This is a genomic window from Streptomyces sp. NPDC001068, assembly GCF_042897315.1.
In the GTDB taxonomy this organism is placed as follows: Bacteria; Actinomycetota; Actinomycetes; order Streptomycetales; family Streptomycetaceae; genus Streptomyces.
The window spans coordinates 1,171,060-1,270,848 of sequence record NZ_JBIAYD010000001.1 but is presented as its reverse complement, the minus strand read 5'-3'; the positions used below and the strand labels follow the sequence as shown (position 1 = coordinate 1,270,848).

Genomic DNA, 99,789 nt, shown 5'->3' with positions numbered 1-99,789 from the left:
GGGGGGGGGGGGGGGGGGGGGGGGGGGGGGGGGGGGGGGGGGGGGGGGGGGGCGCGGGGGGGGGGGGGGGGGGGGGGCCGGCGGCCCCCCCCCCCCCCCCCGGGGGCCCCCCCCCCGGGGGGGGCCCCCCGCCACACTCATGTCTTCTGCTCGCCGAATCGCCGGCGGACGGGCGGACGGGCGGACGGGCCGCGGGTGCCGGGGCCGTCCTGCGGCTATTCGCTCAGGCCGCGCCCGAGTTCCCAGAGCTGGAGCACGGACGAGGAGTTGATGGCGTACGAGGTACCCGTGATGTCGTCCCGGGCGGCCACGTACTGCTTCCCCTGCCACAGCGGCAGTACGGGCACGTCGTCGGCGACGGTGTCCTGGATCTGGGTGAGCACTCTCGCGGCGCTCAGGCGGTCGGCCTCCCGCCTCGTCTCGGGGATCAGGGACCGCTGGATGGTCTTGTTCGAGTAGGGCGAGGCCAGGAAGTTGTCCTTGTCGAGGAAGGGCGCGATGAAGTTGTCGGCGTCGGGGAAGTCGGGGAACCAGCCCATGCCGTAGACGCCGTAGTCGCCCTTGCGTTCATTGGTGCTGAAGTTCGCCCACGGGGTGCCCTGGATGGTGATGTCGAAGAGGCCGCTCGCGTCGAGCTGCCTGCGCAGCACCTCGAACTCCTGCTTCGTGGCCGACCCGTAGTGGTCGGTGGTGTAGTGCATCGTGAGTTTCACCGGAGTGGTGACGCCCGCTCTCGCGAGGATGTCCTTCGCCTTGGCGGTGCTCGGGTCGCCGTACTTGTTGAAGAACGAGTTGGAGTGCCCGGTCAGGGTGGCCGGGACCAGCGAGTAGAGGGGCTCGGCCTGGGAGCCGTAGACCTTGGAGACCAGGTCGGCGCGGTCGACGAGCTGGGCCATCGCCTGCCGGACGGCCTTGGTCCCGGCGGTGGGCGCGTCGGTGTCGAAGCCGAGGTAGCGGATTTCCAGTCCCGACATCTCGACGAGGCTGACGTGCTCGTCGGTGCCTTCGTCGAGCTTGTCGATCTGCGCCGGCGACATGGTGCGGATCATGACGTCGATGTCGCCCTTGCCGATGGCGGTGCCCATGGCGTCCGCGTCGTCGAAGACCCGCAGCACGACCTTGTCGTTGTTCGTCTTCAGACTGCCCCGGTATCGGGGGTTCTTGGTGAAGGTGACCGCCGTGACGGTGTCGTCCTTCACGTCGGCCTGGAAGGTGTACGGGCCGGAGCCGTCGACCGCGAAGCCGTCGCGGAGCTTGTTCCCGGCGTAGTCCTTGGGGTTGACGATGCCCGCGACCGGGGTCGTCAGCTTGTACGGGAAGGTGGCGTCGGCCGCCTTGAGGTGGAAGACGATGTCGCGGTCGCCCTGGGTCTCGATGGTGTCGATGGTGTTCAGCAGGGCCGCGACACCGGTGTCCGCGTTGATGCGCAACGACCGCTCGATGGAACTCTTCACGATCGCGGCGGTGATCCTGTCACCGTCCGCGAACTGCAGCCCCTCGCGCAGGGTGCAGACGTAGCGTTCGTCCCCGCGGTCGGTGAAGCCGCAGTGCTCGGCCGCCTCGGGCACCGGCGATCCCTCGCCCTTGGGCTCGATCATCAGCGTCTGAACCGTCTGGCGCAGCAGGTTCCAGGAGTTGGTGTCGTAGGTGTAGGCCGGGTCGAGGGGAGCCGGGGCCTCCTTGGTGGCCGTGAATCTGTCGGTGGTCCCGACGACGATCGCGCCGCCGCCCCCGCCCTCGGTTCCGCCGCACGCGGTGACGACCGGCGCGAGCAGGCCGGCCACTGCTGCCAGCACCAAAGTCTTGCGGTTCATGCACTGTTCTCCAAGGCGCGTTCCGTTCCGGCCGCCCGTATGCCGGGCGGCGCGGCGAAGTGCCGAGCGGCAGCTCTTGTTCTGCGGAAGATTTGCGTGATGTCGCGAGAAGGCTTCAGGACGGTTGGAACGAGCCTTCAATGAGCGGCGCAAGCCAGCGCGAAAGCAGCGGTCGGCAATGAGTGGTTTATCGTTCAACATTCTGGTTGGACTTGATCGCCTGTCCATGCACCCGAAGCGATGACCGATAGGCCGATCGGATGCTACGGAGCCGGTCGGCCGAACCGCCATGGCCGAACACCGCACGCTGCTCGATCGGGTGGTCCGAAGGCCCCAAGAGGCAGATCCACGCGGCTGCCGGCCCGGAATCGCACCGGCTCGGACCCCGAATCGAACCGGCACGGATCACCGGCGGGATCGCGCCCACGGGACAGCCCTCGGGGACCGTCATCGCTCCGAGGTCGCGAAGAAGTCCAGGTAACGGCGGCCGAGTTCCGCGGGGGCCTCCAGCGGGATGTTGTGCCCCGCCCGCTCGATCACCACCGGCGTCACGTCCAGCGCCACCTGGGCCATCTGCTCCGCCGGCTCCGAGGCGAGGTAGGCGCGGCCGCCGACGGCCAGCACCGGGCATTCCAGCGGGACGGCGAACTGCGGCCGGTTCTGGGCCGCGTCGGTCCCGGTGGCCCGGTACAGCTCGAACACCGCGTGGCTGCCGCCCGGTTCCTCCAGGCCCCGGGTGTACTCGTCCTCGTCGGCGTCCGTGTACGCGCTCGGATCCCACATGATCCGCCGCATGAAGTAGGTCCAGAAGGCGCGCTCACGGCCGGCCAACAGCAACTCGGGGTAGTGCGGCAGGCCGAAGAACGAGCGGTGCCAGCCGGTACGGGGATCCTCGGCGTCGAGCGGCCCGAGGTCCGGGACCGGGAGACCGGGCAGTCTCGTCTCCTGGAACACGAGCTGGACGACCCGCTGCCGGTGGAAGGCCGCCACGGCGTAGGCCACCGCCGCGCCCCAGTCCTCGCCCACCACCCGGTACCGGTCGTGCCCCAGCGCCGCCATGAGCGCGACGACGTCGGCGGCCAGGGTCTGCGTGTCGTACCCGGTCACCGGCCGTCCGGAGCCGCCGAACCCCCGCAGGTCCAGCGCGACGACCGTGTGGTGGGGCGTGAGCAGCGGGATGACGTGGCGCCAGAAGAACATGGTCTTCGGCACGCCGTGGATCAGGACGACCGGGTCGCCACTGCCGCCCGTCGCGCAGTGCAGGTCCACCCCGTTGACCCGTGGCCGGGCGTGGGTGAGCGGGACCCCGGCGTGATCCGTCATCCGCAGAGCCCCGGATCCCGCCACCGCCGCCTCCTCGTATCCGCCGATCGTCGGCGTCATGGGCGCCGGCCGGAGACATTCCACACCCGAGCCCGCCCGCTCGCACTGGGGAGCGACCCCGGTCCGAGGACGCGCCCGGCACGGCTCAGGCCGCGGCCGCCCTCGCCGCGACCCGGTTGCGGAGCTGGCGCAGGGCGTAGTGGCGGCGCGATTTGACGGTGCCCGCGGGGACGCCGAGGATCCGGGCGGTCTCCTGCACGGTTCTGTCGTGCAGATAGGTGTGGACGAGGACTTCCCGGTGTTCCGGAGAGAGGTTGCGCAGCAGGGCCGCGGTGTCGACGGAGTCCGCGACCGTGTCGCCGTGGTCGTGCTGGACGACGCCCTGGTGCGCCGTGCCCGGGGACTCGTGGCGGGCGTGGGCGCTGCGGACGCGGTCGATGGCCAGGTTGCGGGCCACGGTGAGCAGCCAGCCGCGTACCGAACCTTCGTTGGCGCACAGCCGGTCGGCGTGGTGCCAGGCGCGTATCAGGGTCTCCTGGACGATGTCCTCCGCCAGGTGGCGGTCGCCCAGGATGCGTTCGGTGTAGGCGAGGAGCGGCTTGGCGTGGTCGGCCGCCAGCACCCGCAGATGGTGCCCGCGGTGCGCGGACACGGGCTCGGCCGAAGCCACTGCGCAGGTCATGTCGATCCCGGTGAGAAGGTTCTGCCCGTCGACGCCGCTCGCACCGGCGGCTCCGGCCGGGTGGCGGCCGGGCAGGGGCGGGATCGCAGAAGGACGGGGCGAGGCGGTGCGCCGGCCGGACCGTGTTCGAGGTCCGGTGCCGACGGGCACGACGCGTTTCGTGCCTGCTTCGGCGAAGTTCCTGTCGGAAGCAGCGTGTCCGGCGATCGTGGCAGAGGCGCGGACCGGAATCCTGACGGGATTCTGACGGCGGGCCCGCCGGGGCGACGGCGGCCCGTCAGCGGCCGGGCCGCGCCCAGCGCGGTGCTTCCGCAGCCGTCGGCGTGGCGCGGTGCTTCCGCAGCAGTCGGCCTCGCGCGGTGTTTCCGCGGCCGTCCGCCACGCGGTCCGGAACCAGGTTCGCGAGCACTCGGCACACGCCCGGGCGATACACGGTCCCCGCCCGCCGCCCGGTTCAGCCCAGTTCCCGCAGCCTGTCGCGGACACCGTCGGCGTCCGGGTGGCCGATGGCCTCCAGGATGCCCAGCGCCTGCCCCAGCGTGCGGGCCGCGCCACCGGTGCGGCCCGCGGCCAGGTGCGTGTCGGCGATGTGGACGAGGGTGTCCGCCTCCAGGTAGGAGTCCCGGACCTTCCGGTACAGCGCCAGCGCGTTCCGGAAGGCGTCGAGCGCCCGGTCGAGGTGACCCAGCCGCTGCGAGGCGACGCCGAGGCTGTCCCACGCCGCGGCCTCGCCGTTGGGGTCGCCGGTCTCCCGGTGGATCGCGAGGGACCGGCCGCACTCCTCGACGGCCCTGTCGTACTCGCCCAGCAGCAGACGGGTCCAGCCCACCTCGTTGTGGACGGCGGCCTCACCGTTCAGGTGTCCGGCCGAGCGGTACAGCTCCAGCGCCGACCGGTAGTGCTCCAGCGCGTCGGCGTGCTGTCCGTGCCGGTTGGCGACGAACGCCCGGTAGCGCAGGACGCGGGCCCGGCCCCGGGTGTCGCCGAGTTCCTCGAACAGCCCCAGCGCGCGCCGCAGGTGTTCGTCCGCGCCCTCCCACTGGCCGAGCCGGCTCAGGGCGAACCCCAGGGCCCGGTGGCCGTGCGCCTGGCCCAGCAGGTCGCCGCCGCGCCGCGCCGCCGCGACGGCGGCGGTCTGGATCGTCCGCTGCTGCTGCCAGCGTCCGTTGCGGTCCAGGTACAGCTCCAGTACGGCGGCCAGCTGCCAGCCTGAGGCGCCGTCCCCGTGGCGCCCGCCCTGCTCCACGGCGGCCAGCAGCACCGAGCGTTCCCGGTCGAACCAGTCGGCCGCGGTCCGCTGGTCGGGGAACCGTTCCGGCAGGGTGTGCGGCGCCGCTCGGCGCAGGTCGATAGTCTCCCGGTGCGGGGCCAGGACGGCCGAGGCGTTGTGGGCACTGTGCAGGTAGTGGCCGAGGACGCGGGTGACCGCCGCGTCGGCGTCCCGGGGGTCGTCGAACTCCTCGACCAGTTCCGTGGCGTAGGCGCGCAGCAGGCTGTGGGAGGAGAACCGCCCGGGTTCGTTCTCGAAGAGCAGATGGGCCCTGACCAGTTCGGTGAGGTGGGGCCGTACCTGGCGTACCCGGACGCCGCTCAGAGCGGCCGCGGCGGCGGCCGAGCAGTCGGGGCCCGGGTGCAGGGCCAGCAGCCGGAACAGCCTGGCCGCCTCGGACGACAGGGCCTGGTAGGACCAGGAGAAGACGCAGCGGGCGTCGGCCAGCGGCGGCTCCCCCGTGAACGCGTCGAGGCTGCCGTGGCTCGCCCGCAGTTCCCCGGCGATGGCGGCCAGCCGGTAGCCGGGGTTGAGCGCCGCGCGGGCACTCACGATGGCCAGTGCCAGTGGCAGCCGCTCGCAGAGGCCGATGATCTCGGCGGCCGCCTCCTCCTCACGGCCGACCCGGTCCGCGCCCAGCCTGCGGACGAGGAGCGCGCGGGCCTCGGTCTCGTCCAGGGGGCCGAGGGTGACCGGATGAGCGCCTTCCACGGCCATGAGCCCCTGGAGCTGGTGCCGGCTGGTGACGACGGCCAGGCAGCCGTCCGGGGCGGGCAGCAGCGGACGTACCTGCTCGGAGTCGAGGGCGTTGTCCAGGACCACGAGGACGCGCCGGCCGGCCAGGAGCGTCCGGTAGGCCGCGGCCTGCGCCGGCAGCTCCGAGGGGATACGGCCCACGGGTACGCCGAAGGCGTCGAGCAGGGCACGCAGGGCCTCGGCCCCGCTCATCGCCGCCCCGCTCAGATGGAAGCCGCGCAGGTCGACGTAGAGCTGTCCGTCCGGGAAGCGGGCGGCGAGCCGGTTGGCCCAGTGCACGGCGAGCGTGGTCTTGCCGACGCCGGCCATGCCGCTGAGGACGACGGTGCGGGCAGCCTCGCCCGGACCGGGCACCAGGGCCTCCAACTGCTCCAGCTCGGCGCCGCGACCGGTGAAGGCGCAGAGCGCGCGGGGGAGTTGGGCGGGGCGCACCGGGTCCGGGACGCCGACGGGGGCCGGGGCGGATTCGGCCGTGCCGGTGGCCGAACCGGCCGTTGTGCCGGTGGCTGTGCTGGTTGGTGTGCCGGTCGTTGCGTCGGTGGCCGTGCTGGTTGGTGTGCCGGTCGTCGTGTCGGTGAGCGTGGTGCTTGGGGTGCCGGTCGTTGTGCCGGTGGCCGAACCGGTCGTTGTGCCGGTCGTCGTGTCGGTGGCCGTGTGGGTCGGGGGCGTCCGCGGCTGCCGCGTGTGGCCGAGTGCGCCGCGCTGTGCCGCGCGCAGTTCGGGGCCGGGTTCGATGCCGAGCTCCTCGGCCATGCGCGCCCGGACGACCCGGTACGTCTCCAGCGCCTCGGCCTGCCGGCCCGCCGCGGACAGGACCTCGACGAGGCGAGCCTGCAGTGCCTCGTCGAAGGGGTGGTGGGAGGCGGCCCGCCGCAGGGTGCACAGCACCCGCTCGGTCAGCGCGCCGCCCGCCGCGGGCACGTACGCGGCCGCCTCCTTCACCGCGGCGACATGCTCGTCGTCGACGGCGGTGAAGACCGGCAGGGCCCGCACCTCGACCGGGATGCCGGAGGCGGCGGGGCCATGCCACAGGTCCAGCGCCTGGACCAGCAACTCGACGGCCTTCACCCGGTCGTCCCGCCGGGCCGAGCGGTGCGCGTCCTCGCGGAGCGACCGGAACCGCAGCAGGTCCAGTTCGCCGTCGGCGACGGGCAGGCCGTAGCCGCCGGAGGTGCGGACCAGGCGGCTCGAAGCGGTTCCGGTGTGCAGGTCGGGTTCGAGCAGCCGGCGCAGCGCGGCGACGTGGCGGTGGATCACGTTCACCGCCGTCGCCGGCGGATCCTCGTGCCACAGGGCGTCCACGATCGCGGGCAGGGGGACCGGCTGGCCGGCGTGCGCCAGCAGGAGGGCCAGCAGGGCGCGTTGTTTGGGAGCACCCAGCTTCACGTCGGCGGTGTCCCGCCACACCCGCACGGGTCCGAGGATCTGAAAACGCATGACCAGCCGATTCTGTTTGCCGTCGGCCGCGCGGCACCGGGGTCCACCGGCGCCACGAGGGTGTCGTGCTCACGCCGCTTTCAGGACCTCCCGGCGGGCGGATTCCGAGAACGTCGAGACGGAATGATGCGTCAGCCGGCGATCCCTCCGGACCGCGAACCGGGCTCCTCTGCCCGGAAGGCCAGAACGACGTCCCCATCGACCGTCGAGCCGTCTCCGAGCCGCCGCCTGCCCCGTCGTGCCACGCCGGTGCGCCATCGGGCGGCCTCCGCCGTCGTACGTTGACGGTGACCGAGCGCCCGGCCGATGATCACGACGAGGTGCCGCGGGGCCTCGCCGTGCCCTCGTCCGGCGCGTGGCCCGCCCGGTACGGGGACGACCTCCGCTCCGGCGGGCGGCGGCCGCAGGCACCCCGACCCGACAGCACCGTGAGGGAGGCCACCGATGCCCACGCCCGGATTCCCGCCGCACACACTCGACGCCGAAGGGCTGCCGGTCTGGATCCGCGATCTGGCCTCCTCGATCGGGAACCACAGCCTGCACGTGGTACGCGGCCTGGAACCCGGCCGGGCCCTGGAGACGCTCGGTGTCCTGGCGGGGTCGGTCCGCCCCGGCGAACTGCCCGCCGGCAGACCGGACGAACTCACGTCACTGCCCGCCGCGGCCCTCGGCGCCGACGCGGGCGAAGGCGCCACCCTGCTGGCGGGACGCGTCGGAGAATGGACCTTCGTCTACGACGACTCCGGATACACCTTCGACGGTACGGCGGAGGCGCTGTCCGGCGGCGGGCGGACGGCCGTGACCACCGTGCACACCATCAACGGGCACGCCGATCTCACGTACGCCGTGGACGGCGAGGAGGTCGAGACGATCGTCCCCGAGGACTTCGATCCGGCGGAGGACCTCCCGCACCTGCCCGCCGACTTGCGCACGGCGTTCGAGGCCGCCGGGGTGGCCGAGTGGGACGATCTCGAGCCCGGCCGTCCGGACACGCTGGTCGGAATGCGCGCCGCCTGCGCGCTGGCCGGCCTGGCCCTGACCCTGGACGACGTCCGCCGCCTCCCGCTGCTACTGGCACGGCGCGCCGAGGGGGACTGACACCCCCCGCCGGACGCGGGCGTCGCCACCCGGCCACCCGGCACCCGTACCGATGCCCGGGCCCTGGGCGGGCCACCACGCGCGCGTACGCACCGCCCCGGACGGTCGCCCCGACCCCGCTCCCGCGCCCCGCGCTCTCAGTCGTTCTGCAGGCCGGGCACTCGCATCGCGAGGATCGCCATGTCGTCCGACGGGGCGTCGGACGCGAAGCGTTCCACCGCGCGCATGATGCGGGCGGCGACCGCGCCCGCCGTCAGGCCCGTGCAGGTCGTGAGGACGTCCGCGAGTCCGTCGTCGCCGAGCATGCGCGTGCCCTCCCGGCGTTCGGTCACGCCGTCGGTGACGCACAGGAGGACGTCACCCGGATCGAGGGTGATCGTCTGCTCGTACAGCTCCAGGTCCTCGATGACGCCGAGGAGCGGCTGCGGTTCCGCGGCCGCCTCCACCGTGCCGTCCTGGCGCAGCCGCAACGGCAGCGGATGGCCGGCGCACACCACCTTCATCTCCGCGCTGCCGTCGGCCAGCGGGCGCATCTCGCCGTACAGGAGGGTCAGGAAGCGGCTGCGGGAACCCTCGTCCAGGATGGCCGAGTTGAGCCGCTCCAGCACCGCGGGCCCGCTGAGGCCCTCGCGGGCCAGCAGGCGCAGCGCGTGCCGTGCCAGACCCGTCACCGCGGCCGCGTTGGGGCCGGTGCCGCACACGTCCCCGATGGCGAAGCCGTACGTGCCGTCGGAGATGGGGAAGACGTCGTAGAAGTCACCGCCGACCTCGTTGCCCTCGCCGGCCGCGCGGTAGATGACCTCGACCTCGACGCCCTCGATGTGCGGGGTGTCCGGGGGCAGCAGGCTGCGCTGGAGGGCCTGGCTGATGGCCGTGCGCTCCGAGTACAGGCGGGCGTTGTCCAGGGCCAGCGCGGCCCGGCGGGACAGGTCCTCGGCCAGCTCCAGGATCTCCTGGCGGAAGTGCTCGTCGGTCGGCTTGCCCAGGGTGAGCATGCCGATGACCCGGTTGCGGGCCACCAGGGGGAGCACGACGGTCTCGCCGCCCACGGCCGAGGCGGTGGCGAGCGTCGGACCGATGGCGGAGGAGACCTGGCGGGCGGGACCGCCGGTCAGACCCAGACTGCGCATGGAGCTGCGCAGGGCGGCCTGGTGGGCGTGCTCGCCGGGGGCCGGCCAGACGCGGGCGCCCGGAGTGGGCACCGGGTCCGGCGGCGGCACCTTGGAGAGCAACGACTTGATGCCGTCGATGAGTTCCTCGTCCTCGTGCAGGACGTACGACAGGAACGGTTCGGAGGCCTGGTCGGCGATCGTGTAGACGGCGCACCAGGTGGCGAGGGTCGGGACCGTCATCTGCGCCATCAGGGCGAGGGTCTGGTCGCGGTCCAGGGTGCCGGCGAGCAGGTCCGAGGCCTCCACCAGGAAGCTGAGCGAGCCGCGGCGCAGCCGCTCCAGCTCGCCGAGGCGGGCCGATTCGACGGCCAGGGCGATGCGGTCGGCGGCGAACTGGAGGCGCAGCGCCTCCTCGTTGGAGTATCTGCCCGGTGCCTCGGCGGCGACGCCCAGGGAGCCCGTCAGGCGGCCCTCCACCTTCAGCGGGACCGTGACCACCGAGCGCATGCCGGTGCCGCCCAGGAGGGGGACCGCGCCCGGAACGGCCGTCAGGTCGTCGTGGACGGCCGGCATCCGGGCCGAGCCGTAACGGCCGGGGCCGGCTTCGACGGGCACGCGCGCGAAGCGCTGCCTCGCGGACGGCAGTCCGGTGGAGGCGCGGACCTCCAACTCGGTCTCGTCGTCGGTCGCCAGGAGCAGGAAGGCGGAGTCTCCGTCGAGCATGTCGCGGGCGCGTTCGACCGTGCGCTGCAGGAGGCCGTCGAGGTCGTCGGGGGCCGGCGAGCCGATGAACACCTCGAAGGGGTCGGTGCTCTGGCCGTCGGAGGCGCCGCCGGCGTCGGAGGCGGGCAGGCGCAGCGGGGTCTGCAGCACGGCGCGTTCGTGGTCGCGCACCAGCAGGCAGACGGTGGAGGGCTCGCCGCCGGTGTCGCGGACGCGGAGGTGCGAGGCGTAGACGGAGGTGACGCGGCCGTCGGCGCCGCGGATGCCGTAGCTGCCCTCCCACCGGGAGAGCTGCAGGGCCTCGGCGACGCCGGTGCCGGTGCCGGGGGTGTGCGGCCAGGCGGCGAGGTCGGTCAGCGGCTTGCCGGTGACCTCGGCGGAGCTGTGGCCGAAGATCTCCTCGGCGTCCTCGTTCCAGGCCGTGATCGAACCCTTGCGGTCGATCTGGACGACCGCGACCCGGACCCGGCCGTCGGCCAGGGGCAGCAGGTCGGCGGGGAGCGAGGGACCGGCCGCGCGGGTGCCCACCGGGCGCTCGGGGAGGTCGAGCTGGAACCAGACATTCTTGAACGTGGGCGTGTACTCGACACCCCAGCGGGCGGCGAGGGCCGCGCAGAGCTGGAGGCCGCGGCCGCCCTCGCGGTCGGGGCTGCCCATGTTGACGGCGGAACCCTGGAGCGGGACCTCGCGTTCCGGATAGCGGTCGGCGACCTCGATGCGCACCCCGTCGTCCGTGCGCAGGCACAGGACGTCGGCGTGGGTGCCCGCGTGCACCACCGCGTTGGTCACCAGTTCGCTGGTGAGGACCACGGCGTCGTCGACGACGTCCGCGAACCCCCACCCCTGGAGCGTGTCGCGGACGAAGGCGCGGGCGGTGGCGACCGACCGCCCGACGGGCTCGAAGCTGGCGGCCGCGCGCGCGGTGATCACAGAACTCCTCGGCCGGTTGTCGGCATGCGGGCTTCCCTGGCCGGACGGCTCGTGCCGCTGCTGAGGCATCAGCTCGCCCGTGGGCCGTGGCTCCGGGTTGTGTCCCCCGGGGATCACTCCGGTGGTCATGGTCTGCGGCCGCCCCTCCGAATGCCCGCTCGTTCTCGTGCCACCGCCCAGGCCGAACGAAACCGGCGCGGCTGGACAGCCGCATGCAAGGTTACTTACCTTCGCCGTCCGAGCGGATGCCGGTCGCCAGTGTTCACGCCCCAGGGTGTGCGGACGATGTGCGAAGCTGCCGAACTGTTATGGCCTGGTTCGGCCGGGGTGAAACACTGGGCAAGCTTCCGATGAAGGTCCGGGCAGGCCGAGTGGGTTGCGCTCCGGGTGGGAAGCAGCCCTTGGTGTGGCCGGATCCGGTCCGGCCCGCCTGCACGGTGGTAACGGGTACGCCGAAGGAAGCGGTAGGCCGGACAAGGCGGCATCCGAGCACAGTGGTACGGGCACAGTGGTGACGGTCGACCCCTGCGGGAGGGACACAGTGGAGTCTGGCGCAGCGACGCGGGGCACTAAGGCGCGCGCGAAAGGCGGACAGTCCCTGAGCGGGCGGCGGGGCGGCGGGACCACGGAGGTGGACTCGGCCGCCCTGGACCGGCTGCTGGTGGCTCTGGTGGCGATGCGGGACGGGAACTTCCGCAAGCGGCTCACGGTGTCCGGCGACGGCGTGATGTCGGAGATCGCGGCGGTCTTCAACGAGGTCGCGGACCGCAATCTCCACCTCACGGGTGAGCTGTCGCGGGTGCGCCGGGTGGTCGGACGTGAGGGAAAACTCACGGAACGGCTGGAGACGGGCGCCTGCGAAGGCTCCTGGGCGACGGCGGTGGACAACTCCAACGCGCTGGTCGAGGACCTCGTGCGGCCGGTCTCCGAGGTGGGCCGGGTCCTGACGGCGGTGGCCGAGGGCGACCTGTCGCCGCGGATGGACCTGCGGTCCCCGTCGGTGGACGGGGCCGGGCACCCGCTGCGCGGCGAGTTCCTGAAGGTCGGCCGCACCGTCAACAACCTGGTCGACCAGTTGTCGACGTTCACCGACGAGGTCACCCGCGTGGCCAGCGAGGTGGGCACCGAGGGCAAGCTGGGCGGACAGGCCCGGGTGCGCGGTATGTCCGGTTCGTGGCGAGATCTCACGGACTCGGTCAACACGATGGCGAACCGGCTGACCGCCCAGGTGCGGGACATCGCGCTGGTGACGACCGCGGTCGCCAAGGGCGACCTGTCGCGCAAGGTCACCGTCCAGGTCGCAGGCGAGATGCTGGAGCTGAAGGAGACCGTCAACACGATGGTCGACCAGCTGTCCGCCTTCTCCTCCGAGGTGACCCGGGTCGCCCGTGAGGTGGGCACGGACGGCATCCTGGGCGGCCAGGCGCACGTGCCGGGGGTCGCCGGCACCTGGAAGGAGCTCACGGACTCCGTCAACACCATGGCCGGCAACCTGACGGCCCAGGTGCGCGGGATCTCCGAGGTGACCACCGCGGTCGCCAGCGGTGACCTGTCACGGAAGGTGACCGTCCCGGCCCGCGGCGAGGTCGCGCAGCTCGCCGAGACGATCAACCAGATGACCGAGACGCTGCGGATCTTCGCGGACGAGGTCACGCGCGTGGCCAACGAGGTCGGTGCCGAGGGCCAGCTCGGCGGGCAGGCGAACGTGCCGGGCGCGGCGGGCACCTGGAAGGACCTGACCGACTCGGTCAACACGGTCTTCCGGAACCTGACCACCCAGGTGCGGGACATCGCGGCGGTGACGACGGCGGTGGCCAACGGCGACCTCTCGCAGAAGGTCACCGTGGACGTGGCCGGCGAGATGCTGGAGCTGAAGAACACCGTCAACACGATGGTCGACCAGTTGTCCTCGTTCGGCGCCGAGGTCACCCGGGTGGCCCGGGAGATCGGTGTCGAGGGTGAACTGGGCGGCCAGGCGCAGGTGGCCGGGGCCGCGGGCACCTGGAAGGACCTGACCGACTCCGTCAACACCGCGTTCCGCAACCTCACCGGTCAGGTGCGCAACATCGCCCAGGTGACGACGGCGGTGGCCAACGGCGACCTCTCGCAGAAGGTCACGGTCGACGTCTCCGGCGAGATGCTCCAGCTGAAGAACACCGTGAACACGATGGTGGACCAGCTCTCCAGCTTCGCCGACCAGGTGACGCGGATGGCCAGGGACGTGGGCACGGAGGGCCGCCTCGGCGGTCAGGCCCGCGTGGACGGCGTCTCGGGCACCTGGAAGGAGCTGACGGACTCCGTCAACTTCATGGCGGGCAACCTCACCTCGCAGGTGCGTCAGATCGCCCAGGTGACGACCGCGGTGGCGCGGGGCGACCTGTCCCAGAAGATCGACGTGGACGCGCGTGGCGAGATCCTCGAACTGAAGAGCACCATCAACACGATGGTCGACCAGCTCTCCGCCTTCGCCGACCAGGTCACCAAGGTGGCCCGCGAGGTGGGTACCGAGGGCCGGCTCGGCGGCCAGGCGCAGGTGCCCGGTGTGGCCGGCGTGTGGCGGGACCTGACGGACTCGGTGAACGGCATGGCCGGCAACCTCACCGCCCAGGTCCGCAACATCGCCCAGGTGGCGACGGCGGTGGCGCGCGGTGACCTCTCCCAGAAGATCACCGTGGACGCGCGCGGTGAGATCCAGGAGCTCAAGAACACCCTGAACACGATGGTCGACCAGCTGTCGTCGTTCGCCCAGGAGGTCACGCGCGTGGCGCGCGAGGTGGGCACCGAGGGCATCCTGGGCGGCCAGGCCGAGGTCCAGGGGGTGGCGGGCACCTGGAAGGACCTCACCCAGTCCGTGAACTTCATGGCCAACAACCTGACCATCCAGGTGCGCAACATCGCCGAGGTCACCACGGCGGTCGCCAAGGGCGACCTGTCGAAGAAGATCACCGTCGACGCGAAGGGCGAGATCCTCGAACTCGTCACGACCGTCAACACGATGGTCGACCAGCTGTCCAGCTTCGCCGAGCAGGTGACCCGGGTGGCCCGTGAGGTGGGCACCGAGGGCATCCTGGGCGGCCAGGCGCACGTTCCGGGTGTCACGGGCATCTGGAAGGACCTCAGCAACAACGTGAACCTGATGGCCAACAACCTGACCATGCAGGTGCGGAACATCTCCCAGGTGTCCGCGGCGGTCGCCAACGGCGACCTCACCCGGCAGGTCACCATCGAGGCGAGCGGCGAGGTGGCCCAGCTCGCCGACACCATCAACACGATGGTCAAGACGCTGAGTTCGTTCGCCGACCAGGTCACCAAGGTGGCCCGGGAGGTGGGCACGGACGGCATCCTCGGCGGCCAGGCGCACGTACCGGGTGTGGCGGGTACGTGGAAGGACCTCACCGAGTCGGTGAACGGCATGGCGTCCAACCTGACCGGCCAGGTCCGCAACATCGCGATGGTCACCACGGCCATCGCCAAGGGCGACCTGACCAAGAAGATCGACATCGACGCGCGCGGCGAGATCCTCGAACTCAAGACGACGATCAACACGATGGTCGACCAGCTGTCCAGCTTCGCCGAGGAGGTCACCCGCGTCGCCCGCGAGGTGGGCACCGAAGGGGCGCTGGGCGGTCAGGCACGCGTGCGTGACGTCGACGGCACCTGGCGCGACCTCACCGAGTCGGTGAACGAGATGGCCGGGAACCTGACCCGGCAGGTGCGTGCCATCGCGCGCGTGGCGACCGCGGTGACCCGCGGCGACCTGAACCTGAAGATCGACGTGGACGCGTCCGGCGAGATCCAGGAACTCCAGGACTACATCAACAAGATGATCGCCAACCTGCGCGACACCACGGTCGCCAACCAGGAGCAGGACTGGCTCAAGGGCAACCTGGCGCGGATCTCGGCGCTGATGCAGGGCCGCCGCGACCTGGCGGACGTGGCCTCGCTGATCATGAGCGAGCTGACGCCGGTGGTCACCGCGCAGCACGGCGCGTTCTTCATGGCGATGCCCCTGGTCGACGGCAAGGACCTGGGCGCCGAGACCGAGGACGCCTACGAGCTGCGCATGCAGGGGTCGTACGGCTACTCGATGGGCTCCATGCCGACGTCGTTCCGGCCCGGCGAGGCGCTGATCGGCACGGCCGCCCAGGAGAAGCGCACGATCCTGGTGGAGAAGGCGCCCACCGGCTACCTGAAGATCTCCTCCGGGCTGGGCGAGGCCCCGCCGGCGCAGGTGATCGTGCTGCCGGTGCTCTTCGAGGGCAACGTCCTCGGCGTGATCGAGCTGGCGTCCTTCACGCCGTTCACCCAGATCCAGAAGGACTTCCTCAACCAGATCGCCGAGATGATCGCGACCAGCGTCAACACCATCTCCGTGAACACCAAGACCGAGGTGCTGCTGAAGCAGTCGCAGGAGCTGACCGAGCAGCTGCGGGAGCGGTCCGCGGAGCTGGAGAACCGGCAGAAGGCCCTCCAGGCGTCCAACGCCGAACTGGAGGAGAAGGCCGAGCTGCTGGCCCAGCAGAACCGTGACATCGAGGTGAAGAACACCGAGATCGAGGAGGCCAGGCAGGTCCTGGAGGAGCGCGCCGAACAACTGGCCGTCTCCATGCGGTACAAGAGCGAGTTCCTCGCCAACATGTCGCACGAGCTGCGCACCCCGCTCAACTCGCTGCTGATCCTGGCCAAGCTGCTCGCCGACAACGCCGAGGGCAACCTCTCCCCGAAGCAGGTGGAGTTCGCCGAGACCATCCACGGCGCCGGCTCCGACCTGCTCCAGCTCATCAACGACATCCTCGACCTGTCGAAGGTCGAGGCGGGCAAGATGGACGTCTCCCCGACGCGTATCGCGCTCGTACAGCTGGTGGACTACGTGGAGGCCACCTTCCGGCCGCTGACCGCCGAGAAGGGCCTGGACCTGTCGGTACGGGTCTCGCCGGAGCTCCCCGCCACCCTGCACACCGACGAACAGCGCCTCCTGCAGGTGCTGCGCAACCTGCTCTCCAACGCGGTGAAGTTCACCGACTCCGGTTCGGTGGAGCTGGTGATCCGGCCGGCGAGCGGGGACGTCCCGGCGGGCATCAGGGAGCAGCTCCTGGAGGCCGGTTCGCTCAGCGATCCGGACGCGCCGCTGATCGCGTTCTCCGTGACCGACACCGGGATCGGCATCGCGGCCAGCAAGATGCGGGTGATCTTCGAGGCGTTCAAGCAGGCCGACGGCACGACCAGCCGCAAGTACGGCGGCACGGGCCTCGGGCTGTCGATCTCGCGGGAGATCGCGCAGCTGCTCGGCGGCGAGATCCACGCGCAGAGCGAACCGGGCCGCGGCTCGACGTTCACCCTGTACCTGCCGCTCCACCCGAGCGAACTCCCGCCGCAGGGCTACCAGCAGTCCGTGCCCGCGCTGGAGGCCGGGGACCTGGTCGCCTCCCGGGACCAGGGCTCGGAGCTGTCCGGCGCGGAGATCGAGACGCCGGCCGAGGTGAAGTCGTACCAGGAGACCCAGAACGGTGCCGCGGCGCTCTTCCGGCGCCGCCGCCGGGCCACGCCGCAGATCACCGAGTCCTGGCCCGTCCTGGCCGAGCAGGAGGCCACGGCTGCGGCGCCCCGCCGGGGCGTGCGGTTCGGCGGGGAGAAGGTGCTGATCGTCGACGACGACATCCGCAACGTCTTCGCGCTCACCAGCGTCCTGGAGCAGCACGGCCTGTCGGTGCTGTACGCCGAGAACGGCCGCGAGGGCATCGAGGTCCTGGAGCAGCACGACGACGTCGCGGTCGTCCTGATGGACATCATGATGCCGGAGATGGACGGCTACGCGACGACCACGGCGATCCGTCGGATGCCGCAGTTCGCCGGGCTGCCGATCATCGCGCTGACCGCCAAGGCGATGAAGGGCGACCGCGAGAAGGCGCTCGAGTCCGGTGCCTCCGACTACGTCACCAAGCCGGTCGACCCGGACCACCTGCTGGCGGTGATGGACAAGTGGATGCGCGAGGAGTGACCGCGACGAGCGCACGCGATGTGAACGTTTCGGGAACCTTCCGTGTGCACCGGGAGTTGCCGACCAGGGCTTGTCGAACCCGTGTAGAAGTGCTGGATCGGGGGAACCTTCTGGACTCCGGCCGCGTTTCCGCTACGTGCACAGTGACATCGCGGTGACAGGGTGTGGCGACAGGCGGGGTGCGGCTACCATGACCGGCACAAGGACGGGCGGCGAAAGAGAGTCGTCCCCTGGGGCGGCGCCCGGTGCACATCCGGGGCGAGGAGGGCGGGCCATGGTGCAGAAGGCCAAGATCCTCCTGGTCGATGACCGGCCGGAGAATCTGCTGGCGCTGGAGGCCATCCTCTCTGCGCTCGATCAGACACTGGTGCGGGCATCGTCCGGGGAGGAAGCGCTCAAGGCACTGCTCACGGACGACTTCGCAGTCATTCTGCTGGACGTCCAGATGCCGGGCATGGACGGTTTCGAGACCGCGGCGCACATCAAGCGGCGGGAGCGGACCCGGGACATCCCGATCATCTTCCTCACCGCCATCAACCACGGCCCGCACCACACCTTCCGGGGGTACGCGGCCGGCGCGGTGGACTACATCTCCAAGCCCTTCGACCCGTGGGTGCTGCGCGCCAAGGTCTCGGTCTTCGTCGAGCTGTACATGAAGAACTGCCAGCTCCGTGAGCAGGCGGCGCTGCTCCGGCTTCAGTTGGAGGGCGGCGGCAAGGGCGCGGTCGCCGGCAAGGAGTCCGCGGGACTGCTCGCCGAGCTGTCGGCGCGACTCGCGGCCGTCGAGGAGCAGGCCGAGGCGCTGTCCAAGCAGCTCGACGACGAGTCCGCGGACGCGGCGGCGGTGGCCACGGCGGCCCACCTGGAGCGCAAACTCACCGGCCTGCGCCGGGCGCTGGACGCCCTCGAACCGGGCACCGGCGGCGGTAATCCACCGCTCCCCTCGCCGAACTGACCGCGGCCGCGGACAGCGTTGTCCATGAGAGTGCGTCAGTTCCGCGTCCCCGCGGGGGCGACACGAACGGGTGAAGCAGTGGGCACACGTGTCCGCTGTCGCATCCCCCGGTAACCTCACACCCATGGCCTCACGTCCCTCGGCAGCCAAGAAGCAGCCCCCGAAGAAGGCCGCTCCCTCGAGGGCTCCGGCGAAGAACGCCGCCGCGAAGAAGGCCCCGGCCAAGAAGGCGCCCGCCAAGAGGGTCGCGGCGAAGAAGACGGCACCCCCGCCCAGGCCGGCGCCCAGCCCCACCGGCGGCCTCTACCGCCTGGTGCGGGCCCTCTGGCTCGGTGTCGCGCACGCCGTCGGCGCGGTCTTCCGCGGCATAGGACAGGGAGCCAGGAACCTGGACCCGGCGCACCGCAAGGACGGCGTCGCCCTGCTGCTGCTGGGCGTCGCGCTGATCGTCGCCGCGGGGACCTGGGCCGACCTGCGCGGCCCCGTCGGCGACCTGGTGGAGATCCTGGTCACCGGCGCCTTCGGCCGCCTCGACCTGCTGGTGCCGATACTGCTCGCGGTGATCGCCCTGCGGTTCATGCGCCACCCCGAGCAGGAGGACGCCAACGGCCGGATCGTGATCGGCCTGTCCGCGCTGGTCGTCGGGGTGCTCGGTCAGGTCCACATCGCCTGTGGCTCGCCGGCCCGCAGCGAGGGCATGCAGGGCATAAGGGACGCGGGCGGCCTCATCGGCTGGGCGGCGGCGACCCCGCTGACGTACACCATGACCGAGGTCCTCGCCGTGCCCCTGCTGGCGCTGCTCACGATCTTCGGGCTGCTCGTCGTCACCGCCACCCCGGTGAACGCGATCCCGCAACGGCTGCGGTCCCTCGGTATCCGCCTCGGGCTGCTGAACGACCCCGAACCCGACGGGTTCGGTGAGTTCGGCGAGGGCACCGACGACGACGAACGCTACGACGAGCAGTGGCGCGAGGCCCTGCCCGCGGGCTCCCGCAGGCGCTCCGGCGCCCCCCGGGAGTACGCCCCGGACGTCGCCGAGCAGGAGGCCCTGGCCAAGCGCCGGGGACGCCCGCGGCGCTCCGCGGTTCCGCAGCCGGAGATGGGCCGCCGGATGGACGCCGTGGACGTCGCGGCGGCGGCCGCCGCCGCCCTCGACGGCGCGGTCATGCACGGTATGCCGCCGTCGCCGCTGGTGGCCGACCTCACCCAGGGCGTCGGCGTCGGCGACCGCGAGGACACCATGCCCACGCCGGTGCCGACCCCGAGCCCCGGCGCGCACCCCGTCCCGGCCCCCGTCCCGGCCGCGACCCCGAGTCCGGTCCCGGCCGCGCGCCCGAAGCAGGAGAAGCTCAAGGCCGACCAGGTCGTCGCCGACCTGACCAAGCCGGCCCCCGAGGAGCCCCGCGACCTGCCGCCGCGCGCCGAGCAGCTGCAGCTCTCCGGTGACATCACCTACTCGCTGCCCTCGCTGGACCTGCTCACCCGGGGCGGCCCGGGCAAGTCGCGCAGCGAGGCCAACGACAAGGTCGTCGCCTCGCTCTCCAACGTCTTCTCCGAGTTCAAGGTCGACGCGCGCGTCACCGGGTTCACCCGCGGCCCGACGGTCACCCGGTACGAGGTCGAGCTCGGCCCCGCCGTGAAGGTCGAGCGGATCACCGCCCTCACCAAGAACATCGCGTACGCCGTGGCCAGCCCGGACGTGCGGATCATCAGCCCGATCCCCGGCAAGTCCGCGGTCGGCATCGAGATCCCCAACACCGACCGGGAGATGGTCAACCTCGGTGACGTGCTGCGGCTCGCCGAGTCCGCGGAGGACGACGACCCGATGCTGGTCGCCTTCGGCAAGGACGTCGAGGGCGGCTACGTCATGCACTCGCTGGCGAAGATGCCGCACATGCTGGTGGCCGGCGCCACCGGCTCCGGCAAGTCGTCCTGCATCAACTGCCTGATCACCTCCGTCATGATGCGGGCGACGCCGGAGGACGTCCGGATGGTCCTGGTCGACCCCAAGCGGGTCGAGCTGACCGCCTACGAGGGCATCCCGCACCTGATCACCCCGATCATCACCAACCCGAAGCGGGCCGCCGAGGCACTCCAGTGGGTCGTACGCGAGATGGACCTGCGCTACGACGACCTGGCCGCCTTCGGCTACCGCCACATCGACGACTTCAACGAGGCGGTGCGCAGCGGCAAGCTCAAGACGCCCGAGGGCAGCGAGCGCCAGCTCCAGGCGTACCCGTACCTGCTGGTGATCGTCGACGAGCTCGCCGACCTGATGATGGTCGCCCCGCGTGACGTCGAGGACTCGATCGTCCGGATCACCCAGCTCGCGCGGGCGGCCGGCATCCACCTGGTGCTCGCCACCCAGCGGCCGTCCGTCGACGTCGTCACCGGTCTGATCAAGGCGAACGTGCCCTCGCGGCTCGCCTTCGCCACCTCCTCGCTGGCCGACAGCCGCGTCATCCTCGACCAGCCCGGCGCCGAGAAGCTGATCGGCAAGGGCGACGGCCTCTTCCTGCCGATGGGGGCGAACAAGCCGACCCGCATGCAGGGCGCGTTCGTGACCGAGGCCGAGGTCGCGGCGATCGTCCAGCACTGCAAGGACCAGATGGCGCCGGTCTTCAGGGACGACGTCACCGTGGGCTCCAAGCAGAAGAAGGAGATCGACGAGGACATCGGCGACGACCTCGACCTGCTGTGCCAGGCCGCCGAGCTGGTCGTCTCCACGCAGTTCGGCTCCACCTCCATGCTCCAGCGCAAGCTGCGGGTGGGCTTCGCCAAGGCGGGACGGCTCATGGACCTCATGGAGTCGCGCGGGGTGGTCGGGCCGAGCGAGGGGTCCAAGGCGCGTGACGTTCTGGTGAAACCCGATGAGCTGGACGGAGTGCTTGCTGTGATCCGCGGGGAGTCTGAGGGGTAGGTCTGTCTCAGGGCTTCGGCGCCCGCGGGACGGGTGGAGGTACGTCGTGATCCACTCGTTAGAGACCGTCGGGCAACCGTTTCCCTTTGACGAACGTCAAGTTGAGCGAGAGGAAAGGTGGGTACCCCACCCTGGGGCGCACATCTGACCCGTCATCGGGATGCCCGGCCATTCCGATGGCGTACAAAGTCCCACCGCCCGGTTGCCCCACCCTTTCGTACCCCCCATAGACTGAACTTCCAGCACAGGTGGCTACACGCTCGAAAGGCGCCCCCGTGTCCATCGGCAGCAACTCCCCTGAAGACGAGCGTCCGTTTCCAGACGTGTCCGAGGAAAACCGCCCCTCCGTAGGCCGAGCCCTCAAGCAGGCCCGCATCGCCGCCGGGCTGACCGTCGACGAGATCAGCGGGAGCACCCGGGTCCGTATCGTCATCGTGCACGCGATCGAGGCCGACGACTTCGCCCCCTGTGGCGGCGACGTCTACGCCCGCGGGCACATCAGGACCCTGGCCAAGGCCGTCGGTCTCGACCCCGAACCGCTGCTGGCGCAGTTCGCGGCCGAACACGGTGGTGGGCGGCCCGCGCCGACGCCCGCCGCCCCGCTGTTCGAGGCGGAACGTATCCGCCCCGAGCGCCGTGGACCCAACTGGACCGCGGCGATGGTCGCCGCGATCGTCGTCGTGATCGGTTTCGTCGGCTTCACCGCCTTCAAGGGCGGCGACGGCGACGACGCCAAGCAGTCGGTGGCCGAGGGGGCCACCCCCACGACCGGCAAGTCCGCCGAGCCGACCCCGAAGCAGAGCAAGCCCGGCAAGGCTCCCGAGCCCTCCGACAGCGCGATCGCGGCCGCCCCCCAGGACAAGGTCACCGTCCAGGTCAGCGCGGCGAACGGACGCAGCTGGATCTCGGCGAAGGACCACAACGGCCGGATGCTGTTCGACGGGCTGCTGAAGAAGGGCGAGTCCAAGACCTTCCAGGACAGCACCAAGATCAACCTGATCCTCGGCGACGCGGGAGCCATCCAGCTCTACGTCAACGGAAAGAAGATCGAGGACCAGTTCCAGCCCGGAGCCGTGGAGCGCCTGACCTACACCAAGGGCGACCCGGAAGTCGGATAGGCGTTCGGTTTCAGCACGTGACCAAGGGGTTGGCCATGATCGGCCAGCCCCTTCGACGTGGGCTGTCGGTGAGACGAAGTAGTCTTGAGCCCATGCCTGAACGCCGTACCGTCGCACTAGTCACTCTCGGCTGCGCCCGTAACGAGGTGGACTCGGAGGAGCTCGCAGGCCGTTTGGAGGCGGACGGCTGGCAGCTCGTCGAGGACGCCGAGGAAGCGGACGTCGCCGTCGTCAACACCTGTGGATTCGTCGAGGCCGCCAAGAAGGACTCCGTCGACGCCCTGCTGGAGGCGAACGACCTCAAGGGCCACGGCAGAACCCAGGCCGTCGTGGCGGTGGGCTGCATGGCCGAGCGGTACGGCAAGGAACTCGCCGAGGCGCTGCCCGAGGCGGACGGCGTGCTCGGCTTCGACGACTACGCCGACATCTCCGACCGGCTGCAGACCATCCTCAACGGCGGCATCCACGCCTCGCACACTCCCCGCGACCGGCGCAAGCTGCTGCCCATCAGCCCGGCCGAGCGGCAGGACTCGGCGGCCGCCGTGGCACTGCCCGGGCACGGCCCCTCCGACCTGCCCGAGGGCCTCGCGCCCGCCTCCGGCCCGCGCGCGCCCCTGCGCCGCCGGCTGGACGGCTCCCCGGTCGCCTCGGTCAAGCTCGCCTCCGGCTGCGACCGGCGCTGCTCCTTCTGCGCCATCCCCTCCTTCCGGGGCTCCTTCATCTCGCGCCGGCCCAGCGACGTGCTGAACGAGACCCGGTGGCTGGCCGAACAGGGGGTGAAGGAGGTCATGCTGGTCTCCGAGAACAACACCTCCTACGGCAAGGACCTGGGCGACATCCGCCTGCTGGAGTCCCTGCTGCCGGAGCTGGCCGGGGTCGACGGCATCGAGCGGGTACGCGTCAGCTACCTCCAGCCGGCCGAGATGCGCCCCGGCCTGATCGACGTCCTCACCTCCACCCCGAACGTCGTGCCGTACTTCGACCTGTCCTTCCAGCACTCCGCTCCCGGCGTGCTGCGGGCCATGCGCCGCTTCGGCGACACCGACCGGTTCCTGGAGCTGCTCGACACCATCAGGTCCAAGGCACCCCAGGCCGGTGTCCGCTCCAACTTCATCGTCGGCTTCCCCGGCGAGTCCGAGTCCGACCTCGCCGAACTGGAGCGCTTCCTGAACGGCGCGCGGCTCGACGCGATCGGCGTCTTCGGGTACTCCGACGAGGAGGGCACCGAGGCCGCCGGCTACGAGAACAAGCTGGACGAGGACCTCGTCGCCGAGCGGCTGGCGCGGGTCTCCCGGCTCGCCGAGGAACTCGTCTCGCAGCGGGCCGAGGAGCGTGTCGGCGAGACCGTGCACGTCCTCGTGGAGTCCGTCGACGACGAGGACGGTGTCCGCGGCCGGGCGGCCCACCAGGCGCCGGAGACGGACGGGCAGGTGCTGCTCACGAACGGCGCGGGACTGCGTGTCGGCCGTATCGTCGAGGCGAAGGTGGTCGGTACGGAGGGTGTGGACCTGGTGGCCGAGCCGCTGCAGGGCTCGCCCGCGTGGAGTGAGGAGGCCGGCAGATGACCGGAGTGCCGGCGTCCGCCGCGGGCGGCTCCTCCGGCGCGCAGGGCGCCCGGGGCTCCGCCGCCACCTCCGGTGCCGCTCCGGATCTGTCCGGTCCGCACAAGCCCGGTGCCGCGGGCGCCGGCCCGCAGAGCGCCGACGCCGTGAGTCCCGGTGTTGAGAGCGCCGGTGCGCCGGGCTCCGGTGCCGGGGACTCCGGTTCCGCGTGGCGGGACGGCGAGCGGCCCGTGCGCGGCGGGAAGATCGCCGCCGCCGCCGTCAACCAGGCCAGCCTCTGGAACGTCGCCAACCTGCTGACCATGCTCCGGCTGGTCCTGGTCCCCGGCTTCGTCGCCCTCATGCTGGCCGGTGGCGGCTACGACCCGGCCTGGCGCTCGCTCGCGTGGGCGGCGTTCGCCATCGCCATGATCACCGACCTGTTCGACGGCCACCTGGCGCGCACCTACGACCTGGTCACCGACTTCGGGAAGATCGCCGACCCCATCGCCGACAAGGCGATCATGGGGGCGGCGCTGATCTGTCTCTCCTCGCTGGGCGATCTGCCCTGGTGGGTGACGATCGTGATCCTCGGCCGGGAACTCGGGATCACCCTGCTGCGTTTCGTGGTCATCCGCTACGGCGTGATCCCGGCCAGCCGCGGCGGCAAGCTCAAGACCCTCACCCAGGGCATCGCCGTGGGGATGTACGTACTGGCGCTGACGGGGTGGCTGGCGACGCTGCGGTTCTGGGTGATGGCCGCCGCCGTCGTCCTGACGGTTCTGACGGGCCTCGACTACGTACGACAGGCCATTGTGCTGCGGCGGCAGGGAATCGCCGAGCGCGCGGCGGCCCTGGAGGAGACAGACGCGTGAGTTCCACCGCCGCCGAACTGGTGCGACTACTGACGGTGAGAGGGCAGACCCTGGCCGTCGCCGAGTCGCTGACCGGCGGCCTGGTGGCGGCGGAGATCACCGGAGTCCCCGGGGCGTCCAAGGTGTTCCGCGGATCGGTCACCGCCTACGCCACCGAGCTCAAGCACGAGGTGCTGGGCGTGGACGCCACCCTGCTGGCCCAGCACGGTGCGGTGGATCCGCAGGTCGCGGCCCAGATGGCCGCCGGGGTGCGAAAGGCGTTGGGCGCCGACTGGGGTGTCGCGACCACCGGCGTCGCCGGTCCCGAACCCCAGGACGGCCGGCCGGTCGGCACCGTCTTCGTCGCCGTCGACGGTCCGTTCGCAGCAGAGGCCGGTTCCGCCGCCGGCGGAAAAGTGGAGGCCCTGCGGTTGAACGGCGACCGTGCGGAAATTCGTAGAGAGAGTGTACGGAGCGTGCTCGCGCTGCTTCTGACGGAGCTTGTGAGCGAACAGACCGGGAATGAGCGGACACAGGATACGGAACAGAACGGGGGGTTTTGATGTTTGCAGCCCTGAGTGAACACGACATCGCTCCCCGCACGGCCGCGGCGCAAGGCGGTACGGTGGGGCGTGAAGGATGCGGCTACGCGGTCCGAGGAGGGAGCCACCGATGATTCTGCTCCGTCGCCTGCTGGGTGACGTGCTGCGTCGGCAGCGCCAGCGCCAGGGCCGTACTCTGCGCGAAGTCTCCTCGTCCGCCCGAGTCTCACTCGGCTATCTCTCCGAGGTGGAGCGGGGGCAGAAGGAGGCTTCCTCCGAGCTGCTCTCCGCCATCTGCGACGCGCTGGACGTACGGATGTCCGAGCTCATGCGGGAAGTGAGCGACGAACTCGCCCTCGCCGAGCTGGCCCAGTCCGCTCAGGCCACCGAGTCCGTTCCCACGCCGGTTCGCCCGATGCTGGGTACCGTCTCGGTGACCGGTGTGCCACCGGAACGGGTGACCATCAAGGCGCCCGCCGAGGCAGTGGACGTGGTCGCCGCGTGACGCCTGCGCGGGCTTGACCGACGCGGCGCCGACCCGGCGCCGAAGAAGCGTACGAGGCCCCGGCCGAGGCTCTTCCGGGAAGACCCGGGGGAGGCCCGGCCGGGGCTTTCGTGTGCCGGTTCGCGCTCCGGACCGTGCGCCGAGCCGTGCGCCCGTCCCGTGCGGTCGACGGGGTGCGTCCATTTGCCGGTGTCCGGTGGTGCGGTCATGGTGGAGGGACCGACAGGGGGCGAAACGACCGGAGAGACGCATGTACGTCGTGAAGAGCCCGCTGTCCGACGCGGAGCTGAAGACCGTGGCCGAGGCGCTCCAGGGAGCCCTGGTCGATCTCGTGGACCTCGCGCTCATCGCCAAGCAGATCCACTGGAACGTGGTCGGACCCCGCTTCCGGACCGTCCATCTCCAGCTCGACGAGGTCGTCGCCACGGCCCGGACGCACTCCGACACGGTCGCGGAGCGGGCCTCGGCGCTCGGCGTCTCACCGGACGGGCGGGCCGCCACGGTGGCCGCCGACAGCGGCATCTCCCCGGCCCCGGCGGGCTGGGTCAAGGACTCCGACGCGGTGAGTGCCCTGGTGGACGCGCTGGGCGCGGTGATCACCCGGATGCGGGAGCGGGTGACGGCCACCGCGGAACCCGATCCGGTCTCCCAGGACATCTTCATCGGGATCACGGCCGATCTGGAGAAACACCACTGGATGTTCCAGGCGGAGAACGCGTAGCAGTGGCCCGGCACCGGCCCGTGGCCGTTGCATCGGTGAGCCCTCGGTGCGCCTTTCCGGTGGACCGGGCGGCGTTCTAGCGTCCGGCTGGAGGTGGTGGCGGCCATGGTGGGACGGATAGTGCGCTGGGGGGTTGCCCTGGGATTCGCGGCGGTGTGGTGGTGGGCCGTGCTGCGCATCACCTTCGCCGACGGTGCCGGGGCTCTGGAGGGGACCGTGGCCGCGGGCGGCTGGGGACTGAGCCTGCTGCCGGTGAACTGTGTGCCGAGGACACGGGCGGCGGGGGCCATGGGTCCGGCGCGATGGCGGACCGCCTGGCGGACGGCCGGAGCTACCAGGGCATCGCGACCCCTCCGTTCGGGCGCAGGATCTGACCCGTCGTGAACGACGAGGCGTCGGAGGCCAGATACAGCACCGTGTGGGCGACGTCCGCCGGCTCGCCGACCCGGCCCAGGGGCGACATGCGGGCCATCCACGCCTCCGTCTGCCGCTGCTCCTCGCCGTCGTCGCGCGCGGTCATGGGGGTGCGGACCCAGCCCGGCGCGACCGCGTTGACGCGGATGCCCTGCCGGCCGACCTCGTTCGCGAGGGTCTTCGTCAGCTGGACCACGGCCGCCTTGGCGGCGCCGTAGCAGAGCAGGCCGGGGCCTCCGGTGTCGATCGCGCCGGACGCCATGGTGATGATGCTGCCCCTGGTCCGCCGGGCGAGCATCAGGCCGGCCGCCTCCTGGCAGGAGTGCAGGACGCCCTTGAAGTTGACGTCCAGCACCCGGTCCAGATCCTCGTCCGTGGTCTCCAGCACCGTGCTGCGGTGCATGATCCCGGCGATCGCCGCCATCACGTCCAGCCGCTCGCAGGACCGGACCGCCTGTCCCAGCCGGGCCCGGTCGGTGACGTCGACGGTGTGGGTGTGGGCGGTGCCGCCGCCGTCCTTGATGAGCGCGGCCGTCTCGTGCAGGCCGTCCGCGTCACGGTCGGCGCAGTGTACCGTCGCGCCCGCCTCGGCCAGCAGTACGGCGGAGGCCCTGCCGATACCGCCGGCGGCCCCGGTGACGAACGCGGTGCGTCCGGTGAGGTCGTACGCCTTGAGGGACATGAAGGGACGGTACGAGCGAATCTGACGACCCGTCAATAATTCGGGCGGGGGCGGCTTCCCGGGGCACGGCGGCGGCCGGGGGCGGGAGCGGGGCCCGTCTGGCAGGCGGGGCACCAGTAGGTGGGGCGCTCGCGGGAGCCGTCGCCCTGGTCGGCCAGCCGGATCGCGGTGCCGCAGCGCAGACAGGGGCGGGGCGCCCGGCCGTAGACGAACAGGTCCTGGTCGCGCAGCCCCGTGGTACGACGGACCGGGCGCTCGCGGTTGGCCTCCAGGACCCGCTGGGCGAGCCCGGGGAGTTTCGCGGCACGGTCGGCGGGGAGCGCGCCGACGGGGAGCCAGGGAGTCGCGCCGATCAGGAAGCACAGCTCGCTCTTGTAGACGTTGCCGATACCGGCCAGGTTGCGCTGGTCGAGCAGGGCCTCGCCGAGTTGGCGGGCGGGGTCGGCCAGCAGGTTGGCGAGGGCACGCTCGGGGTTCCAGTCGGGGCCCAGCAGGTCGGGACCGAGATGGCCGACCGCCTGCTCCTCCTCGTCGGTGCGCAGGAACTCCAGGACCTGCAGGCGGTAGCCGACGGCCGAGCGGTCGGCTGTGCCGATGACGGCCCTGATCTGGTGGACGGGACCGCCCTTCCACCGCTCCTCGCTCCGGTAGATCTTCCAGGCACCCTCCATCCGCAGATGCGTGTGCAGGGTCAGGCCGCCCTCGAACCGGGTGAGCAGATGCTTGCCGCGCGGCACGGTGCCGAGCACGGTACGGCCGGTCAGGTCGACGGTGGCGTACCTGGGCACCCGGAAGTCGCTGCGGGTCAGCACCCGGCCCGCGAGCGCGTCGTGCAGGCGCCGCGCGGCCTGCCAGACCGTGTCACCTTCGGGCATGGGTCAAGGGTGACACGGGAGCGTGGCGCGCGGTCCGGGGGCGGTGACGGCGCGCGCGGCGCACCGGGGGCGCGGTGGTCATGGTCCCGCTGGTCCTGGTCCTGGTCCCGGTCCCGGTCCAGGCGGTCATGTCATGTTCCCGCTGGTCCTGGTCCCGGCGGTTCAGGCCCGCAGCCGCAGGCCGCGCGGGGTCGCGATGAAGCCCGCGCCTTCCAGCAGGGCGCCCAGCGGCGAGGTCAGGGCCGTGGCGCCGTTGACGCGCTCCACCGTCACCGTGCCGAGGGTGCCGGCACGGGCGGCGGCCGCGAGGGCCTCGGCGGCGCTGCGCAGCCGGGGGTCGTCGGCGGCGTCCGTGTCCGGGGCGGTGGGCCAGGCCAGCAGGGTCTTGCCGCCGCGTTCCATGTAGAGGGCCAGTTCGCCGTCGACCAGGACGACCAGGGAGCCCGCCTTGCGGCCCGGCTTGTGCCCGGCGCCGGTAGGGGGCTCGGGCCAGGGGAGGGCGGCGCCGTAGGCGTTGGCCGGATCGGCGGCGGCGAGGACCACCGCCCTGGGATCGGGGGCGGCGTGGGTGCGGGCATGGCGGTTGCCGTAGGCGTAGGGGTTCGCGGAGCCGCCGCCCCGGGGGCCGCCGTAGCCGGGAGCGGCGAAGGGGTCGGCCGGGGCGGGATCCCTGGGCGATACGTAGTCGCCGGGGGCGGTGCGGGGCTCGGGGGGCCAGGTGAAGTCGGCGTCGAGGTCGGAGAGCTCGGGGAAGTCGGCGCTGTCGAAGGGGCCCAGCGGGGTCTCGGCCCCGCCGAGGGCGCCGCGCCCGCCGTCCGGTCCGGCGGGGTACGAACCGGCGCCGGTGCCCTCGCCGTGGTCGCCGTTGCCGTGGTCGCCCGTGCCGCCGAAGCCGGTGCCGACGCTCGTGCCGGTGCCGGTGCCGGTGCCGGTGCCGGTGCCGGTGCCCGTGCTGGTGCCAAGCAGACTCTCGCCCCGCTCACGGGCGTTGGACACCGCACGCAGCCGGTCCACCGCGCCGTCCATCGCGAACTGGGCCGCGCCGAGCCCCTCGACGACGTAACCGCGGCGGGCCTGCCCGCTCTCCTCGAACGCCGACAGGATGCGGTACACCGCCGAGAAGCCGCCCTCCACACCCTCCGCCGCGACCGCTCCCCGGGTGACCACGCCGTGCCGGTCGAGCAGCGTGCGGGCCAGGGCATGGGCGCGCACGGTGGTGTCCGGCTCGGGCTGCGGGAGCAGCGACCAGCGGCCGGCGACCGTCGGCGGGCCGGTGCGGGAGGCGGTGCGGGCGGCCGCCGTCAGGGAGCCGTAGCGGCCGCGCGGGACGGTGCGCCTGGCCCGGTGCGCGGTGGCCCCTGCGGTACGGCCCGAGCCCAGCAGGGCCCGCATCGGAGCCAGCGTGTCGTTGGTGAGCCGGCCGGACCAGGCCAGGTCCCAGACCGCGTCGGCCAGTTGGGGGTCGGTGGCGTCGGGGTGGGTGGTGGCGCGGACCTGGTCGGCGATCTGACGGAAGAACAGACCGTAGCCGCCCGAGAGGGCGTCCAGGACGGACTGGTGGAGAGCCGTCAGCTCCAGGGGATGCGGCGCCGGCAGGAGCAGCGGGGCCGCGTCCGCCAGGTACAGCGAGACCCATCCGTCCTTGCCCGGCAGGGCGCCCGCGCCGGCCCACACGATCTCCCCGGCCGCGGTCAGCTCGTCCAGCATCGCGGGCGTGTACCCGGCCACCCGGGACGGCAGGACCAGCTTCTCCAGGGCCGACGCCGGGACCGACGCGCCCTGCACCTGCTCGACGGCGCGCACCAGCCCGTCGATGCCGCGCAGCCCGTGCCCCTTGCCGATGTGCTGCCACTGCGGCAGGAACTGGGCGAGCGCGGCCGGGGCCACCGGCTCCAGCTCGTGCCTGAGCGCGGCGAGGGAACGGCGACGCAGTCTGCGCAGCACGGCCGCGTCGCACCATTCCTGTCCGATGCCCGCCGGATGGAACTCGCCCTGCACCACCCGCCCGCCCGCGGCCAGCCGCTGCAGCGCGCCCTCGGTCACCGCCACGCCGAGGCCGAACCGGGCCGCCGCCGTGGCCGACGTGAACGGGCCGTGCGTGCGGGCGAACCGGGCGAGGAGGTCGCCGAGCGGATCCTTCACCGGCTCGGTGAACGCCTCGGGCACACCGACCGGCAGGGCGGTGCCGAGGGCGTCCCGCAGCCGGCCCGCGTCCTCGATCGCCGCCCAGTGATCGGCACCGGAGATCCGGACCCTGATCGCCCGGCGGGCCGCCGCCAGCTCCTCGGCCCACCGCGGCTGCGCGCCCCGCTCGGCCAGCTCGGCGTCCGTGAGCGGCCCGAGCAGCCGCAGCACGTCGGCGACGCCCTCCGGGTCCTTGATCCGGCGTTCCTCGGTGAGCCACTGAAGTTCGCGCTCCAGCTCGGTCAGCACCTCCGCGTCGAGCAGTTCGCGCAGTTCCGCCTGGCCGAGCAGTTCGGCCAGCAGCCGGGAGTCCAGGGAGAGCGCGGCCGCGCGCCGCTCGGCGAGCGGGGAATCCCCCTCGTACAGGAACTGCGCGACGTACCCGAACAGGAGCGAGCGGGCGAACGGTGACGGCTCGGGGGTGGTGACCTCGACCAGCCGGACCTTGCGGGACTCCAGGTCACCCATCAGCTCGACGAGCCCGGGGACGTCGAAGACGTCCTGCAGACACTCGCGGACCGCCTCCAGGACGATCGGGAAGGACCCGAACTCGCTGGCGACCTGCAGCAGTTGGGCGGCACGCTGGCGCTGCTGCCACAGTGGAGTGCGCTTGCCGGGGCTGCGGCGCGGCAGCAGCAGCGCGCGGGCCGCGCACTCACGGAAACGGGAGGCGAACAGGGCCGACCCGCCCACCTGGTCGGTGACGATCTGGTCGACCTCGCCCTTGTCGAAGGCGACGTCCGCCGCGCCGACGGGCGCCTGGTCCGCGTCGTACTCCGTACCGGCCCGGGCGGGAGGCTGGTCGAGCAGGTCCAGGCCCATCAGGTCGGCGTCCGGCAGCCGCAGCACGATGCCGTCGTCGGCGTGCATGACCTGGGCGTCCATGCCGTACCGCTCGGACAGGCGGGCGCCCAGGGCCAGCGCCCACGGGGCGTGCACCTGGGCGCCGAAGGGGGAGTGGACGACGACCCGCCAGTCGCCCAGTTCGTCGCGGAAGCGCTCCACGACGATCGTCCGGTCGTCGGGCACGTGACCGCAGGCCTCGCGCTGTTCGTCCAGGTACGACAGCACGTTGTCCACCGCCCAGGCGTCCAGGCCCGCCGCGAGCAGGCGCAGCCGGGCGTCGTCCTTGGGCAGCGAGCCGACCTCGCGCAGGAACGCGCCCACCGCGCGGCCCAGTTCGAGGGGGCGGCCCAGCTGGTCGCCCTTCCAGAAGGGCAGCCGGCCCGGCACCCCGGGCGCGGGGGAGACCAGGACGCGGTCCCGGGTGATGTCCTCGATGCGCCAGGAGCTGGTGCCCAGGGTGAAGACGTCGCCCACCCGGGACTCGTACACCATCTCCTCGTCCAGCTCGCCGACCCGGCCGCCGCCCTTCTTCGGGTCGGCGCCTGCCAGGAAGACCCCGAAGAGGCCGCGGTCGGGGATCGTGCCGCCGGAGGTGACGGCGAGCCGCTGGGCACCGGGACGGCCGGTGACGGTGCCCGCGACCCGGTCCCACACCACGCGCGGGCGCAGCTCCGCGAAGGCGTCGGACGGATAGCGGCCGGCGAGCATGTCGAGGACCGCGGTGAACGCCGACTCCGGGAGTGAGGCGAACGGAGCGGCCCGGCGCACCATGGCGAGCAGGTCGTCGACCTGCCAGGTGTCCAGCGAGGTCATCGCGACCAGTTGCTGCGCCAGCACGTCGAGGGGGTTGGCCGGCACTCTCAGGGACTCGATGGAGCCGGTGCGCATCCGCTCGGTCACCACGGCCGCCTGCACCAGGTCGCCCCGGTACTTGGGGAAGACCACTCCGGTGGAGACCGCGCCCACCTGGTGTCCGGCGCGGCCCACCCGCTGCAGGCCGGAGGCGACCGAGGGCGGCGACTCGACCTGGACGACCAGGTCCACCGCGCCCATGTCGATGCCCAGCTCCAGGCTGGAGGTGGCCACCACGGCGGGCAGCCGGCCTGCCTTCAGGTCCTCCTCGACCAGGGCGCGCTGCTCCTTCGAGACCGAGCCGTGGTGCGCGCGGGCGATGACGGGCGGGGCGCCCTGGGCGGCGCCGGAGCCGCCCATCAGCTCGGCCGGGGAGTGGTGCTCGTCCAGCGGCTCGCCGGTCACGCGCTCGTAGGCGATCTCGTTGAGCCGGTTGCACAGCCGCTCCGCCAGCCGGCGCGAGTTGGCGAAGACGATGGTCGAACGGTGGGCCTGGACCAGGTCGGCGATCCGCTCCTCCACGTGTGGCCAGATCGACGGCCGGTCCCCGCCGTCCTTGGCGTCGGTGGCCGGGGAGCCGCCCAGCTCGCCCATGTCCTCCACGGGGACGACGACCGAGAGGTCGAACTCCTTGCCGGACTCCGGCTGGACGATCTCGGCCTTGCGGCGCGGCGACAGATAGCGGGCCACCTCGTCCACCGGGCGGACCGTCGCCGACAGTCCGATGCGGCGGGCCGGCTTCGGCAGCAGCTCGTCCAGCCGCTCCAGGGAGAGCGCGAGATGCGCGCCGCGCTTGGTGCCGGCGACCGCGTGCACCTCGTCCAGGATCATCGTCTCGATGCCGGTCAGCGCGTCGCGCGTGGCCGACGTCAGCATCAGGAACAGGGACTCCGGGGTGGTGATCAGGATGTCCGGCGGGCGGGTGGACAGGGCGCGGCGCTCGGCGGCCGGGGTGTCGCCGGAGCGGATGCCGACCTTGATCTCCGGCTCGGGCAGGCCGAGGCGCACGGACTCCTGGCGGATGCCCGTCAGCGGACTGCGCAGGTTCCGCTCGACGTCGACCGCGAGGGCCTTGAGCGGGGAGACGTACAGCACCCGGCAGCGCTTCCTCGGGTCGGCCGGAGGCGGGGCCGAGGCCAGCTGGTCCAGGGCGGCGAGGAAGGCGGCCAGCGTCTTGCCGGAGCCGGTCGGGGCGACCACCAGCACGTCCGAGCCCGCCCCGATGGCCTGCCACGCGCCGGCCTGGGCCGCGGTGGGCGCGGAAAACGCCCCCGTGAACCAGCCGCGGGTCGCGGGGGAGAAGCCGTCGAGGGCTCGATGTGCGGATTTCGCCATGGGTCCATCCTGCACCCGGCCACTGACAAGGAGGTCTGACCTGCGCGAACGGGCGTGGTGGCCGGTGCCGTGACGCGGAGCCCGCCGGGAAGTGACGCGGAGCCCGCCGGGCAGCGGAACGCCGCGGCGGTCGGGGCGCGGGCGGTCCGACGGGCCGCCGCGGTCGACAATGGGGTCATGACGGGATCGGACGAGCGGGCACGGCACTGGCGGTACGAGGCGCTGCCCGATGTCGACCTCCTGCGTGCCCGGTACGTCCGCAAGACGTTCGTCCGGCACACCCACGAGCACTTCGTGATCGCCGGGATCGTGGACGGCGTCGAGGTCTTCCGGCACCGGGGCTCGGACGTGACCGTCGGAGCCGGGGCGCTCGCGCTCGTGAACCCCGACACCACGCACACCGGCCGGGCCGGGGTCCCCGAGGGCTGGCGGTACGGGGCGGTCTACCCGTCCCCGGAACTGGTGACGGCCATCGCCGCGGAGACGACCACGATCAGGGGCACACCCGGATTCGTCAGCCCGATGCTGGACGACCCGCACTGCGTCGCCCTGGTGCACCGGGTGCTGCGCGCCGCCGACGAGGGCAACGCGCTCGCCGCCGACACCCTGCTGCGGATCGTGGTGACCCGGCTGCTGCGCTCGAACGGCGGTCCGCTGCCGCAGCGCGGGGTCCGCACCGCGGGCACCCTGCTCGCCGCACGCGCGCGTACCGTGCTGGAGGAACGGATGACCGAGCCGCCGACCCTGGAGCGGCTCGCCACCGACCTCGGCACCAGCCCCTTCGCCCTGCTCCGGGCCTTCCGGGACGCCTACGGCATGCCACCGCACACCTGGCTGACCGACGCCCGGGTGCGCCGCGCCCGGCTGCTGCTCGACGCGGGCACGGCACCCGCCGAGGCGGCCGTCGCCGTCGGCTTCACCGACCAGCCGCACCTCAACCGGCACTTCGCCCGGATCGTCGGTGTCCCGCCGGGCGCCTACCAGCGCGAGCGCGGATCCGGCGGGCGCCAGGGGCGGCGCAAGAACGTACAAGACGCCCGGGACGGCGGCACGTAGCGTCCTGGACGTGGCAGAGCAGACAGCACTCGCGGACATACGTGACGAAGAACAGACGAAACCGGACTCCGCCGTCGTCCGGGACGCCCTCGGGGTCGGCGTCGCCGTGGGCCTCTCCGGCTTCGCCTTCGGGGTGACCTCGGCGGGCAGCGGCCTCGGCCTGCTCCAGACCTGCGCGCTCAGCCTCCTGGTGTTCACCGGCGCCTCCCAGTTCGCGCTCGTCGGCGCGCTCGCGGCCGGCGGCAACCCGCTCACCGCGGCCGCCGGCGCCTTCTTCCTGGGGATACGCAACGCGTTCTACGGGCTGCGGCTGTCCCAGGTGCTGGCCCTTCCGCGCGCGTTGCGGCCGCTGGCCGCCCAGTGGGTGATCGACGAGACCACCGCGGTGACGCTCGCGCAGCCGACGCGGCGCGCCGCGCGGATCGGGTTCACCGTCACCGGACTCAGCCTGTACGTGCTGTGGAACCTCACCACCCTGCTCGGCGCGCTCGGCGCCAAGGCGGTCGGCGACACCGACGCCTGGGGTCTGGACGCGGCCGGACCCGCCGTCTTCCTCGCACTGCTCGCCCCCATGCTGAAGACCACGACCGACCGCGCGGTCGCCGCCCTCGCGGTGCTGCTGGGGCTCGGCCTGCTGCCCGTGCTGCCCGCCGGGGTGCCGGTCCTCGCGGCCGCGCTGGCGGCACCGGCCGCCCTGTACGTCTCCGGCCGCCGCTCCGCCCGCACCCGTGACGACGACACCTCCGAGGAGACCCGTTGAACACCTGGATCGCGATCGCCGCGACCGTCCTCGGCTGCTACGCCGTCAAGCTCGCCGGCCTGCTGGTGCCCGCGGACGTCCTGGAGCGGCCGGTTGTGCGGCGGCTCGCCGCCCTGCTGCCGGTGGCCCTGCTCGCCGCCCTCACGGCTCAGCAGACGTTCGCCGACGGACACACGCTCGTGCTGGACGCCCGGGCCGCGGGGCTCGGGGCGGCCGCCGTCGCGCTGGTGCTGCGCGCGCCCTTCCTGGCCGTCGTCGGCGCGGCCGTGCTGGTGACGGCGGCGGTGCGGGCCCTCGCGGGCTGAGCACGCGTGCGGCGGGTCACCCCACGAAACGGCCGTAGGCCCTGAGCGTGCGCAGCGCCTCGATCGTCACCCTGGGGCGGGACTCCAGGGCGGCGGCGGGCGCCCACCGCAGCCAGCGGATCGGCCAGCCGCCGTCCTCCTCCTGCCCGGCGGCGAGGTGGTCCAGCGAGCGGGCCATCTCCTCGTCGGTGAACCACGCGCGGGCGAGCGAGTCCGGGGTCCTCGCGAAGTCGTGCGGGAAGTGGTGCTCGTCCGGGGCGTAGCCGGGTGCCACCGGGTACGCGTCGAGGTGCTCCGGTTCCAGCGCGGCCAGCCGGTGCTCGCGCACCAGTCGGCCCAGCCGGTCGGCGGCCGCCTCCGCGCGGGCGCGGTCGGGCACCGCGTCCAGGAAGGCGACGGCTGCCTCGACCTCGTACGGGTGCGACTTCTCCAGGGAGTCCACGGCCTCCCAGCAGAAGTCGGTGGCCCGGAACAGCCACGCGTGCCACACCTCGTTGCGGTGCAGCAGCCCCACCACCGGGCCGGTGGCGAGCAGCTCGCTGGGCGGGTCGTCGGTGACCGGGACGAACGGGGCGGCCGGATAACCGCGCTGGGCCGGATGGATCGCAGGCAGCGCCCCGTCCGCGGTGGAGACGGAGGTCAGGTAGCGGCACACCCGCTCCGCCCGCTGCCCGCCGCAGCGTCCGAGGGCGTCGAGGACGGCCAGCGCGTGCGCGGTGTGCAGCGGCTGGCTCACCGGACCGCGCAGGTCGGGTTCCAGCGCGTACCCGTACCCGCCGTCATCGTTGCGGTAGGCGTCCAGCGCCGTCTCCACGGGATCGGGGCCGCCGTTCAGGAAGTGGTACGCGAAGAGGCGCTGCTCCAGCACGCGCGCGGTGAGCCACATGAACCGCTCGGCGCGCAGGAGCGAGGAGTGCGCCGGGGGCGTAGGGGGGAGTGGGGAAGCTCCGGTTTCGGCCATGCGTCAGACCGTAGGGCGGAAAGCGGTCTCGGCAGGCCGTCCCGGGCAGGGCCCACTCTCAGGGGCGGGATACTGGTGTCATGCGGTTGACGGTCTTCTGGCAGCGGATGGCGGAACACTTCGGTTCCGGGTACGCCGACACCTTCGCGCGCGATCACGTGATGACGGAGCTCGGCGAGCGCACGGTGCACGAGGCGCTGGACGCCGGCTGGGAGGCCAAGGAAGTGTGGCGGGTGGTCTGCGCGGTCATGAACGTTCCAGGGGAGAGGCGCTGAAGGTGCACGGAGACCGGATACCGGCCACGCGTTGTCAGTGCCGTCGGCGAGACTTGCACCGTGGCACCCACTGACGACGGGCGGATCGCCCAGCACACGCCCCCGGCCGACACGGCCGACACGACGCCCCCCGCCGTGCCCCCGGCCGGCGGCGCCGCGCCGCTGGGCGCCCGCATGCCGCGCTGGCTGCCGCGCGCCATGGTGCTGGCGCTCGCCCTCATCGCCGCCTTCCAGCTGGGCAGCTGGGCCTTCCACCAGCTCACCGGGCTGCTGATCAACATCCTCATCGCGTTCTTCCTGGCGCTCGCCATAGAGCCCGCGGTGAGCTGGATGGCCTCCCGGAACATGCGCCGCGGGCTCGCGACCTTCCTGGTCTTCCTCGGCCTGGCCATCGCCACCGCGGGCTTCGTCACGCTGCTCGGCTCGATGCTGGCCGGCCAGATCATCAAGATCGTCGAGGATTTCCCGGACTACCTGGACTCGGTCATCAACTGGGTCAACCACACCTTCCACACCGACGTGAAGCGGGTCGACGTCCAGGAAGGACTGCTGCACTCCGACTGGCTGCGCAAGTACGCGCAGAACAGCGCGGCCGGGGTGCTGGACGTCTCCGGGCAGGTACTCGGCGGCCTCTTCCAGCTGCTGACGATCACCCTGTTCGCCTTCTACTTCGCCGCCGACGGCCCCCGCCTGCGGCGCACCCTGTGCTCGGTCCTGCCGCCCGCCCGCCAGGCCGAGGTGCTGCGCGCGTGGGAGATCGCCGTCGACAAGACCGGCGGCTATCTGTACTCGCGTGGTGTGATGGCCCTGATCTCGGGCATCGCCCACTACATCCTGCTGGAGGCGCTGGGGGTGCCCTACGCGCCCGTGCTCGGTGTCTGGGTGGGCCTGGTCTCGCAGTTCATCCCCACCATCGGCACCTATCTCGCGGGCGCGCTGCCGATGCTGATCGCGTTCACCGTCAACCCCCTGTACGCGGTGTGGGTGCTGGTGTTCGTCGTGGTCTACCAGCAGTTCGAGAACTACATGCTCCAGCCCAAGCTGACCTCCAAGTCCGTCGACATCCACCCGGCGGTCGCCTTCGGCTCGGTCATCGCGGGCACCGCGCTCCTCGGCGCCGTCGGCGCCCTGATCGCGATCCCCGCGGTCGCCACCCTCCAGGCGTTCCTCGGCGCCTACGTGAAGCGGTACGACGTCACGGACGACCCGCGGGTGAACGGCCGCCCCAGACGCGGCCAGACCGGTCCCGGGCTGCTCACGCGCGCGTGGCGCACGATCGGGCAGCGGCCGGCCGAGGACCCGGGCGAGGGCCCGGCCTGACGGCCACCACGCTCACGGCTGCTCAGTACCGCCACGGTGTCACGGCCGCTCAGTAGGTGAGCACCGCCCACACCCCGGCGGCGGCGACGGCGGCCGCACAGCAGCCAACCGCCGCGGCCACGATCCGCCACCGGGTCCGCTCGCTCCAGGACGTGCGGGACAGCAGCCACGCCAGCGCGGGAAGTACCAGCACCGCGTGCAGGCTGACCGCGTGCAGCGGCTTGAGCGGGGCCGTGGAGTCGTACGCCGCCTGCTGGTGCCCGGTGCGGACGAGCACCACCCCGCGCGCGATCATCGCGGCTCCCGAGGCCAGCGCCACGAGCAGGACCGCGAACCCGGAGCGGACGGCGAGCGCCATGCCCACGGGACCGTCCGGCCGCCGCCGGAACGAGACCACGGCGAAGACGGTGAGCAGCACCACCAGCACTCCGCCGCCCACCGCGAGCATCATCGACACCGCCGTGTCGAACGGGGTCTCCATGTCGAGGTGCGAGGGCACCCGGCGCCACGCCTGCAGGGTGATCCCGCCGACCTCCACCACGCAGTCGGCGGCGAACACCGCGAGCAGCGCGGTCCGCAGCCGCTCCCCGATCCTCAGGTACGAGGTGACCTGGACGACCGCGATCAGCGTCAGCCCGAAGGAGAGCCCGAACGTGACCGGCTTGCGCCAGGAGACCGGGCCGTACCAGGGACCGCCGTCCACCGCGAACACCACCAGGTGCACCAGGCCGCAGAGGACGAGCAGCACCCCGGTCGCCTGACAGAGACGCTCGACGGGGCGGCCCCCGCGCGGCCGGCTCGCCGGTGGATTGAGCGGCGGAGCTGACGGGGAGGGCGGACTTTCCAGGGGTGAGGGCATGCGACCACCCTCCCGGAGGCCGTCCGCGCGGTCGTCGTCCGCCCGGAGACACCCGCGGTACACCGTGCGGAGTAGGCCGGTCAGGAGACGGTGGCGGCCGGCGGGGTCCACCGGCGGGCGCGGGGCACCGTGCCGGGGACCCCGTAGTCCTTCCTCAGATGTTCGGGGACGGCGTAGTGCATGACGCGGCCACGGGTGAGCGAGGACAGTTCGAGGACGGTGGTGAGATGGCCGAGGCGGTCCAGGGCCCACGCGCCCAGCGGGGAGCGGTCCTCGATGGTCTCCAGGACGCCGAGCAGGTGCGGAACGGCCTTGACGACGGTGTCCCACGGGGTCCGCGGCACCCGCAGCCAGTCGGCGCAGGTGTCGCCGACCAGGTGGCGGACCAGGGCGGAGACGATCGGGTCGAGCAGGGTGCCGGGGACGACCTCCTCGTAGAGCTCGATGAGCTGCCGGGTCAGGTGGGCGCCCTCCTCGGAGGGACCCATGTGCCGGACCATGTACAGGTCGAGGAAGACGCGGGCCTCGTCGAGGGTCTCGGGGACGGCTTCCTGGTCGACACCGAGCATGGCGCCGACCACCCGCCACGCGTAGTAGTACGCCTCCGCGCCTTCCGTGGACAGATGGACGCCCAGGCGGTGCAGGCTGTCGAGGACCAGCAGCGAGAAGAACATCTGCCCGCCGATCATGTCCTCCTGGCAGATCGGTGTCCCCAGGGCCTCGGTGTCCCAGTGGTTCTCGCGCTCGAGGTGGTACCGGATGGAGGCGTGCAGCAGGCGCACCTTCTGGGCGGCGGGAACGAAGCGGCCGCCGGCCTCGAAGGCGTCGGGCTGCATCAGGTAGACCGTGAACTGTCCGGTCTCCGCCATGCGCTTGGAGGGGTAGGCGAGACCATGGGTGGCCGTCAGCAGTCCGGCCACGTGCGGGACGACGTAGCAGGCCGGCATGGAGGCGAAGGAGAGCGCGGTCGCGATGTGCACGTTGTTGTCGATGAAGAACATCCGTGCCTTCTCCATCTCGCCCCAGTCCACCCACGAGGGCGGCACCCGGGTGGCCTCCAGATACTCCCGCGCGACGTCGGGCAGCCCGTCCGGCAGGGGCGCGCCGGCGGTGGAGACGTAGCGCATCAGGGTGTTGAACGTGCCCACCTCCCCGCGCTCGAAGAGGGCGGCGACCGTGGCGTCGGCGAGTTCGTCACCGACGTGTCGCAGGACGTCCGACGATGCCTCGGTGTGGATCACGGCGGGGCTCCTTGTCTGCGGGGGGGCGGGGATGGGGGGCTCTTCACGGGCCTGTCTGCAGGGGGCTCCACGGGCCTCGTCGTCCTCGCCGGGCCGTGGTGTGCGGGGGGTCAGGACAGGCGGACCGCCGCGGAGTGGGCCAGCGCGGTCAGGGCGCCGGTGGCGGGCGCCGGCACGTCCAGGCGGTGGAGGGCGTCGAGCGCCTCCGCGACCCGCGCGCCGATCATGTGCTCGATCCGGTCCGGCGCCCCGAGCCGGCGCATCACCTCACGGACCGCGTCCAGGCCCGCCACGCCCAGGTCGTGCCTGCCGAGCAGCGCGCCGAGCCGCTCCCGGTCCTCGGCACGGGCGAGCCGCCAGGTCTCCGCCAGCAGCGCGGTGGGCCGGCGGCCGCGCACGTCGTCGGTGTTGGCCTTGCCGGTGTGCTCCGGTTCCCCGAACAGGCCGAGCAGGTCGTCGCGGAGCTGGAAGGCCTCGCCCAGCGGCAGCCCGTACGCGGAGTACCCCGCCCGCAGCCCCTCGCCGGCACCCGCCAGCGCGCCGCCGATCAGCAGGGGCTGCTCGACGGTGTACTTGGCGGTCTTGTACCGGATCACCTTCAGCGAGGCCGTGGTGTCCGGACCGGTGCCGGTGCGCAGGATCTCCAGGCACTCGCCCGCGATCAGCTCCCGGGCGAGCAGCGACCACAGGGGACGGCCCCGGGCGAGATAGGCGGCCGGCAGGCCGCAGGTCGCGAACAGCTGCCCGGCCAGCGACATCAGCAGATCGCCCACGAGCATCGCCAGCGACCGCGCGGTGCCGTCGGCACCCGGAGCCGCGGTGCCGACGCCGGCCGTGCGAGCGGGTACGGCGGAACGCAGGGCGACATGGGCCGTGGGGCGCCCGTGCCGCAGCGGACTGTCGTCGATGAGGTCGTCGTGCACGACGGCGGCCGCATGCACCAGCTCCATGGAGGCCGCCGCCCGCACCAGCGCGTCGCTGTCCGGCTGTCCCACCGCGCGCCAGCCCCAGTAGCAGAACGCGGCCCGCAGCCGTTTGCCGTCCGCGACCGCGGCCTCCAGCTGTTCGGCCACCGGGTCCAGGAGCGGATCGATCGCCGCGAACAGATCGGCCTCCTGGGCGACGAACCGGCGCAGCACCTCGTCGACACGGGTCCTGAAGGCGGTCGGATCCCACCGCTCAGCCATCGTCGGCGGTCCGCCGGGCGACGGCGTGGCGGGCGAGGATCTCCAGATGGGCCGGGGGCACGGTCGCGTACCGGTCCAGGACCAGGCGTCCGCGCGCGGCGAGATCGTGCTCGGCCTCCGCCGCCAGTGCGCCCGCGTCCGAGCGGCGCAGCAGTCCCCGTACCGTGCCGACGGCGGTGCCGAGCGTGCTCACCGCCAGGTCGGCCAGTCCCGCCGCGAGCAGTACGGCCTGTTCGTCCAGGCCACGTCGTCCCGTCTCACGTGTCATGCGCTCTCCCACCCACGGCACACAGGGGCGCCGACCACCGGCCGCCTCCTCGAGGATCGCGGCGCTCGGGAGACGGGCACGGAGGAACTCACGATCGGGTGAGCGGCTCGCGGGGGCGCGGATCGCCGTATTCCGGTTCAGCTCCCGACTGCCGCCCCCCGGCGTGCCGCACGCTCCCCGTCCACGTCTCCCACGCCCCCGGGCACGTCTCCCACGCCCCCGGCCACGCTTCCCGCGCCGCCGACCATGTCTCCCGCGCCTCCGGTCGCGCCTCCCGCGCCCCGTCCGTGTCCCGGTGGGGATGTACGTGAGTGCCGCGTGGTGCGCTTGACACGAAAATCGAACATCCATTCTGATGGAGGCTCCGGCGGGACTCCCGACGGGAACTCCACTGGCAGTTCGATGCGGTGTGGGCTGATATGTCCCCGAGTTGTCCACAGGCCAGACCGGCGTCGGGGCGCATTGTCAGTGGCAGGCGTTAGCGTCTTTGACGTGAAGCGATCGACTCAAGCAAACCGGGTGGAACCCATGGCAGGTACCGACCGCGAGAAGGCTCTGGAAGCCGCTCTCGCACAGATTGAACGGCAGTTCGGCAAGGGCGCGGTCATGCGCATGGGTGACCGGACGAAGGAGCCCATCGAGGTCATCTCGACCGGGTCGACCGCGCTCGACGTCGCCCTCGGCGTCGGCGGTCTGCCGCGCGGCCGGGTCGTGGAGATCTACGGGCCGGAGTCCTCCGGCAAGACGACCCTGACCCTGCACGCCGTGGCCAACGCGCAGAAGGCGGGCGGTCAGGTCGCGTTCGTGGACGCGGAGCACGCCCTCGACCCCGAGTACGCGCAGAAGCTCGGCGTCGACATCGACAACCTGATCCTCTCCCAGCCCGACAACGGCGAGCAGGCCCTGGAGATCGTGGACATGCTGGTCCGCTCCGGCGCCCTCGACCTCATCGTCATCGACTCCGTCGCCGCGCTCGTCCCGCGTGCGGAGATCGAGGGCGAGATGGGCGACAGCCACGTCGGCCTGCAGGCCCGCCTGATGAGCCAGGCGCTGCGGAAGATCACCAGCGCGCTCAACCAGTCCAAGACCACCGCGATCTTCATCAACCAGCTCCGCGAGAAGATCGGCGTGATGTTCGGCTCCCCGGAGACCACGACCGGTGGCCGCGCGCTGAAGTTCTACGCCTCGGTGCGGCTCGACATCCGCCGCATCGAGACCCTGAAGGACGGCACGGACGCGGTCGGCAACCGCACTCGCGTCAAGGTCGTCAAGAACAAGGTGGCCCCGCCCTTCAAGCAGGCCGAGTTCGACATCCTCTACGGCCAGGGCATCAGCCGCGAGGGCGGCCTGATCGACATGGGCGTGGAGAACGGCTTCGTCCGCAAGGCCGGCGCCTGGTACACGTACGAGGGCGACCAGCTCGGCCAGGGCAAGGAGAACGCCCGCAACTTCCTCAAGGACAACCCCGACCTCGCCAACGAGATCGAGAAGAAGATCAAGGAGAAGCTGGGCGTCGGTGTCCGCCCGGAGCAGCCCGCCGCCGAGCCGGGCGCGGACGCGGCGGTCGCCACCGCGGCCACGGACGACGCGGCCAAGACGGTGCCCGCGCCGGCCGCCGCCAAGGTCACCAAGCCCAAGGCCGCCACCGCCAAGAGCTGACGCCGTGACACGACGAACCGACTGGGCCGATCACGAGTACACGTCCCCCGGTGCCCCACGGGGGAGGGGCACCGGGGACGGTTCCGCGACCCACCAGGCCTACGGCGCGGGCGGCGAGGGACACGGGGGCGACAGCGGGGGACACCCGGTGGCACGCCGGCGCCGGGACGGGGGCTCGACACGGGGGAACGACGGCTCGTACGGGCGTGACGGCTCGTACGAGGACGACGGCCCGCCCGGCCGTGGCGCCCGGCGGCCCGGGTCACGCCGCCGACGTGGCTCCGGTGAGCCGTCGGGTGAGGACGGGGGTTCCTCCTCCTTGTCGAGGGCCGAGCAGGGGGAGTCTCCGGCGGACCCGGCCGAGCGGGCGCGGGCGATCTGTCTGCGCCTGCTCACCGGGACCCCCCGCACGCGGAAACAGCTGGCGGACGCCCTGCGCAAGCGGGAGATCCCCGACGAGGTCGCCGAGGAGGTGCTGTCGCGGTTCGAGGAGGTCGGACTGATCAACGACAGCGCGTTCGCGGACGCCTGGGTGGAGTCCCGGCACCACGGCCGTGGGCTGGCCCGGCGCGCGCTCGCACAGGAACTGCGGATCAAGGGCGTGGACTCGACGCTCATCGACGAGGCCGTCGGCCGGCTCGACTCCGACCAGGAGGAGGAGACGGCCCGCGAACTCGTCGCCCGGAAGCTCCGCTCCACCCGGGGGCTTGACCGGGACAGACGCCTCCGCCGCCTCGCCGGCATGCTCGCCCGCAAGGGGTACCCCGAGGGCATGGCCCTCAGGGTCGTCAGGCGAGCTCTGGAGGAAGAGGGCGAGGACACGGACTTCCTGGAGAGCGGGGACCAGAGCGGGGACTTCTGACGGTCGGCGGGACCCGCGGCTAGGCCGCGGGTGTGACCGGCAGTCCCGCCGCCTTCCAGGCCTGGAAGCCGCCGACCAGGTCCGTCGCCCGATGCAGGCCCAACTGGTGCAGCGAGGCCGCGGCCAGACTGGAGGCGTACCCCTCGTTGCAGATCACGACGACCCGGAGGTCGTGGCCGGTGGCCTCGGGAGCCTTGTGACTGCCCTGGGGGTCCAGCCGCCACTCCAGTTCGTTGCGTTCCACGACCAGGGCGCCCGGGATCACTCCGTCCCGCTCGCGCAGCGCCGCGTACCGGATGTCGACCAGCAGGGCCTCTCCGGTCCGCGCCGCCTCGTACGCCTCGTGCGCCGCCACGCGCCGGTAGCCGGCCCGCACCTGCTCCAGCAACGCGTCGATGCCCACGGGGTGTTGTCCGGTGCCGCTCACTGCCAGTCCTCCGGGATCTCGACCTGCTCGAGGCGCAGCACCTGTCCGGTGCGGCTGTAGCGGCGGATCCGCGGCAGCGGCGGGTAGTAGGCGTGGACGGAGATCGCATGGCGCTCGGTGGACTCGTTGAGCACCTCGTGGACGTGGTCGCGTCCGAAGGAGCGGCCCTTTCCGGCGGGCAGCCGGCGCTCCCGGTCGACGTCCTCGGAGAGTTCCAGGGTCTTCCAGCCGTCGGTGGGCAGCCGGGTGGCGAGCGAGTTCTCCCGCAGCTCACCGGCGGCGGCGAGGAACGCGCCCACCGACTCGGCGTGGTCGTGCCAGCCGGTGCCGGAGCCGGGCGGCCAGCCGATCAGCCAGGCCTCGCTGCCGCCGGGGCCGTCGAGCCGTACCCAGGTGCGGCCCTCCGGGTCGAGCGGGAGCGAGGAGATCAGCTCGGTGTCGGCGGCCGTACGCCGGACGAAGTCGAGGAGGTCCGCCTGGGTGGGCGCGGCGCCGGGCGCGGAAGCGGGCGAGGAAGGGGTGGAGAGAGAGGCAGACACGTGCACCGTTCCTGATGAGGATTCGCCGAAGAGGGCGCCGACGGCGCCCGGAGAAGGGGGAGAGGAAGCGAATTCAGCAGGACGGAAGACACACGCAGCCCGCATAGCGGACCAGGTCGACATGGACCTTCCGCCACAGGCGCACAGTGGTGTCGTTCACGTTGCGGAGTACACCACGCCGGTCCGGGCGGGTCAACTCACCGTCAGAATGTGGACCGCGCGCTCACCGCGCGGCCGATCCGGCCCGTGCCTCCGCCTCCGTCTCCGTCTCCGACCCGGTCTTCTCGGGGTCCTTGCCGCCCAGCGTCGTCTCGGCCGCCGCGTACAGATCGGCCGGGCGGACCCCGTTGAAGGCGGTGACCAGATGGCCGTCGGGGCGCACGAGCAGCACGGAGTGCGCCGGTGCGCCCGGGTAGGCCTCGGCGACCAGCAGTTCGGCGGGGTGCGGCAGCGCGGTCACGGCCGCGGCGAGCCGGGGCATCACCCCGGCGGAGACCCAGTGCTTGCGGTCCCACACCCCCGTGCCGGGCGCGATGAGGACGACCAGCAGCGCGCCGCGGCCGAGCCGTGAGCGCAGCTGTACGAAGGTGCCGTCCTCCGCGGTGACCCGGACATCGGTGACCGGTGCCCCGGGCGGGGTGTCGACCGGGATCTCGTGCTCCAGGTGCCGGGGCGCGAGCGGCGAGTCGGCGTACGTCCCCGGCGCACCGAGCGGGCCGTGTCCCAGGTGACCGTCGGTGTGGAGCGCGTCGTGGCCCCGGGCCGTGCCGGGCACCATCTGGCGCAGCCCGCCACCGCCGCGGAGCACCGGCAGCGCCTGGTCGGCGGCGCGCAGCCGGGCGGCGACCACCGCCCGCCGTTCGGTCTGGTAGCTGTCCAGCAGTGCCTCGTGCGGGCCGTGGTGCCAGGCCGGGGCCAGTTTCCAGGCGAGGTTGTCCACGTCCCGCAGGCCCTCCTCCAGCCCGTGCGTGCCCAACGCGCCGAGCAGATGCGCCGCGTCCCCGGCGACGAACACCCGGCCCACCCGCCACCGGCGGGCGAGACGGTGGTGGACGGTGTGCACTCCGGTGTCGAGCAGGTCGTACGGCGGGGTGGTGCCGTCCGTCCAGCCCGCCAGGGTCTCGCGGATCCGGTTCACCAGCAGCTCGGGGGTGACGAGGTCCTTGCCGGGCGGGAGCAGCCAGTCCAGGCGCCACGCGCCGTCCGGAAGGGGGCGGGCGGTCACCTCCGCGGCCGCGGGCCCGGACATCCGCCACGGCGGGTTCCGATGGAGCAACGCGTGACCGGGCCAGGGAAGTTCCGTGCGCAGCGCGGCGACCGCGTGCCGCTCCACCGCCGTACGGCCCGGGAAGCGGATGTCCAGGAGCTTGCGGACGGTCGAGCGGGGGCCGTCGCAGCCGACCAGGTAACTGCCGCGCCACCAGGTGCCCTTGGGGCCGCGGGTGTGCGCGGTGACGCCGGAGCGTTCCTGTTCCACGGTGTCCAGCCTGCTGTCCGTGGCGACCCTGACCAGCGGCTGGTCGGCGATCGCGGAGCGCAGCGCGTGGGTGAGCACGTGCTGGGCGATGTGCAGGGGGGACGGTTCGCCGGCGTCGTCGAAGGCGACCTCCCGCATCACCTGCTTGCGGCGCATCGACCGCCAGCCGGTCCAGCGGGTGCCCAGCTCGTCCAGCGGGACGCCGGACAGCCGGGTCAGCAGGGCGGCGGTGTCCTCGCGCAGCACCACCGTGCGCGACGGCCTCGGCTCGTCCTTGCCCGGACCCTCGTCCAGGACGACGGACGGCACGTCCTGGCGGGCCAGTGCCAGGGCCAGCGTGAGCCCGACGGGCCCCGCTCCCACGATGATCACCGGGTCCACGGCGCGGCGCCCCCTGCCCGTACGCGAGTCCCGACGGAGACGGATGAACAGGTTGTTGGAGCAGGGTGCACGATCACAGAACGTATGCAACAGACTGGGCGCCACCCGGTCAAGCGGCGCACCCGGGGACACGTCAGCATGGCGGGCGCGCGGGCCGTGCGGGGGACCGGAAAACGGCCGAGGCAGCGATCATACGACCGCTGCCTCGGTGGGCGTGCCCCGGGTTGACCGTGTGTCAGGCGTTGGCTCCGCCCGCGCCCGTGGCGTAGGTGCCGCGGATCTCCGCGGCGTTCAGCTCGACGACGTCCTCGGCCCCCAGGACCGCGCCCGTGCCGCGCTTGCTGCGCCGCAGCCGGCGCTCCAGCCAGGAGGCGAACGTGGTGAGGGCCAGGTTCAGCAGGATGAAGATGATCGCCACGACGATGAAGCTGGGAATCACGTTCGCGTAGTTGGCGGCGAGCGTGCCGCGCGCGTTGAGCAGGTCGGTGAACTGGAGCATCACCCCGCCCAGCGCGGTGTCCTTCACGATCACCACGAGCTGGCTGACGATGGCGGGCAGCATCACGGTGACCGCCTGCGGCAACAGGATGCCGGTCATGGTCTGCCCCTTGCGCAGCCCGATCGCGTAGGCCGCCTCCGTCTGCCCCTTCGGCAGGGCCAGTACCCCGGCCCGCACGACCTCGGCGAGCACCGAGGCGTTGTAGAGCACCAGACCGGTGACGACCGCGTACAGCGGCCGGTCCTCGCTGGCGACGCCGGTGGAGCGGACGTAGAACTCCATCGCGAACAGCATGAGCAGCAGGACCGGGATCGCGCGGAAGAACTCCACGACGGCGCCGGCCGGGACGCGTATCCACGCGTGGTCGGACATCCGGGCTATGCCGAAGAACGCGCCCAGCGGCAGGGCGATGACCATGGCGAGGGCCGCGGCCTTGAGGGTGTTGCCGAGGCCCGGGAGCAGATACGTGGTCCACGCCTCGGAGGTGGTGAACGGCTGCCACAGGGCCCACTTGAGCTGGCCCTTGTCGTCCATCCGCTGCCAGACCCGCCACAGCAGGAGGGCGAGCAGCAGGACGAAGACGACGGAGAGCAGGACGTTGCGCCGTTTGGCGCGGGGCCCGGGGGCGTCGTACAGGACCGAGCTCATCGCTTCACCGCCAGGCGCTTGGCGAGCCAGCCGAGGAACAGGCCGGTCGGGAGGGTCAGGACCACGAAACCGAAGGCGAAGACCGCGCCGATGGCGACCGTCTGCGCCTCGTTCTCGATCATCGTCTTCATCAGGGCGGCGGCCTCCGCGACGCTGATCGCGGCGGCCACGGTGGTGTTCTTGGTCAGCGCGATCAGGACGTTGGCCAGCGGGCCGATCACCGCGCGGAAGGCCTGCGGCAGCACGATCAGCCGCAGCGTCTGGGAGAAGTTCAGGCCGATCGCGCGGGCCGCCTCGGCCTGTCCGACCGGCACCGTGTTGATGCCGGAGCGGATCGCCTCGCAGACGAAGGCCGCGGTGTAGGCGACGAGCCCGAGCACGGCCAGCCGGAAGCCCTGGACCTTGAAGTCGTGGGCGCCCAGGGTGACGCCGAAGATGTCGGCGAGACCGAGCGACGTGAAGATGATGATGACGGTCAGGGGGATGTTCCGGACGATGTTGACGTAGGCCGTGCCGAACCCGCGCATCAGAGGGACCGGGCTGACCCGCATCGCGGCCAGCAGGGTGCCCCAGACCAGGGAGCCCACGGCGGAGAAGACGGTCAGTTTCACCGTCGTCCAGAACGCCCCTAGGACGTCGTAGCCTTGAAGAAAGTCGAACACGATCTCCCGCGCTTCCGGGTGTGTGGCGTAGGTGGAGGGCATGGCGCGCCGCCGCCTGGGGAAGCGGTGGCGGCGGCGCGCCCGAGGAACCGTGCGACCTGCCGGATCCCCGCGTCGGCGGAGCTCCGCGGGGCGCGCGGAACCGCGCCTTACTTGACGATCGTGCCGATCTTCGGGGCGGGCTCGTTCTTGTACTCGGCCGGGCCGAAGTTGGCGTCGACAGCCTTCTGCCAGGAGCCGTCGGAGACCATCTTCTCCAGTGCCTTGTTGATCTTGTCGAGGGTGGCGGAGTCACCCTTCTTGACGCCGACGCCGTAGTTCTCGTTGCTCAGCTTGAGGCCCGCGAGCTTGAACTGGCCCTTGTACTTGTCCTGGGCGGCGAAGCCCGCGAGGATCGAGTCGTCCGTGGTCACGGCGTCGACGGAGCCGCTCTGCAGGCCGGCGATGCACTCCGAGTAGGTGCTGACCTCCTTGAGGTTGGCCTTCGGGGCGATCGTCTTCTGGATGTTCTGCGCCGAGGTCGAACCGGTCACCGAGCAGAGGTTCTTGCCGTTGAGGTCGTCGCCCTTGGCGATCGTCGAGTCCTTCTTGACCAGCAGGTCCTGGTGGGCCAGCAGGTACGGGCCGGCGAAGTCCACCTTCTGCTTGCGCTCGTCGGTGATCGAGTAGGTGGCCGCGATGAACTTCACGTCACCGCGCGCGAGGGCGTTCTCGCGGTCGGCGCTCTTGGTCTGCACGAACTCGATCTGGTCCGGCTTGTAACCGAGCTGTCCGGCGACGTAGGTGGCCACGTCCACGTCGAAGCCCGAGAAGGAGCCGTCCGGCTCCTGGAGGCCGAGACCGGGCTGGTCGTACTTGATGCCGACCTTGATCTTGCCGCCGCCGGAACCCTTGCTGTCGTCGTCCTTGTCGCTGCCGCCGCACGCCGTGGCGGACAGGGCGAGCGCGAGCACGGCGGCCGAGACGGCGGTGACCTTGCGGAGCTGCATGATGAACATCCCTCGTTCGGTGAAGACGACTGTGAAAAGGAAGCGGGCCCTGCCGGGACTCAGTGGTGCAGGATCTTCGACAGGAAGTCCTTGGCCCGGTCGCTGCGCGGGTTGCTGAAGAACTGGTCGGGCGTGGCCTCTTCGACGATCCGGCCGTCCGCCATGAAGACCACCCGGTTCGCGGCCGAGCGCGCGAAGCCCATCTCGTGGGTGACGACGATCATCGTCATGCCGTCCCGGGCCAGCTGCTGCATGACCTCCAGGACCTCGTTGATCATCTCGGGGTCGAGGGCCGAGGTCGGCTCGTCGAAGAGCATGACCTTCGGGTCCATGGCCAGCGCCCGCGCGATCGCCACGCGCTGCTGCTGGCCGCCGGAGAGCTGGGCGGGGTACTTGTCGGCCTGGGTGCCCACGCCCACCCGGTCGAGCAGGGCGCGGGCCTTCTCCTCGGCCTGCTTCTTGTCCGCCTTGCGGACCTTCACCTGACCGAGCATCACGTTCTCGAGCACCGTCTTGTGCGCGAAGAGATTGAAGGACTGGAAGACCATGCCGACGTCGGCGCGCAGCCGGGCCAGCTCCCTGCCCTCCTGGGGCAGCGGCTTGCCGTCGATCGTGATCGAGCCGGAGTCGATGGTCTCCAGACGGTTGACGGTGCGGCACAGGGTCGACTTGCCGGACCCGGAGGGCCCGATCACCACGACGACCTCGCCGCGGGCGATCGTGAGGTCGATGTCCTGGAGCACGTGCAACGCGCCGAAGTGCTTGTTGACGCTCTTCAGGACGACCAGTTCGCCGGTCGCGGCCACGTCCTCCGTGGCCACCGATACTTCGGTCATCGCTATCGGGCTCCGTCCTCCTCGGTTTCGGAGGAATGTAATGAGCCCGCATGATCATCGTCATCACATCTGAGGGAGATCTGAGCATCACGATCCGATAGCATTCGGACACGTGTCGTAGCGCCTGTGACTGTGCGCGTATCGGCCGGATAACGGAACCCGCGCGCCGCCGGAACCCACTTGACGCCGTTGTCGTCCATCAGCGTGACTGCCATCGTGCACGCGCGCGCACGCGATGTGTACAAGGCGCGGGTTTTCCGCAGGCGAACCGAGAACGAACCAGGACGAAACGACCGTTGAACCGGAGGGGGCCGGGATGAGACTGCTGCTCGTGGAGGACGACAACCACGTCGCCGCCGCGCTCTCCGCGGTCCTCGCCAGACACGGGTTCTCCGTCACCCACGCCCGCAGCGGCGAGGAGGCCCTCCAGGCGCTCGTACCGGAGGGCGCCTGTTACGACGTCGTCCTGCTCGACCTCGGCCTGCCCGACCAGGACGGCTACGAGGTCTGCGGCAAGATCCGCAAGCGCACCAGCACGCCGGTGATCATGGTCACCGCCCGCGCGGACGTCCGCTCCCGCATCCACGGCCTCAACCTGGGCGCCGACGACTACGTGGTGAAGCCGTACGACACCGGGGAACTGCTCGCCAGGATCCACGCGGTCAGCCGGCGCACCCACCACGAGGACGACGCGGCCGGCGGCGAGGACGCGCTGCGGCTCGGCTCCGTCCACATCGAACTGCCCACCCGCCAGGTCAGCGTCGACGGCAAGACCGTCCAGCTCACCCGCAAGGAGTTCGACCTGCTGGCCCTGCTCGCCCAGCGGCCCGGCGTGGTCTTCCGCCGGGAGCAGATCATCAGCGAGGTCTGGCGCACCAGCTGGGAGGGGACCGGACGCACCCTGGAGGTGCACGTCGCCTCGCTGCGCGCGAAGCTGCGCATGCCCGCGCTCATCGAGACGGTCCGCGGCGTGGGGTACCGGCTCGTCGCCCCGGCCGCCTAGCGGGCCCGGGTGCGCACCCGCCTGCTGCCGCTGCTCATCGTCCTGATGGCGGCCGTCCTGCTCGCGCTCGGCTTCCCCCTCGCCGTCAGCGTGGCCGCCGCACAGCAGCAGAAGGTCGTCGTGGACCGCATCGACGACACCGCGCGGTTCGCGGCCCTCGCCCAGTTCGTCGACGGCACGCCCACCTCCTCGCGTCCCGTCCGCACGGACGACCGGCAGGAGACCCTGCACCGCGAACTCATCAGCTACTACGACGTGTACGGCATCCGCGCCGGTGTCTTCTACCGCAACGCGTCCTCCATGGCCAACGCGCCCGACGACTGGGTGCTGCCGAAGACGGGCGAGGTACGCGCCGCCTACGACGAGGCACTGCTCAGCCGGCGCAGCCACGATCCGCAGCAGGTGTGGCCCTGGCAGCGCAGCCGGCTGGTCGTGGCCTCGCCGGTGATCCGCGACGGTGACGTCGTGGCCGTGGTGGTGACCGACTCGCCCACCGGTCCGATGCGGTCACGGACCCTGCGCGGCTGGCTGTTCATCGGCGCCGGCGAGAGCGCCGCGATGCTGCTCGCCGTCGGAGCGGCACTGCGGCTGACCGGGTGGGTGCTGCGACCGGTGCGGGTGCTCGACGCCACCACCCACGAGATCGCCAGCGGCCGGCTCAAGTCGCGGGTCGCGGCGGCCGGCGGTCCGCCGGAACTCCGAAGGCTGGCCCTGGCGTTCAACGAGATGGCGGACAACGTCGAGGACGTGCTGGAACAGCAACGGGCGTTCGTCGCCGACGCCTCCCACCAGCTGCGCAACCCGCTGGCCGCGCTGCTGCTCCGCATCGAGCTGCTCGCCCTCGAACTCCCCGAGGGAAACGAGGAGATCGCCTCGGTCCGCACCGAGGGCAAGCGGCTCGCGCACGTGCTGGACGACCTGCTCGACCTGGCGCTGGCCGAACACGCCGAGGCGGATCTGATGCTGACGGACATCGGGCGGCTCGCGGCGGAGCGGGTGGCGGCGTGGGCGCCGTCAGCGGCGGCGAAGGGGGTCCGGCTCAGCGGGCGGTGCCCGGCGACCACCGGATGGGCCGACCCGGTCACGCTGTCCAGCGCGCTGGACGCGGTGATCGACAACGCGGTGAAGTTCACGCCGGAGGGAGGCTCCGTGGAGGTGGGCGTCGGGGCCGACGGCGAGGTGTCGACGGTCGTCGTCACCGACACCGGACCCGGACTGACCGACGACGAGATCGCCCGCGTCGGGGACCGGTTCTGGCGGAGCGGCCGCCATCAGAACGTGAAGGGTTCGGGGCTGGGCCTGTCGATCACCCGGGCGCTGCTCGCGGCGGGTGGCGGTTCGCTGTCGTACGAGCACCACGAGCCGCGGGGACTGCGGGTGACCGTTTCGGTGCCGCGCAGCAGGTGAGGTCGGTGTGACCGGGGTGCGCCTGGTGCGCGCCCTCAGGGTTTCACCGAGCGGTAGTACCGTCGCGCGCCCTCCTGCAGCGGCAGCGGATCCGTGTAGATCGCGGTGCGCAGGTCCACCAGCTGGGCCGAGTGGACGTGCGCGCCGATGTCGTCCCGGCTCTTGATGACCGTGCGGGTCACCCACTCGGTGAGGCGTGGGTCCATGTCCTCACGGGTCATGAGGAGATTGGAGACCGCGATCGTGGCCACCGTCGTTCCCCGCTGCACCGACGGGTACGCCGACTCGGGCATGTTGGTCGCACGGTAGTAGTGCGCCGCCTCGCTCTCGGAGTGCAGCTTGCCGACGAGGGCGCTGTCTATCGGCACGAACCTGAACCCGAACTTCCCCGCGAGGTCCAGCAGACCCTTGGTCGGCAGTCCGCCCGACCAGAAGAACGCGTCGATCCTTCCCCGCCGCAGCCGGTCGGGGCCGGTGTCGATGCCGTCGGCGATCGGCGTGATGTCCTTGGCGGGGTCGATCCCGGCGGCCCTGAGCACCCGGCCGGCGATCAGCCGCACACCCGAGTCGGGAAGCCCTATCGCCACCCGCTTGTGCCGCAGCTGCGTGACGCTCGTGATCCCGGAGTCGCGTGCCACGACCAGCTGTACGTAGTCGTCGTAGAGCCGTGCCACCCCGCGCATCCGATCGGCGTTCCGGCCGCCGTGCAGCTTGTACGTCTCCACCGCGTCCGCCGCCGCGATGGTGAAGTCCGCCCGGCCGGTCGCCACGCGCTGGACGTTCTCGTACGACCCCGCGCTCTGGACCAGGTTCACCTTCAGCCCCGGCATGTCATGGCTCAGCTCGGTCCGCAGCCGCTCGCCGTACTCCTGGTAGACCCCGCGCAGCGTCCCCGTGCTGAAGGTGATCGTCCCGGTCGGCGGAGCCTCCCCCAGCGGCAGCAGCCACCACATCAGCAGGCCGAGCGCGACGACGGTCGCGGCCGCGCCCTGGACAACGCGGCGCCTGCCGACCCGGGGGAACACCTTTGGCATGCGCGCGATCCTGCCAGCCGTCGCCCGTTCCTGACCAGGGCCGGGGGACGGCGGCGGCGCGGGAGTGTCGGTGGCGGTCGCTAAAGTCGTCCCCATGACCAGCTCCACCGGCGCCTCGCCCGCCCGCCTCGTCCGGGAGTTCCACCACGCCTTCGGCCTGGACGCCCGCACCACGCCGACGGAGGTGTCCCCCGAGCTGGCGGCGCACCGCGGAGAGCTGCTCGCCGAGGAGGCCGCCGAGGTCGCCGAGGTGGCCGTGACCGGGCCCCTCGACCGGCTCGCGCACGAACTCGCGGACCTGGTGTACGTCGCGTACGGCACCGCGCTGGTGCACGGCATCGACCTCGACGCGGTGATCGCCGAGATCCACCGGTCCAACATGACCAAGCTGGGGCCCGGCGGACAGGTCGCCCGCCGGGAGGACGGCAAGGTGCTGAAGGGCGAGCACTACCGCGCGCCGGACGTCTCCGCCGAGCTGCGCCGCCAGGGCTGGAGAGCGGGCGGCGAGGCCTGAGCCGGGCTCAGAGCCTGCCGCCCGCCAGCTTCCACTCGCGGTGCAGGGTGCCCAGCGGGATGCTCCGCCGCACCACCGGCGTACCGAAGACCGACAGCTGGAGGCGCAGGGCGCCGGAAAGGTCGACACCGCCGTACAGGTTCCAGACGCCCTGCGCGTCCGCACCCGGGGTGGCGGAGGACGCGGTGACCGTGCCGGAGGCCTCGCCGCGCAGATAGGGGGCCAGGTCGGCGGTGACGCCCACGGCACCGTAGAGGCCGACCGAGGCCTCGGCGCCCAGCGCGGTCCTGACGCTGCCGGCGGTGGTCACGGAGGTGCGCACCGGCGTGCTCGTCATGTCGGAGCCGCTCACCGGCGTCCAGCCCTGGGCCGTGCCGAAGGTGGCGCCCGCCTTGAAGTCGCCCTCGAGGTTCTGCTCGACGTCGACGGTGATCCGGCCGTCGCCGGTGACCTGGAGGTAGCAGGTCAGGTCGAGGTTGACCACGACGGGGACCGGGCCGACCTGGAGGACGGGGTCGGCGTGCAGCTTGGCGAAGGGGATGCGCAGCGGGGTGGCCGTGGCCGCGGCGGCCCGGCCCTTGACCGCCCAGCCCGAGTTCCAGTCGCCGGACACACCCAGGTAGGCGGAGCCGGGCGCGCTGCCGGTGCCCGCGCCGCCGTAGGCGAAGTCCACCCGCGGGGCGACCTGGACGAAGCCGGACACCGACGCCGTGGCCGAGGCCGGCGTGCCCGCGGGGGCCGGGATGTCGGCGCTGACGTCCAGCCGGAGGCTGCCGAGCGGCACGGTGGCCCCCTTGGGGCCGACGCGCGCATCGCCCGACCCGGCCCAGGACACCTTGACGTCGGGGAGCAGCTTTTCCACGTCGAAGGCGTCCGGCGCGACCGGCACGGTGCCCTTGGCCGTGTCGTCGCCGAGCAGGGCGTCGAGGGTGGCGGGCTCGGTCTGCACCTCGGTGCCCTCGGCGGTCTCGCCGATCACCTTGGTGACCTTGGCGAGCAGTCCGTCCGGGGCACCGGGCGCCGGGGCGCTGGCGATCACGTCGCCGACGGTGGTCCGCCCGGTGCCGGCGGATGCCGATGGCGCCGACGGGGTGCCGGCGGAGGGGGTCGGAGTCGCCGAACTCCCCTTGTCCGTTCTGGATATGACGGCCCGGCGGGTCTTCCCGTCGTACGAGCTGACGGTGAGCGTGGTGCGGTGCGCCGGGCGCCCCGAACCCGCCGGCCCGGCGGCCGCGGTGGCGGTCGCGGCGGGCGCGGCGGCGACGGCGAGCGAGTGGCCGTCCGGCCGGGCGGCGGCGGTGGTGTCGTCGGAGAGCCGCGTGGTCGTCGGGGTGCCGTCCGCTGCCGCGCTCCGGTGCTGGGGCGCGGAGCAGCCCGCGGCGAGCAGGAGGGTGGTCAGGGCGAAGGCGGGCATCAGGGCATGCCCGAGCCTCGTGCGTCTGCGCAAGGTCAGTCCTGGGGGTGGGGGGTGACGAAGAGACACCGACAATGGCTACCGACGGGTAGAACCGACCGGTAACTCGGTGTGGCCCTGAGCATGCCACGCCCGCGGACACCTGGCCTCCACAATCACGCCACAGCCCAACGTGACCTGAACCACGACGACTTCAGGCCGCCGTGGCCGCTTCCGCGGGGTCAGTCCCGCTGCTGCGCGGCCGCCCGGCGCTGCCGCTTGCCGAGGGGGGCCTGGGAGAGGTCCTCCGCCTTGGACCGAAGGTTCTTGTAGCCGTAACCGCGCTCGGCGAGCCACGCCCTGGCCGCCTCCTCGGCGCGCTCTGCCGCCACCAGGATGTCCTCCTCCTCCTCCCCGGCGTCCAGGAAACGGAAGGTGAAGGCGGTCCGTGCGGCGATGTCGTAGCTGAGATGGCCCTCGGGCGTGAAGGCGGCGCGCAGCACGTCGTGATCGGCGGCCCGGGACAGGAGTTCGGCGCGCTGCCCGGCGCTGAGGCCGTCGAAGACACCGCGGACGGTGACGCGGAAGGTGCGGGTGGTCATGCCGCGACCCTAGGCAGGGCGGGGTCCGCCGCTCCAGCGGATTACCGCACCGCGGCCGCCCGTCCGCCGGCCTGGCCGAGCCGGAGGTTCCAGCGGCCCGGGCCGCCGGTGACCTCGGTCGCCGCCAGCGGCGGGACGTCCACGCGCCAGAACGCCGACTCGGGCGCCCCGAGCGCGTGCAGCACCACCGCGCGGACCACCTCCGGCTCCACCACCGCGATCGTGCGGCCGCCCGTACGCCCCGTCGTCTCCAGCCACTCGGTGACCCGCGCGCAGAACTCCCGCACCGACTCGCCCCCGTGCGGGGCGGACCCCGGGTCGGACAGCCACCGGACGAGCGCCTCCGGTTCGGCGGCGGTGACCTCCTCCAGCGTCCGGCCGCGCCAGCGGCCCGCGTCCAGGCCCGCCGGGCCGGACTCCGCCGAGGCGTCCAGGCCCAGCGCGGCCGCCGTCTCACGGCAGCGCACGCTGGGGGAGCTCACCGCCCGGCCCGCGGGCAGCGACAGCGTCACCGCCTCCGGGTTCTCGATGGAGTCACCGTCGTCGAAACGGGCCCGTCGCAACGAGGGCGTGATCGCGGGGGCGATGAGGATGACTCGGCAGGTCACGGGGCGTTCCTCCTGGGGAGTCGATCAAGGGCGGACGGCAGACGCGCACGACAGTACGCCGCCCGTCCCGGGGCCCCGCAGGGTCCGCGCCACCGGTCGCGCCGCCGGTCGGCCGGCCCTCGCGGACCCCTCCGCCCGGATCCCGGCGCGGACGGACGCGCCGTGGAAGGCGGCCGCGCCCTGCGGTTCGAACGGGTTGTCAGTGGCGGCTGACAGACTGGGCGTCGTGGACACTCAGCGCAGGGAACGGGCCGCACGTTTCGTCGAGTTGCACCGGGAAGGCTGCTTCCTGCTGCCCAACGCCTGGGACGCGGGAAGCGCCCGCGTCCTGGAGTCGGCCGGCTTCCCCGCCGTGGCCACCACCAGCGCGGGGGTGGCCTTCTCCCTGGGCCGCCCGGACCACGACTACGCCGACACCGCGTCGGCGGACGACGACCGGGTGGACCGTACGACCATGATCGACCGGATCGGTGAGATCGCCGCCGAGGTGCGGATCCCGGTCAGCGCCGACCTGGAGGACGGGTTCGGCGAGGCACCCGAGACCGTCGCCGAGACGATCTCGATGGCCCTCGCGGCCGGAGCCGCAGGCGGCAACGTCGAGGACTTCACCGGCGACCGCTCCCGCCCGCTCCACGACCCCGGGCTCTCGGCGGACCGCGTCCGCGCCGCCCGGGAAACCGTCGACACCGCCGGTGAGCCGTTCGTCCTGGTCGGCCGCACCGACGTGCTGCTGACCGGGGGACCGCTCGACGAGGCCGTCCGGCGGGCCAACGCGTACCTGGCGGCCGGCGCGGACTGCGCGTTCGTGCCGGGCGCGGCCGACGCGGAGACGATCGGCACCCTGGTCCGCGAGATCGACGGCCCGCTGAACGTGGTGATGGGCCTGACCGGCAACGCCCTGTCCCTGGCCGCCCTGCGCGACCTCGGGGTACGCCGGGTCACGGTGGGCGGCAGCATCGCCCGGGCGATGTACGCGCAGCTCCTCGACGCGGCGCGGGAACTGGCGGACCGGGGCACGTTCTCCTACGCCGAACACCAGATCGCACAGACGGATCTCAACGAACTGTTCCGCCGCCGCCCCGGGGAACGCTGAGCCGGGCGGACAGCTCGCGTCCGCCGCGATCCCCTCCGTGCCTCACCGGCAGGTGCTCACCTCGGGGACCGCGGGCAGGAAGCGTCGCCACTCGGCGGGGGTGAGCGGATCGCCCTGGGTGCTGCACAGGTGACGGGCGATGGCGTCCACGTCGGTGTCCCAGAGGCGGACGGTGTGGTCCTCGCCCCCGGCCGCGAGGGTTCCTCCGTCAGGGCTGAAGGCGACGGCGTAGACGTGTCCGGTGGCGGCGGTGAGGACGGCGTTCAGATCGGGCGTCCGCCGGTTCGACACGTCATAGAGCCACACGGTCGAGTCCGTGCTGCCCGCGGCGAGGGTACGGCTGTCAGGGGTGAAGGCGACCGAATAGACATAACTGGTGAATCCGGTCAGATCAGGGCCCACGCGTACAGGCCGGTGCACATCATGGACATCCCACAGACGTACGGTGCGGTCCGCACTGCCTGCGGCCAGGGTCCGACCGTCGGGACTGAAGGCCACCGACCACACGTAGCCGGTGGGGCCGCGCAGGGTGACCACCGGATCAGTGGTGTCACCGGACACCGCCCACACGCGCACCCGACGGTCGATGCTGCCCGCCGCGATGTACCCCCCGTCCGGGGTGAAGGCCACCGAAAGCACCGCGTCGGTCGCTCCGGTGAGCGTGACCAGTGCCCGTACCCGATCCGGTCGGCTGGTGTCCCACAGGCGGACCTTGGCGTCGTCGGCCCCGGTGGCCAGGACCTGACCGGTGCGGTTGAAGGCCAGCGACTCGACCGTGCCGCCGTGCGCCACCCGGAACGGCCTGCCGCGAGGGGTCAGTGCCCCGGCGGGCGAATAGGAGAACAGACGTACGAGACCGTCGCTGTAGCCGACCGCGAGGACGCGACCCCGGGGGGAGAACGTCACCGACTGCACGAAGGTGTCGGCGCCCGGATTCCACGGTCGGCCCACGGGCCGGTGCCGGGCGAGATCCCACAGTTGCAGCTCCAGCGTGCCCACGGCGAGCAACCGGCTGTCGGGGCTGTACGCGAGGGCGTTGACACCCTGCGCGGACGTCAGCACCGGTGAGGGCAGGGACCACAGCCGCAGGACACCGTCCGAACAGCCGGTCACCAACGTCCGCCGGTCGAGCCACGCCACCGATGTCACCGCTCCCGGATGGGGCAGAGTGGCCGAGACGTACCGGGCCGCGCGGTCCCAGAGCCGGACGGCGTCGTCGCTGCCCCCGATGGCGAGCACTCCGCCACCCGGGTCGAACGCCACGGAGTTCACCCAGCTGTCCGCCTTGTCGGCGGGCGAGGGGGCGGAGCGCGGGTGGGAGGGGTCCGAGATATCCCAGAGACGGGTGGTCCGGTCCTGGCTGCACACCGCGAGGGTCCGGCCGTCAGGACCGAAGGCCACCCCGAGTGCCGGTCCTTCGAACGCCCCCAGCGTGGCGAGCGGAACGGTGCGCCCGGGGCCGTGCGTGCGCCACAGCCGGGCGTGCCCATCGTGTCCGGCGGCCGCGATCAGCGAGCCGTCCGGGCTGAACGCGACCGACTGCTGGAAGTCCTCGCCGCCGCGGAAGACCACGGGCTCGCCCGCGGTTCCCGTCGCCGACCCGTTCGCCCACAGGCGCACGGTACGGTCCGCGCCCGCGGCGGCCAGGCCACGCCCGTCGGCCGCGAACGCCAGGGAGTAGACCGTGGTGTCCGGGGTGCCCGGGAGATCGGGCAGCGCGCGCGGACGGCGCGGATCCGAGACATTCCAGCGATGCAGCAGCCCCTCGCCGCCGCCTGCCACGAGAGTGCGGCCGTCGGGGCTCAACGCGACCGCGAACACCGCCAGTTCGGCGGAGACGCGCAGGCTGCTCAGGGCCAGGGGCCGCGTACGGTTCGCCGTACTCCACAAGCGGACGGTCCCGTCCGACGAGCCGGCGGCCAGCAGGGTCCTCGCGCCGTCGGAGGCCACCGACTGGACGAGCCCCGTGAAGCCGGTCAGCCGTGTCGCGGAGGGAGCCGCCGAGGAGTCCATCAAGCCGGCACGGGCTTCCTGAGTGCGTGCGGTGCGGTACGCCGCCAGCGCCAGCTGTGCGCTGACCGCCGGATCGTGTCGGCCGATCCGGGCCGCTTCCGCGACCAGTTGGCGCGATTCCGCCTCGGCCCGGGCCTGGTCGGCCCGGCCGCGCTGGTGCTGCGCGTAGAGGTACAGGCCGGAGGCGACGAGCAGCAGGGCCAGCGCCGCGGCGAGCGCCTGGTACAGCCGCCGCGTGCGGCTGCGTGCCGCCCTGCGTTCCTGGTCCTGGTGGCGTAACGAGGCGTCCAGAAAGGTACGTTCGTCGGTGTTCACCGCGTCCGAGTGGGCGGCGTCGGCCGCCCATTCGCCGGTCAGGGCGAGGGTGGTGCCGCGCAGCAGCAGACCGGGGTCGTACTCCGCCTCCTTCCAGTGGAGCGTGGCCTCGGTCAGTCGCCGGTGGACCCGCAGGCCGGCCCGGTCCGCGACGATCCACTCCCGTAATCGGGGCCATGCGACGAGCAGCGACTCGTGGGATATCTCGACCGTGTCGTTGTCGGCGGTGATCAGCCGCTGTTCGACGTAGGCGGCCAGGACAGCGGTCGGCTCGGCGGCGTGTGGCCCGTCAGGGTCCAGCAGCTCCGCGCGCTGCACACGACGCCGCGTGGCCAGGGCGTCGTCGGATACGTGCACCAGCCTGAGGAAGATGAGCCGGGCGATGTCCCGCTGTATTTCCGAGAGTTCCGCGAACACCGTCTCCGCGGTGCGGGCGACGGCGTCCTGGATGCCGCCGCTGCCGTGGTAGGCCGCGACCGTCAGACGGCCGTGTGGGGCGTTCTGCCAGGTGGCGAGCAGGGCGTGCGACAGCAGAGGCAGGGCTCCGGGGCCGTGCGCCGCCCGGCCGGGCTGGGCGTCGTCCGGCGACGAACGGGGAGTGAGATCGCGCAGCAGCAGTTCCACCAGGCCGCTCTCGACGTCAAGGCCCGCTTTGCGGGCCGGACCGACGATCGCTTCGCGCATCTCGTCCTGCGTCAGGGGCCCCACGACCAGTTGCTCGTTCTGCAGAGCCGCGGCGAGCAGCGGGAACTGGAGGGCCTGCGCGTAGAAGTCGGCACGCAACCCGATGACGACGAGACCGGGGCGCGTGCGCCCCAGCGACTCCACGAAGCGGGCACGTTCCGATTGCTGTGGGCACGCGGTGAACAGCGCCTCGAACTGGTCCACCACGATCAGCGGGGCAGGAGCGTCAACTCCCTTGAGGGCTTCGGCCAGTTCGTCGGCGGGGTGACGGCCCGGCGTCATCAGGACGACCGTGCGGACGGCCTCCGCCGTCCCGGCGGTGTCCCGCAGCGCGCCGCCCCGCACGGCCGGCACCAGTCCGGCGCGCAGCAGGGAGGACTTCCCGGATCCAGAGGGCCCCACCACGGCCAGCAGACCGCTGCCGGAACCGGTCAGCCCGCTCAGTCGCTCGATCAGTGTGGCCGTCAGCCCGTCCCGGCCGAAGAACCACTCCGCGTGCTCCTCCTCGAAGGCCCGTAGCCCACGATAAGGGGCGGGCGCCCCCGCCACCGGCCGCCCCGGAGCCATTCGCAGCCGCACCAGTGCCTCGTGCCACTGAGCCAAGAGGACGGCATCGTCGACACCGCAGGCGAGAAGGATCTCGTTGAGGAGTTTCGCCGCCCGCACAGGCGGCAGATGGCGCCCCGAGAAGTAGTCGCCGGCGGTGCTCGGCGCGATCCTGACCGCGCGGGCCACCTCACGGACGGTGAGTCCCGCCCGTAATCGCAGCTCCGTCAGCCGGCGGCCGAAGTCGGACGCCGAGTCGATCGATGTGGGATCGGACTCCTCGTCGCCCCGGCGTTCGCCGTGCCCCTTCGCCATCGGTCCCCCTTCGGGCCGCGTCCGGGCCCACGGCACGGTCCGCTCCCTGTCCGACTTTGTCCGACCACTGTCGGGGCTCGTCCGGGGTTTGGGCAACAGGCTGTCCCGCCACCGGCATCCCGGTTTTGCTCATGCCGGGGGGCGCCGCACCGCCCGGCGGACGGAGGGGAGCCTTCGCCGGCCGGTGCGGCGGCCTCCTCGGAACCGGTCACCGGTACGGAAGAAGGGAGGGAACCATGTACGACGCACATCGCACGGAGGCCGTTGATCCGGAGGAACCCGACGACATCTACTGAGCCGTCGAGCCGTCGAGCCGTCGAGCCGTCGAGCCGTCGAGCCGTCGAGCCGTCGAGCCGTCGAGCCGTCGAGCCGTGATCCGTCCCTTTACCCAGGCGACAGCGAGGACACGTCGGAATCCTCCCGGAGGGTGGGCGCCCACTCCGCCAGCAGTCCCGGCAGCAACTGTCCAGAGAGGCCCGGCCCCCGGCGACGGGCCGTCAGATCGAGCCACCTCAGCACCGTCCAGGCCAGCCTGGGCTGCAGATCGGCCACGACGTCCGGCCACCCCCAGCCGTCCACCGGCAGCGGGTCCGCCGGCTCGGGCACCCGGATCAGCAGGGTCCGGTCCGCGGGGCGCGCACTCAGCGTGCTCTCGATCCCGTCGTATGTGCGCCGTTCCCGTTCCAGCCACGCCTGCGCGGCCGGGTCGCCGGGGGAGTCCGCGCCGGTCCGGCGCACCGCCCACCAGCGCAGCATCGCCTCAGCAGGACGGACGGACACGACACAGGCCGGTAACCGGCGTAGTTCATCGAGCGCCAGTTCGGCGTCGCGGCCGGGTTCTGCGAAGACGTAGGGGCGCGTCAGCACGACCGCGGGCCATGGGGCACCGCTCGCGGCCCGCGTGCGCAGGTGTCTCATGACGGACAGCCACGCCTCCACCCGGCCAGGCACCGGGCTTCGCAGAACCGGCAGGAACAGACCGTCGGCGACGATCTCCTCGCCGGACCGCGGCAGTACGTACTCCAGTCCCAGCGCCTCCGCGAGCAGGGCGGCGGCACCTCCCGCCAGCGGACGGTGACCGATGACCACGACGGGTGGGACGCCGTCGTCCGCCCACCGGGCGGCCACCGCCGGGACCGGCTCCCGGCGCATGCCGGCGAGACGGTCCTGTACCAGCAGATGCCTGGGCCGGTAGCCGTCCGCCGCGTCCAGCCACAGACGGGCTCCGGGCTGCCCCTGCCAGCTGTACTCGCCCCGGTACTGCAGGGCCTGGTGGGCCAGCGCCGCCAGTTCGAGCCGCACCGACCAGTAGTCCGGGTGCTCGGTCATCTCCGCGCGCCGTGCCATCACCGCCAGCGTGCCGCGCAGCAGCCCGCCGTCGGCGAGGGCGACGGCCCGGTCCAGAGGCAGGGGCCGCACGCCCGAGCGCAGCCTGAACTCGGCGACGTCCATCACGGCGCACCGGTAACGGGCGCCCGACTCGACCGCCGACAGCTCCATCGTGAACCTGCGGGCACCCTCCTCACTCGTCAGCACCGCCGCCGCGGCGGCCGCCGGAGCGCGATCGAACCAGGGCTCGCTGACCTCCCGGGCGAGCCGACCCGCAGCCGTGATGCCCGTCCGCAACTGCCGCACGAGGTGCGGCACGCTGGCGTCGGCCGCCTCCTCGGGAGGCAGCCAGCCGAGATGCGCGAACACCTGGGTCACGGGTACGTCGGCCAGCCGGGCCAGGAGGTGCACGAAGTCCGGCTTCGGCTCCCTGGTGCCGTTGAGCATGGATCTGACCATGGAGTCGGACAGCGGGTAGTCCGGGTGCGCCGACCGGAAGGCGTTCACCACGGCCATGGTGCCCAGGACTCCGCGCTGATGCAGGGCCGCCAGACACAGGTCGATCCCGGCGGGCGTACCCGATCCGCTGCGCCACACCGTCATGTGCTCTCCCCGGCTTCCGGCCCTCGACGGGAGACTAACCGCGCCTCGGCGGGCCTCTCCTGGAAACCACGGATACAGCGGAGCCGGATGCGGACACAAACGCGCCTTGTCCCTCCACACCGGCAGCCGCTTCAGTCGAGAGGCCGGATTCCGGCACCTCTGGCACGAAAGAGGACACACGAAAGAGGACAAGCTGGTGAACACCCTGCGCCGACGTCTCGGTCTCGTCATGGACGACATCAGGCATGGCCGGCACATCGAGGCCTACGCGTTCTTCCTTCTGGGCCTCGCCCTCGTCGGACTGGGACTGTTCGACGTGGTCGACAGCCGGCGTCTGCTGCAGTTCACCGTGGCAGCCCTGGCATTCCTGGTCTTCCGCACGGCGGCGCCGGCCGAACCCGCGCCGGTCTCGGCCGACGACGTGCTGCACCGGCGTGAGGATCTCGGACCGCTGCGCACGCTCCTGGAACGAGCCCGGGACCTGAGGGTCTACGGGCCCACCGCGATCAACGTCCTGGCCGGCGCGGACGATCTGAGGCGGCTGATCCTCCAGCGCGGGGGCACCGTCAGGATCGCCGTCCTCGATCCCGCCCCGCGGGCCGTCGCGGACGCCGCCGTGCAACTCGACGACAACCTCGACCTCGACCTTGCCCTGCGCGGCTCTCTGCACGCTCTGCGACGCATGGAGGGCCTGACCGGGTTCGAGTGCCGCCGACTGCCGGTCAATCCCGGCTTCAGCCTCCTCATCGTCAACGGCGACAGCCCGGACGGCACGATCGTGGTGGAGTTCCACGGCTTCCGCGACAGCACGATCGACGACCGCATGCACCTGCGGCTCGACCGCCGCACATCCCCGCACTGGTACGACTACTGGCTCGGTCGCTTCGACGCCGTCTGGGCGGCCTCCCTGCCCGGCACCACGGGGACCACCGCCGGTGACGCCGACCCGGAGGCGGGGCCCCGGTGAGTGCCCGCGACGCCGGTGACGAGGCGCTGGAACTGCTCCACGGACTGCGGCCGGAGCAGGTGCTGCTGTGGTCCGGAGCGGGAATCTCCGTCGAGGGTCCCACCAGCCTGCCCAGTGGACCGGAACTGACCCGACGAGTCTTCGACACGTTCTTCGAAGCGGGCGCGCTCGCGAAGGTCCTGACGTACCACCAGGTCGTCGGCCTGCACACGAACCGGCTGTGCGGCAACGACACCAGTCTGCCCGCTCCACGACTGCCCCGGCTGGAAACAGCACTCGACGCCGCCGCGCGAGCCCGTCCGCAGGCCTCGCCGGACACCTTCGACATCCTGGACGACGTCAGGAGCGCGGAGCCGAACCGGCTGCACGCGTTCGCCGCCGACCACGTCGCACTGGGCGGCCACCACGTCACCGCCAACTTCGACACCTGCATCGAGAGCGCCCACGAAGCCCGGCACGGCAGGCCGGTACCGGTGGGCGCCGTCCACCACTTCCACGGCTCCTTCGCCGATTCGCCCGACGGAAAGGAACTCGGGGCGACCTTGAGCCGTATCCGCGGCGGTTTCCCCGAGGAGGAGGCCGGGCGGCTGTACGGGCTCCTTCGGGCCCACTCCGCGGTGATAGTCATCGGCTACAGCGGCAGTGACTACTTCGACGTCGACCGGCTCGTGGCCGCGCTTCCGCCCGACGCGCTTCGCGGCCTTCGGCTGCTGTGGATCATGCATGCCGGACACCCCACGCACGCACCGGAGGAGGACACCGTCCCGCTCCAGTCCCTGCTGCGCGCCGCGGGAGCCGAGGTCAGGGTGGTGTGCGGCCGGACCGATCTGCTGCTGACCCGGATCGCGCGGAGCTGGGGGATGCCCGCGCTGCCCGAGACACGGGCCCGGGTTCCGGCACAGCCGAACCTTCCGGTCACCGACGGGGAACGACACCGGGCCACCTTCCTGCTGTATGTCTCGCTCCGGCTCCACCGTGAGGTCCGCAGGCTGCTGAGCGACGGTGGCACCGGTACGAACGATCCCGTCGAACTGCGCGCCATCCGTTCGCAGTTGATGTGGGAGGCAGGCGCCTGGAACTCCCTGCGACGGATGTGGTGGCGCGCTCCCACCGACGGTCCCGACCGGCATCTGCGGGTCGAACGTATCGGCGCCTGTCTGTGGGCGCAGGGCCGCCTGCTGCCGGCCTGGCTGTGGCTGCGATGGCGGCGTCCGGCGGTCGCCGGCGACCCCGAGGCGGAATTGGCCCTCGAAGAGACCACGTACCGAGTGATCGAGCACATGCACCGGACTCCTGACCTGCGGCCTCTGGGGCGCTGGCTGCTGGCCCGGACTCGGGCCGCCGACGCCGGGTACGGCACCGGCTCCGGCGGCCGTGAACAGGACGGGCGTCCGGACGACGGGGGCAGGGCGAAGCGGTACGAGGCCGCCTTCCGTGCTCTGCAGGACGTCCGCGACAGCCTCGACACCCTTCGCCGTGGCGCTCCACGGGCCGACGGCGGACACGCCGAGGAGTCCTCCGTCTGGTTCCAGGAGTCGGGTGACCTCCAGGGGATGCTCAGCTACCGGCACCGCGCCCTGCGCGACGGGTACCGGCCCGACAGCCCCTACGCCGATGACATGGCACTGCGGGACAGCTACGAACGACTTCTGACCGCCAACCTGTATCTCGGCTCCGCGGCCGGCGCCTGGCGCATCGTCCTTCTGCCCGGCGCCCACCGCGTGTTCAGGGTGCACGAGTACCTGTTCTCGCTGATGACGCTGCAGTACGGCTGGTGGTACCGGTTCCGGCTGTTCGCCTGGTACCTGCCCCGGCGTCTCGGCCATCTGGTGACCAGCCGTCATTCCACCGCCCGGACCGGCCGGTCCGCACCGAACCACGCCTCGCGACGGGGGACACGATGAGTCTGACGCCACAGCAGATACGGCACTTCAGGGACAGCGGATACCTTCGCCTGCCGGGCCTCGTCCCGGAAGCGCTGTCGTCCAGGCTGCGCGACCTGGTCCGGGACGCCGACGCCCGGTCCGGACCCGTCACGCAGACACCCGGAGCGCAGCCCAAGCTGTACCGGCTCTACCAGCGCGACCCGCACCTGGTGCACCGGCTCATCACACTGCCGCAGGTCGTCGAGCCGCTGTGCGCACTGCTCGGTCCGCACGTCGTCTACGTGCTCAACCGCCACAACCAGGCCGCGGTCAACCACCCGGGCAGCGCCGAACCGCGCCTGCACCGGGACATCCTGCAGTGGTCGCGCGGGCTCGTCACCGCCGTCGTCTACCTGGAGGAGTCGACCGTCCTCAACGGATGCACGCATCTGGTGCCCGGTTCCCAGTACCTGCCGTTCGTGGGGGTGCCCCAACCCGACGGAGGAGGCACCTGGATGGACGAGCACCCGGAGTTCGCGGACCTCATGGACCAGGCGCTGCCGATCCCCATGCCCGCCGGTGGAGTGCTGTTGTTCGACTCGCTCGTGTTCCACACGGTCAGCGCCAACACCGGTACCACCAGTCGGATGAGTCTGGTGCTCGGGTTCCGCAGCACCGACGAACTTGACCACGACCCGGACCACAGCCGACAGGTACTCGTCAGCGGCGGTCACCACTACCGGGGGAACGACCGTACTTCAGGACCCCGCTCCACGGCCGTACCCACCCCGATGTCCACGGCCCGGCGGGGCGTGGTCCTCAACGGCGCCGACGATCCGGGCGCGCGACGGTGAGCCCGGCCGGTGCGGAGGAGCGGGCCGGTGAAGGTCCGCCGACCGCGGTCGTCACCGGAGCCGCCCGGGGCCTCGGACTGCACCTGGCCGGACACCTCACCGGCCGAGGCTTCGATGTGCTGTGCGTCGTGCGCAGCTCCGCCGACGCGGCACGGATCGGCGCGGTCACGATGCGCCCCGTGGTGGGTGACGTGCGGGACCCGGCCCTGGGGCGGCGTCTGGCGGCACTGGTGGGAGACGGGGCCGTCGACCTCCTGGTCCACAACGCCGGAGTCGGCCACCCTCCGCACACACTGCGGGAACTGCCGCCGGACGACGTACTGGAGTCGGTGTCCACCCACTGCCTCGGCCCGCTGCGGCTCACCCAGGCGCTGCTGCCGGCGCTGTGCCGCTCGTCACGGGCCACCGTCCTGCACGTCTCCTCCCGCTGGGGCTCGTTCGCCGCCGCGGCCGAGGACGGCCCGGGTGCCAGGCACTACGCCTACCGGATCGGAAAGGCCGCGCAGAACATGATGAGCCTCTGCCTCCGGCAGGAACTGGCCGGTCATGGCATCCGGGTCGCGGCGGTGCACCCGGGTGCGCTGCGCACCGCCATGGGTGCCGCCGACGCGACGGAGGATCCGGCGACCGCGGCCCTCGAACTGGTGCGCCTGGTGCTCGCGGAACACCGGGAGGACCTTCCCCCTTTCATGTCGAGAGCAGGTGATCCACATCCTTGGTGACAGGATCGGTGACAGGAGCCGGCCACGGACCGTGGGACCCGGGACGGGCGTGCCGGCCCTCCTGCCGATGGAGCGGCTGGCGGAATCCCCGGTCACCGCGTGGGAACTGGGCAGGCGGCTCACCGTGCCCGGCCAGGTGCGCCGGGAATCCCCGGACCTGGTCGGCTTCCACTGCGCTTTCGGCCTGCCGACAGGGACGGTCGCCGCGGTGCATCGCGAGCACGGGCTGGGACTGCTCACCGCCGGAGGACGCTGGGAGTGGCGTGAGCCCGACGCGATCTTCGCCTCGGCCGACCGGAACGGTCTGGTGCTGACGACACCGCGCGACGTGCTCCTGCTCCGGCCGGACGGTACCCGCGTGGCTCTTCCGGTGCCCGACGAGGTACGCCGCGGAGCCTGGCCGCCGGCCTGTGCGGGTGTTCTCGGCACGGGCGACCTCGTGCTGGCGCTGCCGCGCCGTGCGGAGGTGCTCGTCCTGACCCCCGGGGGCCGTGTCCGTCGTCGGCTGGACGCGGCGGACGGACTGGAGGAGCCGGTGGGGGTGTGCGTCGACCCCGACGGCGCCGGCTTCCTGGTGACGGACGCCCGCGCCCACGTCGTACTCCACGTGCCGGTCGGTACGCGCCGGTCCCGCCGTCCGACCGTCGTCCACGGCAGGACCGGTCGCGCCGGGAAGAAGTCCGGACTGCTCAACGCCCCCCGGTGGGCCTCGTTCGCCCAGTCGGGCAGCGTGCTGATCGCGGACACCAAGAACAACCGGATACTGGACGTCGTCGGCGGTGCCGTGTCCCGTGTGTGGGGCAGGACCGACGCGTACGCGACGTCCACGCTCAGACTGTGGCACCCCGGCACCGCACAGGAAGGTCCGGACGGGACCGTGCTCGTGGCCGAGGGGCGTGGTGGTCGCCTGCTGCGGCTGGGAGCGGACGACAAGCTCACCGTGCTCGCGGGACGGTGCGATGTGGAGTCCACGGAACTGATTCAGCCTCGTGGCGCCCACTTCTCCCCCCGAGGCACCGTGATCGTGGCCGACTGCCACAACGACCGCGTGATCGAGGCGGCGCCGACGGGAGCGGTGAGCCGCGTCCTGCCCGGCTCCTCCGCGCGGGTGACACTGGACTGGCCCCGGTTCGCGACGTCCGTACCCGACGGGGTGCTGGTGGCGGACGGACGGCAGCGGCGTCTGCTGTGCCTGAACCGGACGGGAAGTCCCCGGTGGCGGTTGACGGCATGGCGCCGCCACGGGGATTCCGTGCCGGTGCCGTTCGCGGACCCGCATCATGTCGTGGTGACGTCCGAGTCACCGCTGGAGCTGCTGGTCACCGACAGCGAGGCCGGAACCGTCAGCCGGATCGACGGGCGCGGGGTGGCACGCTGGTGGCACACCGGACTGTCCGACCCGCATATGGCGGTCCCTCTCCCCGACGGCGGGGTCCTGGTCTCGGACACGGGCGCGGACCGGCTGGTCCGGATCTCTCCCGGTGGCAGACGCCGTACCTGGCTCGACGCGGAGCGGGTCATGGACCGGACGGGCACCGCGCTACGGCAGCCCCGCGCGATGGCTCGACTGAGAAGCGGAGCCGTGCTGGTGGTCGACACCGGCGGCCACCGATTGCTGTTCGTGAGTGCGCGCGGCTGCGTTCGTTCCCTGTCCCCGGTCCTCGACGACCTGGTGGGGAGCCTGTTCTTTCCGCGTCACGTGGACGTCGACCGGGACGAACGGACTTTGCTGCTGACGGACTTCGACAACTCGCGTCTCGTCTTCGCCGACCTTCCCTCGCTTCTGGAGTTGCTCGATGCCTGAGCCCTGGACCGTGGACGTACCCGCCTGGGCGACCGACTCGCCGACACCCGCACACGATGGATTCGCCGACCGAGGCGTGCGGTACGCCGACAAGTTCTGGACGCGGGACGGCTGGGTGTACAAAGCCGTCGGAGATCTCCATCCCGGCAACGGGGTGCTGGCCGTACCCGATTGGGCGCCCTCGCATGATGCGCCTCGGCGTGACTACGAGCAGCGCGACGGTCTCGTGAAGGTCCGTGATCACCGCTGGCCGGACGGCGCACCCGTGCGGCGCCGCCTCCCCTTCGTTGACGTGCCGTTCTACGGAAGGCGATTCGAACTGCTCGCGCCGGGCGACATATCCGCGACCGTCGTCCCCGAGCAGGCGGCCCGGGGGCTGATCGCGGACCCCGGGCCAGGACGTCGGGCGCTCGTCGCCGAGTTGCTCGTCTCACTGGCCGACGCCTCGGGAGTGAGCCCGGACCTGATCGGGCTCAACGGGTCCTACGCCCTTGGTCTGTCGAACGATCGCTCCGACGTCGACCTCGACGTCTACGGAGCCGAGGCGGTCGCCGCGACGACGCGGGCGGTTCGCGGGCTGCCCGCGGACGGGGGAAGGCGCTGGGAGTCCCGCTGGCCCCCGGACGAACAGACCAACCTCTACTACGTATGGCGTGCCGCGTATCCGGGCGTACCTTCGCACGTGATGCATGCAGCCTTCGAAACCAGCGGCAGGAACCGGTTCAACCTGCGATATCGGGGGCTGCGCGTCTCCATCTCGTACCATTCGCGCAGTCGGACAGAACGCTTTCCGGTGGCACCCGCGCTACGGCGGCCACTGGGCGCCGCGACCGTGGTGCGCGCCGTCTTCACCGAGGACGATCCGCCCGGCCACCTCGATCTGCCTGCGATCTTCCAGGTGAAGGATGTCGAGGGCGTCGCCGGCCACCGGCTCAGGACCGCCACGGTGGTGAGCTACTCGAAGGCGTTCTGCTTCTGCCTGGACGGAGACCAGTTGGAGTTCACGGCATGTCCCGTGTTCGACGACGGTGGGCTCTTCCTGGTCGTCCCGTCCTACGGTCCGCACTGGCCGGTGCGGCCCGTGCCCCTCCCGCGATGAGCCCGGCTTCAGCTCGCCGCCTGCGGAACGACCTGATAGCGAGCCCCGCACACCGCGGTGGAGGTCCGGCCGCCGGGGCCGGTCGCGGGGGAGCCGGCGACGAAGACGCGGTACATCGCGCGCACTTCACCGAGGTGCTCGTGGTCTTCCGGAGCGATGTGCACGGTGGCGCGGTTGTCCCAGACGGCCACGTCGCCCGCCTCCCAGCGGTGCCGGACGGTGAACTCGGGCCGGGTCATGTGGGTGAAGACCAGATCGAGGATGCGCCGGCTCTCCGGCGGAGACAGCTCGTTGATGTGACTGGTGAACGCGGGGTTCACGAAGAGGGCACGCCTCTCCTCGCCGGGGAGCACCCGCACGACCGGATGATGTGTGACGAGACCGGCAGCCGTGGCCGTCCGCAGCGCGTGGTCGGTGACACCGAACGGCACGTATCCCACGAGGTAGCGGTGCTCGGCCGTCAGCCCGTCCAGGAACCGCCGCAGTGGTTCGGACAACTGCTCGTAGGCGGTGACGGTGTCGGCCCACGTCGTGTCGCCGCCTCGGGAGGGCACCTTCTCGGCCCGCAGGATGCCGTAGGACGGCGGGTCGACGGCGGCGGTGATGTCGGCGTGCCAGCCGGAGAGGTAATCGGGACTCCGCCAGCGGGCGCGGTGCTCCTCCTCGCCACTCACAGACTGTTGCCGTCCGGTCACCAGGCGGTGCACGAACGGGTGCTGAGCGACCGGCTCCTGCCATGGATGGGCCGGAGCGAGCGGGCCGAGCTGGCCGGCGAACGCGGTCTGCTCCGTGTGACTGAGGAACTGGCGCCTGAAGAAGAGCACCCGGTGTTGATCCAGTGCCGTTCGGAGAGCGTCAAGAGTCGTCGGCGCCAGCGGACTCCCCAGACGCACTCCGGAGACATGTGCGCCGAAATATCCGGCCGCGGGTGTGACAACCAGATTCCGTGCGGAACTTCCCGCGTCGGATCGATCGGAATTACCAGTCATGAATCAATCCCGTCCCACTGTGCCGATCACTCGTCAGGTCTCACTGAAGGGAAGATTTCTCATGCTTTCCGAGGATGCTCCGAGGATAGTCCTGGCGGGGCTCGGGCCATATGCCAGGACGTTCTACTACCCCGTTCTCGAAAGATACCATTCCATCGGACGTCTCACCATAGACGCGGTCATCGAGAAAGAGTCCCAGCGTCACGTTGTGGAGCATTTCCTGAAAGGGCGTTCAATCCAGCCGCAGCGGGTCGTTCTGGTACCTGATGACCTGGATCACGACGAATTGTCCGTCTTTCTGGAGATGGAGGATCCGCTAAGCGGGGAATCTGCCTGGGGATGCATTGTCGCGACCGAGCCACGTGCTCACCGAGCCTATGCCGAGTGGGCGGTGCGGCGCGGTATGCACGTACTCCTCGAAAAGCCGGTGACGGCCCGTGACCTGAGGGAGAAAGGACCGGTCGAAGCACTGCGCCTGGTGTCGGACCATCGCTGCCTCGCCGAACTTGCGGACCGGTACGGCGTGACGGTCGTCGTCCAGGCGCAACGTCGGGTTCATCCGGCCTATCGCATGGTGAAGGAAGTCGTCGGAGAGATCGTGGCGGAATTCGGGGTTCCCGTCACCTACCTGGATATCCATCATGCCGACGGCACCTGGAACATGCCGTGGGAGTTCGTCTCGCGCGACGGTCACCCCTATAAATTCGGATACGGCAAGCTGTTGCACTCCGGCTATCATTTCGTCGACCTCTTCTGCTGGCTGAGCGAAGTGAATCAGCAGGCCGCCGTGCCGCCGGACCGGGTGGGGCTCGACGTCTTCCCCGTCGCCGCGAACCGGTTGGGTGCCCAACTGGCCGAGGCTTCCTACGAGCGACTGTTCGGCGGCAAGCGCTGGCGGCACTTCGGCGGGCTGCCCCGTCCGGCCTCGCTGCCCCGGCAGTCCTGGGGCGAGACTGATGTCGTACTGCTGGCACGGCTCATGCGCGGATCAGAAGTGGTGACGACGGCGGTGCTGTCCCTTTTGCAGTCGTCGTTGTCCGGCAGGTCGTGGCTCGAACTTCCCGCCGACACCTACAAGGGGAACGGGCGCATCAGGCACGAGCGTGTAACGGTGAACGTGGGACCGCTCCTCGCGGTCCAGGCGCACTCCTACCAGGACGGACGGGCCGACGGGACGAGTCCCTTCGAGGTCGTGATCTACCGGAACCGGAGGCTCGTCGGTGGAGAGGCCGTCACCCGGTTCACGATGCGCTCGGAGGCAGGGGAAGTGGCCGAGGCGTCGGACAGTCTCAACAACAGGGCCCGCGAGCAGATCCTGGAGGACTTCCTGGCCGCGGACGGCCGGCGCAGCGGGATCGCCCTGCACGGCACGACCGTGCGGGTCGTCGCGGCGGCGGTGGCCGGCGTCGCGCGGTCGGCGCAAGGGGAATCCGGTCGCTCCGCCGTACTGCTGGATGCCGCGGCGCGTGAGTGGTACCGCGCGGAATGACGTGATCCGCCATGTCGGCTGGATCCGGTGCTCCGGAGGCCGGATCCCCGGTTCAGCGCGGCCAGGGCGAGGGATGCAGTTGGACGGCGGAGCGGAACCGGTCGGCGGTCCCTTCGTAGGCGGCCGTCAGCTCGACGAGGAGCTGAGGTGTCAGATCCTGCCCCGTCATCCGGGCGAACAAGGAGGCGAACTCCTGCTCCGTGGTCGCCCGGCTGATCTCGAAGCGGCGGGTGCTCGGGGACCGCCGAATCGCCAGGCACTCCGCTTCCTGCATGCGGTAGATCAGTGACTGCTGCGGGAAGCGCATGGTCGAGGGGAACGTGGTGCCCTGGTCCATGTCGGTGAAGAGCGTGACCCACGCGCTGTTCTGGAATATCTCGAACCGATCCAGCGACGGGGTTGGAACGAGGAGGACCTCGATCGAACCACATCTGTTCCGCACCAGAAAGAGGCCGACCAGGCCGGCCCATATCGAGCGAAGGGTGCTCTCCCGGATCTCCTGAAGAGTGCGCTGAGCCTCGCCGGCCTGAGCGGCCCGATATTCCAGACGTGCGTCCAGTGAATACGGGACGGTCGGATCCGGCAGGATGAGATGAGCCTGAAGGTTCGAATTGCGCAGCATGGAGAACCTGGTCGCGCAGAACTTCGTGTGGATCCCGCGGTACCAGTAGGTGCTTGAGGTGTACAGATCCTCCGTCATGAGCGCATTGAATCCGATACCCGGATGGTTGCTGGGCGGGAACTCGTGCGTCGGGATGTACGAGCTGTGCATACCGTTCAGTGCGGCTCGGACCTCTTCTGTGATCGACTGACGCAGGATCTCCTTCGAGATGGGGTCGGTCACTACGGACTGCGCCACGCCGAAGACCGCGGAGACAAGAAGTCCCAGTCCGACGGCATTGGCTCCCTCGCGCCATCCATTGGATAACTGGGAACCGATCCAGATGGTGATGAGGGAAACCAGGAGCGAGCAGACGAGCAGGAGAACCTGCATGCCTCGGGAAAGTTGGCCGAGCCAGGGATTCAGCATCCGTGTTCGATCCGGCGTCCGCAGTGACATGCGGTTCAGGGTAGTCGATTGGGCGTATGTTGAGAATACGCATGGGGAGGCGGCTTCGTCCCGGTGGGCGAAGGATTTCCCGCCGCGGTTTTCGATCCGTCCGCGCGGACATCAGAATGATCTGTTCCTTTTCAGCGCCGCACCGCCCCGGCCGATCGCGGGCACACAGACAGGGCGACCGGGTGATCGGCGGCGCATGCCGGCACCACCCGGGCCGGTCGGTGCGGTACATCGATCCAGGACGGGCACTTGTCCGGGACCGCCTACCCTTGAGCCATGACCATCAGCAGTGACCGGAGCGCGGCAGTGGACGTTCGTTCATCTAAAACCTATGAAATCCGCACCTACGGGTGCCAGATGAACGTCCACGACTCCGAGCGATTGTCCGGGCTGCTGGAGGACGCCGGGTACGTGCGCGCGCCCGAGGGGGCGGACGGCGACGCCGACGTCGTCGTCTTCAACACCTGCGCCGTCCGGGAGAACGCCGACAACCGCCTCTACGGCAACCTCGGCCGCCTCGCCCCGATGAAGACGAAGCGCCCCGGGATGCAGATCGCGGTCGGCGGTTGCCTCGCGCAGAAGGACCGCGACACCATCGTGAAGCGGGCCCCCTGGGTCGACGTCGTCTTCGGCACGCACAACATCGGCAAGCTGCCGGTCCTCCTGGAGCGCGCCCGGGTGCAGGAGGAGGCGCAGGTCGAGATCGCGGAGTCGCTGGAGGCGTTCCCCTCCACGCTGCCGACCCGGCGGGAGAGCGCGTACGCGGCCTGGGTGTCGATCTCCGTCGGCTGCAACAACACCTGCACCTTCTGCATCGTCCCGGCCCTGCGCGGCAAGGAGAAGGACCGGCGCACCGGGGACATCCTCGCCGAGATCGAGGCCCTGGTCGGCGAGGGCGTCTCCGAGATCACCCTGCTCGGCCAGAACGTCAACGCGTACGGCTCCGACATCGGCGACCGCGAGGCCTTCAGCAAGCTGCTGCGCGCCTGCGGCAAGATCGACGGACTGGAGCGGGTCCGTTTCACCTCCCCGCACCCCCGCGACTTCACCGACGACGTCATCGCCGCGATGGCCGAGACGCCCAACGTGATGCCGCAGCTGCACATGCCGCTGCAGTCCGGTTCGGACACCGTGCTCAAGGCGATGCGGCGTTCCTACCGGCAGGACCGTTACCTCGGGATCATCGAGAAGGTCCGGGCCGCCATCCCGCACGCCGCGATCACGACCGACATCATCGTGGGCTTCCCCGGCGAGACCGAGGAGGACTTCGAGCAGACCATGCACGTGGTCCGCGAGGCCCGCTTCACCCAGGCCTTCACCTTCCAGTACTCCAAGCGGCCCGGCACCCCGGCCGCCACCATGGAGGACCAGATCCCCAAGGAGGTCGTCCAGGCGCGCTACGAGCGTCTCGTGGCCCTCCAGGAGGAGATCTCCTGGGACGAGAACAAGAAGCAGGTCGGCCGCACCCTGGAGCTGATGGTCGCCGAGGGCGAGGGCCGCAAGGACGGCGCCACCCACCGTCTCTCCGGCCGCGCCCCCGACAACCGGCTGGTCCACTTCACCAAGCCGGACCAGGAGGTCCGGCCCGGGGACGTGGTCACGGTCGAGATCACCTACGCCGCCCCGCACCACCTCCTCGCCGAGGGCGCGGTCCTGGACGTCCGCCGCACCCGCGCGGGCGACGCCTGGGAGAAGCGCAACGCCGCCGAGGCGGCCAAGCCGGCGGGCGTGCTGCTCGGGCTGCCGAAGATCGGCGTACCGGCGCCGCTGCCGGTGGCCTCGGGAAGCGGCTGCGGCTGCGACTGACGGGGCGCGCGGCCGAGGGGTCGGGCTTGTCGCGGGGGCATCGCGGCGGTGGGTTCGTCGCGGGGCACCGAGGGGTCGGGTTCGTCGGGGGTGTCCCCAGCGACGGGCGGACGGGGCCGGCGCGGGCCGGCTCTGATCGCGGGCCGGTCGTGGGCTGACCTCGGCGGGCTGCGCCGCTACCCTGCCGATCATGCTTGTCGCCGCAGCCGTCTGCCCCTGCCCGCCGCTCCTCGTGCCCGAGGTCGCCGCGGGTGCCGCCCCCGAGCTGGACACCGTTCGGGCCGCCTGCGCCGACGCGCTGGGTGTGCTCGCCGCCGCGCGGCCCGACCTGCTCGTGGTGATCGGGCCCGCGGAGCAGCCGGGGCGGGGCGCCTTCCCGCAGGGGAGCACCGGGTCGTTCCGGGGTTTCGGCGTCGACGTCGACGTACGACTCGGCGACGGCGACGGCGAGGCCGGTGGGCGGGAGCTGCCCGCCTCGCTCGCCGTCGGCGCCTGGCTGCTGGATCGCGCCGGCTGGGCCTCCGCACCGGTCGAGGGACTGGGCGTGGGCGAGCCCCTGGAGGCCGAGCGGTGCGTCCGGGCCGGCCGGCAGATCGCCGAGCGGGCCGCGCGGGTGGCGATGCTGGTCATGGGCGACGGCACCGCCTGCCGCACCCTCAAGGCGCCCGGCTACCTCGACGAGCGGGCGGCGCCCTTCGACGCGGAGGCCGCCCGCGCGCTCGGCAGCGCCGACCTCGCGGCGATCAAGGCCCTCGATCCCGACCTGGCCCACCGTCTCAAGGCCTCGGGCCGGGCCCCCTGGCAGGTGCTGGCCGGCGCGGCCGAGGACGCGGGCCTGGCCGGGGAACTGCTGCACGACGACGCTCCCTACGGCGTCTGCTACCTCGTGGCGACCTGGTCCTGAGCACACCTGGTCCTGAGCGCTTCGTGAAACGGCGGACGGCCGGGAGTCGGGTGACTCTCGGCCGTCCGCCGATCCGCGTGGTCCGCCGGGTTCAGGAAGCCGGCGGCCGGTCCTCCGGCCTGGTCGGGGCCCCGGGGTCGGTCGCGTCCGGGTGCACGAACCGGTCCACGGCGTCCTTGGCCTTGCCCGTTCCCGTCTGGATCCTGTCGCTGTACTTGCCCTTGGTCTTCTCGTCGACGACCCGCGCGGCCCTGTCGATGCCGTGCTGGAGCTTGTCGATCTTGTCCTCGTGCTGTTGCGCGAGATCAGAGACCCGGTCCTTGGCCGGGGCGAGCTTGGCCTTCAAATTGTCCATCAGACCCATGGCTACCTTCCCTATGGCTTCCCTCGCCGGCCGCTATGTGCGAGCACCCTGGCCGACCTCGTTGTCGGCGGCCTCCTTGGCGGACTGCTGTTGGGGGATCTCGGTGCTGTCCGGTCCGGTCGCCGCGACGGTCCCGGGATCCGTCCGTGCCGCCACGCCTCCGGCGCCGTCCGCACCGTCCGCTGCGTCCTCGCCGGACTGCTTCACCGACTCCTCCACCGACTCCTTCGCCGAGTCCTTCGTCACCGAGGCCCCGGCCGCCTCCCGCACCGGGTTCTCCGTGAGCCCTTCCGGCTCGGCGGCGGCCGGCGCCTCGGTGTCCGGCTCCTCCGTGACCTTCGGCTTCTTTCCGAGGAGTCGTGCAAAAACGCCCATATCCACTCCATACGTTACTCGTGTGAGCGAAATCCCGCGTGACCCGGTGCGCCCGTTCGCGCCACCGCGGTCACCGCCTCTCGCCGGCGGCGGGAACCTCGCAACGGGCAACGAAGGCGGACACGGACTGTCACGTAACTCGTTCGAGAGCCGCCGTGGAGGTTTGCGAGACTGGTGCGGTGAGCAGCGCACCCCTCGCCCCCCGTGTCATCGCCGTCGTCGGCCCCACCGCGGCCGGCAAGTCCGACCTCGGCGTCTTCCTGGCCCAACGGCTGGGCGGTGAGGTCGTCAACGCCGACTCCATGCAGCTGTACCGCGGGATGGACATCGGCACCGCCAAGCTGACGCCCGAGGAGCGCGCCGACGTCCCGCACCACCTGCTCGACATCTGGGACGTGACCGTGACGGCGTCCGTCGCCGAGTACCAGCGGCTCGCCCGGACCCGTATCGACGCGCTGCTCGCCGAGGGCCGCTGGCCGATCCTCGTCGGCGGCTCCGGGCTCTACATCCGGGGCGCCGTCGACAACCTGGAGTTCCCCGGTACCGACCCCGAGGTCAGGGCGCGCCTGGAGGAGGAACTCGCGCTGCGCGGCTCCGGCGCCCTGCACGCCCGGCTCAGTGCCGCCGACCCCGAGGCCGGCCGCGCCATCCTGCCCAGCAACGGGCGCCGTATCGTCAGGGCGCTGGAGGTGATCGAGATCACCGGCCGGCCCTTCACGGCCAACCTGCCGGGCCACGACTCGGTCTACGACACCGTCCAGATCGGCGTGGACGTCGCCCGCCCCGAACTCGACGAGCGCATCGCGCTGCGCGTCGACCGGATGTGGGAGGACGGGCTCGTGGACGAGGTGCGCGCCCTGGAGGCGCACGGGCTGCGTGAGGGCCGCACGTCGTCACGGGCGCTCGGGTACCAGCAGGTCCTCGCGGCGCTCGCCGGGGAGTGCACGGAAACGGAGGCGCGGACCGAGACCGTCCGTGCCACCAAACGCTTCGCGCGCCGTCAGGATTCGTGGTTCAGGCGCGACCCCCGGGTGCACTGGTTGAGTGGGGCCGCGGCGGACCGCGCGGAACTTCCGCGACTGGCCCTGGCGTTGCTCGAACGACCGGTCACAGCCTGATCACGTCATGGCATCGGGATGCGCCACCGGTCATCGGGGCCTCCGGCGCCGTGCCATCATCGAGCTTCGATCGCAAGTGGAGTCCTAGTTGGGAGGGCGCGTGGCGATGGAGGCCGGCCCTCGCGACACCGCACGAGACACCGAGCACGTCGTCGTGGAACCGGGTGATCCGGACGAGGGCGATGACCGGCTGACACCGGACGGTCCGGACGACACGGTGGGCGGCGGGGTGACCGCCGACGGCCCCGAGCCGGAGGAGATGTTCACCGGCGGCCCCGAGGTCGAGGTGGAGCTGCGCCCGCAGCGTCGGCTGCGGCTGTGGCAGCTGGCCCCGATCGTGGGTCTGGCCGCCGTGGGCTCCCTGATGTTCGCCTTCCCGCTGGCCTTCGACTTCGGCGACAGCGGAGCGGTGATCGCGATGCTGGGTCTGCTGATCTGCTCCTGCGCCGCCGGCTGGGGGATGATGGCCGCCCGCCGGGTGGGCTACACCCTGCCGGGCTTCCCCGCGCGGGGCTCGGGCCGCAGCCCCGACTGGCGCGTGGTGATCGGGTACGTGCTCCTGGTGGCGATCGTGGTCGTCCTGGCCGTATGGCGAGTGGCGCGACTGCGCTAGGCAACGCCGTGGCCGGGGAGCGTTCCGCAGGGACGAGTTCTGCCGGGACGCAGTCCGCGAGGACGCGTTCCGCAGGGACGTGGCCGGTCGCGCGACCGGCCCCACCGGCCCGCAGCCGGACCGGCGTGCGCCACTCCCGTACCCTCGAAGGATGAGCATCCCCTTCCTCAAGGGCCACGGCACCGAGAACGACTTCGTGATCGTCCCGGACCCGGACAACGCCCTGGACCTCACTCCGGCCGCCGTGGCCGCCCTGTGCGACCGCCGGTCGGGCATCGGCGCGGACGGCGTGCTGCACGTCGTCCGGTCCGCCGCGCACCCCGAGGCCAAGGGGATGGCCGCCGACGCGGAGTGGTTCATGGACTACCGCAACGGCGACGGCTCGATCGCCGAGATGTGCGGCAACGGCGTGCGCGTCTTCGCCCGCTACCTCCAGCACGCCGGTCAGGCCGCGGAGGGCGACCTCGCCGTCGCCACCCGCGGCGGGGTGAAGACGGTCCACATCGCCAAGGACGGCGATGTCACCGTCGGCATGGGCCGTGCCCGCCTCCCCGAGAGCGACGTCACGGTGCGCGTCGGCGACCGTACCTGGCCCGCCCGGAACGTGAACATGGGCAACCCGCACGCCGTCGCCTTCGTCGGGGACCTCGCCGACGCCGGCGACCTCTGCAGCCCGCCCCCCTTCAGCCCGGCCTCCGCCTACCCGGACGGGGTCAACGTCGAGTTCGTCGTCGACCGCGGCCCGCGGCACGTCGCGATGCGCGTGCACGAGCGGGGTTCCGGCGAGACCCGTTCCTGCGGCACCGGCGCCTGCGCGGTCGCCGTGGCCACCGCCCGGCGTGACGGCGCCGACCCGGCCGTCACCGGAACCCCGGCGACGTACACCGTGGACGTGCCCGGCGGACGCCTCGTCATCACCGAGCGACCCGACGGAGAGGTCGAGATGACCGGCCCCGCCGTGATCGTGGCCGAGGGTGAGATCGACGCCGATTGGCTGGAAAGCGCCGTCCGCTGAATCGGTGGGCGACAGCGAACCGTGGTCCGGGGTGTCGTGCAACCCCCGGATCCATGGCCTACGTTGGGCCCGGCGGCGAGAAACGTCGGCCACCCCCCGAACAGGTGGCGCAAAATCGTAAACCACCAAGTCGTCGCTCGAATGGGTGATCCGTTTCACGCTCGGCGAGAGGCGGTCGGTCGGGCGTGTTGGGCTCGGTAGCATCAAGCACCGGCACGGACGGGGGAACGTCACCAATCCCTGAGCCGTGTATGCCCTGGGGCCCCGTCTGCCGGTTCACGAGCCGGAGGTGCCCATGAGTGCGGAGGCCACGAACCCTGCGACGCCCGGACCTGTAGTGCCCACAGCGGCCCGCAGGAAGGCCCGCGCCAGGATCGACCTGCGTCGGCTCGGCCGGGCCGCGCTGCTCGGCAACGCGGCCCGCGGCAAACTCCCCGACGCCATCGGCCATGTCGCGGAGGCGCACCGGGCCCACCACCCCGACGCCGACCTCGAACCCCTGCGCCGCGCCTGGGTGCTGGCCGAGTCCTCGCACCGCGGCCAGATGCGCAAGAGCGGCGAGCCCTACATCACCCACCCCCTCGCGGTCACCCTGATCCTCGCCGAACTCGGGGCCGAGACCACGACCCTGACGGCCTCCCTGCTCCACGACACCGTCGAGGACACCGACGTGACCCTCGACCAGGTGCGGGAACAGTTCGGCGAGGAGGTCCGTTACCTGGTCGACGGGGTGACGAAACTCGAGAAGGTCGACTACGGGGCGGCCGCCGAACCCGAGACGTTCCGGAAGATGCTCGTCGCCACCGGCAGCGACGTGCGGGTGATGTCGATCAAGCTCGCCGACCGTCTGCACAACATGCGCACCCTCGGCGTGATGCGTCCCGAGAAGCAGGAGCGCATCGCCAAGGTCACGCGTGACGTCCTCATCCCGCTCGCCGAACGGCTCGGCGTGCAGGCCCTGAAGACCGAGCTGGAGGATCTCGTCTTCGCCATCCTGCACCCCGAGGAGTGCGCGCACACCAGAGAGCTGATCGCGCAGAACGCGGCCCGCGCGGACGACCCCCTCGCCGACATCGCAGACGAGGTGCGCGGAGTGCTGCGCGAGGCCGACATCCCGGCCGAAGTCCTCATCCGGCCACGGCACTTCGTCTCCGTCCACCGCGTCAGCCGCAAACGCGGCGAACTGCGCGGCGCGGACTTCGGCCGCCTGCTGGTGCTGGTCAACGAGGACGCCGACTGCTACGCCGTCCTCGGTGAACTGCACACCTGCATGACCCCGGTCGTCTCGGAGTTCAAGGACTTCATCGCCGTACCCAAGTTCAACCTGTACCAGTCGCTGCACACGGCGGTGGCCCGCGCCGACGGACAGGTCGCCGAGGTCCTCATCCGCACCCACCAGATGCACAAGGTCGCGGAGGCCGGCGTCGTCGCCCTCGGCAATCCCTACGCCCCGGCCGCCGACGCCCTCGCCCCCGACGCGCCCGTCACCGACGCCTCCGACGCGCCCGCCGACGGCGAGCGCGCCGACCCGACCCGCCCCGGCTGGCTCTCCCGCCTGCTCGACTGGCAGAAGGCCGCGCCCGACACGGACACCTTCTGGTCCACCCTCCGCGAGGACCTGGCCCAGGACCGGGAGATCACCGTCTTCCGTCCCGACGGCGGCACCCTCGGCCTCCCCGAGGGCGCCACCTGCGTGGACGCCGCCTACGCCCAGTACGGCGAGGACGCGCACGCCTGTATCGGCGCCCGGGTCAACGGCCGCCTCGCCACCCTCAGCACCGTGCTGAAGGACGGCGACACCGTCCAGCTGCTGATGGGCCAGGACCCGGCCTCCGAACCCTCCCGGGAATGGCTGGAGCACGCCCACACGCCCGCCGCGCGCATCGCGATCCAGCGCTGGCTGGCCACCCATCCGGACAGCGCCGAAGAGCCCCACACCCCAGTGGCGGTACCCACCCGCCCGGTCCCCGAGCCCCAGACCGCCACGCCCCGGACCGCCAACGCCATGGTCGCCGACCGGCCCGACGCGACCGTGCGACTGGCCGGCTGCTGCACCCCCGTACCGCCCGACGAGGTCACCGGCTTCGCCGTGCGCGGCGGAGTGGTCACCGTGCACCGTGTGGCGTGCGCGGCGGTGGCCCACATGAAGGGCACCGGGCGCCCCGAGACCGCCGTGAGCTGGGGTGACAGCACCGCCTGCCGGGTCACCCTGGTCGCCGAATCGTTCGGCCGCCCCCATCTGCTCGCGGACCTCACCGAGGCGATGGCCCAGGAGGGCGCCGAGATCGTCTCGGCGACCGTGGAACCCCCGAGCCAGCAGCGGGTCCGCCACACCTACACCGTCGAGCTCCCCGACGCGGCCCACCTGCCCGCCCTGATGCGCGCGATGCGCAACGTGGCCGGCGTGTACGACGTGGACCGAGCGCAACACCAGTAAGTACCCGTTCGAGTGGATTGGGCGCGCCGCTTCCCCGCGAGCCGGGAGCGCGCTGGTAGCGGTGGTCCATGTCGCTCACCCTCCGCGCCCGTCGGCCCCGGCGCCGGCACGCCGCGCTGCTCGCCTCCGCCGTCTCCGTCGCCCTGCTCGGCGCGAGTGCCCCGCCGGTTCCGCTGGGCATCGGAGACCGTCTCTTCCCCTACCTCGGCAACCCGGGGTACGACGTGGCGTCGTACGACCTCTCCCTCACCTATCCCGGCAGCAACGACAAGCCTCTCCAGGCCGTCACCGACATCGCCGCCTCGACCACCCGGGACCTGGACCGGATCAACCTGGACTTCGCGCACGGCAAGGTCGAGTCCGTCACGGTGGACGGCCGCCCCGCCGCCTTCGAGAGCGCCGGCGAGGACCTGGTCGTCACCCCGGACCGGCCGCTGCGGCAGGGCAGCTGGACCCGGATCACGGTGAAGCACACCAGCGACCCGGTGGCGGCCAAGGGCCAGGACGGCGGCTGGGTGCAGACCACCGACGGGCTCGCCATGGCCAACCAGGCCGACGCCGCCCACCTGGTCTTCCCGTGCAACGACCACCCGTCCGACAAGGCGATGTTCACCTTCCACGTCACCGCCCCGAACGGCTACACCGTCGTCGCCAACGGCCTCCCCACCGAGTCCGTCCGGGTCGGCGGCCAGACCACCTGGACCTACCGCACCCAGCACCCCATGGCCACCGAGCTGGCCCAGGTCTCCATCGGCCGCTCCGCCGTCCTGCGCCGCAAGGGCCCGCACGGCCTGCCCGTCCGGGACGTCGTCCCGAGCGCCGACGCCAAGACCCTCGAACCCTGGCTGGCCAAGACCCCGGACCAGATCGCCTGGCTGGAGGGGAAGGTCGGCATCTACCCCTTCGAGACCTACGGCGTGCTCATGGCGCAGGCGTCCACGGGCTTCGAGCTGGAGACCCAGACCCTCTCGCTCTTCGAGAAGGGCCTGTTCACCGAGCCCGCCTACCCCAAGTGGTACATCGAGTCGATCATGGTGCACGAGCTGTCCCACCAGTGGTTCGGCGACAGCGTCAGCCCGCGGACCTGGTCGGACGTCTGGCTGAACGAGGGCCATGCCACCTGGTACGAGGCCCTCTACGCGGAGGAGAAGGGCAAGCAGCCCATGATCAACCGCATGAAGGCCGCCTACGGCGCCTCCGACCGCTGGCGCGCCGCCGGCGGACCGCCCGCCCGCCCCAAGGTGCCCGACCCGGGGCAGAAGATCGGCATTTTCCGCCCCAGCATCTACGACGGTGCCGCCCTCGCCCTCTACGCCCTGCGCCAGGAGATCGGCAGGCCCGCCTTCGAACGCCTGGAGCGGATCTGGGTGCGGCAGCACAGGGACGACACCGCCACCACCGCCGACTTCGTCCGGCTGGCGTCGTCGATCGCGAACCGCGACCTCACCGGCTTCTTCGACGCCTGGCTGTACGGCGAGAAGACCCCGCCGATGCCCGGCCATCCGGACTGGAAGCAGGTCGCCGCCCCGGCCAAGCAGTCCAGGAAGTGACGGCGGCGCGGCCCCCGGAATAACACGGTGCCGGGACGGTGCGTACCGTGCGACCATCATCAGGTCGGCGCGGTACGGGTCGCGGGGAATCTCCCGGGGTACCCGTACGTTGAGAAAGCGAACGCCGATATCGGCATCCCCATCGACGTAAGGACCCAATGACCTCCTCTTCTTCCCCTTCCCAGGACACCAGGCGCCTCGCGCAGGACTACCCCGAAGGTCTTCGGGCCGATGCCCTGATGGAAGAGGACGTCGCCTGGAGCCACGAGATCGACGGAGAGCGGGACGGCGACCAGTTCGACCGCTCCGAGCGTGCGGCCCTGCGCCGTGTCGCCGGCCTCTCCACCGAGCTCGAGGACGTCACCGAGGTCGAGTACCGCCAGCTCCGCCTGGAGCGGGTGGTACTGGTCGGGGTGTGGACCACGGGCACCGTGCAGGACGCGGACAACTCCCTCGCGGAGCTGGCCGCCCTCGCCGAGACGGCGGGCGCGCTGGTGCTCGACGGCGTCATCCAGCGCCGTGACAAGCCCGACGCGGCCACCTACATCGGCTCCGGCAAGGCCCTGGAACTGCGCGACATCGTCGTCGAGAGCGGCGCGGACACCGTCATCTGCGACGGTGAGCTGAGCCCCGGCCAGCTGATCCAGCTGGAGGACGTCGTCAAGGTCAAGGTCATCGACCGGACCGCCCTGATCCTGGACATCTTCGCCCAGCACGCCAAGTCCCGAGAGGGCAAGGCGCAGGTCGCGCTCGCGCAGATGCAGTACATGCTGCCGCGCCTGCGCGGCTGGGGTCAGTCGCTGTCCCGGCAGATGGGCGGCGGCTCGGGCGGCGGCCTCGCCACCCGTGGCCCCGGTGAGACCAAGATCGAGACGGACCGGCGGCGGATCCGCGAGAAGATGGCGAAGATGCGCCGGGAGATCGCGGAGATGAAGACCGGCCGCGACATCAAGCGCCAGGAGCGCAAGCGCCACAAGGTGCCGTCCGTCGCCATCGCCGGCTACACCAACGCCGGAAAGTCCTCCCTGCTCAACCGCCTTACCGGCGCCGGTGTCCTGGTCGAGAACGCCCTGTTCGCGACCCTGGACCCGACCGTCCGCCGCGCGGAGACCCCGAGCGGCCGCCTCTACACGCTGGCCGACACCGTCGGATTCGTGCGCCATCTGCCCCACCACCTGGTCGAGGCGTTCCGCTCCACCATGGAGGAGGTCGGCGACGCCGACCTGATCCTGCACGTGGTCGACGGCTCGCACCCGGTACCGGAGGAGCAGCTGGCCGCCGTGCGCGAGGTGATCAGGGACGTCGGCGCCACCGACGTACCCGAGGTCGTCGTGATCAACAAGGCGGACGCGGCCGACCCGCTCGTCCTGCAGCGCCTGCTGCGCAACGAGAAGCGCTCCATCGCGGTCTCCGCCCGCACCGGCCAGGGCATCCAGGAGCTGCTCGCCCTGATCGACGACGAGCTGCCCCGCCCGTCGGTCGAGATCGAGGCGCTCGTCCCCTACACCCACGGCAAGCTCGTCGCCCGCGCGCACAACGAGGGCGAGGTCCTCTCCGAGGAGCACACCGCCGAGGGCACCCTGCTCAAGGTCCGGGTGCACGAGGAACTGGCGGCGGAACTGACGCCGTACGTGGCGGCTCCGGCCGTGTGACAGCCCGTAGCCGAATGGGCCGCCCCCTTCGCGGGGGCGGCCCATTCGGCTACCTGGGGGTGCGGGGACCGCGCCGCCGACCACGACGGCGAGCGTCCCGCCGACGCACCGCGTCCACCACGGCGCGACGACGGGACCCGTCCCTCACCGACCAGCGAACTCCTTGCTGACCCCCTCGTACACACCCTTCGCCACATCACCGAACCGCGGCCCCGCGAGCCACCCCGAACTCACCGGCCCGATGGACGTGTTGGACACCAGCGCGGCCTTGCCGTCGGAGCCCGTCTCCACCCAGCCGCCACCCGAGGCACCACCGGTCATCGTGCAACCGATCCGGTACATCGTCGGCGCCGACGCGTCGACCGACAGCCGCCCCGGCTTGTCCGCGCACTGGTACAGCAGCGACCCGTCGTAGGGCTTCGCCGCCGGATACCCGGTGGCCGTGATGCCCGACACCTTCGGCACGGCCGGCGCGTCGAACTTCACCGGGAGCGCCGAACCGACCGTCTCCTCCAGGGACTTGCCGTCACCGCCCTGCTCCGGCGTCACATGGATCACGGCGTAGTCGTACGACGCGCCGTCGCCGCCGGTCTCCCCGCCCTGGTCGATCCACTGCTGCGAGGTCTGGGCCCCGTCACCCCACCAGACGCCGTACGGCGCGATCTGGGACCGCGTCGCCTGCGCCAGCGCGGTGCCGGTCAGCCCCTGGTCGTTGTACGACGGTACGAACGCGATGTTGCGGTACCAGCCGCCGTTCTTGCCGGCGTGCACGCAATGGCCCGCCGTCCACACGAGGTTGGACTTGCCCGGGTGCGCCGGATCCTCGACGACCGTCGCCGAGCAGACCATCGTGCCTTCGGGGGAGTCGAAGAACACCTTCCCGGCGGTGGCCACGTTGGCGTGGTACGCCGGGCGTACGGCCTTCGCCTCGACCGGCTCCGGCGTCGGGTCCGTCACCCCCTGGTCACCCGAGAGGTCGTTGTCGTCGACGCCCTTGTTCTTGTCCGGGTCGTCGGCGTCCCGCATCCGGTTCGGGTTCCACAGCCCCCTGATGATCGGGTTGACGAAGTCGTTGGCCTCGCGCAGCCAGTCGTCCCTGTCCCAGTTCTTCCAGGCGCCGTGCTTCCACTTGTCGATGTCGATCCCGTGCTCTTTGAGCCTGTTCTTGATGTCGTCCGGGATCTTGATCTTGCCGTCGCCGGTGTCGGCCGTGGCGGACGCGGACGCCGGGCCGCCCGCGTTGTCGTCGCCGGAGCTGTCGCAGGCGGTGGCGGTCAGCGCCAGCGCCGAAGCGAGGGCGACGGCCGCCAGCGCCCGGGGCGCGCCCCTTCGAAGGGTGAACGACGGCCGGATGGATCGCATGCTGGTGACTCCCCCTGTTGGTAAGGAACTTGACCGTCACACTATGTGCTCGCTGTGCGGACCCGCCCATGGAAGAGCAACGGTTTCGCTACGGGCGGTCCGGGACGGACCCCACCGGCGTCGGTCATCCCGATCACTCCGATCATCCCGATCACACCGACCTCGTCGCCCTCGTCGCCCTTGTCGAACCGTGCTGTCCCGGACGGCTGAGTACGGGTCGTCTCCCGACGGTCCGAGCGGGGTGGCCTGAGGGAAACCAGTTGCCGGGTGAGCCGGTCGGCTGATGGGCCGGTGCCGGTGCGCGTGCCCGCTGTTCACCCGTGTCCATGGCGCCGCCAAGGTAATGATCTCGCGGTAACCCGTAACCGGATGGCCGATCCTGGGTTGGTAGCGGTGGGGGTCCCGCTGCCTGTGCCCGGTGCCCGTCGATCAACTCGCCTGTGGACACCGGGGAGGACAGCGAGCCGTGGCCGTTACGGAGTCGGTGACCGGGGAGACGTTCGAGGGAGCGCGTGAGGCGCACGAGGGGATCCTGAGACGTCAGTCCGCGCGCGAGTCGCGGGCGCGGACCTACGCGCGCGCCCTTCCCATCGTGCCTCTGCGGGCTCGCGGCCTGACCATCGAGGGCGCTGACGGCCGCCGCTACCTGGACTGCCTCTCCGGTGCGGGCACCCTCGCGCTCGGCCACAACCATCCGGTCGTGCTCGAAGCCATCCGCGGAGTCCTGGACTCCGGCGCCCCGCTCTCCGTCCTCGACCTGGCCACCCCCGTCAAGGACGCCTTCATCACCGAGCTGTTCCGCACCCTGCCTCCCGGACTCGCGGACCGTGCCCGCGTCCAGTTCTGCGGGCCCGCCGGGACGGACGCCGTCGAGGCCGCCTTCAAGCTGGTCCGGGCGGCGACCGGCCGCTCCGGCATCGTGTCCTTCACCGGCGCCTACCACGGCATGACCAGCGGCGCGCTGGCCGCCTCCGGTGGGGCCCGTGACGTACAGGTCGCACGGCTGCCCTACCCCCAGGACTACCGGTGCCCCTTCGGCGTCGGCGGCCCGGGAGGCGCCGAACTCGCGGCCCGCTGGACCGAGTCCGTCCTCGACGACCCGAAGTCCGGCGTTCCGCTGCCCGCCGGGATGATCCTCGAACCCGTCCAGGGCGAGGGCGGGGTGATCCCGGCACCCGACGACTGGCTCCGGCGGATGCGCCGGATCACCGCCGACCGGTCCGTCCCCCTCATCGCCGACGAGATCCAGACCGGGGTCGGCAGGACCGGCGCCTTCTGGGCCGTCGAGCACAGTGGCGTCACCCCCGACGTGATGGTCCTGTCCAAGGCCATCGGCGGCAGCCTCCCCCTTGCCGTCGTCGTCTACCGCGACGATCTCGACGTCTGGGATCCCGGCGCCCACGCCGGCACCTTCCGTGGCAACCAGCTCGCCATGGCCGCAGGCGCGGCCACCCTCGCCCACGTCCGGGAGAACGGCCTCGCCGAACGTGCGGGCCTGCTCGGCTCCCGCATGCTCTCCCAGCTGCGCGGCCTCCAGGAGGAGTTCGCGTGCGTGGGCGATGTCCGAGGACGAGGCCTGATGATCGGGCTGGAACTGGTGGACCCGGAGGGCGAGCGCGACACCGGGTCCGCGCAGGGCGGATACGCGGCGGCCGTCGGAGAGAACTCGGGGCGCGCCGCGGCCGGCCAGGACGGTGCGGGGACGCGCCGGAACGCCGTTCGGGGCGGTGTACGGCCGACCGGTGACACGGCCGGGGACGGACCGGAGGGGATCCGGGGTGCCGCGTGGGACGGAGCTGACGGAGCGGGCGCGGGCGACGGTACGGCGGACGGGCGCCTTCGGGGCGGCGGCACGGAGCGTGGCCGGGACGGGAGTGCGGTGAGCGGGTACGGCGGACCGGCTCGGCCCCGGCCGCTCCCGGCCGCTCCCGAACTGGCCTCCGCCGTGCAGCGCGCGTGTCTGGACCGCGGACTGATCGTCGAGCTCGGCGGCCGCCACGGCGGCGTCGTACGACTCCTTCCGCCGCTGACCATCACCGACGAACAGGCCACCGCCGTCCTGGACCGCCTCGCCGACGCCGTCACGGCGGTTGCCCGTGACCCGGCAGCTCACGGCGTCCGTCGGCCCGGCCGATCCGAGGGCCGCCACGAGCCGGCCGGCTAGCGCGCGCGTCCACACCGGGCCGACCGGCCACCGCGCCCACGGCGACCGAGCCGGACGGACGACCCGGCCGGTACCGGACCGGCGAACCGTCCGGAAGGCGCCCGCGCTTCGGGCCGGAACCGGCGCCGGCACCGGTCCTGGGACCGGTCCCGGGACCGGCGGGCGGGCCGTCCTCCGCCGCCGGACCGCCGGGATCACCCCGGGCGTCTCGCGTCGCCGAGGCGAATCGGTCGCTCCGGACGCCCGGACCGGATGACTCACCGCGACCGGGCCGTGCCCGAATCCCCACACCGTCCCCACCTCCCTCGAAAGGAAAACCGGCACTCGACTCACCTCCCCGACAGCCGAGTTCTCCGCATATGACGGCCGATGGTCGTCGGCCGTCGTATGCGAAGAGCCGACGGCCGGCCCCGCACCGCTCAAGCCACCCGAGGAACCCCCTTGAACGCCACCCCCGCCCCCGACGACCACGGAGACCAAGGCCCACAGGGACGCCCCGTTCCCCTTGCCGAGTCGGTTCCCCAGCAACGCGGACGCACCCTCCCGCCCGAGCGGCCCCGTGACGACACCGCGGACCTTCTGGAACACCCCGACCCGGACGTGGCCGCCCAGGCCGCCGCGGTGGACAACCTGCTGCGCTGCTGGGTCCGCGAGACGAACCTCCCCGTGCCCGACTCCGGCATCCTCCGTATTCCGTTCACCGCCACCGGTGCGACCCTCCTTGTGCCGGTCCGGTACTGGTCCGCGACCGGCTGGCACCGCTTCGGCCACCCCCGTCTGGCCGGCGTTCCCGACACCGCCCCGCCCGTCGACGCGGTCACCCTCGCGGTCCTGTTGGGCCGGGAGACGACCGGAACGGCCTGGGACACGCAGAGTCACCCCGAGGCGGCCCCGGGCGGCGCCGAGACGGTCCCACGTCAGGCCGACACCGTCCCTCACCAGGTCGAGCCGTTCCCCCATCTGGCCGACGCCGGTGCCCATCAGCACGAGCCGTTCCCTCACCAGGCCGATGCGGGTGCCCATCAGTCCGAGCCGTTCCCTCATCAGGCCGACGCGGGACTCCACCAGTCCGAGTCGTTCCCTCATCAGTCCGAGCCGTTCCCCCATCAGTCCGAGCTGTTTCCCCACCAGGCGGAGACCATCCCGCATCAGGCCGAGACCGTTCCGCGTCAGGCCGAGGCCCTCCCGCGTCAGGCCGAGACCGTCCCCCGCCAGGCCGACGGCAATCCCGGTCCGGTCGAAGGGATCGGTGCCCAGCCCGCCAACGGCCGCTTTCTGCGCTCCGACGCCGACACCTTCCGTCTCGACGGCGACCACCGTCTGCCCGATGGCACACCTCGCCCCGCCGAAGGCGCCGCCCGTACGCAGGCCACGCCGGACGTCGGTGACCTCGTGGCCCGGGTCGCCGACTCCGTCCGTCGCACGGCCGCCTTCATCACGGACCGCCGCACTCACCCCACCGACGGCCCCGACCGCTTTCTCGCCGCCGAGCAGGCCCTCCTGCTGGGCCATCCGCTGCACCCGACCCCGAAGAGCCGCGAGGGCCTGACCGACTCCGAAGCCCGGCTCTACTCACCGGAGTTGCGCGGCTCCTTCCCCCTGCACTGGATCGCGGTCGCCCCCTCGCTGCTCGCCACCGACTCGGCCTGGACCGAGCGCGGCCGAGCGGTCCCCGCGCCGGACCTCATGGAGAGCCTGGCCGGTACGGCCCTCCCCCTGCCGGACGGCTACGCGGCCGCCCTGCCCCTGCACCCCTGGCAGGCCCGTGAGATCCGGCACCGTGAGTTGACCGCCGCCCTCCTCGATGCCGGGCTCCTGCGCGACCTGGGCCCCCTCGGCGCCCCCTGGCATCCCACCTCCTCCGTACGAACCGTGTACCGCACCGGCGCCCCCGCCATGCTGAAGCTGTCCCTGGGGCTGCGCATCACCAACTCCCGCCGGGAGAACCTCCGCAAGGAGCTCCACCGCGGTGTGGAGGCGCACCGGCTGCTGCGCGCCGGACTGGCCAAGCGGTGGCAGGCCGTCCACCCCGGCTTCGACATCGTGCGCGACCCCGCCTGGCTGGGCGTGGACGGCCGGGACGGCCGACCCGTACCGGGCCTGGACGTGGTGATCCGGCACAACCCGTTCACCCCCTCCACCGACGTGTCCTGTCTCGCCGGACTGACCGCACCCCTGCCCCTGGACGTCCAGGCGGCGAGCGGCGGTGCGCGGCCCTGCCGGTCCCGGCTCGCCCGGTTGGTCGCCCGGCTCGCCGAGCGCACCGGCCGCCCCGTCGGCGCGGTCGGCGCCGAGTGGTTCCTGCGCTACCTGGAGCAGGTCGTCCGCCCGCTGCTCTGGCTCGACGGTGAGGCAGGCATCGCCCTGGAGGCACACCAGCAGAACACCCTGCTCCTGCTGGACGCCGAGGGCTGGCCCGCCGGCGGGCGCTACCGGGACAACCAGGGCTACTACTTCCGTGAGTCCCGGCGGACCGAGCTGGAGGCGCGGCTGCCAGGCATCGGCGAGTACAGCGACACCTTCGTCTCCGACGAGGTCGTCGACGAACGCTTCGCCTACTACCTCGGCATCAACAACGTGCTCGGTCTGATCGGCGCGTTCGGCTCCCAGCGGCTCGCCGACGAACGCCTGCTGCTCGCGGCGTTCCGCCGGTTCCTCGCCGACGTGGCCACCGGACCCGCCGCACTGCGCACCCCCCTCCCCGGCCGCCTGCTCGACTCACCCGTCCTGCGGTGCAAGGCCAACCTGCTGACCCGGCTGCACGGCCTGGACGAACTCGTCGGCCCGGTCGACACCCAGTCCGTCTACGTGACCATCACCAACCCCCTCCACAGCTGACCGCCGTTCTCCGACCACGGACCTCCGCCGAGTGGCACTGGTCCCTCCTCACCCCTCATCCACTCATCCACCGACCTCCATCCACATCACCGACCGAGGAACATGACCCACCTCGTCTCCTGAGAGGAGCGCACCATGCCTCCCACCGACGCGAGCGCCGACGCAGGCCCCGTACCGGTCCACCCCGTCCACCCCGGCCGCTCAGGCCCCGCCGAGGATGGCGGGGACTGTGAGGACACCCTGGACCTCCGCCTGCCCGCCGACTTCCTCGCCCTCTTCGCCGGTCAGGCGCCCGGCGAAGATCGCGATGCGCCCGCCCGCACCGGCGCGACCGGGACGCCCGGTCCCGACGACGGCGGAGTCGCCCCCCTCGGCGACGCGCCATCCGTACCGCCCGGCCAGGATCTCCGGCCCGCTCCCCAGGACCCACTCGGCCCACTCGACACGCTCGACCTGCTCGACCGGCCGGGAACCTGGGGTCCCACCGAGACCCCCGTCGGCACCTTCCAGCTCGTGCCGGTCCGGGTCGAACGCGATCTGCCGGTCATCACCCGCTGGATGAACGACCCCGCCGTCACCGCGTTCTGGCAGCTGGGCGGGCCACAGACGCGGACGGAGGACCACCTGCGTGCTCAGCTCGCGACGGACGGACGGAGTGTGTCCTGCCTGGGCAGCCTCGACGGCACCCCGATGAGCTACTGGGAGATCTACCGGGCCGACCTGGACCCCCTGGCCCGTCACTACCCGGCGCGCCCGCACGACACCGGGGTTCACGTCCTCATCGGAGACGCCGCCGACCGAGGACGGGGACTTGGGTCCGCGCTGCTCAGAGCCGTTGCCGATCTCGTACTCGATCACCGCCCGGCCTGCGCGCGCGTCGTCGCGGAGCCCGATCTTCGCAACACCCCCTCCGTGGCCGCCTTCCTCGGCGCCGGCTTCCGCTACGCCGCCGAGCTCGACCTGCCTGCCAAACGGGCCGCTCTCATGATGCGAGACCGGTCCCTACGTCATCTGATGTAGCGCTGAGTGATGGCGCGTACACATGTAGTACGAAGCGGCCGCCGGTCGAGTTCCCGCTGCCGGGAAGAATTACGGGGAAGCCTCTTCCCGGCCGTTGGGGAGGAAACGGAGGAAACGGCACGGGCGAACGCCCCGGCCTGCCCTCCCTCCTTTGGCCGGCTTCCGGTCCTTCTCCGTACAGCCCGTCCGGGAGCACCCCGTCCGGGAGCACCCCGCCCGATCCCGCCCCGCGTCCCCGTCGTGATCGCCCGGTTGTCAGTGCCGGGCCGTAGGGTGGTCGCGCTATGACGAAGCCCTCACTCCCTGAACTCCTGCACGCCGCTGTCACAGCCGTCGGCGGTACGGAGCGCCCTGGCCAGGTGACCATGGCCGAATCGGTCGCCGCGGCGATCGACGACGGATCCCATCTGCTGGTCCAGGCCGGCACCGGCACCGGAAAGTCACTCGGCTATCTCGTGCCCGCGCTGGCCCACGGGGAGCGGGTCGTCGTGGCGACGGCGACCCTCGCCCTGCAGAGACAGCTCGTGGAGCGCGACCTGCCGCGCACCGTCGACGCCCTGCACCCGCTGCTGCGCCGCCGGCCGGAGTTCGCGATGCTCAAGGGCAGGTCGAACTACCTGTGCCTGCACCGGCTGCACGAGGGCGTGCCCCAGGACGAGGAGGAGGGCCTCTTCGACCAGTTCGAGGCGGCGGCGCCGACCAGCAAGCTGGGCCAGGACCTGCTGCGGCTGCGGGACTGGGCGGACGAGACCGAGACCGGTGACCGTGACGGCCTCACGCCCGGCGTCTCCGACAAGGCCTGGGCCCAGGTCTCCGTCTCCTCCCGCGAGTGCCTGGGCGCGTCCAAGTGCGCCTACGGCGCCGAGTGCTTCGCGGAGATGGCCCGTGAGCGGGCCAAACTCGCGGACGTCGTCGTCACGAACCACGCGCTGCTGGCGATCGACGCCATCGAGGGCGCCCCGGTGCTCCCGCAGCACGAGGTGCTGATCGTGGACGAGGCGCACGAACTGGTCTCGCGGGTCACCGGCGTCGCCACCGGCGAGCTCACCCCGGGGCAGGTCAACCGCGCGGTGCGGCGCGCCGCCAAGCTGGTCGACGAGAAGGCGGCCGACCAGCTCCAGACCGCCGCGGAGGGCTTCGAACGGCTGATGGAGCTGGCGCTGCCGGGCCGCCTGGAGGAGATCCCGGAGGATCTCGGTTATGCCCTGGCGGCCCTCAGGGACGCCGCCCGCACGGTGATCTCCGCGATCGGCGCCACCCGCGACAAGTCGGTCCAGGACGAGGACGCGGTCCGCAAGCAGGCACTGGCCTCGGTGGAGGGCGTGCACGACGTGGCGGAGCGCATCGTGAACGGCTCCGAGTGGGACGTCGTCTGGTACGAACGCCACGACCGCTTCGGCGCCTCCGTGCGGGTCGCCCCGATGTCCGTGTCTGGCCTGCTCAGGGAGAAGCTGTTCGCGGACCGCTCGGTCACCCTGACCTCGGCCACCCTCAAACTCGGAGGTGACTTCAACGGCGTGGGCGCCTCGCTGGGCCTTGCCCCGGAGGACACCGAGGGCGAGGACCTCCCGCAGTGGAAGGGTGTCGACGTCGGATCCCCCTTCGACTATCCGAAGCAGGGCATCCTCTATGTCGCCAAGCACCTCTCGCGCCCGGCCCGGGACGGCGACCGCGCCGACATGCTCGACGAACTGACCGAGCTGATCCAGGCGGCCGGCGGCCGAACCCTCGGGCTCTTCTCCTCGATGCGGGCAGCCCAGCAGGCCGCCGAGGAACTGCGGGTCAGGATCCCCGAGTTCCCCGTACTGCTGCAGGGTGAGGAGACCCTCGGGGAACTGATCAAGAACTTCGCGGCGGACCCACGGACCTGTCTCTTCGGCACCCTGTCGCTGTGGCAGGGCGTCGACGTCCCCGGCCCCAGCTGCCAGCTGGTCGTCATGGACAAGATCCCGTTCCCGCGTCCGGACGACCCGCTGATGAGCGCCCGGCAGAAGGCCGTGGAGGACGCGGGCGGCAACGGCTTCATGGCGGTCGCGGCCACCCACGCCGCGCTCCTGATGGCGCAGGGCGCCGGCCGGCTGGTCCGGGCGTCCGGGGACCGAGGGGTCGTAGCCGTACTCGATCAACGGCTGGCCACCGCCAGGTACGGCGGCTATCTGAAGTCGTCGCTGCCGGACTTCTGGTTCACCACGGACCGCAACCAGGTCCGGAAGTCGCTGGCCGCCATCGACGCGGCGGCCCGGCAGGGGGAGACGGAGTGACAGCGGGTCGGCCCGACCCGAACGCCGGTCGGGCCGATCCGCTGTCGCAGGGCGCGGTCGCCGGGGCTCAGGACAGAGCAAGACCCCGGAACCGGCGCAGGGGTTCCGGGGCCCGATCAGAGGGCGGGCGGACGGTCGCCCGCCGCGGGCGTCAGACGCGCCGCAGGACCGCGACGACCTTGCCCAGGATGGTCGCGTCGTCACCGGGGATCGGCTCGTAGGCCGAGTTGTGGGGGAGGAGCCAGACGTGGCCGTCCTCGCGCTTGAAGCGCTTCACGGTGGCCTCGCCGTCGAGCATGGCGGCGACGATGTCGCCGTTCTCGGCGACCGGCTGGCGGCGGACGGTGACCCAGTCGCCGTCGCAGATCGCGGCTTCGATCATGGAGTCACCGACGACCTTGAGCACGAACAGCTCACCGTCGCCGACCAGCTGCCGGGGGAGAGGGAAGACGTCCTCGACCGACTCCTCGGCCAGGATCGGGCCGCCGGCGGCGATCCGGCCGACCAGCGGGACGTACGACGCGGCCGGCTTGCCGGCGGTGTCCGTGGGCTGCACGGTCACGGCCTGGTCGGAGCCGCGCACCTCGTACGCGCGTGGGCGGTGCGGGTCGCGGCGCAGGAAGCCCTTGCGCTCCAGTGCCATCAGCTGGTGCGCCACCGAGGACGTGCTGGAGAGGCCGACGGCCTGGCCGATCTCGCGCATCGACGGCGGGTAGCCCCGTCGCTGCACCGAGTCCCTGATCACCTCGATCACCCGGCGCTGCCGGTCGGTGAGCCCCGAGCTGTCGGCCCGGATGCCTGGAGGTCGGCCCGGTAGGGAGCGCTTGTGCCCCTCGGGATTCACGGCTTCGTTCATGGCGTGCACCGGGTCGATTCGGCCCTGGGAGCGGTCCTGGGCGGTGATGGTGGCACTGTCTGCGGTCGTGGTCACGTCGGCCCCTCTCGATGGTCTCCCTGCTGGACAACGGTAGTAGCTTTCGAAAGGTTGCGCCAAACACACGTTCGAGTGAAAAAACGCGGTTCACCGTACGCGATCACATGTCTGGGTGTATGGCCCACGCGATGGCCGACAGATGCGAGGTCCCGCCGTTGTACTCTTCGCCGCCGGGGCGAAGGCCTCGAGGGTGTGCCCAGTCTGCCATCCGGACCGCCGCCGGCCGGGGTGACCTCCCCGATCTGCGCCGGAGTCGCACGTGACCTCCGTGCGGCGCCCACGGTATCTCCGTATCCCCCGTCGCGGTACGTGTGCGACACGCGCGACCTGGCGATGTATCAGCCAATCACCACATCTAGTGGTTGGATTGCTACGGCAGCCCACAAGTTGTGGTCCCCCGGGTCTCCGGCGCCTCTGAGATCGCCTATGCTTGGGGCTGCTTCGCGGGGCCCGAGTGGTCTGGCGAGGCCATCGAGTCTGCTGTGAGGAGGGTTGGAGATCATGTACTGCCCCTTCTGCAGGCATCCCGACAGCCGTGTGGTCGACAGTCGTACGACCGACGACGGCACGTCGATCCGCAGGCGCCGCCAGTGTCCCGACTGCTCCCGTCGTTTCACGACCGTGGAGACGTGCTCACTCATGGTGGTGAAGCGGTCCGGAGTGACCGAGCCGTTCAGCCGTACCAAGGTCATCAACGGCGTGCGCAAGGCCTGCCAGGGGCGGCCCGTCACCGAGGACGCGCTCGCCCAGCTCGGCCAGCGGGTCGAGGAGGCGGTGCGGGCCACCGGAAGCGCCGAGCTGACCACCCACGACGTGGGGATGGCCATACTCGGCCCCTTGCAGGAACTCGACCTCGTCGCCTACCTGCGATTCGCCTCCGTCTACCGGGCCTTCGACTCGCTGGACGACTTCGAGGCCGCGATCGCGGAGCTCAGGCAGGCGGCGCGGGGCCCCGTCGCGGACGAAGAAGACGCGGGAGCGGGGAGCCGGGAAGACGATGGCGGGCCGGGCGGTGCCACCAGGGCGCCCGAGCCCGTCCACTCCGTCGGCTGACGGGCGGACCGGAACCGGGTTGGAGGACCCGGATCCGGTTGTCGGGCGACGATCCAGGACTTGTCGCGGGTGGCAGCTGAGGGTGCCCGCGGCGTGACTACAGAACAGCGTGTCACGGGAACAACGTGGCATTTCAGGGCGTTTTCGCCCGTAGAGGGAGGCGGCATGACAGAGACGGCGAGCGGTCCGGCACGGAGTTCCCGCGCGAAGGGGACGAAGGCCACCAAGGGACTGCGTATCGAGCGCATCCACACCACCCCCGGCGTACACCCGTACGACGAGGTGAGCTGGGAGCGCCGTGACGTCGTCATGACCAACTGGCGCGACGGCTCGGTCAATTTCGAGCAGCGTGGCGTCGAGTTCCCCGACTTCTGGTCGGTGAACGCGGTCAACATCGTCACCAGCAAGTACTTCCGGGGCGCCGTCGGCACCCCGCAGCGCGAGACCGGCCTCAAGCAGCTGATCGACCGCATCGTCAAGACGTACCGGAAGGCCGGTGAGGACTACAAGTACTTCGCCTCGCCCGCCGACGCCGAGATCTTCGAGCACGAGCTGGCCTACGCCCTCCTGCACCAGATCTTCAGCTTCAACAGCCCCGTCTGGTTCAACGTGGGCACGCCGCAGCCCCAGCAGGTCTCCGCCTGCTTCATCCTGTCCGTCGACGACTCCATGGAGTCGATCCTCGACTGGTACAAGGAAGAGGGCATGATCTTCAAGGGCGGCTCCGGCGCCGGCCTGAACCTCTCCCGGATCCGCTCCTCCAAGGAGCTGCTCTCCTCCGGCGGCAACGCCTCCGGCCCGGTCTCCTTCATGCGCGGCGCGGACGCCTCCGCCGGCACCATCAAGTCGGGCGGCGCCACCCGCCGCGCCGCCAAGATGGTGATCCTGGACGTCGACCACCCCGACATCGAGGACTTCATCAAGACCAAGGTGACGGAGGAGGAGAAGATCCGCGCCCTGCGCGACGCGGGCTTCGACATGGACCTGGGTGGCGACGACATCACGTCCGTCCAGTACCAGAACGCCAACAACTCCGTCCGCGTGAACGACGAGTTCATGAAGGCGGTCGAGCAGGGCGGACAGTTCGGGCTGCGCGCCCGGATGACCGGCGAGGTCATCGAGGAGGTCCAGGCCAAGAGCCTGTTCCGCAAGATGGCCGAGGCCGCCTGGGCCTGCGCCGACCCCGGCATCCAGTACGACGACACGATCAACCACTGGCACACCTGCCCGGAGTCCGGCCGGATCAACGGCTCGAACCCCTGCAGCGAGTACATGCACCTGGACAACACGTCCTGCAACCTCGCCTCGTTGAACCTC

General features: G+C 71.8%; 75 protein-coding genes (1 of these 75 only partly in view). 42 read left to right on the top strand and 33 right to left on the bottom strand.

Annotated features, from left to right (window positions below; translation table 11 throughout):
- Positions 1–215: 215 nt before the first annotated feature.
- The 4 genes from ACFY3I_RS05370 to ACFY3I_RS05355 all read right to left on the bottom strand — a co-directional run bounded on the left by ACFY3I_RS05370 (position 216) and on the right by ACFY3I_RS05355 (position 7,282).
- Positions 216–1,814 (bottom strand): ABC transporter substrate-binding protein, encoded by a 1,599-nt coding sequence (locus ACFY3I_RS05370; RefSeq protein WP_390859395.1) that lies wholly within the window; start codon positions 1,812–1,814, stop codon positions 216–218.
- Positions 1,815–2,261: 447 nt separating this feature from the next.
- Positions 2,262–3,197, bottom strand: coding sequence for an alpha/beta fold hydrolase (locus tag ACFY3I_RS05365; RefSeq protein ID WP_390859394.1), 936 nt, complete (start codon positions 3,195–3,197; stop codon positions 2,262–2,264).
- Between the two features lie 85 nt (positions 3,198–3,282).
- Complete coding sequence (locus ACFY3I_RS05360) at positions 3,283–3,819, bottom strand: sigma-70 family RNA polymerase sigma factor (protein ID WP_390859393.1); 537 nt, start codon at positions 3,817–3,819, stop codon at positions 3,283–3,285.
- Between the two features lie 454 nt (positions 3,820–4,273).
- Positions 4,274–7,282 (bottom strand): tetratricopeptide repeat protein, encoded by a 3,009-nt coding sequence (locus ACFY3I_RS05355; RefSeq protein ID WP_390859392.1) that lies wholly within the window; start codon positions 7,280–7,282, stop codon positions 4,274–4,276.
- A gap of 444 nt (positions 7,283–7,726) precedes the next feature.
- Between ACFY3I_RS05355 and ACFY3I_RS05350 the strand changes: the two genes are divergently transcribed.
- A complete protein-coding gene (locus ACFY3I_RS05350; RefSeq protein WP_390859391.1) occupies positions 7,727–8,380 on the top strand; it encodes a DUF6461 domain-containing protein in 654 nt (217 codons plus the stop codon).
- A gap of 137 nt (positions 8,381–8,517) precedes the next feature.
- Here the strand turns inward: ACFY3I_RS05350 and ACFY3I_RS05345 are convergent, their stop codons facing one another.
- On the bottom strand, positions 8,518–11,274 hold the full coding sequence (locus ACFY3I_RS05345; protein WP_390859390.1) for a SpoIIE family protein phosphatase: 2,757 nt from the start codon (positions 11,272–11,274) through the stop codon (positions 8,518–8,520).
- A 412-nt stretch (positions 11,275–11,686) separates the two neighbouring features.
- Between ACFY3I_RS05345 and ACFY3I_RS05340 the strand changes: the two genes are divergently transcribed.
- The 9 genes from ACFY3I_RS05340 to ACFY3I_RS05300 all read left to right on the top strand — a co-directional run bounded on the left by ACFY3I_RS05340 (position 11,687) and on the right by ACFY3I_RS05300 (position 26,299).
- Positions 11,687–17,143 carry a HAMP domain-containing protein gene (locus ACFY3I_RS05340; protein ID WP_390859389.1) on the top strand — a complete coding sequence of 1,819 codons (5,457 nt, stop codon included), beginning with the start codon at positions 11,687–11,689 and terminating at the stop codon, positions 17,141–17,143.
- A 274-nt stretch (positions 17,144–17,417) separates the two neighbouring features.
- Positions 17,418–18,098 (top strand): response regulator, encoded by a 681-nt coding sequence (locus ACFY3I_RS05335; protein ID WP_365296378.1) that lies wholly within the window; start codon positions 17,418–17,420, stop codon positions 18,096–18,098.
- A 124-nt stretch (positions 18,099–18,222) separates the two neighbouring features.
- Positions 18,223–21,018, top strand: coding sequence for a DNA translocase FtsK (locus tag ACFY3I_RS05330; RefSeq protein ID WP_390859388.1), 2,796 nt, complete (start codon positions 18,223–18,225; stop codon positions 21,016–21,018).
- 275 nt (positions 21,019–21,293) lie between these two features.
- Positions 21,294–22,136 (top strand): helix-turn-helix domain-containing protein, encoded by an 843-nt coding sequence (locus ACFY3I_RS05325; RefSeq protein ID WP_365296382.1) that lies wholly within the window; start codon positions 21,294–21,296, stop codon positions 22,134–22,136.
- 92 nt (positions 22,137–22,228) lie between these two features.
- On the top strand, positions 22,229–23,701 hold the full coding sequence (gene rimO, locus ACFY3I_RS05320; RefSeq protein WP_390859387.1) for a 30S ribosomal protein S12 methylthiotransferase RimO: 1,473 nt from the start codon (positions 22,229–22,231) through the stop codon (positions 23,699–23,701).
- Complete coding sequence (gene pgsA / locus ACFY3I_RS05315; protein WP_390859386.1) at positions 23,698–24,552, top strand: CDP-diacylglycerol--glycerol-3-phosphate 3-phosphatidyltransferase; 855 nt, start codon at positions 23,698–23,700, stop codon at positions 24,550–24,552. Before rimO ends, pgsA begins: the two co-directional genes overlap by 4 nt.
- Positions 24,549–25,094: a CinA family protein gene (locus ACFY3I_RS05310; RefSeq protein ID WP_390859385.1), complete on the top strand. Its 546-nt coding sequence runs from the start codon at positions 24,549–24,551 to the stop codon at positions 25,092–25,094. Before pgsA ends, ACFY3I_RS05310 begins: the two co-directional genes overlap by 4 nt.
- 109 nt (positions 25,095–25,203) lie before the next feature.
- A complete protein-coding gene (locus ACFY3I_RS05305; RefSeq protein ID WP_132894382.1) occupies positions 25,204–25,578 on the top strand; it encodes a helix-turn-helix transcriptional regulator in 375 nt (124 codons plus the stop codon).
- 250 nt (positions 25,579–25,828) lie between these two features.
- The gene (locus tag ACFY3I_RS05300; RefSeq protein ID WP_390859384.1) at positions 25,829–26,299 is read left to right on the top strand and encodes a Dps family protein; all 471 of its coding nucleotides are present in this window, start codon (positions 25,829–25,831) and stop codon (positions 26,297–26,299) included.
- A 331-nt stretch (positions 26,300–26,630) separates the two neighbouring features.
- On the opposite strand, the gene ACFY3I_RS05295 is transcribed toward ACFY3I_RS05300, so the two are convergent.
- The 3 genes from ACFY3I_RS05295 to ACFY3I_RS05285 all read right to left on the bottom strand — a co-directional run bounded on the left by ACFY3I_RS05295 (position 26,631) and on the right by ACFY3I_RS05285 (position 33,487).
- Complete coding sequence (locus tag ACFY3I_RS05295; RefSeq protein ID WP_390859383.1) at positions 26,631–27,395, bottom strand: SDR family NAD(P)-dependent oxidoreductase; 765 nt, start codon at positions 27,393–27,395, stop codon at positions 26,631–26,633.
- A gap of 32 nt (positions 27,396–27,427) precedes the next feature.
- Complete coding sequence (locus ACFY3I_RS05290) at positions 27,428–28,270, bottom strand: Fpg/Nei family DNA glycosylase (RefSeq protein WP_390859382.1); 843 nt, start codon at positions 28,268–28,270, stop codon at positions 27,428–27,430.
- A 162-nt stretch (positions 28,271–28,432) separates the two neighbouring features.
- Positions 28,433–33,487, bottom strand: a complete 5,055-nt coding sequence (locus ACFY3I_RS05285; RefSeq protein WP_390859381.1) for an ATP-dependent helicase — start codon at positions 33,485–33,487, stop codon at positions 28,433–28,435.
- Positions 33,488–33,664: 177 nt separating this feature from the next.
- On the opposite strand from ACFY3I_RS05285, the gene ACFY3I_RS05280 reads away from it, so the two are divergent.
- Genes ACFY3I_RS05280 through ACFY3I_RS05270 form a run of 3 tightly spaced genes read left to right on the top strand, consistent with a single transcriptional unit; the run spans position 33,665 to position 35,608 of the window.
- Complete coding sequence (locus ACFY3I_RS05280) at positions 33,665–34,543, top strand: AraC family transcriptional regulator (RefSeq protein ID WP_365296396.1); 879 nt, start codon at positions 33,665–33,667, stop codon at positions 34,541–34,543.
- Positions 34,544–34,553: 10 nt separating this feature from the next.
- Entirely contained in the window at positions 34,554–35,303 is a 750-nt protein-coding gene (locus tag ACFY3I_RS05275; protein WP_365296398.1) for an AzlC family ABC transporter permease, read from the top strand.
- The gene (locus ACFY3I_RS05270; protein ID WP_390859380.1) at positions 35,300–35,608 is read left to right on the top strand and encodes an AzlD domain-containing protein; all 309 of its coding nucleotides are present in this window, start codon (positions 35,300–35,302) and stop codon (positions 35,606–35,608) included. Before ACFY3I_RS05275 ends, ACFY3I_RS05270 begins: the two co-directional genes overlap by 4 nt.
- 16 nt (positions 35,609–35,624) lie before the next feature.
- Here the strand turns inward: ACFY3I_RS05270 and ACFY3I_RS05265 are convergent, their stop codons facing one another.
- A complete protein-coding gene (locus ACFY3I_RS05265; protein ID WP_390859379.1) occupies positions 35,625–36,569 on the bottom strand; it encodes a hypothetical protein in 945 nt (314 codons plus the stop codon).
- Between the two features lie 80 nt (positions 36,570–36,649).
- Between ACFY3I_RS05265 and ACFY3I_RS05260 the strand changes: the two genes are divergently transcribed.
- Positions 36,650–36,844, top strand: coding sequence for a DUF3046 domain-containing protein (locus ACFY3I_RS05260; protein ID WP_365296404.1), 195 nt, complete (start codon positions 36,650–36,652; stop codon positions 36,842–36,844).
- A 60-nt stretch (positions 36,845–36,904) separates the two neighbouring features.
- Positions 36,905–38,164, top strand: coding sequence for an AI-2E family transporter (locus ACFY3I_RS05255; RefSeq protein ID WP_390859378.1), 1,260 nt, complete (start codon positions 36,905–36,907; stop codon positions 38,162–38,164).
- 49 nt (positions 38,165–38,213) lie between these two features.
- Here the strand turns inward: ACFY3I_RS05255 and ACFY3I_RS05250 are convergent, their stop codons facing one another.
- The 4 genes from ACFY3I_RS05250 to ACFY3I_RS05235 form a co-directional block, all read right to left on the bottom strand.
- Entirely contained in the window at positions 38,214–39,023 is an 810-nt protein-coding gene (locus ACFY3I_RS05250) for a hypothetical protein (protein WP_390859377.1), read from the bottom strand.
- 80 nt (positions 39,024–39,103) lie between these two features.
- The gene (locus ACFY3I_RS05245) at positions 39,104–40,264 is read right to left on the bottom strand and encodes an oxygenase MpaB family protein (RefSeq protein WP_390859376.1); all 1,161 of its coding nucleotides are present in this window, start codon (positions 40,262–40,264) and stop codon (positions 39,104–39,106) included.
- A gap of 110 nt (positions 40,265–40,374) precedes the next feature.
- Positions 40,375–41,451 carry a polyprenyl synthetase family protein gene (locus ACFY3I_RS05240; RefSeq protein WP_390859375.1) on the bottom strand — a complete coding sequence of 359 codons (1,077 nt, stop codon included), beginning with the start codon at positions 41,449–41,451 and terminating at the stop codon, positions 40,375–40,377.
- Complete coding sequence (locus tag ACFY3I_RS05235) at positions 41,444–41,719, bottom strand: polyprenyl synthetase (protein WP_365288582.1); 276 nt, start codon at positions 41,717–41,719, stop codon at positions 41,444–41,446. The genes ACFY3I_RS05240 and ACFY3I_RS05235 overlap by 8 nt, the downstream gene beginning before the upstream one ends.
- A 528-nt stretch (positions 41,720–42,247) precedes the next feature.
- On the opposite strand from ACFY3I_RS05235, the gene recA reads away from it, so the two are divergent.
- Both recA and recX read left to right on the top strand, forming a co-directional pair.
- Positions 42,248–43,378, top strand: coding sequence for a recombinase RecA (recA, locus tag ACFY3I_RS05230; protein ID WP_365288584.1), 1,131 nt, complete (start codon positions 42,248–42,250; stop codon positions 43,376–43,378).
- Between the two features lie 4 nt (positions 43,379–43,382).
- The gene (gene recX, locus ACFY3I_RS05225) at positions 43,383–44,240 is read left to right on the top strand and encodes a recombination regulator RecX (protein ID WP_390859374.1); all 858 of its coding nucleotides are present in this window, start codon (positions 43,383–43,385) and stop codon (positions 44,238–44,240) included.
- 19 nt (positions 44,241–44,259) lie between these two features.
- Here recX and ACFY3I_RS05220 read toward each other — a convergent pair whose 3' ends face one another.
- From ACFY3I_RS05220 to ACFY3I_RS05185, 8 genes are all read right to left on the bottom strand, one after another.
- Positions 44,260–44,667: a rhodanese-like domain-containing protein gene (locus tag ACFY3I_RS05220; protein ID WP_390859373.1), complete on the bottom strand. Its 408-nt coding sequence runs from the start codon at positions 44,665–44,667 to the stop codon at positions 44,260–44,262.
- Complete coding sequence (locus tag ACFY3I_RS05215) at positions 44,664–45,206, bottom strand: cysteine dioxygenase (protein WP_390859372.1); 543 nt, start codon at positions 45,204–45,206, stop codon at positions 44,664–44,666. The genes ACFY3I_RS05220 and ACFY3I_RS05215 overlap by 4 nt, the downstream gene beginning before the upstream one ends.
- A 73-nt stretch (positions 45,207–45,279) precedes the next feature.
- Positions 45,280–45,351, bottom strand: coding sequence for a putative leader peptide (locus ACFY3I_RS05210; RefSeq protein ID WP_311737274.1), 72 nt, complete (start codon positions 45,349–45,351; stop codon positions 45,280–45,282).
- A 78-nt stretch (positions 45,352–45,429) separates the two neighbouring features.
- Positions 45,430–47,064, bottom strand: coding sequence for an FAD-dependent monooxygenase (locus tag ACFY3I_RS05205; RefSeq protein WP_390859371.1), 1,635 nt, complete (start codon positions 47,062–47,064; stop codon positions 45,430–45,432).
- A gap of 235 nt (positions 47,065–47,299) precedes the next feature.
- On the bottom strand, positions 47,300–48,211 hold the full coding sequence (locus ACFY3I_RS05200) for an amino acid ABC transporter permease (RefSeq protein ID WP_390859370.1): 912 nt from the start codon (positions 48,209–48,211) through the stop codon (positions 47,300–47,302).
- Complete coding sequence (locus ACFY3I_RS05195; protein ID WP_351326667.1) at positions 48,208–48,873, bottom strand: amino acid ABC transporter permease; 666 nt, start codon at positions 48,871–48,873, stop codon at positions 48,208–48,210. The genes ACFY3I_RS05200 and ACFY3I_RS05195 overlap by 4 nt, the downstream gene beginning before the upstream one ends.
- Positions 48,874–49,022: 149 nt before the next feature.
- The gene (locus ACFY3I_RS05190) at positions 49,023–49,862 is read right to left on the bottom strand and encodes a glutamate ABC transporter substrate-binding protein (protein ID WP_390859369.1); all 840 of its coding nucleotides are present in this window, start codon (positions 49,860–49,862) and stop codon (positions 49,023–49,025) included.
- 59 nt (positions 49,863–49,921) lie between these two features.
- A complete protein-coding gene (locus tag ACFY3I_RS05185; protein ID WP_365288600.1) occupies positions 49,922–50,698 on the bottom strand; it encodes an amino acid ABC transporter ATP-binding protein in 777 nt (258 codons plus the stop codon).
- A gap of 316 nt (positions 50,699–51,014) precedes the next feature.
- Here ACFY3I_RS05185 and ACFY3I_RS05180 point away from each other — a divergent pair, with 316 nt between their 5' ends.
- Positions 51,015–51,701, top strand: coding sequence for a response regulator transcription factor (locus ACFY3I_RS05180; protein ID WP_365288603.1), 687 nt, complete (start codon positions 51,015–51,017; stop codon positions 51,699–51,701).
- Between the two features lie 9 nt (positions 51,702–51,710).
- Positions 51,711–53,108, top strand: coding sequence for an ATP-binding protein (locus ACFY3I_RS05175; RefSeq protein ID WP_390859368.1), 1,398 nt, complete (start codon positions 51,711–51,713; stop codon positions 53,106–53,108).
- A 35-nt stretch (positions 53,109–53,143) separates the two neighbouring features.
- Here ACFY3I_RS05175 and ACFY3I_RS05170 read toward each other — a convergent pair whose 3' ends face one another.
- Positions 53,144–54,142 (bottom strand): TAXI family TRAP transporter solute-binding subunit, encoded by a 999-nt coding sequence (locus ACFY3I_RS05170; RefSeq protein WP_390859367.1) that lies wholly within the window; start codon positions 54,140–54,142, stop codon positions 53,144–53,146.
- A gap of 94 nt (positions 54,143–54,236) precedes the next feature.
- Between ACFY3I_RS05170 and ACFY3I_RS05165 the strand changes: the two genes are divergently transcribed.
- Positions 54,237–54,656 (top strand): MazG nucleotide pyrophosphohydrolase domain-containing protein, encoded by a 420-nt coding sequence (locus ACFY3I_RS05165; RefSeq protein ID WP_390859366.1) that lies wholly within the window; start codon positions 54,237–54,239, stop codon positions 54,654–54,656.
- A 7-nt stretch (positions 54,657–54,663) separates the two neighbouring features.
- On the opposite strand, the gene ACFY3I_RS05160 is transcribed toward ACFY3I_RS05165, so the two are convergent.
- The 3 genes from ACFY3I_RS05160 to ACFY3I_RS05150 form a co-directional block, all read right to left on the bottom strand.
- Positions 54,664–56,070, bottom strand: a complete 1,407-nt coding sequence (locus tag ACFY3I_RS05160) for a hypothetical protein (protein ID WP_390859433.1) — start codon at positions 56,068–56,070, stop codon at positions 54,664–54,666.
- Positions 56,071–56,291: 221 nt separating this feature from the next.
- On the bottom strand, positions 56,292–56,651 hold the full coding sequence (locus ACFY3I_RS05155) for a DUF6204 family protein (RefSeq protein WP_390859365.1): 360 nt from the start codon (positions 56,649–56,651) through the stop codon (positions 56,292–56,294).
- Between the two features lie 41 nt (positions 56,652–56,692).
- Positions 56,693–57,259, bottom strand: coding sequence for a histidine phosphatase family protein (locus tag ACFY3I_RS05150; protein ID WP_390859364.1), 567 nt, complete (start codon positions 57,257–57,259; stop codon positions 56,693–56,695).
- A 226-nt stretch (positions 57,260–57,485) separates the two neighbouring features.
- Here ACFY3I_RS05150 and ACFY3I_RS05145 point away from each other — a divergent pair, with 226 nt between their 5' ends.
- Positions 57,486–58,352 carry an isocitrate lyase/phosphoenolpyruvate mutase family protein gene (locus tag ACFY3I_RS05145; RefSeq protein WP_390859363.1) on the top strand — a complete coding sequence of 289 codons (867 nt, stop codon included), beginning with the start codon at positions 57,486–57,488 and terminating at the stop codon, positions 58,350–58,352.
- 42 nt (positions 58,353–58,394) lie between these two features.
- On the opposite strand, the gene ACFY3I_RS05140 is transcribed toward ACFY3I_RS05145, so the two are convergent.
- Both ACFY3I_RS05140 and ACFY3I_RS05135 read right to left on the bottom strand, forming a co-directional pair.
- Complete coding sequence (locus ACFY3I_RS05140; RefSeq protein WP_390859362.1) at positions 58,395–62,225, bottom strand: helix-turn-helix domain-containing protein; 3,831 nt, start codon at positions 62,223–62,225, stop codon at positions 58,395–58,397.
- 384 nt (positions 62,226–62,609) lie between these two features.
- A complete protein-coding gene (locus ACFY3I_RS05135; protein WP_390859361.1) occupies positions 62,610–64,157 on the bottom strand; it encodes a hypothetical protein in 1,548 nt (515 codons plus the stop codon).
- Between the two features lie 196 nt (positions 64,158–64,353).
- Here ACFY3I_RS05135 and ACFY3I_RS05130 point away from each other — a divergent pair, with 196 nt between their 5' ends.
- From ACFY3I_RS05130 to ACFY3I_RS05105, 6 genes are read left to right on the top strand one after another with little or no spacing between them, the layout of a single operon-like run.
- A complete protein-coding gene (locus ACFY3I_RS05130; protein WP_390859360.1) occupies positions 64,354–65,124 on the top strand; it encodes a hypothetical protein in 771 nt (256 codons plus the stop codon).
- Entirely contained in the window at positions 65,121–67,028 is a 1,908-nt protein-coding gene (locus ACFY3I_RS05125; protein WP_390859359.1) for a hypothetical protein, read from the top strand. The genes ACFY3I_RS05130 and ACFY3I_RS05125 overlap by 4 nt, the downstream gene beginning before the upstream one ends.
- Positions 67,025–67,843, top strand: coding sequence for a phytanoyl-CoA dioxygenase family protein (locus tag ACFY3I_RS05120; RefSeq protein WP_390859358.1), 819 nt, complete (start codon positions 67,025–67,027; stop codon positions 67,841–67,843). The genes ACFY3I_RS05125 and ACFY3I_RS05120 overlap by 4 nt, the downstream gene beginning before the upstream one ends.
- The gene (locus tag ACFY3I_RS05115; protein ID WP_390859357.1) at positions 67,840–68,565 is read left to right on the top strand and encodes an SDR family NAD(P)-dependent oxidoreductase; all 726 of its coding nucleotides are present in this window, start codon (positions 67,840–67,842) and stop codon (positions 68,563–68,565) included. The genes ACFY3I_RS05120 and ACFY3I_RS05115 overlap by 4 nt, the downstream gene beginning before the upstream one ends.
- A gap of 31 nt (positions 68,566–68,596) precedes the next feature.
- Positions 68,597–70,369: a hypothetical protein gene (locus ACFY3I_RS05110; protein WP_390859356.1), complete on the top strand. Its 1,773-nt coding sequence runs from the start codon at positions 68,597–68,599 to the stop codon at positions 70,367–70,369.
- A complete protein-coding gene (locus ACFY3I_RS05105) occupies positions 70,362–71,468 on the top strand; it encodes a hypothetical protein (protein ID WP_390859355.1) in 1,107 nt (368 codons plus the stop codon). Before ACFY3I_RS05110 ends, ACFY3I_RS05105 begins: the two co-directional genes overlap by 8 nt.
- A gap of 8 nt (positions 71,469–71,476) precedes the next feature.
- Here the strand turns inward: ACFY3I_RS05105 and ACFY3I_RS05100 are convergent, their stop codons facing one another.
- A complete protein-coding gene (locus tag ACFY3I_RS05100) occupies positions 71,477–72,457 on the bottom strand; it encodes a TauD/TfdA dioxygenase family protein (RefSeq protein WP_390859354.1) in 981 nt (326 codons plus the stop codon).
- A 61-nt stretch (positions 72,458–72,518) separates the two neighbouring features.
- Here ACFY3I_RS05100 and ACFY3I_RS05095 point away from each other — a divergent pair, with 61 nt between their 5' ends.
- Positions 72,519–73,946, top strand: coding sequence for a Gfo/Idh/MocA family oxidoreductase (locus tag ACFY3I_RS05095; RefSeq protein ID WP_390859353.1), 1,428 nt, complete (start codon positions 72,519–72,521; stop codon positions 73,944–73,946).
- 52 nt (positions 73,947–73,998) lie between these two features.
- On the opposite strand, the gene ACFY3I_RS05090 is transcribed toward ACFY3I_RS05095, so the two are convergent.
- Positions 73,999–75,006 (bottom strand): hypothetical protein, encoded by a 1,008-nt coding sequence (locus ACFY3I_RS05090; RefSeq protein ID WP_390859352.1) that lies wholly within the window; start codon positions 75,004–75,006, stop codon positions 73,999–74,001.
- A 276-nt stretch (positions 75,007–75,282) separates the two neighbouring features.
- Here ACFY3I_RS05090 and miaB point away from each other — a divergent pair, with 276 nt between their 5' ends.
- Both miaB and ACFY3I_RS05080 read left to right on the top strand, forming a co-directional pair.
- Positions 75,283–76,812: a tRNA (N6-isopentenyl adenosine(37)-C2)-methylthiotransferase MiaB gene (gene miaB / locus ACFY3I_RS05085; RefSeq protein WP_365288618.1), complete on the top strand. Its 1,530-nt coding sequence runs from the start codon at positions 75,283–75,285 to the stop codon at positions 76,810–76,812.
- Positions 76,813–77,002: 190 nt separating this feature from the next.
- A complete protein-coding gene (locus ACFY3I_RS05080; RefSeq protein WP_390859351.1) occupies positions 77,003–77,716 on the top strand; it encodes a class III extradiol dioxygenase subunit B-like domain-containing protein in 714 nt (237 codons plus the stop codon).
- Between the two features lie 91 nt (positions 77,717–77,807).
- Here ACFY3I_RS05080 and ACFY3I_RS05075 read toward each other — a convergent pair whose 3' ends face one another.
- On the bottom strand, positions 77,808–78,080 hold the full coding sequence (locus ACFY3I_RS05075; RefSeq protein WP_365288622.1) for an antitoxin: 273 nt from the start codon (positions 78,078–78,080) through the stop codon (positions 77,808–77,810).
- A gap of 33 nt (positions 78,081–78,113) precedes the next feature.
- Positions 78,114–78,455 (bottom strand): hypothetical protein, encoded by a 342-nt coding sequence (locus tag ACFY3I_RS05070; protein ID WP_390859350.1) that lies wholly within the window; start codon positions 78,453–78,455, stop codon positions 78,114–78,116.
- A gap of 179 nt (positions 78,456–78,634) precedes the next feature.
- Between ACFY3I_RS05070 and miaA the strand changes: the two genes are divergently transcribed.
- The 6 genes from miaA (at position 78,635) to hflX (ending at position 86,840) form a co-directional block, all read left to right on the top strand.
- Entirely contained in the window at positions 78,635–79,573 is a 939-nt protein-coding gene (miaA, locus tag ACFY3I_RS05065; RefSeq protein ID WP_390859349.1) for a tRNA (adenosine(37)-N6)-dimethylallyltransferase MiaA, read from the top strand.
- A gap of 106 nt (positions 79,574–79,679) precedes the next feature.
- Positions 79,680–80,186, top strand: coding sequence for a hypothetical protein (locus ACFY3I_RS05060; RefSeq protein ID WP_365288804.1), 507 nt, complete (start codon positions 79,680–79,682; stop codon positions 80,184–80,186).
- Between the two features lie 151 nt (positions 80,187–80,337).
- Entirely contained in the window at positions 80,338–81,201 is an 864-nt protein-coding gene (dapF, locus tag ACFY3I_RS05055; protein ID WP_390859348.1) for a diaminopimelate epimerase, read from the top strand.
- 295 nt (positions 81,202–81,496) lie between these two features.
- Complete coding sequence (locus ACFY3I_RS05050) at positions 81,497–83,638, top strand: RelA/SpoT family protein (protein ID WP_390859347.1); 2,142 nt, start codon at positions 81,497–81,499, stop codon at positions 83,636–83,638.
- Positions 83,639–83,706: 68 nt separating this feature from the next.
- Entirely contained in the window at positions 83,707–85,188 is a 1,482-nt protein-coding gene (locus tag ACFY3I_RS05045) for a M1 family metallopeptidase (RefSeq protein WP_390859346.1), read from the top strand.
- Positions 85,189–85,346: 158 nt separating this feature from the next.
- Positions 85,347–86,840 (top strand): GTPase HflX, encoded by a 1,494-nt coding sequence (gene hflX / locus ACFY3I_RS05040; protein WP_365288634.1) that lies wholly within the window; start codon positions 85,347–85,349, stop codon positions 86,838–86,840.
- A 144-nt stretch (positions 86,841–86,984) separates the two neighbouring features.
- Here the strand turns inward: hflX and ACFY3I_RS05035 are convergent, their stop codons facing one another.
- The gene (locus ACFY3I_RS05035) at positions 86,985–88,202 is read right to left on the bottom strand and encodes a trypsin-like serine peptidase (protein ID WP_390859345.1); all 1,218 of its coding nucleotides are present in this window, start codon (positions 88,200–88,202) and stop codon (positions 86,985–86,987) included.
- 466 nt (positions 88,203–88,668) lie between these two features.
- Between ACFY3I_RS05035 and ACFY3I_RS05030 the strand changes: the two genes are divergently transcribed.
- The 4 genes from ACFY3I_RS05030 (at position 88,669) to ACFY3I_RS05015 (ending at position 96,485) form a co-directional block, all read left to right on the top strand.
- Positions 88,669–90,366, top strand: coding sequence for a diaminobutyrate--2-oxoglutarate transaminase family protein (locus tag ACFY3I_RS05030; protein ID WP_390859344.1), 1,698 nt, complete (start codon positions 88,669–88,671; stop codon positions 90,364–90,366).
- 1,116 nt (positions 90,367–91,482) lie between these two features.
- Complete coding sequence (locus ACFY3I_RS05025) at positions 91,483–93,204, top strand: IucA/IucC family protein (RefSeq protein ID WP_390859432.1); 1,722 nt, start codon at positions 91,483–91,485, stop codon at positions 93,202–93,204.
- Between the two features lie 135 nt (positions 93,205–93,339).
- The gene (locus tag ACFY3I_RS05020) at positions 93,340–94,224 is read left to right on the top strand and encodes a GNAT family N-acetyltransferase (protein ID WP_390859343.1); all 885 of its coding nucleotides are present in this window, start codon (positions 93,340–93,342) and stop codon (positions 94,222–94,224) included.
- A gap of 284 nt (positions 94,225–94,508) precedes the next feature.
- On the top strand, positions 94,509–96,485 hold the full coding sequence (locus ACFY3I_RS05015) for an ATP-dependent DNA helicase (RefSeq protein WP_390859342.1): 1,977 nt from the start codon (positions 94,509–94,511) through the stop codon (positions 96,483–96,485).
- Positions 96,486–96,636: 151 nt separating this feature from the next.
- Here ACFY3I_RS05015 and lexA read toward each other — a convergent pair whose 3' ends face one another.
- Positions 96,637–97,416, bottom strand: a complete 780-nt coding sequence (gene lexA, locus ACFY3I_RS05010) for a transcriptional repressor LexA (protein ID WP_123973581.1) — start codon at positions 97,414–97,416, stop codon at positions 96,637–96,639.
- 504 nt (positions 97,417–97,920) lie between these two features.
- On the opposite strand from lexA, the gene nrdR reads away from it, so the two are divergent.
- Both nrdR and ACFY3I_RS05000 read left to right on the top strand, forming a co-directional pair.
- Complete coding sequence (gene nrdR / locus ACFY3I_RS05005) at positions 97,921–98,472, top strand: transcriptional regulator NrdR (RefSeq protein WP_365288647.1); 552 nt, start codon at positions 97,921–97,923, stop codon at positions 98,470–98,472.
- A gap of 165 nt (positions 98,473–98,637) precedes the next feature.
- Positions 98,638–99,789, top strand: the 5' portion of a protein-coding gene (locus ACFY3I_RS05000; protein WP_390859341.1) for a vitamin B12-dependent ribonucleotide reductase. It continues 1,749 nt past the right edge of the window; the window shows 1,152 of its 2,901 coding nt (coding positions 1–1,152); the start codon lies at positions 98,638–98,640; its stop codon lies beyond the right edge, outside the window.

Bases quoted from the DNA above. Each gene is read 5' to 3' on its own strand.
- ACFY3I_RS05370 (WP_390859395.1), bottom strand. From the start codon at position 1,814: ATGAACCGCAAGACTTTGGTGCTGGCAGCAGTGGCCGGCCTGCTCGCG.
- ACFY3I_RS05365 (WP_390859394.1), bottom strand. From the start codon at position 3,197: ATGACGCCGACGATCGGCGGATACGAGGAGGCGGCGGTGGCGGGATCC.
- ACFY3I_RS05360 (WP_390859393.1), bottom strand. From the start codon at position 3,819: ATGACCTGCGCAGTGGCTTCGGCCGAGCCCGTGTCCGCGCACCGCGGG.
- ACFY3I_RS05355 (WP_390859392.1), bottom strand. From the start codon at position 7,282: ATGCGTTTTCAGATCCTCGGACCCGTGCGGGTGTGGCGGGACACCGCC.
- ACFY3I_RS05350 (WP_390859391.1), top strand. From the start codon at position 7,727: ATGCCCACGCCCGGATTCCCGCCGCACACACTCGACGCCGAAGGGCTG.
- ACFY3I_RS05345 (WP_390859390.1), bottom strand. From the start codon at position 11,274: ATGACCACCGGAGTGATCCCCGGGGGACACAACCCGGAGCCACGGCCC.
- ACFY3I_RS05335 (WP_365296378.1), top strand. From the start codon at position 17,418: ATGGTGCAGAAGGCCAAGATCCTCCTGGTCGATGACCGGCCGGAGAAT.
- ACFY3I_RS05330 (WP_390859388.1), top strand. From the start codon at position 18,223: ATGGCCTCACGTCCCTCGGCAGCCAAGAAGCAGCCCCCGAAGAAGGCC.
- rimO (WP_390859387.1), top strand. From the start codon at position 22,229: ATGCCTGAACGCCGTACCGTCGCACTAGTCACTCTCGGCTGCGCCCGT.
- pgsA (WP_390859386.1), top strand. From the start codon at position 23,698: ATGACCGGAGTGCCGGCGTCCGCCGCGGGCGGCTCCTCCGGCGCGCAG.
- ACFY3I_RS05305 (WP_132894382.1), top strand. From the start codon at position 25,204: ATGATTCTGCTCCGTCGCCTGCTGGGTGACGTGCTGCGTCGGCAGCGC.
- ACFY3I_RS05300 (WP_390859384.1), top strand. From the start codon at position 25,829: ATGTACGTCGTGAAGAGCCCGCTGTCCGACGCGGAGCTGAAGACCGTG.
- ACFY3I_RS05295 (WP_390859383.1), bottom strand. From the start codon at position 27,395: ATGTCCCTCAAGGCGTACGACCTCACCGGACGCACCGCGTTCGTCACC.
- ACFY3I_RS05290 (WP_390859382.1), bottom strand. From the start codon at position 28,270: ATGCCCGAAGGTGACACGGTCTGGCAGGCCGCGCGGCGCCTGCACGAC.
- ACFY3I_RS05285 (WP_390859381.1), bottom strand. From the start codon at position 33,487: ATGGCGAAATCCGCACATCGAGCCCTCGACGGCTTCTCCCCCGCGACC.
- ACFY3I_RS05280 (WP_365296396.1), top strand. From the start codon at position 33,665: ATGACGGGATCGGACGAGCGGGCACGGCACTGGCGGTACGAGGCGCTG.
- ACFY3I_RS05265 (WP_390859379.1), bottom strand. From the start codon at position 36,569: ATGGCCGAAACCGGAGCTTCCCCACTCCCCCCTACGCCCCCGGCGCAC.
- ACFY3I_RS05260 (WP_365296404.1), top strand. From the start codon at position 36,650: ATGCGGTTGACGGTCTTCTGGCAGCGGATGGCGGAACACTTCGGTTCC.
- ACFY3I_RS05250 (WP_390859377.1), bottom strand. From the start codon at position 39,023: ATGCCCTCACCCCTGGAAAGTCCGCCCTCCCCGTCAGCTCCGCCGCTC.
- ACFY3I_RS05240 (WP_390859375.1), bottom strand. From the start codon at position 41,451: ATGGCTGAGCGGTGGGATCCGACCGCCTTCAGGACCCGTGTCGACGAG.
- ACFY3I_RS05235 (WP_365288582.1), bottom strand. From the start codon at position 41,719: ATGACACGTGAGACGGGACGACGTGGCCTGGACGAACAGGCCGTACTG.
- recA (WP_365288584.1), top strand. From the start codon at position 42,248: ATGGCAGGTACCGACCGCGAGAAGGCTCTGGAAGCCGCTCTCGCACAG.
- ACFY3I_RS05200 (WP_390859370.1), bottom strand. From the start codon at position 48,211: ATGAGCTCGGTCCTGTACGACGCCCCCGGGCCCCGCGCCAAACGGCGC.
- ACFY3I_RS05190 (WP_390859369.1), bottom strand. From the start codon at position 49,862: ATGCAGCTCCGCAAGGTCACCGCCGTCTCGGCCGCCGTGCTCGCGCTC.
- ACFY3I_RS05185 (WP_365288600.1), bottom strand. From the start codon at position 50,698: ATGACCGAAGTATCGGTGGCCACGGAGGACGTGGCCGCGACCGGCGAA.
- ACFY3I_RS05180 (WP_365288603.1), top strand. From the start codon at position 51,015: ATGAGACTGCTGCTCGTGGAGGACGACAACCACGTCGCCGCCGCGCTC.
- ACFY3I_RS05170 (WP_390859367.1), bottom strand. From the start codon at position 54,142: ATGCCAAAGGTGTTCCCCCGGGTCGGCAGGCGCCGCGTTGTCCAGGGC.
- ACFY3I_RS05165 (WP_390859366.1), top strand. From the start codon at position 54,237: ATGACCAGCTCCACCGGCGCCTCGCCCGCCCGCCTCGTCCGGGAGTTC.
- ACFY3I_RS05160 (WP_390859433.1), bottom strand. From the start codon at position 56,070: ATGCCCGCCTTCGCCCTGACCACCCTCCTGCTCGCCGCGGGCTGCTCC.
- ACFY3I_RS05155 (WP_390859365.1), bottom strand. From the start codon at position 56,651: ATGACCACCCGCACCTTCCGCGTCACCGTCCGCGGTGTCTTCGACGGC.
- ACFY3I_RS05140 (WP_390859362.1), bottom strand. From the start codon at position 62,225: ATGGCGAAGGGGCACGGCGAACGCCGGGGCGACGAGGAGTCCGATCCC.
- ACFY3I_RS05135 (WP_390859361.1), bottom strand. From the start codon at position 64,157: ATGACGGTGTGGCGCAGCGGATCGGGTACGCCCGCCGGGATCGACCTG.
- ACFY3I_RS05120 (WP_390859358.1), top strand. From the start codon at position 67,025: ATGAGTCTGACGCCACAGCAGATACGGCACTTCAGGGACAGCGGATAC.
- ACFY3I_RS05105 (WP_390859355.1), top strand. From the start codon at position 70,362: ATGCCTGAGCCCTGGACCGTGGACGTACCCGCCTGGGCGACCGACTCG.
- ACFY3I_RS05100 (WP_390859354.1), bottom strand. From the start codon at position 72,457: ATGACTGGTAATTCCGATCGATCCGACGCGGGAAGTTCCGCACGGAAT.
- ACFY3I_RS05095 (WP_390859353.1), top strand. From the start codon at position 72,519: ATGCTTTCCGAGGATGCTCCGAGGATAGTCCTGGCGGGGCTCGGGCCA.
- ACFY3I_RS05090 (WP_390859352.1), bottom strand. From the start codon at position 75,006: ATGTCACTGCGGACGCCGGATCGAACACGGATGCTGAATCCCTGGCTC.
- miaB (WP_365288618.1), top strand. From the start codon at position 75,283: ATGACCATCAGCAGTGACCGGAGCGCGGCAGTGGACGTTCGTTCATCT.
- ACFY3I_RS05080 (WP_390859351.1), top strand. From the start codon at position 77,003: ATGCTTGTCGCCGCAGCCGTCTGCCCCTGCCCGCCGCTCCTCGTGCCC.
- ACFY3I_RS05075 (WP_365288622.1), bottom strand. From the start codon at position 78,080: ATGGGTCTGATGGACAATTTGAAGGCCAAGCTCGCCCCGGCCAAGGAC.
- ACFY3I_RS05070 (WP_390859350.1), bottom strand. From the start codon at position 78,455: ATGGGCGTTTTTGCACGACTCCTCGGAAAGAAGCCGAAGGTCACGGAG.
- ACFY3I_RS05060 (WP_365288804.1), top strand. From the start codon at position 79,680: ATGGAGGCCGGCCCTCGCGACACCGCACGAGACACCGAGCACGTCGTC.
- dapF (WP_390859348.1), top strand. From the start codon at position 80,338: ATGAGCATCCCCTTCCTCAAGGGCCACGGCACCGAGAACGACTTCGTG.
- ACFY3I_RS05050 (WP_390859347.1), top strand. From the start codon at position 81,497: ATGAGTGCGGAGGCCACGAACCCTGCGACGCCCGGACCTGTAGTGCCC.
- ACFY3I_RS05045 (WP_390859346.1), top strand. From the start codon at position 83,707: ATGTCGCTCACCCTCCGCGCCCGTCGGCCCCGGCGCCGGCACGCCGCG.
- hflX (WP_365288634.1), top strand. From the start codon at position 85,347: ATGACCTCCTCTTCTTCCCCTTCCCAGGACACCAGGCGCCTCGCGCAG.
- ACFY3I_RS05035 (WP_390859345.1), bottom strand. From the start codon at position 88,202: ATGCGATCCATCCGGCCGTCGTTCACCCTTCGAAGGGGCGCGCCCCGG.
- ACFY3I_RS05020 (WP_390859343.1), top strand. From the start codon at position 93,340: ATGCCTCCCACCGACGCGAGCGCCGACGCAGGCCCCGTACCGGTCCAC.
- ACFY3I_RS05015 (WP_390859342.1), top strand. From the start codon at position 94,509: ATGACGAAGCCCTCACTCCCTGAACTCCTGCACGCCGCTGTCACAGCC.
- nrdR (WP_365288647.1), top strand. From the start codon at position 97,921: ATGTACTGCCCCTTCTGCAGGCATCCCGACAGCCGTGTGGTCGACAGT.